Genomic DNA, 115,343 nt, shown 5'->3' on the forward strand with positions numbered 1-115,343 from the left:
TCGAGATGACCAGGCCGGTGAAGTAGTCGAGCGTGCTGTGCACGCCCCCGGACTCGAGGGTCACGAACTCGAGGGGCTCGACGGTGAGCGCGCCGGCGATCTCCTGGTCGGACAGGCCCGCGTTCGCGAGGTTCGTCTGGACGCTGGCGGCCTGCCAGGCGGCGTCGATCTTGGTCTCGACCTCGTTGCCGACGCCGTCGAGGCTGTAGAGGGAGCCGTCGGCGACGGCCGCCTCGACGGTCTCGTCCTCCACGGCCCGCTCGGCCTCGTCCGCGGTGTCGTACACGGTGATGTCGAAGCCGCCCATGGCTTCCAGCTGGGCCTGCATCGCGGGGGCGTTCTCGCCGGCGAGGCCGATCGCCGCGTCCTCCTCGTTCCCGCCGATGAGGCTCGGGAGCGCGGCGAGGACGCCGACGATGACGACGGTGACGAGGAGGCTGACGAGGTTCGCCTTGGACAGGCCGCGGACGCGGATCTCGCGCCCGGCCACGAGCATGAGCCCGCGCATGCGCGAGGTCTCGGCGGACTGGTTGCTCATCGGGTCACGGCCTCTCGGAAGATCTCGGCGATGGTGGGCTGGTCGTAGGCGAAGCGGGTGACGCGCCCGGCGGACGAGGCGACGCGCAGCGCCTCCTGGTCGTCGCCGTCCTCGATGAGGTAGTCGTCGCCGTCGCGGGTGACGGTCCCCGGGAGGAGGGCGGTCAGGTCCTCGGCGGCCTCGACGCTGATGCGCAGCTGCTTGACCTCCTTGGCCTTCAGCTCCTCGACGGTCCCGGAGGCGATGATGCGGCCGTTGCCGATGATGACCACGGAGTCGCAGAGCCGCTCGATGAGGTCGAGCTGGTGGCTGGAGAAGATGACGGGCGCGCCGGCCGCGGCGCGGTCCTTGAGCGCGGTGCCCATGACGTCGACGGCGATCGGGTCCAGGCCCGAGAACGGCTCGTCGAGGATGAGCACCTCGGGGTCGTGGACGAGGGAGACCGCGAGCTGGACGCGCTGCTGGTTGCCCAGGGACAGGTCCTGGACGAAGTCGCCCATGCGCTCGCTCAGGTCGAGCTGTTCCAGCAGCTCGGCCGCCGACCGCTTCGCCGCCGCCTTCGACATGCCGTGCAGCTCGCCGAAGTAGGCGACCTGCTCGCCGGTCTTCATCTTGGGGTAGAGGCCGCGCTCGGAGGGCATGTAGCCGAAGCGGCGGCGCTGCTCGACGCCGAGGGGCGCTCCGTTGTAGACGATCTCGCCGGAGTCGGCGGCGAGGACGCCCATGGCGATGCGCATCGTGGTGGTCTTCCCGGCCCCGTTCGCGCCGACGAACCCGACGACTTCGCCCGGGGCGGCCGAGAGCGACACCCCGTCGAGGGCGACGGTGTCGCCGAACCGCTTGTGCAGGTCCTTGATTTCCAACATGACTTCACCCTAGGTGCGGACGCGGGCCCGATCCTCATGCTTGAGGCTGATTCCGGACCCGCCCGCTTCATTCGCGAGAAGTAATCACGCCGGGGCCGCGGCCCTCGACCGCCGGAGCGCCCGGCGCGGCACCCGCCCGCCCGGTTCACCGCGGCCCCGCGCGCGATCTGCCGAACCGTCCTCTTCGCGCCCTCGATGACCCTAATCTGGGTTCCGGAATCCTGCCCCGGCCCGGCCTCGGGCGGGAACCCGAGGAGCCGGACGCGCAGGCGCCCGGCACGAGCGGCGAGGAGACCGATGGCGCCTGCGGCTGGAGACCCGACACCCCGGGACCGCCCGACCGCCCGGCCGCGGCCCACCGATCCCCGGCCCGCGACCACCGCGCCGCAGGCGAGCGGCTCCGCGACCACGTCCAGCCGGGCGCCGGACTCCTGCACGCCGCCCCGGACGGCCGCCCTGACGCCGCTGTCCTCCGCGCCGTGGCCGCAGCCCTCCCGACCGCCGACCAAGCCCGCCGCACGGCCGCCCGCCTGGCCGCCGCCGGACCTCCCGTCCAGGGCATAGGACCCGCCGGCCCGATCCGCGAAACCGCGCCCTGTCACCCGAACCGGTGACACGCGCCGAAATCGAGGCCAGCGCCGCGCCGCCATAGCCCGTATCCTGGAAGAACACCGCGACTCCGCGGAAACCCAAGAGCCTCAGGCGACCCCCGGATCGAGGCGATCATCGTGCCCAACCCCCCGTACGGCCCCGTCCTGCACCGGCCCAACCCGCTCTTCTACCTCCTCGGCCTGCCCTTCATCGCCTACGGTGTCTGGGTCGCCTTCCAAGGCGTCCTCATGGTCGTCGCGTTCTTCGACCGCGCCGACCCCTTCGCGGGCGACGGCCCGGCGGCCTTCGGCGAAGGCGCGACCACCGTCGTCTGGGGCGCGGTCACCTTCACCATCGGCTGCTACATCTGGCGCGCCGCCCGCCGCAGAGGCGCGAAGGACCGCTTCGGACGCCTCCTCATCATCGCCGGATACGTCCTCGTCGGCTTCGGACTGGAGGCCGCCGTCGACGTCATGACCGCGATGATCCAGGGGAACGACGGCAGGAGCGCCGTCCTCGAAGCGGCCGTCTGGGCGGTCCCCGGCGCGATCCTCGGCGCCATCGGCATGAAGATGGCCGACGAGATCGCCATCATGACCGCCACCGTCAACGAGTGACCCACCCGTCCTGTCCGCGAGCCCTGATCTGCCCGACCCGGAGGATCCCTTCGGGGGCGATCCCTCACTACACTGAAGATTTCCTGTCTCCAAGCCGGAAGAGCCCTCTCGATGCTCGACGAGGCCCTGAGCCGCATCCAAGAAGCCAAGCGCACCAGGCAGACCGCCCTCGACCTCACTGATCTGGCGCTGACGGAACTGCCCGAGGAGGTCTGCGAACTCACAGTGCTCACCAAGCTCAATCTCTTCGGCAACCGATTGGTCTCGCTGCCGGAGTCGATCGGCGAAATGCGGGCGCTCTCCGAGCTGACCCTCACCGGAAACCGGCTTGCGGTGCTGCCGGAGTCGTTCGGCCGTTTGACCTCACTGACCGAACTGGACCTCGGCTCGAACGAACTCTCCGAACTCCCCGACTCCTTCGCGCACCTGATCTCACTCACCGAACTCAGTCTGAGCTACAACGACTTCGAGTGCCTCCCCGAGTCGATGGCAGCCCTCACCTCGCTGAGCGACCTCGACCTGTCCGACAACTGCCTCCGCGCGCTCCCCGAATGGATCGGTGCACTCACCGGATTGACCGTTCTGGACCTCAGCGACAACCGACTCACGACACTGCCGGGTTCGATCGGTGCGCTGACGGCACTCACCGAACTCAATCTCTCCGGCAACAGGCTCACCCGCGTTCCGGACACGATCGGCGATCTCCGGCATTTGAGCAGCCTCAGCTGCTCTGACAACGATCTGAGCGAACTCCCCGAAACGATCGGCGGGCTCACCGCCCTCACTGAACTCCGATTCGACATGAACGACGTGCGCAGACTGCCGGAGTCGATCGCAAGCCTCACGGCCCTCGCCACACTGCACCTTCCCTCCAACCGGTTGGAGGCGCTCCCCGAATCCATAGGGGCGCTGGTCTCGCTCACCAGTCTCGATCTGCGCGACAACCGACTCCCCGCCCTGCCCGATTCGATCTGCGACCTGACCGCACTCGAATCGCTCGATGCAAGGGACAACAGGCTCATCGCCCTACCGGAAGGGATCGGCCGCCTGTCCGCGCTGAGCAAACTCTTGCTCCGCGGCAACAACCTCCGCGCTCTCCCCGAATCCCTCGGGGGGCTCGTCTCGCTCACCGAGTTCAACATCTGGTCCAACGACCTCGACACCATCCCTGAATGGATCGGCAACCTCACCGCCCTGACCGAGCTCGACCTCAGCTTCAACCGGCTGACGACACTGCCGACCTCGATCGGCGATCTCACCGCACTCACCCGTCTGGACTGCAACTACAATCAGCTGTCGGCGCTGCCGGAATCGATCACCAAGCTCACCGCGCTCACTTCGATGAACTTCGGCAACAACCGATTGACGGCGCTGCCTGAAACGATCGGCGTCTTCACCTCGCTCCAAGACCTGGAACTCGAAGGCAATCAGCTCACTTCACTCCCGGACGCCGTCGGAAACCTCTCGGCGTTGACGCGGCTTTCCGCGGCCGTCAACCGCCTCAGCTCCCTCCCTGCCAGCCTGTCCTCGATCCCGGGCCTGACCGAGCTCGAGATCGACGGCAATCCGCTCGCCCCCGAGGTGGCCGCCGCCCACGAAGGCGGGTTCATGGACCTCATGGCCTTCCTGGAACAGCTCGCGACCGACGGAGTGACCATTCGCGAAGCGAAGCTCGTGCTCGTCGGCGAGGGCGCGGTCGGCAAGAGCACACTGCTTTCGGCGATGCTGGGCGAACCGTTCACGGTGGAGCGGTCTTCGACGCACGGCATCGAGGTCAGCCCCCTGGTGCTCGGCCGAGGGACTGACGACGAATGCGTCCTGAACGCCTGGGACTTCGGGGGCCAGCCGACCTATCGGCCGACCCACCAGCTGTTCTTCACCTCGCCGGCCGTCTATCTCGTGGTCTGGAAGCCGCGGCACGGGCCGCGGCAGGACAACGTCGGGGAATGGATCGAGCTGATCCGCCGCCGAGCCGGTGATGACGTCCGCATCCATGTCGTCGCGACTCACGGCGGTCCAAAGGACCGGCTCGCGCACATCGACGAGACCGGACTGCGACAGGCGCACGGCGATGTCATCGTCGGCTTCCACCACGTCGACAGCAGGACCGGCGAGGGCATCGAGGAGCTTCAGGCCGCGGTCTCGGCCACCGCATCGGGTCTGCCGCACTTCACTCGGAGACTCCCCGCCAGCTGGCGACATCTCCAAGAAGATCTGCGCCGAGGGGCCGAACCGTACCTGGACTACGAGGATTACCTGGCCCGAGCAGCCGAGTACGGGCTCTCGGAATCCTCCGCGAGCACCCTCGCGACCGTGGCCACGCACCTGGGCCACTGGTGCTACTACCCCAACATCCCCGGTCTCGATCAGCTCGTGGTCCTGAAGGGCGACTGGCTCAGTGCTGCGGTGAGCCTCGTCATCGACGACCTCGAGACCGTCCGGAACCACGGTCTGGTGGAGCACTCCCGGCTCAATCAGATCTGGAACGACCCGACGAACCCCGAGCACCTGCGCTACCCGGAGCGCGTCCACCGCATCCTGTTGCGGCTCATGGAGGAGTATGAGATCTCCTACCGGGTCGGCGGAGGCGGTCACGGAGGAAGGCCGCCGACGAGCCTCATCGCCCAGCTGGTCGACTCGCGCACTCCCGCAATGGAAGCTTGGAACGACTACGGACGCGCACTGCCGATGCAGACCCGGACTTGCAGGTTCAGCGACTCCTCGGAGAACTTCCACATTCCCGAGGGCCTGATCTACCGCCTGATCGTTCGGCTGCACCAGTTCTCGCTCGGCCGCGAGCGGTACGAGCAGAGCGTCCACTGGACGGGCGGACTCGTCGTGGACAACGGCATGCACGGCAGAGCGCTGATCAGATTGCAGCGCGATCAGCTCCAGGTCTCGGTGAAGGCCGTCGCCCCCGAATACTTCCTCACGATGATCCTTGAAGAAGTGCGCGCTCATGTCGAGGAGTTCTGGCAGGGAGTGAAGGTGCACAACTTCGTCACCTGCGGCAGCTTCTGCAACGACCCCGACGCCTCTCGTCAAGGGCAGTGGCAGGTCGAGCGCCTCTTCAACCGGCGCATGAAGGGGAAGCAGGACATCACCTGCAATTCGTGTGACGAGGACGTGTCGATTCGCGATCTGCTCAGCGGTGTCACCGAAGACGCTCCGCCCGACGTGCGACTGGCGGAGGTGAGCGAGGCAGTGCTCGACCCGGACTTCAAAGCCCGTATCGACCGGTTCGAACAGGCGGTCCTCAGAGAGGAAATCGAGCACGCGGATGTCGCTGGACTGGTCAGCCAATGCGAGTCCGGACTCCAGGACATGCTCAGGGCATTCGAGAGCCAAGCGTCCAACGGGCCGCGGATATTCACGTTCGAACCCCTCAAACCGATGACGGCCGCTGACCTCCACCTCGACGTTCAGGTGGTCCTCTGGTGCGAGCACTCGCGGATGCCGGTCCGGGACTTGAGTGGGGACCAGCTCTCCGGAGTGGTGAGACTCAACCTCTCCCTGCCGTGGTTCTTGAGTGCCAGCACGTGGATCTTCTCAATGGCGACCCTGCTCAGGGTCGTGCAGCCACAGAGGCTCGCCGGGGATCCGGTCCCCATACGAGCAAGTGGCCGCGGACGCGCGATGACCGATCTCTCGTCAATGAAATGGTCGAGCGTGGACCAGTTCTTCAAGGAGGCCCGGGTGGGGGACTACGACTCCAGAGCCGACGAGCTTCGTGAACTGCACCGTCTCATCCGAGCGAAGGATCCGGCCTTCGGCGGACTCGTCCGGGTGCGGCAGCGGGGCCGGTACCTGTGGGTCCATCCCCGGTTCAAGGCCGAGTTGAGTCCCGGGCTTCCCGATATGGGCGGGGACTGAGACCTTCGGCGCGGCGGGTGTCGCCAGGCCCTCCCGCGGTCACCCGTTCGGCGTAAGAATGGGAGGCGGACCGACCGCCGAGGGGCGCCGGGGGCCGCGCGCACGAGCGGCCCGGCGACGCGTGAGGAGACGTACATGAGCAACGCACCGTTCGTCATCGTCGGAGGCGGCCTCGCCGCCTCCAAGGCCGCGCAGACCCTGCGCGACGAAGGCTACGAAGGCGACCTCGTCGTCGTCACCGGGGAACCGCACCGACCCTACGAGCGGCCGCCGCTGTCCAAGGACTACCTCCGCGGCGACGCCGACCGCACCGCCCTGTTCACCGTCGACGAGGACTGGTACCGCCACAACGCCGACCTGCGCGTCGGCGTCCCCGCCACCGGGCTCGACACCGCGGCGCACCGGCTCGCGCTGGCCGACGGGACCGGCCTCGACTACGCGAAGCTGCTGATCGCGACCGGCTCGACGCCGCGGGCGCTGCCGGTGCCCGGCGGCGACCTGCGGGGCGTGCACCTGCTGCGCACCGTCGAGGACGCCGACCTGCTCGCCGCCGAGCTCAAGGGCGGCGGGGGCCGGGTCGCGATCGTCGGCGACGGGTGGATCGGGATGGAGGTCGCGGCGTCGGCCCGGCAGCTCGGCCGGGACGTGACCGTGTTCGGCATGGGCGCGCAGCCCCTCGAACGGGTCCTGGGGCCCGAGATGGGGCTCGTGTTCGCGCAGCTGCACCTCGACAAGGGCGTGGACCTGCGCCGGCGCACCCAGGTCGCGAAGATCCTCGGCGAGGACGGCCGCGCGGTCGGCGTCGAGACCGGCGAGGGCGAGCGGGTCGAGGCGGACCTGGTGCTCGTCGCGGTCGGCGTCGCCCCGAACACCGGCCTCGCCGCCGCGGGCGGGCTCGAACTGCGCGGCCGGGACCTCGGCGGCGGCGTCGCCGTCGACGCGACCCTGCGGACCAGCGCCCCCGACGTGTGGGCCGCGGGCGACATCGCGAGCGCGCCCTACCCGCACTACGGCCGCCCGATCCGGGTGGAGCACTGGCAGACCGCGATCGACACGGGCGTGCACGCCGCGAAGGCCGCGCTCGGCTCGGACGAGGCGTTCGACAAGCTGCCGTACTTCTTCACCGACCAGTACGACCTCGGCATGGAGTACCTCGGCTTCGTGGCCGGCCCGGACGCCTACGACGAGGTCGTGGTCTCCGGCGACCTGGAGTCGCTGGAGTTCGCGGTGTTCTGGACGAAGGCCGGGCGCGTCCTCGCCGGCATGGCCGTCAACACCTGGGACCGGGTGGGCGACATCGAGGCCCTGATCCGGGCCGAGGAACCGCCGGGGGAGGAGGCGCTCCGGTCGTTCCGGTGACCGAAGGGCCGCAGCGGGTCTGCGACCTCGCCGCCGGGGGCCGAGCGGTACGGCGCGAAGGCCGGTCCCCTGGCGGCGCACCGCCTCCGGAGCCGGACCGGGAGACGCACCTGGAGACGCAGCGCGGGGCCGCCGGAATCCGGCGGCCCCGCGAACACCGTTGCGGCGCTAGCCGATCGAGGCGGCGTCGATCGCGGCGAGCTCGTCGGCGGTGAAGTCGAGGTTCGCGGTCGCGGCCACGTTGTCCTCCAGCTGCCGCACGCTGCTGGCGCCGATGATGACGCTCGTCATCCGCTCGTCGCGCAGCGCCCAGGCGAGCGCGGTCTGCGCCAGCGACTGGCCGCGGGCTGCGGCGATCTCGTTGAGGGCCTTCACCTTCGACATGGTCTGCTCGTCGAGGCTGTCCTCGTTCAGGAAGTGGCTGGTCTTCGCGCGCGAGTCGGCCGGGACGCCCTTGAGGTACCGGTCGGTGAGCACGCCCTGCTCCAGGGGGCTGAAGACGATGCAGCCCGCGCCGACCTCCTCGAGCGCGTCGAGCAGGCCGTCCTCCTCGATGCGGCGGTCGAACATCGAGTACCGCGGCTGGTCGATGAGCAGCGGCGTCCCGAGGTCGCGCAGGATCGCGGCGGCGGCCCTGACCTGCTCGGACGTGTAGTTGGAGACGCCGACGTAGAGGGCCTTGCCGGAGCGCACGATCGCGTCGAGCGCGCCCATGGTCTCCTCCAGCGGCGTGTCCGGGTCGGGCCGGTGGTGGTAGAACACGTCGACGTAGTCCAGGCCCAGCCGCGCGAGCGACTGGTCGAGGGAGGCGACGAGGTTCTTGCGCGAGCCCCACTCGCCGTACGGGCCGGGCCACATGTAGTACCCGGCCTTGGAGGACACGACGATCTCGTCGCGGTACGGCTTCAGGTCGGAGGCGAGGAGGCGGCCGAAGTTCTCCTCGGCGCTCCCGGCGGGCGGGCCGTAGTTGTTGGCGAGGTCGAAGTGGGTGACGCCGAGGTCGAAGGCGCGCCGCACGATCTCGCGCTGGGTCTCCAGCGGCCGGGTGTGGCCGAAGTTGTGCCACAGGCCGAGGGAGATCGCGGGCAGTCGGAGGCCGCTGCGTCCGGAGCGGCGGTAGGGCATGGACTCGTAGCGGTCGTCCGCGGGAAGGTAGCTCACCAGTGCACCCTATCCACCGCGCCCGGCGCGGCAATCGTTATCCCAGAGGCTGGATCCTATAGGAAGTGTGATACTCGCAAGGTGAACGCCAGGTGACGGCGCTCGGCGCGCTCAGGCGTGCGGGTCGAACTTGTATCCGAGGCCGCGGACCGTGACGAGGTGGCGCGGCTTGCCCGGCTCGGGCTCGATCTTGGAGCGCAGGCGCTTGACGTGCACGTCGAGGGTCTTGGTGTCGCCCACGTAGTTCGCGCCCCAGACCCGGTCGATGAGCTGGCCGCGGGTGAGCACGCGCCCGGCGTTGCGCAGCAGCATCTCCAGCAGCTCGAACTCCTTGAGCGGCAGCTGCACGTCGCCGCCGCCGACGGTGACCGTGTGGCGGTCGACGTCCATGCGCACCGGCCCGGCCTCCAGGACCGTGACGATCGGGTCGTCGGGCTCGGCCGAGCGGCGCAGGACCGCGCGGATGCGCGCCACCAGCTCGCGCGAGGAGTACGGCTTGGTGATGTAGTCGTCGGCGCCCAGCTCCAGCCCCACCACCTTGTCGACCTCGGAGTCCCGGGCCGTGACCATGATGATCGGGACGTTCGAGTTGGCGCGCAGCTCCCGGCAGACCTCGGTGCCGGACTTCTCCGGCAGCATCAGGTCGAGCAGGACCACGTCGGCGCCGGCGCGCTCGTACTCCTTGATGGCGGCGTCGCCGTCAGCGGCGACCGCCACCTCGAAGCCCTCCTTGCGGAGCATGTAGGAGAGGGCATCGGAGAACGATTCCTCGTCTTCAACTACGAGCACGCGGGTCACGAGTGAACCTTCCTAACGGCCGGGCTTGCTGGTTGTTCCGATTTCAGCCGAGTCCGGTGCCGTGGCGTCGGACGGAAGGGAACGCGCAGGCAACATCAAGGTAAACACTGACCCGGCATCGGGCATACTGGACACTTCAACCCTACCCCCGTGATTGACCGCCACATGCTTGACGATCGCCAGGCCGAGGCCGGTGCCGCCGGTCGCGCGCGACCGGGCTGCGTCCACCCGGTAGAAGCGCTCGAAGATGCGGTCCAGCTCCTCCGCGGGGATGCCGATGCCCTGGTCGCGCACGGCGATGCACACCATCTTGACCCCCGCGAGGTGCCCGTTCGGGGACGTCACGGAGGTCTCCACCTCCACGGCCGTGTCGTCAGGTGAATAGGAGATGGCGTTGCCGACGAGGTTCTTCACGGCGGTGACGAGCTGCGGCTCGTTCCCGAGCACCTCGGTGCCCTCGACGCCGGTGAGGCGCAGCTCGATGCCCTTCTCCTCGGCCGCTATCCGCGTCTGGTCGAACGCCTCCATGACGATGCGGTCGACCTCGACCGGCTCGGGGTCCGGGAGCTTCTCGGCGCCCTGGAGCCGCGACAGCTCCAGCAGGTCGCTGACCAGGTGGTTCATGCGCTTGGACTCGGAGCGGATGCGGTCGGCGAAGCGCGCGGCCGCGTCCGGGTCCTCGGCGGCGTCCTTGAGGGCCTCGGACAGGATCTGCATCGCGCCCACGGGCGTCTTGAGCTCGTGGCTGATGTTCGCCACGAAGTCGCGCCGCACCCGCTCGACGCGGTGCAGCTCGGAGATGTCCTGGAACTCGGCGACCGACACGCCGTCGGGCAGCGGCGTGATGCGCACGCTCACAGCGCTCGGCTCGCCCATGACCTGCTTCGGGACCTCGATCTCCGCGTCCCGGTAGCGGCCGGAGCGGCGCGCCTGCGCGAGCAGGGCCCGCAGCGTCAGGGACACGATCTCGTGGTCGTCGACGAGGCCGAGGTCGCGGGCGGCGCGGTTGGTGTACAGCACGCGGTTGTGGTCGTCGACCAGGCAGACGCCGGTCCGGAGGAGGCCGACGGCGGCCTCCCACGGGCGGGTGTCGGGGACGGGGGCGGTGCGCGGCTCGGGGTGGGGGGCGCCCCGGTGCCGGATCCTCATGAGTGCGGTCGCGGCGGCGCCGAAGGCGGCGCCCGCGGCGAGACCGGTCAGGACGCGCCCGACGCCTCTGCCGAGGGTCGTGGGCTGCGGTTCGTTGTGGGCCACGCCCCCAGACTAGGCAGGAAACGGCCCGGCGTCGAGCGCCGGGCCGTGATCGAGGCCGCTCCGATGCGGCGCAGAGCGGACGTTCGGGCTATTTCTTCTCGGCCTGCTCCAGGCCCTTGTTGTCCTCGCGCTTGGCCTTGCCCTGGTTCGCGACGGCGGCGGCCGCGGCGGCGGCGGCCTCGGGGTCGAGGTAGGCGCCGCCGGCGGTGACGGGCTTGAGGGTCTTCTCGTCGAGCTCGTAGAGCAGCGGCATGCCCGTGGGGATGTTCAGGCCCACGATCGCCTCGTCGCTGATGCCGTCGAGGTGCTTGATGAGGGCGCGCAGCGAGTTGCCGTGCGCGGCCACGAGCACGGTCTGCCCGGTCCGCAGGTCGGGCACGATCCCGTCGTACCAGTAGGGGAGCATCCGCTCGATGACGTCCTTGAGGCACTCGGACGAGGGGCTGACCTCGGGCGCGAGGGACGCGTAGCGGTCGTCGCCGTCCTGGGAGAACTCCGAGCCGGGCTCGATCGGCGGCGGCGGCACGTCGAAGGAGCGGCGCCAGATCATGAACTGCTCCTCGCCGAACTCGGCGAGCGTCTGGGCCTTGTCCTTGCCCTGGAGGGCGCCGTAGTGGCGCTCGTTCAGGCGCCAGGAGCGCTTGACCGGGATCCAGGACCGTGCGGCCTCGTTCAGCGCCAGCTCCGCGGTGTTGATGGCGCGGCGCAGCAGCGAGGTGTGGACGACGTCGGGCAGCAGCCCGGCCTCGGCGAGCAGCCGCCCGCCCCGGCGGGCCTCCTCCTCGCCGGAGGGCGACAGCTTCGCGTCGACCCAGCCGGTGAACAGGTTCTTGGCGTTCCATTCGCTTTCGCCGTGGCGAAGCAGCACGAGAGTGTAGGTCATGCCCCCATACTGCCGCCTCGCCGCGCGGGCGGCCCCCCGGTCGGCGCGAAGGTGTGGCGGCCGTCGCCTCTCGACGAGCATCTCGGCATCACCGTGCCTCGCTGCCGCGAACCAAGCCGAAGGCGCGGCGGAAGAATTGAGCATCGTCCAGAATCCCGGTGCGACAGCGCAGGGCGCATTGAAACTCGAACTCGCAATCTCGAGCTTGTCATGCGGCTCAGGAGCCACCCCAGTTCTCAATACCGTTGACGGTTGTGGTGATCACTTCGCAGACTCGATTCACGCTCGTGATATGAAACTTGACGTCCGACACGTTGACGAAGACCTGATAAGTGCCCTTCTGGCCGTTATGCCGCCGCACTGTATGCCCAAACCGCTTCTGAAGGAGCTTGTCCAGACTTGTTGATCTGCTCGCGCGCCTTCTTGCCTGTTTTGAATGACGGCACCAGCATGTTCTGCGTCATCGAGAACTCGAGTTCCACCTCCGCGATCCCTCGCGTGGACACGTGCTTGAACCGGCCGATGACCTCGACCTGCTTAGACATGTTGGTGGTCCACATCTTGTCGGTATCGGCCTCGTACTTGCCGAGACCGGCATATGCGTGTCCGACCCTCCGCCAGAAGTCGTCCTCCGGTACGTCCTCAGAGTCGCTCGCGAGCTGGATGAACATCTCAGCCTTCCGCAACGGTGTGAGGAAATCAGTGACCGTCTGCGGGCGCTCCGAAGGCTCTTTCGAGCTGGCTTGCTCGTACATTTCCAGCAGAGGCTCCGATGCACGGTCGTCTACCCAGTTGGTGAGCGTGTGGGTGAGCTTCTGGATGTTCCTCGCGGGACTCGCCGGCGAAGGGTCTTCTCCGACGATCAGAAAGAACATCAATTGGGCGAGGCTGTAAACATCAACGGTCATACTGCGGGCAGCCGAGGTGTTGTGGGCGTACAGCTGCTCTGGAGCCGCGTAATTGAGGACGCCTCCGACGCCTTCTCCCGCGGTCATCGTCATGGTACGATTTGTCTCGTGGTACGCCAGGTCGAAGTCGGTCAGGTACGGTGTGAGACTCCCCTCCGAATCGCGTTCGAGAATGATGTTCTCGGGTTTGATGTCGCGATGGAGGACGCCCTGTGAATGGGCGTATTGGACCGTCTCGCATATTTCGATCATCAGGCGCAGCACGATCTCGGCATTGCCTTCCTTCTCGATGTACGCCCTGCGCAGATTATCGCCCGGGATATACTGCATTAGGAAGCCGAATGGGGCTTTTGTCATCTCGTAGACTTGGACAATGCGCGGGTGGTCAAGCTTGCGCATACTGGCGTATCCGTTGGAGAACCGGCGGACCTTTACGCCGAGGTGGAGCTCATTGCCGTGGAAGATCTTCAGGGCTTTAAGTTGGCCTGTCCCGTTCTCAACGGCCCACACGTTCCCGAATGCGCCGTCGCCGATTTTGAACTTGACCTTGCCGAACCGGTTGTCCTCCCCGACGCTGATGTCGGACAGATGCTTCCTAAAGACCAACAAGCGGTCGTTGAGCTCACTCCAGTCCGAGTGCGAACGGATGTCAGGGCTGCTGCGCTCGGTATCCTCGAACCAGTTCGCCACGGCCTCAAGTTCGCTCGCGCATCGTTTCGAGCCGCCGGCAAGCCGGGTGCCGCGGTCGGTGAGCTCAGTGAATTCCAGATTGTGGTAGTGGTCCACGAGGCGCTGCGCCTTCGCAATGATCTTGGCCAGCTCGCTCTTCTCGATGGGGCGACCTTGCCGAGGCTCAAATCCTCTGCCGAGAATGACAGTTCCCGCTACGTCGCCCTTGAAAACGGGCGTTTGCGCCCCTTTGGGCAGGGCAGCCGCGATGTACTCGTAGACCCCCATGAGCGTGACGTCGCCGTCCCAGTTCACCGCGTCTCCGAGGAGCGCATCTATCAACCTGGTGGTGAATACGCCACGGCTGTTCTCCTCGAGCGCCAGCTCCTCAGGACGGCATGCGGCAAGCACGCACCGACTCTCGTTGACGGCTTGAATTTCACGCTCGATGTCAGAGGGTGAGAGTGGGCGGCTGTTCGTCCACGTGAACGCGGAGCCTGCGTGGCAGCAGTCGAGGATTGACACGACGTGGTCGAAGACCAGGCTAGCGGATTCCATGACCTGGGCAAGGTGGGCCAAGGAGATCCCCGGGTCGAAATTCTCCGCGTCGTGCGTGACCAGATGGCCGGCCTGGCCAATCACCTGGCCGTGTCCAGCGAAGTAGAAGAGAAGCGTGCTTCCTTCTCCGTAGTGCTCCTCGGCGTAGGCGGTCCGGTAGAGCTCCTTAAGAATTTCGCTGCGCGTGGCGTCGCCATCGAGTATGAGTACGCTCTCGAAGTCGTATTGCTCGAGTGAAAGGCAATCCGCTACGTCGCTTGCGTCATTGACGCAGCCGGTCAAAAGCGCCTCGGGATACGAATCGATGCCGATGATGATGGCTTTGTTCAAGGTTCTCCTAGGGGATTTCTGTGGAGATGAGGGGATTCCTTCTTAGGGGTACGATCGGAATTCGTCCGCGAGGCGAATTCCATTCAGTCTAGCCTACGGGAATGTAGTCGGGGAGATGGAAGGGTTAGATAATTGGACCCTGCTTCACTTCAATGCAACTCCACTCTCTTGAGCCACAGAAATCCATTTCCGTTGTAGGAGGCGGCGGGAGTAGACCTCCAGCCCAATCCAGAGCCCGATCGCCGCTTACCTCCCAAAACGATGCTCGGCCGTATTGGTCTGGCGTCTCCGGCCTTGTAAGGCGGGGCGGCCAGAGCCGCAGTCCTCGTGACGACTGAGGCCCCGGCGTACGTCTGCGGGCGGCTTCGGAGGAAAGGCCTCGTGCAGCTTGCGGGCTATGACCCTGCACAGGCAGCCCTCTGGCTTGCCAGATAAGTTGGCGGACCTTGCCGCATATGTGATTCGGCCTGGAGCCCTCAGTCGTCTGGGCGCAGGTGCTCGAACGCGGCGAGGTTCCGCGTGGACTCGCCGCGGGCGAGGCGCCAGCGCCACTCGTCCTGGATGGAGGACTTGAAGCCGAGTTCGAGGATGACGTTGAACGTCTCGTCGGCGGCCGCGAGGACCTGGCCGAGGACGCGGTCGAGCTCGTCGGCGCCGATCGCGGCGAAGGGGAGGCGCCCGACGAGGTGGATGTCGTCGCTGCCGTCCACGGCGAAGGACACGGCGTACAGCTTCCCGTTGCGGCGCAGGAGCTCCGCCCACACGGCCTCGTGGTTCTCCTCGGGCCGCCGGGCCACGAACGCCTCCACGCGCAGGGCGTGGTCCTCGATCACGAGGCCGCACTCGGTGGTGAGCTTGCGCTGCCCGGGGAGGCTGACGACCACGGAGCGCGGCGTGTCCAGGCGGTAGTCGGCGCCGATCTCGTCGAGGGCGGCCGTGAGTCGCTCGATCACCGGTTCAGCGTAATCGCCTGGGAGCGGCGCAGGACGGTGCGCCGGTAGGCGGCGCCGAGCCCTTCGGCGGTGGCCTGCCAGGAGAACAGCGCGGCGTGGGACCGGGCGCCGGCGGCGAGGCGCTCGCGCAGCGCCCCGTCGCGCATGAGGCGGCCGATCGCGTCGGCCCAGTCGCCGGCGCGGTGGGAGTCGACGAGGAGCCCGGAGGCGCCGTCGGCGACGGCGGTGGTCAGCCCGCCGACCTTCGCGGCGAGGACGGGCGTGCCGGCGGCCTGCGCCTCGAGGGCCACGAGCCCGAACGACTCGTTGTAGCTGGGGACGGCGACGGCGTCGGCGGCCCGGTAGACCTGCGCGAGCGCCTCGCCCGAGCGCGGGCTGCGCCACTGGACGCGGTCGCCGAGGCCGAGTTCCCCGGCGAGCTTCGGCAGCCAGTACAGGTCGGTGTTCGAGGGCCCGCCGACGAAGACGGGGACGATGCGCTCGGCGAGCGCCGGGTCGGTCTCGCGCAGGCGGGCGAGGCCGCGCAGGAGCACGTCGGGGGCCTTGGCCGGCTGGATGCGGCCGACGAACGCGACGACGAGCGCGTCCTGGGGGAGCCCGAGGGCCTGCCGGGCCGCGTACCGGTCCCCGGGCCGGAACACGCCGAGGTCGACGCCGGGGTGGACGACTTCGACGCGGCGGGCGTCGGCCGCGTAGTAGTGCTGGAGCTCGGCGGCCTCGGCGGCGGTGTTGGCGATGAGGAGGTCGGCCTCGGTGGTGATCTGCTCCTCGCCGACGACGCGCCCGATCGGCTCGGGGCTGTCGCCCTCGGCGAGCTGCGCGTTCTTCACCTTCGCGAGCGTGTGGAAGGTCTGCACGAGCGGGACGTTCCACCGCTCGGAGGCCACCCACGCGGCCTGGCCGCTGAGCCAGTAGTGGGCGTGGATGAGGTCGTAGTGCCCGGGCCGGTTGTGGGCCTCGGCGCGCAGGAGCCCGCCGGTGAACGCGCACAGCTGCGTCGGCAGGTCGTTCTTGGACAGGCCCTCGAAGGGCCCGGCGGGCAGGTGGTGGACGAGGACGCCGGGCGCGGCCTCGACGGTGGGGGGCTCCTCGGAGCTGGTGGCGCGGGTGAAGATCTCGACCTCGACGCCGGCGCGCGCGAGCTCGCGCGCGGTGTTGAGCACGTACACGTTCATGCCGCCGGCGTCGCCGGTGCCGGGCTGCGCGAGCGGAGAGGTGTGGACCGAGACCATCGCGACCCTGCGGACCGCCTGCTTGCGGCATCGGGCCCGGAACACCGGTGTGCGCCGTTGATTCACGTGTCAGTCCTCTCCTGCGGTTGCCTGTCCCCTGGAGCAACGCGCCAAACCCTCGCCATCCTTCCGCCTGGGGGTGTCCGGGCACAACCGCCGCACGCGCCGGAGTGACCAACTCCGCAATCCCGCAAGCCGCTCGGCGACATGGTCGTTTCGTTCCGTTTCGTGGCCGAATGGTGACACTCGGTCGAGGGAAGCCGGAATTTCTCTCGCGACACGACCGGGAATGAGCCTCAAATCCGGGCAAGTCGTCCATGATGGGGAGACTTGTCATCACCAGGGGGGAGACAACACCATGAGCACTGCAACCGTGCCCGCCGCCAGGCAGCCCACGATGTCGCCGGTGTCCAAGTTCGGCCAGACGCACTCGCTGCGCCGCCTGCCCGTCCAGGAGCGCTCGGCCGCCCGCGTCCGCCGCATGCTCGACGCCGCCGCCGACCTGATCGAGGAGGTCGGCTACGACCGGCTCTCGACCACCGCCATCGCGCAGCGCGCCGACGTCGCCATCGGCTCGGTCTACCAGTTCTTCGGGGACAAGCGCTCGCTCGCCGAGGCGCTGTCGCAGCGCTACATCGACCTGTACTTCGAGCGCCTGACCGCGCGCTTCGACGCCGAGCCCCCCGCCGACTGGCGGGCCGGGGTCGAGGCCGCGATCGCCGAGTACGTCCACATGTACCGCACCGCGCCGGGCTTCCGCGTCCTCCACCTGGCCGACGCGATCGACCCGGGCCGCGCCGACGCCGTCACCACCGGCGGCGACGTCATCGCCGAGCAGATCCTCGCCGGGCTCGCCCAGCGCTTCGGGATCGGCGGCGACGACGACTTCGGCAAGACCGTCACCGTCGCCGTCGAGACCGGCCAGGCCCTCGTCCGCCTGGCGTTCCGCCGCGACCCCGAGGGCTGCGCCGCCTCGATCGCCGAGGCCAACGGCGTCGTCTGCGACTACCTCGCCCGCCGCCTCCCGTAGCGCTCGCGCCGGGCCTGTCGCGGGCCACTCAAACGCCGCGCCGGGACGTGCGGCCGCACCGGGCCGACTAGTCTCGTAGTCGACCCGGTGCGGTCTCTGACTTTCGAGGAGCAGCATGGCGAACACCCTTGCCGACATCCAGACGGTGCTGCGGATCAAGCCGTTCAGGCGGCTGTGGACCGTGCTCGGCCTCGCCTCCTTCGGCGACTGGCTCGCGCTCTTCGCCACCGCCGGATTCGCGCAGTCGCTGTTCGACGACCCGGCCGCGAAGGGCGCCGCGTTCTCGGCCACGATCGTGCTCCGCCTCCTCCCCTCCCTCGTCCTCGGCCCCGTCGCCGGCGTCTTCGCCGACCGCTTCGACCGCCGCAAGACCATGGCCGCCTGCGACATCGCCCGCTGCCTCCTCATCGCCTCCGTCCCCACCGTCTACCTCGCCACCGGCTCCACCGCGATCACCGTGACCTGGCTGGCCGTCGCGCAGCTGTGCATCGAGGCCGCCGTCCTCATGTGGTCGCCCGCGAAGGAGGCCGCGGTCCCCAACCTCCTGCCGCGCGAGAAGTACGAGGCCGCCAACCAGCTCAGCCTCGCCACCACGTACGGCATCGCCCCGCCCCTCGCGTTCGCCGTCCTCGCGATCCTCGAACGCGGCTCCGCCGTCTGGTCCAACCTCGGCACCTGGGCCGAGCCGATGGTCCTCGCGCTCTACATCGACGCGGTCATGTTCGCGATCCTCGCCGTCACCGTCTACTTCTTCATCCCGCAGATCTCCGGCCGCTACGGCCAGACCGCCGCGAAGGCCACGAGCCTCTGGCACGACTTCGTCGAGGGCTGGTCCTACCTGCGCACCTCCGAACGCGTGCGCGGCCTCATCGTCGGCATGCTCGGCGCGTTCAGCGGCGCCGGCATCCTCATCGGCGTCGGCACCGTCTACGCCGGCACCCTCGGCGCCGGCGACGCCGCGTTCTACACCCTCGCCGTGTTCCTCTTTCTCGGCCTCGGCGCCGGCATCGCCCTCGGCCCCAAGCTCGTCGGCGACCTCTCCCGGCTCCGCTGGTTCGGCATGAGCATCGTCCTCGCCGGCGCCGGCCTCGCCCTCGACGCCCTCGCCCCCCACATGGTGTTCTCGATCCTCGGCTCGGTCGTCATCGGCCTCGGCGCCGGCATGGCCTTCCTCGCCGGCATCACGCTCCTCCAGCGCGAGACCGAGGACGAGATCCGCGGCCGCATGTTCGCGTTCATCGCCGTCTCGGCCCGCGTCATCCTCATGCTCGCCATGACGGTCTCCGCCCCCCTCGCCGGCTGGCAGGCCGCCCGCCAGCTCAACCTCGGCATCACCCGCGTCGAGGTCTCCATGAGCCGCATCCTCCTCTTCGCCGCCGCCGGCCTCGTCATCTGGCTCGGCATCACCGCGTTCCGGTCCATGGACGACAAGCCCGGCGTCCCCGTCTTCGCCGACCTGTGGTCCTCCCTGCGCGGCCGCCCCCTCTCCGCCCCGCTTCCGCTCCAGAGCGACGGCTTCTTCATCGTCTTCGAAGGCGGCGAGGGCGCCGGCAAGTCCACCCAGTCCGTCAAGCTCGCCGCCTGGCTCAAACTCCGCGGCTACGAGGCCGTCCTCACCCGCGAACCCGGTGCCACCGACATCGGCATGCGCATCCGCTCCCTCGTCCTCGACGCCAAGAACGGCGACGGGACCGACGCGTCCGCGCCGGTGCCGCGCGCCGAGGCGCTCCTGTTCGCCGCCGACCGCGCCCAGCACGTCGAACGCGTCGTCCGGCCCGCCCTCGAACGCGGCGCCGTCGTCGTCTCCGACCGCTACATCGACTCCTCGATCGCCTACCAGGGCTCCGGCCGCGAACTCGGCAAGGACGAGGTCGCCTGGGTCTCCCAGTGGGCCACCGGCGGCCTCAAGCCGGACCTCACCGTCCTCCTCGACGTCGACCCCGCCCAGGGCCTGCACCGCGCCAAGGCCGGCGGCGAAGGCGACCGGCTCGAGCAGGAGCGCCTCGAGTACCACGAGCGGGTCCGCGAGACGTTCCTCGGGCTCGCCGCCGCCGACCCCCGCCGCTACCTCGTCATCCCCGCGACCGGCACCCCCGACGACATCGCCGCCCAGGTCCGCGAGGCCGTCGCCGAGCGCCTCGACATCCGCACCCAGACCGCCCGCACCGACGCCGGCTGGCCCGGCCTCGACACCGACAAGGACCCCGACCGCGCCGACAGCGACTACGGCTGGGACACCGTCGCCGAAGAGGCCGGCCGCGCGTGAGCACCACCGGCGTCTTCGACGAGCTCGTGGGCCAGGACGAGGCCCGGCGGGTCCTCGCCGCGGCCGCGGCCGGCACCGGCATGACCCACGCCTGGCTGTTCACGGGCCCGCCCGGCTCCGGCCGCTCCACCGCCGCGGTCGCGTTCGCCGCGGCCCTCCAGTGCCCCGACGGCGGCTGCGGCGACTGCCACACCTGCCGCACCGTCCTCGGCGGCACCCACCCGGACGTCACCCGCGTCATCCCCGAGGGCCTGTCCCTCGGCGTCGACCAGGTGCGCGGCCTCATCCTCGACGCCTCCCGCGCCCCCACGTCGGGGCGCTGGCAGGTCCTCATCGTCGAGGACGCCGACCGCCTCACCGAGGCCGCCGCGAACGCGCTGCTCAAAGCCGTGGAGGAGCCGCCGGAGCGGACCGTGTTCCTGCTGTGCGCGCCCTCGACGAACCCGGCCGAGATCTCGGTGACGATCCGCTCCCGCTGCCGCGTCATGGGCCTGCGCCAGCCGCCGCCGGGCGCGATCGCGGACCTCCTGGTCGCCCGCGACGGCCTCGACCGCCGCGAGGCCGAGCTGTTCGCGGCCGCGGCGCAGGGGCACGTGGGCCGGGCCCGCCGCCTCGCGACCGACGCCGAGGCGCGCGCGAAGCGCCACGACGTCCTCCAGATCCCGCGCCGCCTCACCGGCCTCGGCGCCTGCTTCACGGCCGCCGTCGAACTCATCGAGGCGGCGGAGGCGGAGGCGTCGGGCACGTACACCGACCGGTCGGCGGCCGAGCGCGAGGCGCTCGAGACCGCGCTCGGCAAGGGCGGCACCGGCAAGGGCGCCTCGAAGGCCGCCCGGGGCGCGTCGGCCGCGCTCAAGGAGCTGGAGAAGCGCCAGAAGACCCGCGACACCCGCGCCCAGCGCGACTCGCTCGACCGGGCCCTGGTCGACCTCGCCGCGTTCTACCGCGACGCCCTCGCAGCCGGCTTCGGCGCCCGCGTCGCCTCCGTGCACCCGGACATGGCCGACACCACCCGCGCCGCCGCCACCCGCCTCAGCGCCGAGTCCCTGCTGCGCCGCATCGACGCGATCCTGGAGTGCCGCAAGGCGATCGAAGCGAACGTCCGCCCCCGCATCGCCGTCGAGGCGATGATGCTCGCCCTCTGGCGCGCCTGACCCGGCCGTCCCCGGTCACTGGGTCCACAGGTGGTGGATGAACGCGTCCTGCGCCTTCGGGATCTGCCCGGAGCGCCGCCACCGGTACCAGGCCCGCTCCTCCACGACGCGCACGCAGAAGTCTCCGTCGGTCTCGAACGGCTCTGAGACGCACCGGAAGTCGTCGCGGAACACCCCGTCGGTCCAGTGCCACACCCGGCGCCCGATCAGGTTCGGCACGTCGGAGGCTGGGTAGGGCCGGCGCACCGGCGGCGCGTCGGGGTCGGAGAGGCGTTCGATGAGGTAGCCGGGCCGCGGCGCGCCCGTGCCGGGCTCGGGCCGCTGCACCCACACGTCCCCGGCCGGCACCAGGCTCGCGTACGCGTCCCCGTCGCCGTCGATCGCCCGGTAGTAGTCCTCCTCGGAGATCACGGGGACGACCAGCATCCCGTCGCGCGTCACGGGGTCGTCGGCGCGGAGGTCGAACTGCCAGCCGCACCCGGGCGCGCCGGTCACGACCCGGGAGGAGTGCAGGTCGATCGCCCTGGCCGCGGGGACCGGGACCAGGGCCGGGGGAGGATCCGGGACCTCGAATGAGCTGTCCGACAAGCCCAATGGACGCTCCTGACCTTCTGTGACAACTGCGCGCAAGGGTGACCGGAGGAAAGCATAGGGGGTTGGCACACTCTGGGGATTCACGGCCCATCCGGCAGTCGTAAAGTTCTTCTCACAAGCACCGAACACTTCACACCTGAGGATGGATGAGATGAGCGAGTACGACGAGACCGCCCCGGTCGAGGAAGACGTCACCGAGGACTACACCGCCGAGGAAGAGACCACCTACACCGAGGACTCGACCTACACCGAGGACTACACCAGCGGCGAGACCTTCGACCTGGACGGCGACGGCATCGAGGACAACACGATCTCCGTCGACGGCACCACCTACGTCGACTCGGACTACGACGGCGAGGCCGACGGCATCGCGACGGACTACACCGGCGACGGCGTCAGCGACGAGATCATCGTCGACACCGACGGCGACGGCTACATGGAGTCCATCGCCTCCGACCTGGACGGCAACGGCACCCTGGAGACCCTCGAGTCCGACACGAACCTCGACGGCTACACCGACCAGGTCACCGTCGACACCAACGACGACGGCTACTCCGACTCGGTCGCCACCGACACGAACAACGACGGCTACACCGACGTCGTCGCCACCGACGCCAACTACGACGGCTTCGTGGACGACATCTCGCTCGACACCGACGCCGACGGCGTCGTGGACGCGGTCCTCCAGGACTCGGACGGCGACGCGTTCCTCGACACCGTCTACACCGAGGCGACCCCCGAGGGCGACTCCATCCAGTCGCAGAACGGTCAGGTCATCTAACGACCGGGTGCTTGAGACCGGACACCCCTGGCCTCAGTTCATCCGCAGTGAAGGCCGGACGCCGCTGGCGTCCGGCCTTCGCCGTGTCCTGGGCGCGGTCCCGCGCGATCATCGCCGCCGTGAGCGCCGTCCGCGCCGTGCGTCCGCAGTGCGCGCCGCGCTCCCCCCGGCACGACCGCACCTCTGCGCCGCGGGCCCACTCGATCGGCCTCGCCGTGCGGCGCGGACCGTTCAGCCGGTCGTCTCCGGCTTCAGCTGGTCGTGCCGCGCAGGAGCGACATCGCCTCGGCGCGGCTGCGCGCGTCGGACTGCATGAGGCCGCGCACCGCGGACGTCACGGTGCTGGAGCCGCGCTTCCTGATGCCGCGCATGGACATGCACGTGTGCTCGCACTCGACGACGACGATGACGCCGGCGGCCTGGAGCGACTCGTAGAGCTGGTCGGCGATCTGGCTGGTGAGCCGCTCCTGCACCTGCGGGCGGCGCGAGTACACCTCGACGAGGCGCGCGAGCTTCGACAGGCCCGCGATCTGGCCGCTCACGCCGGGGATGTAGCCGACGTGGGCGACGCCGGTGAAGGGCAGCAGGTGGTGCTCGCAGAAGGACTGGACCTCGATCTCGCGGACGAGCACGAGCTCGTTGTGGTTCTCGTCGAAGGAGGTCTTCAGGACCTCGGCGGGGTCGACGCGGAGGCCGGCGAACAGCTCGGCGTAGGCGCGCGCGACGCGGCGCGGGGTCTCCTTGAGCCCGGGCCGGTCGGGGTCCTCGCCGACGGCGGCGAGGATCTCGCGGACGGCGGCCTCGATCCGCCCCAGGTCGACCGCGTCCTCGACGGGGCTGCCGTTGATGCGGCCGTCGATGAGGCGGGCGGCCAGGTTGTCGAGTTCAGCCATTGCGCAAGCTTACGGTCTTCCACTGACGATACGAGTGCGCTTCGTCACGCGCTGGAAACGCGAGGGCCCGCCTACCTGCGCAGGCGGGCCCGATAACGATCTTGCTACGGTTGCGGGCTCTGGCCCTCGGTGGCCGGTCCGACCTCGATGCCCGCTTCGGGGCCCTCGGCGGGCCGGGACCCGTTCGGGGTGGAGACGGGCGGCTGGCCGAGCTTGCGCTTGTCGGTGCCGTTGAAAGGGGACATGGGCGGGCGCTTGACGACACGCGTCGCGATCCGCTCCAGGTCCTCCTGGTTCAGGGTCTCCTTCTCGAGGAGCTCGGTGACCATCTGGTCGAGGACGTCGCGGTACTCGGTGACGATCGCGTACGCCTCGTCGTGGGCGATCTCGATGAGGGCCCTGACCTCGGCGTCGATGTCGGCGGCGACCTCGTCGGAGTAGTCCTTCTGGTGCCCGTACTCGCGGCCGAGGAACGGCTCGGAGCCGCCGGAGCCGTACTTGATGGCGCCGAGCTTCGCGGACATGCCGTACTCGGTGACCATCGCCCGGGCGACCTTGGTGGCCTTCTCGATGTCGTTCGAGGCGCCGGTGGTCGGGTCGTGGTAGACGAGCTCCTCGGCGGCGCGGCCGCCGAGGGCGTACGCGAGCGTGTCGATCATCTCCGAGCGCGTCTGCGTGTACTTGTCCTCGGTCGGCAGGACCAGGGTGTGGCCCAGGGACCGGCCGCGCGGGAGGATCGTGAGCTTGTGCACGGGCGCGGCGTGGGGGAGCGCGTGGGCGACGAGCGCGTGGCCGGCCTCGTGGTAGGCGGTCATCTTCTTCTCGTGCTCGCCCATGACGCGGCCCTTGCGCTCGGGCCCGGCGATGACGCGGTCGATGGCCTCTTCGAGGGCGTCGGCGGAGATCGCCTTCTGGTTGTGGCGGGCGGTCAGGAGCGCGGCCTCGTTGATGACGTTCTCGAGGTCGGCGCCGGAGAAGCCCGGGGTGCGGCGGGCGATCGTCTCGAACTCGACGTTCGGGACGAACGGCTTGCCCTTGGCGTGCACGGCCAGGATCGCCTGGCGCCCTTCCTTGTCGGGGGCGTCGACGGGGATCTGCCGGTCGAAGCGGCCGGGCCGCAGCAGGGCCGGGTCGAGGATGTCGGGGCGGTTGGTGGCGGCGATGAGGATGACGCCGCCGCGGGTGTCGAAGCCGTCCATCTCGACCAGGAGCTGGTTGAGGGTCTGCTCGCGCTCGTCGTGGCCGCCGCCCATGCCGGCGCCGCGGTGGCGGCCGACGGCGTCGATCTCGTCGACGAACACGATCGCGGGCGCGTTCTCCTTGGCCTGGGTGAACAGGTCGCGGACGCGGCTGGCGCCGACGCCGACGAACATCTCGACGAAGTCGGAGCCGGAGATCGAGTAGAAGGGGACGCCGGCCTCGCCGGCGACGGCGCGCGCGAGGAGCGTCTTGCCGGTGCCGGGCGGGCCGAACAGGAGGACGCCCTTGGGGATCTTGGCGCCGAGCTCCTGGTACTTCTTCGGGTCCTCGAGGAAGTCCTTGATCTCACGGAGCTCCTCGACGGCCTCGTCGGCGCCGGCGACGTCGTCGAACGTGGTCTTCGGGGTGTCCTTGGACACCATCTTCGCCTTCGACTTGCCGAAGTTGAGGACGCGCGAGCCGCCGCCCTGCATCTGCGACATGAAGAACAGGAGCAGCAGGACGATGAGGACGATCGGGAGCAGGCTCAGCAGGAAGCTCACGAACACGGAGGTCTCGTTGACCTCGGTGTCGAACGTGACGCCGGCGTCCTCGAGCTCGGTGGCGACGGTCTCCATCATCCCCGCGGGGAGGTAGGCCTCGACCTTGTCGCCGCTCGTGAGGGTCAGCTGGACGAGCTGCTCCTTGTCGAGGAGGTTCGCCTCCTCGACGTCCCCGTCGTTGATGTGCTTGAGGACCTCGGAGGTGGTGGCCTCCTCGTAGTCGGAGCCGCCGGACCAGAAGCTGCCGATGAGGACCGCGATGAGGGCGATGAGCACGATCCAGACGAGCGGCCTGCGGAAGAACCGCTTCCGCTCAGGTGTGGGTCTCCCGGCGTCGACCACTCGATTCCTCCTGCTGCGTTCGTCGCGTATTCGAGCGGGGCCGCGACCGAACTGCGCGCCGGCCTCGCTGCCGCCTTGCCGGGTTTCCTTGGCCGCAAGGCGTTGACACCTCGAACGTACACGGTGTGAAGGTTCGGCGTCCCGCAGCGGTCGCACCCCTGAAATGGCGCTCCGCGCCGGATACCGCCCTTTACCCGCCCCGCCGATAGTCCGTAATTAGTACCACGGGCGGCTTGACTTCGCCCACCCAAGCCTGCGGCGCGGGCGAACGGGTGGCACCCTTGTTACATGACGTCGGAGTTGGCCAGCCCAGCATCAGTGCCGTCCCCCGCAGCGGAGGACGCGGTGTTCGATCCGGATTCGTGGTACGCCGAGGAGATCGAGCGCACCATCATCACCGAGGAGGAGATCCGAGCCAAGGTCGCCGAGCTCGGCGCGAAGGTCTCGGCCGACTACGCCGCCGGGCTGCTCGAGGACGGCGACGAGCTCCTGCTCGTGGGCGTGTTCAAGGGCGCGGTCATGTTCATGGCCGACTTCGCGCGGGCGCTGTCGGTGCCGGTGAAGATGGAGTTCATGGCGCTGTCCTCGTACGGGAGCAGCACCACCTCCTCGGGCACGGTCCGCATCCTCAAGGACATCGACTCCGACGTCGAGGGCAAGCACATCCTCGTCGTCGAGGACATCATCGACTCCGGGCTCACCCTGTCGTGGCTGCTCAAGTACCTCGAGGGCCTGCGCCCGGCGTCGGTCTCGGTGGTCTCGATGCTCCGCAAGCCGGGCGTGCAGCGCGTCGACATCCCGGTCAAGTACCTGGGCTTCGACATCCCGAACGAGTTCGTCGTCGGCTACGGCCTCGACTACGCCGAGCGCTACCGCGAACTCCCGTTCATCGGCGTCCTCAAGCCCGAGGTCTACCAGTAGCCGCGGAGCCCCGGCTCCGCCCCCGAACCCAGGCCCGCGCCCCCGGCGCGGGCCTTTCCTCTTACTGGGAGTTCTCTCAGTTTCGCTACGAGCGGAACCGACGGCCGAAGCCTCCCGACTTGTCGCACCCCCGAGGCAGGGTTTTGCCCGGGGGCCCAGAATCCGCCGCCACGAGGCGCCCGCCCGCGCCCCGAAGTCCCCTAACGACTCGAACTCCGGCGGCCCGGAAACGGTCCCATCCCCGAGCCAGAGTTGAGTCCGGGAGCCTGCACCCGGTGCCGTGAGGCGCCCGGCCCTGCCCGCGAACCCCTCGCCCCGCATCGCGGAAACCCGAGGTCGCCTCCGAAGGCCGCGCTGTCGTACCCCCGAGGCAGGGTTGACATCGGGGGCCCGCAGACCGCCGTCTCGATGCGCCTGACCCTGCCTGTGGTTCGGCCGCCGGTCACCGCAGGGGCTGCGTGGCCGTGAGCCTGCCGCCGCCGCGCCGGACCTCGATGCCGCCGGGCAGGAACGCCGGGCCCTGGCCGCGCCAGTCGGCGACGAGCGCGTCGACCGCCGTCACATGCCGGTGGTTGAGCTCGGCCCCGTTCACCCCCGACTCCAGGAGCCAGGCCCGCACGGCCCGGGTCCGCACCGGCGCCGGCAGCGCCCCGAGTCTCCCCGCGTCGAGGCCGCCCTCGGCCCGGCACTCGTCGAGCGCCGCCAGCGCGAGCGCGTCCAGGTAGTCGGTGTCTTCGCCGACGAGCGCCGCCGTCCGCGCGAGGTTCGCCACGAGGTCCTCGCCGAGGACCGCCACCAGCGAGTCGAGCGCCGGGCGCAGCGCCGAGCGCAGGAACCGCGGATCCTCGTTGTGCGGGTCGGCCCACGGCTTGAGCCCCCGCTCGGCGCACGCCTCGTGCGTGTCGCCGCGCGCGATCCCCAGCAGCGGCCGCCGGTAGTGCCCGCGCACGGCCCGCATCCCGGCGATGCCGCGCGGCCCCGCGCCGCGCACCAGCGCCAGGAGCACGGTCTCGGCCTGGTCGTCCCTGGTGTGGCCCAACAGGACCGCGCTGGCGCGGTGCCGTTCGGCGGCGGCGTCGAGGGCCGCGTACCGCGCCTCGCGGGCGGCCCCTTCGGGTCCGCCGCCGGCGCCGACCTGGACGGTCACGGCTTCGGCCGGTGCGAGCCCGGCCCCGCGGGCCCACGCGGCCACGGCCGCGGCGCGCTCGGCCGACCCCTCCTGGAGTCCGTGGTCGACGCTGACGAGCCCGGCCCGCAGGCCCATGCGCGGCGCGCAGAACGCGGTGGTGTCGGCGAGCGCGAGCGAGTCGGGTCCGCCCGAGCAGGCGACGAGGACGAGGGAGCCTTCGGGGAGGTCGGCGAGGCTGTCGCGGACGGCGGCGCGCAGTCGCGCCACCGAGGGCGGCAGCTTAGCCACGGGCCCCGAGGACGCGCGCGGTCCACAGTTCGGGGCGGTCGATCTCGGTTTCGGTGGGGAGGTTCGCGGGCCGCTCCCACACCCGGTTGAACCCGGTGACGCCGTGCCCGGCGACGACGTGGTCGACGAAGCGGCGCCCCGCCGCGTACTGGCGCATCTTGGCGTCGAGGCCGAGGAGCTGGCGCAGGAACCGCTGGAGCGTCGTGGGGTTGGCGCGGCGGCGGTCGAAGCGGCGGCGCAGGAGCTGGACGTGGTTGATGGAGGTGCGGCCGACGCCGTCCATGACGGACTCGGCGTGCCCCTCCAGCAGGGTCATGAGCGCCTGGATCTGCGAGATCGCCTGGCGCTGTTCGGGACTGGTGACTGCGGTCATCACGTCGTGGTTCGCGCCCTCGGCGGGCTCCTCTTCGCGGGCGGAGGCGAGGGCGCGGCGGACGGCGAGCGCGAGGCTGGCCGCGGAGGAGCGCTCCGGTTCGGCGGCGTCGAAGAAGGTTTGGATGAGTCCGTGGAAGTGCGCGCGCATCCACGGCACGGCCGTGAACTGGGTGAGGTGCGCGGCCTCGTGGACGGCGATCCACAGCCGGAACTCGCGCGAGGGCAGGCGCAGGCGGCGTTCGACCTCGACGATGTTGGGCGCCACGAACAGCAGCCGCCCGGTGTCGGTGGAGAACGTCTCGAACTGGCCGAGGACCCGGGAGGACAGGAACGCGAGGACGGCGCCGGCTTGGACGCCGGTGATCTTGGCGGCCGCGGTGGGGGCGGCGTCGCCGGGGGCCTCGGCGCCGAGTCCGGTGAGGAGGCGGCGGAACCCGGCGATGTTGATCTGGCTCCAGCGGACGCGGTCGACGACGTCGACGGGCGCGAGCGAGGCGGGGACGAGCCCGGTGTAGTCGGTGACGAGGTCGATTGCGTTGCGCGCGTGGCGGTGCAGGTCGGCGACGACGTCGAGGGCGCCTTCGCGGCTCATGGTCGGGCCGCCCTTGCTGAACGCCCGCGAGCAAGACGCGGCGGTCCGCCAGTCGACTGACGGCAGCATCGGGTTTCCTGCGGGCGGCGCCATCGGTCCAGCCTATCCAGAGCGCAGTCGTCTCGCCACCATCCCGCGCAAGCGGGTCTGAAACGGCCGTTACCGGGCGCGGCCGGTGCGCATGAATTGAAATATCGAACGTCTTGAAAGTTTCGGACCGGAGATGTTACGTTCGCTCCGAGCCCGCAACATCTTGCAGGATTGCGGGCAGGAATTTCACAGGGAGCAACGATGCCTCACTCCATCGCCAGGCGGACGCTCGCCGCCGCAGGCGGGGCCGCCCTCGCCGCCGCCGCGGTGCTCGCGGCCGCCTACCCCCGCACCGAGCCCCCCGCCCCCGAGACCGCCCCGGCAGCGGCACTCGGCGGCGGCGACTCGATCCTCAACATGTTCGAGTGGACCTGGAACTCCATCGCCGCCGAATGCGAGGGCCCCCTCGCCGACTCCGGCTACACCTACGTCCAGACCTCCCCGCCGAACGAGCACATCCTCGGCGCCGACGCCACCCCCGGCGAAGAGGACGCCTGGTACATCCACTACCAGCCCGTCTCCTACGAGCTCGAGTCCCGCCTCGGCACCCGCGCCGAGTACGCGGACATGATCGCCGCCTGCGAGGCCAACGGCATCGGCGTCATCGCCGACGTCGTCATCAACCACATGGCCGCCGGCTCCGCCACCGAGACCCGCTACGGCTGGAACGGCAGCGAGTACCGGCAGTTCCACTACCCCGACGCCGGATACGACGCCTCCGACTTCCACAACACCGGCTCCTCGTACTGCGAGATCGACAACTACCAGGACCGCGCCGAAGTCCAGAACTGCCACCTCGTCGGCCTCAACGACCTCGACACCTCCCAGGCCGACGTCCGCGAGACCATCGCCGCCTACCTCGACGACCTCACCAGCCTGGGCGTCGCCGGCTTCCGCGTCGACGCCGCCAAGCACATCGCCGCGACCGACCTCGCCGCCATCATGAGCCTCGTCGACGGCGACCCCTACATCGTCCAGGAGGTCATCGGCGCCGCCGGCGAACCCATCACCGAGGCCGAGTACACGGGCATCGGCGACGTCCAGGAGTTCAGCTACTCCTACGACCTCAAGAACCACGTCAACGGCTCCTCCGAGGCCCGCCACCTCACCACCATGGGCACCGGCTGGGGCTACACCTCGCCCGCCGGCGTGTTCACCGCCAACCACGACACCGAGCGCGGCTCGCTCACCATGAGCTACAAGCACGGACAGGACTACCTGCTGGGCGAGGCGTTCATGCTCGCCCACCCGTTCGGCACCCCCGCCTCCTACACCGGGTACGCCTTCTCGAACTCCCACGCCGGCCCGCCGCTCAACGCCGACGGCTCCGTCGCCGACGTCAACTGCGGCGCCGACGCCTTCACCTGCATCCACCGCTCCCCGTACATGAGCGGCATGGCCGGCTTCCGCGCCGCCACCGCCGGCGACGCCGTCGTCAACACGTGGGGCTCGGGCGACGCGCTCGCCTTCGGCCGCGGCGACACCGGGCACGTCGTCATCAACGCCGGGACCTCCGCGATCACGCAGACGTTCACCACCTCGCTCCCCGACGGCTCCTACACCGACGTCATCTCCGGCTCGACCGTGACCGTCTCGGGCGGGGCCTTCACCGCCGCCGTCGCCGCGAAGACCGCGCTCGCGATCCACGCCGGCGGCACCGGCGGCGGCAGCGGCGGCACGGGAAGCTGCGTGACCGTGAGCGCGTACGTGACCGGCACGAGCGTCGGCGACGAGGTCTACATCGTCGGCTCGATCCCGCAGCTCGGCGACTGGACCGCGATCCCCTCGGCCCACCTCTCGGGCGCGACCTACCCGTACTGGAAGGGCACCGTCTCGGTCCCGGCCGGGACCACGTTCCAGTACAAGTACGTGATCGTCCGCTCGAACGGCTCCTACACGTGGGAGTCCATCGGCAACCGCACGGCGACCGTGCCGGGCACCGGATGCCTTGTCCTGAACCAGACCTGGAACACGGCCTGACCTCGCGCCGCGGGCCCCGGACGCGTTCGTCCGGGGCCCGCGGTGTTCCTGAAGCGCGCTTCAGGCGGCTTCAGCGTGGCTTCAGGTCGGCCGGGCCACCATTGCCTTCACGCGATCCCCCGCACGGAACGGGAGTAGGAAAGGAGGTGGTCAGCAGCCGCATTCGGCGACGGCGGCCGCGACCTCGTCGAGCGCCGCCTCGATGTCCGCCTCCGCGGTCGAATGGCCGTTGGTGATGACCGAGAAGATGACCTGCCTGCCGTCGAGCGTCGTGAGCGACCCGGTCAGCGAGCTCACCCCGGTGAGCGTGCCGGTCTTGGCCCGCACCACGCCCTTGCCGCTCTCGGCCGAGCCGAACCGGTCGTCGAGCGTCCCCGAGTAGCCCGCCACCGGGAGCGACTCGAACACCGACGACGACTGGGACCCGGCCGCGCCGAGCAGCATGAGCGTGAACGCGTCGGCGGTCATGCGGTTCGTCGGCGAGAGCCCGGAGCCGTCGTGGAAGACCAGCCCGGTGGTGTCCACTCCGAGCGCTTCGAGCGTCGCGAGGTGGACCGTGGACATCGCGGCCCACGTCATCTCGCCTTCGACGGCCAGCGCCGTCTGGAGCGCGACCGCGTCGGCGAGCAGGTTGTCGGAGGTGAGGATGAACGAGTCGACGAGCGCCGCCATCGGCGCCGAGTAGACGACGGCGAGCTCGGCCGCGCCCGCGTCGGCGGTCCCGAGCGCGACCGCCGCGCCGCCGAGGAGCTCGGCGAACTGCTCGGCGGCGACCATCGCGGGGTCGGCGTGGTGCGGCGAGTACTTGAGGGTGTTGTCGGTGCGGCCGCCGTCGACCATGACGGGCGCCATCGGCGCGGTCGCGGTGTCGAGGTCGCCCGCGGGGACGCCTTCGGCCTTCGGGTTGTCGGTGAAGACGCTCGTGTCCAGGTACACGGTGGCCGGCGCGGTCCCGCCGCGGGCCTCGAGCACCAGGTCGGCGAGTTCCTGGAGGCTCGCGCCCTCGGCGTACTCGTTGTAGTAGCCCTCGCCGTCGAGCGTGAGGGTCGGGTCGCCGCCGGCGACGAGCACGACGCTGTCCTCGGTCGGCCCTTCGACCACGGTCGTCGGGATGCGGTACTCGGCGCCGAGGTGCTCCAGGGCCGCGACCGCGGTGACGACCTTCATGGAGGACGCCGGGGCGAGCGCGGCGGCGCCGTTCTGCTGGAAGAGGACCTCGCCGGTGAGCGCGTCGGCGAAGGTCGCCCCGAGCGTGCCGTTGAACGCCGAGCCCGCGAGCATGCCGGTCAGCAGGGCCGACAGGTCGGGGACCGGCGCGTCGGCGTTCGAGGTCGACAGCACCGGCGCGGGCTCCGCCGGCGGGTACGCCTCAGGGGTCGTGATCGTGCCGGTCCGCGGGGCGGCGACCGCCGAGATCTGCCACACCAGGCCGCCGGCTGCGGCTACGGTGACCAGGACGGCGAGGGCCGCGAGCACGCCGGTGAGGACCCGCCGGCGGCGCCGCGGCCCCTGCTTCGAGGGCCGCGCGGCGACGGGCGCGGCGGGTCGGGCGTGTGGCGTACTACTCGCGACCTTGGGGTCGGCGTTGTCGCTGAGGGACATGCACAGAGACTAGGCCATTGAGAGCACTGCACAGGAGCCTGGAGGAGGTCGGCCGATGGAGTTCGACGTGACCGTCGAGATCCCCAAGGGGAGCGCGAACAAGTACGAGATCGACCACGAGACCGGTCGAATCCGCCTGGACCGGACGCTGTTCACCGCCACGGTGTACCCGGCCGACTACGGTTTCATCGACGACACGCTGGGCCAGGACGGCGACCCGCTGGACGCGCTGGTGCTCGTCGAGCCCACGTTCCCCGGCTGCGTGATCCGCGCCCGCGCGATCGGCATGTTCCGCATGCGCGACGAGAAGGGCGTGGACGACAAGGTCCTGTGCGTCCCCGCGGAGGACCCGCGCAAGGACCGCTTCAAGGACATCGCCGACGTCCCCGAGTTCGACCGGCTCGAGATCCAGCACTTCTTCACGGTGTACAAGGACCTCGAGCCCGGCAAGAGCGTCGAGGGCGCCACCTGGACCGGCCGCGCCGAGGCCGAGGAGGAGGTCCGCCGCTCCTTCGAACGCGCGAAGGCCGCCGGCTACCACTCCAACCACTAGACGACGAACTCCGAAGGGGCGGCGCGGGCGAAAGCCCGAGCCGCCCCTCGCATATCCAGCCCCGCGGTCAGGCGCTCACGATGTCGAGGAGCCACGGCTTGGAGCGGGTCGCGGGCTCGGAGAGCTCGACCTTCCAGCCCTGGCCGGCGAGGAAGTCGCCCAGGTCGGCCGCGGATTCGGGGCGGGCGCCGCCGGCGAGGAGGGCCCGGGCGACTTCGCCGCGCGTCGCCTTCGCCATGTGGGTGACGACGCTGCGCCTGCCGTCGGCGTCCTCCTTGAACACGCGCACCGACACACCGCGGTCCTTCGGGCCCCACACCTGCGCATACGCGCCCGAGCGGAGGTCCACGACGAGCTCGTCGCGCGCGCCGAGCACCTCGGCCACGGCCGGGCGCCACAGCTTCGCGAGCGGCTCGGTGTCGGGCAGCCGCGCGCTCATCGGCATCCGGTACGGCGGCACCCGGTCGGACGGGCGCAGCAGCCCCCACAGCGGCGACGCGATGAGGACCTGCTCCCCGTCCGGCAGGTCGCCGAGACCGAGCCGGTCGTACAGGACGCCGTTGTAGAGCTCCCAGGCCGCGAGGGTCGGCGCGCTGCGCAGCGCACGGTTGGCCTGGACGTAATGCCGCTGCGACGCAGGGAGTTTCAGCGTCTGCGCAGCCGTCTCCTCGTCGGCGCACAGCTCGACGAGCCGGTCGACCAGGAGTTCGCGGATGGGGTTCAGCGCCGGAGAGGAGAGTCGCCCGAGGTCGAGGGACGGACCGTCCCCCTGGACGGCCTTCCCCTCTGACGGCGGCAGCAGTATGAGCACAGCAGGCGAGTCTACCTGCCCGTCCGCCTGGTGCCGCCGGGGCCGCACCAGCGCGCCCCGCCGGTCGGGTTTTCACCCGACCGGGGGTGCACGGGCCCTAGGCGATCCGCTATAGTACATATGTTCGATTCAAGCGGGAGCGGGCCCGCCCCCACCGAGGGCCACGTGTGACGTGCGAATCGAATAGGCGCGGCGGCGGTTCTCCGCGACTGCCGCCGCGCCGTCCACAGCGGCGGAGCCGAGCCCACACCGCCCGCCGCGGGTTCCACCGCCACCGGCCCGGCGGTGGAGCTTGCCCGGAAGCCGGTGATCCGGCCGCGGCCCATGCGAAACCTGCACCCCTGTCATGCTGCACCACCCCTCCGACAATCCGAGTGCCCCAGACCATCCCGGGCCCGCCACCTGCGCCCCGTCCTCTCTGATGCGGTAAGGTCCCCGGTGGGTCTATAGCTCAATTGGCAGAGCTGCGGACTTTTAATCCGTAGGTTGTGGGTTCGAGTCCCACTGGACCCACGTTCGGGACCGCTCCGATCGGCTTTGCCGTTCGGGGCGGTTTTTCGTCGGGCGGCGCGGTCGGGGAGCGGTCGCCGGCGGGACGTCTGGACGGTGCCGGGCTGGGGGTCCGCTGTTGTGGCGCATGGGTTCCGGGGTTGGTGTGACCTGGCGCTCGATCGGCACCTTGGTGTTCACAATGGTTGCCCGAGGGTTTCCTGGGGCGTAATGAGCCGGTGACACCGGCCGGTCAGAGTTGAGCGCGAGGCCCGGGGGGATCGGAAACCGGCCTCATGCCGCACCGGCGCGGCACGCATCTCGCATCACCGCCCGGAAGGAAACACCCATGGACCCGTACGCGTTCCTCGCAGTGCAGCTGATCAAGTCCGAGGCCGGCTCGGCCCTGCCCGACGCCCCGGTCGTTCCCGACCGGCCGTCGCTCATGGACCGGATCGTCGGCGGCTTCGCCGCCGCCCGCCACGGCTTCCTCGCCCGCGAACTGCGGGTGCGGGGCGAAGCCGCGGTCCTGCCCACGCGAGCCGAAGTCCGCCGGGCCGCCTAGGTCCGCACAGCGAAAGGGCCGGAGAGCCGCAGCTCTCCGGCCCCGTCCGCGTCCGGGGCGGCGGCCGCAGCCTCCGCGGCGGCCGTCCCGGGCCCTCAGCTCACCTGGACGCCGTCGATGTACGCGCGCTCCACCGTCGAGTAGTAGTCGAGCGGGTCTCCCGACCACACGCAGAAGTCCGCGTCCTTGCCCGCCTCGAGCGAGCCCAGCCGGTCGGCGACGCCGAGCACCTCGGCCGGGTGGATCGTGACGGCCCGCAGCGCGGTCTCGCGGTCCAGGCCCGCCTTCACGCACTCCATGACCTGCACGATCAGGTACTGGATCGGGACCACCGGGTGGTCGGTCATGATCACGAGCTTCACGCCCGCCTCGGCCATCCGCACCGCGTTCTCCGGGAACCGCTTCGCGGTCTCGACCTTCGCGCGGGCGGTCAGCAGCGGCCCGAACAGGACCGGGATCTCCTTCTCCGCCAAGACGTCCGCGAGCAGGTGCGCCTCGGTGCCGTGGTCGAGCACGAGGTCGTACCCGAACTCGTCCGCGACGCGGATCGCGGTCGCGATGTCGTCGGCCCGGTGGCAGTGCTGCCGCCACGGGATCTCGCGGTCGAGGACCCGCACGAGGTTCTCGAGTTTCAGGTCCCGGTCGGGGCGCTCGGCGGCCCGGTGCTTCTCGGCGGCCACGAACGCCGACCGGAGCACGCCCGCGGTCCCCATGCGCGTCTTCGGGGTCTGGCCCTTCTCGCCGTACACGCGCTTCGGGTTCTCGCCCAGCGCCGACTTGATGCCGGCGGGGGAGCGGACCACGAGATCGTCGACGCGGACGCTCCCGGCGGTCTTCACGACCACGCACTCGCCGCCGATGACGTTCCCCGACCCCGGGTTGATGCACGCGGTGAGCACGCCCCCGCGGAGCGCGTCGGCGAAACCGGCCTCGGCCGGGTTGATGCCGTCCAGGGCCCGCACGTGCGCGGTGTTCGGGTCGGTCATCTCGTTCGTGTCGTCGCCGGCCCAGCCCTCGCCGGTCTCGTGGACGCCCAGGTGCGTGTGGGCGTCGATGAGGCCCGGCATGATCCACTTGCCGGTCGCGTCGACCGCCTCGACGCCCGCGGGCACCGGGAGGTCCGGTCCGCCGACGGCGCTGATGCGGCCGTCCTCGACGATGACGACGCCCTGCTCGATCGGAGCCGACGTGATGGGGAGGATCGTCGCGCCCTGGAGCGCGAACGCGGCATGGGACATGGACCCGCCTTCGGTTCGACAGCAGCTTGCCGCGTCAATCCTGCCCCAACGGCTAGCCGGTCGGCTAGTTGTCCGCCGAATTGTGACCGCGGCTCACCCGGCCAAAGGCCCCGAGCGCCCGCCTCGAGGGCCCGCCCGCGCGGATCTGCGGGACGCTCCTCGTCCCGGCGGCGCTCAGGCCGGCAGGGCCCGGGCCCGCCGGTCGCCCGCTCACGACGCCCAGCGGATGATCTCCTTCGTCACGACCTCCGGCGCCTCCTGCTGCGGGAAGTGCCCCACCCCGTCCAGGAGCTTCCACTCGTACCGCCCGTGCACGTACCGGCCCGAGCCCTGCGCCGTCCGCGGCAGCACGCACGAGTCGAGCGCCCCGTGCAGCTGGAGCGTCGGCACCGTCGTGGGCCGCTGGAGCAGCTTCACGAACCGCCGCCCCGCCAGGCCCAGCGACGTCCGGAACGGCCACCGGAACGCCTCCAGCGCGCAGAACGCGGCCTGCGGGATCTGGATGACGTCCCGGCACGCCCGCACGTACTCCTGGAAGTCCCGCGACCCCCGCCAGCCCGGGCCCGACCACGAGTACATCAAATCCGCCACCTTCCTTGCGTCCCAAGCGGTCAGCTTGTGCTCGTAGCGGGGCATCTGGAACGCGAACAGGTGCCGGGACGCCGACAGCTGCCCCTTCGGGTCCACCGCGAGCGCCGCGCGCTGGCGCAGCGGGTGCGCCGCGCCGAGGACCACCAGCGACTTGAACTGCCTGGGGTGGAACGCGGCCGCCGCGAACGCGAGGATGCCGCCGAGGTCGTGCCCGACCACGGTCGCCTCGCGCTCGCCGAGGGCCCGCACGAGCCCCACGACGTCCGCGGCCATCGTGTACGCGTCGTACCCGGTCGGCGGCTTGTCGGAGGCGCCGTAGCCGCGCAGGTCGGCGGCGACGATGCGGAACCCGGCGTCGGCGAGCGCGGGCATCTGGTGCCGCCACGCCCACCAGAACTCGGGGAAGCCGTGCAGGAGCAGGATCAGGGGGCCCTCTCCGTACTCGGCCACGTGGAAGCGCGAGCCGTTGGCGTCGACTTGCCGGTGCGTCCAGGGGCCCGGCTTCAGGGCGGCGCTGTCGGCGAAGGTCTTGCGGTTCACGCGCACAGCGTACGAGGTCGGGCCCGCGCGGCGCGGACCCGACCTCGTCACGGGGTGCTCACGGCCTCAGTCCTCTTTGCCCGCCTGGAGGCCGGACTTGATGCGGCTCATGACGGTGTTGTCGGCGAGGGTGGTGACGTCGCCGATCTCGCGGTCCTCGGCGATGTCGCGCAGGAGCCGGCGCATGATCTTGCCCGAGCGGGTCTTCGGCAGCTCCGCGACGACGATGACCTGGCGGGGCTTCGCGATGGGCCCCAAGGTCTTTGCGACGTGCGCGCGCAGCTCCGCGAGGTGCTCGGGGCTCGACTCGGCCTGCCCGCGCAGGATCACGAACGCGACGATGCCCTGGCCCGTCACCGGGTCCGAGGCCCCGACGACCGCGGCCTCGGCGACGGTCTCGTGGCTGACGAGCGCCGACTCGACCTCGGTCGTGGAGATGTTGTGGCCGGAGACGAGCATGATGTCGTCGACGCGGCCGAGGAGCCACAGGTCGCCGTCGTCGTCCTTCTTCGCGCCGTCGCCGGCGAAGTACATGCCGTCGAAGTGCGCCCAGTACGTGTCGAGGAAGCGCTGGTCGTCGCCCCAGATGGTGCGGAGCATCGACGGCCACGGCTCGCGGATGGTGAGGAACCCGCCGCCGCCGTTCGGCACCGACTCGCCCTGCTCGTCCACGACGTCCACGTTGATGCCCGGGAGCGGCCGCTGCGCCGAGCCCGGCTTCGTCGCGGTGACGCCCGGCAGCGGCGACACCATGATCGCGCCGGTCTCGGTCTGCCACCACGTGTCCACGACGGGGACGCTGCCGCCGCCGATGTGCTCGCGGTACCAGATCCACGCCTCGGGGTTGATCGGCTCGCCGACCGAGCCGAGGACGCGCAGGCTCGACAGGTCGTACCGCGCGGGGATGTCGTCGCCCCACTTCATGAACGTGCGGATCGCCGTCGGCGCGGTGTACAGGATCGTCACCCCGTACTTCTGGACGATCTCCCAGAACCGGCCGGTGTGCGGCGTGTCCGGGGTGCCCTCGTACATGACCTGCGTGGCGCCGTTCGACATGGGGCCGTAGACGATGTACGAGTGCCCGGTGACCCAGCCGATGTCGGCGGTGCACCAGTACACGTCGGTCTCGGGCTTGAGGTCGAACACGGCGTGGTGCGTGTACGACGCCTGCGTCAGGTACCCGCCGGAGGTGTGCAGGATGCCCTTCGGCTTGCCCGTGGTCCCCGAGGTGTACAGGATGAACAGCGGGTGCTCGGCGTCGAACGCCTGCGCCTCGTGCTCGGCGGCGGCGCCGCCGACGGCGTCCTCCCACTTCACGTCGCGGTCGTTCCAGCCGACGTCCTGCCCGGTGCGGGTGACCACCAGGACCTTCTCGACCGACGGGCACGACTCGAGGGCCTCGTCCACCGTGGGCTTGAGCGCGAGGGGCCTGCCCTTGCGGAAGCCGCCGTCGGCGCAGATCACGAGCTTCGCGCCCGCGTCCTGGATGCGGCTGGACAGGGCGCTCACGCTGAAGCCGCCGAACACGACCGAGTGGGGGGCGCCGATGCGCGCGCACGCGAGCATCGCGACCGCGGCCTCGGGGATCATCGGCATGTAGATGACCACTCGGTCCCCGGCCTCCACGCCCAGGTCGGTGAGCGCGTTCGCGGCCCGCTTGACCTCGTCGAGGAGTTCGGCGTACGTGACGGCGCGGGTGTCGCCGGGCTCGCCTTCGAAGTGGATCGCGACCCGGTCGCCCAGGCCGTTCGCGACGTGCCGGTCGAGGCAGTTCGCTGCGACGTTCAACTCGCCCCCCGTGAACCACTTCGCGAACGGCGGGTCGTCCCAGTCCAGGACCCGGTCCCAGTCCTTCGACCAGTCGAGTCGGCGGGCCTGCCGCTCCCAGAACGCCAGGCGGTCGGCGGCGGCTTCGTCGTAGGCGGCCGCGGTGACGTTCGCCGACTTCGAGAACTCGGGGGACGGCGGGAAGGTCCGCTCCTCCGACAGGAGGTTGGCAAGCGTCTCTTGCGGGGTATCAGCCACGGGTATTGGCTCCTTACAGATCTACGCGCCGATGCGCGACTGTGAGGCGGGTCTATGCCGCGTAACACTACCGCGAACCGGCCGACACGGAACGTGCGCCGCGGTCGGCTCCGGCATCTGGGAACCTCCTGCGCCGAACGGCCCGCGAGCGGCCGCCGAGCGGTCGGATTCGTTCGTCTCGGGGACCCAGGAGCGCCGATTCGGGAGGTATCGTCGGACCGGTGCACGAGTGCGACGACCGCCGTCGACCTGTGACTGCCCTCTAGCCCGCCCGGTGCGCCGTTTGCGTGCTCCGCACTAAAGGTAAGGTTCCGCCCGTGGATCCTCTCGCGCCTCTCCTCGAACTCTCCGAGGTCGCCGACGCCCTTGAGAACGCCAGAGCCAACGTCGACCGGATGCTCTGGCACGAGGCCCTGCGCGGCGGCGAGGCGCTCGTGGAGGCCGAGGTCGCCCTGCACAGCGCCTCCGCGACCCTGGCGCTCGACGGGTACGACTGCGACGTGGAGCGGCTGCGCGCCGGCGACTTCGACGACCCGGTCGTCTCCGGCGTCCTCGCCGTCACCGAGGCCCTGCCGTCCCTCGCGGACGTCTGGCCCGTCTCGCCCCGGTACGTCCTCGCGAAGCTCCACCTGCTCGCCACCCGCGACCTGCCCGACGCCGGCGTCGACTTCGAGCCCGGCCGCATCGAGGTCGACGAGTCCGGGTCGGCCCGCATCAACGCCCTGTGCGCCCTGGTCACCAACCCCACCAAGGAGATCCCGGCTGCGATGGCCGCCGCCGTCGTCCACGGCGAGCTCCTGTCGGTGCGCCCGTTCCCGGTCGCGAACAACGTGGTCGCCCGCGCGGCCGCGCGCCTCGCGCTGGCCTCCAAGGGCCTCGACCCGAAGCTGCTCATCACCGTGGACGCCGGGCACCTCGAGCGCCAGCCGGAGTACGTGGGCGCGCAGCGCGCCTGGTCGACCGGCACGCCCGACGGCGTCCGGTCCTGGCTCAAGCACTACGGCAAGGCCCTGGAGGCGGGCGCGGCCGAGACGCTCCAGATCTGCTCGGAGCTGATGAAGGACGCCTAGGCGTCGTCCCCGGCGAGCTCGGCCCGCAGCTGCCGCTTCTCCTCGCGGCGGCGCCTGGACGCCGCGTCGATGTGGTCGATCATGGCCATCTGCTGCCTGCGCAGCAGCGTGAACCCGATGACCAGGGACGCGAGCAGGCCGATCGCGAGCGCGTTCAGCACGTTCAGGAAGAACATGAGCGGCACGGCGACGACCGCGATGATCGCGAGGCGGCTCAGGAAGTACTTGGCGATCGGGTTCATGCGACCCGTTCCTCTCCGTAGGCGCGGGCCCCGGCGTACCACAGGGGCGCGTAGACGAGTGCGGCGGTGAGCCCGGCGAGGCCGCCGGTGAGCATCGGCGGCCAGGTCGGCGGCAGCAGGACGCCGACGGCGATCCCGGCGCCGAGGCCGAGGACGACGCCGGCGAGCATGACGCCCCAGCGGGCCGCGCCGCCGTAGCGCCGGAACTGCTCGGTGTACGCCCACACGGTCGGCAGCGCGGCGATCCACCCGGAGGTCTCGCCGAAGGGCCGCCCGCTGGGGAGCACGAACAGCAGGTCGATGACGGCGAGCACGACCGCGCCCATGACGAAGTACGCCAGGACCGTGCCGACGAGCTGCGCGAGCGTCACCGGGCCCTGCGGCGCCGCCTCGGCCACTAGAACGTCACCGACTGGGGCTCGGCGCGGCGCTCGGCGATCGTCTGGGGGCCGTCGTACTCGCGCACGACCTCGTAGCGGGTGTTGCGCTCGACGGGCTGGAAGCCGGCGTCGCGGATGAGCTCGAGGAGGTCGTCGCGGGTCATCTTGTCGGGGGTGCCGTAGTCGTCGGCGTCGTGGGTGATCTTGTACTCCACGACCGAGCCGTCGAGGTCGTCGGCGCCGAAGGAGAGCGACAGCTGCGCGACGTCGAGGCCGTGCATGACCCAGAAGCACTTGACGTGGTCGAAGTTGTCGAGCAGGAGCCGCGAGACGGCGAAGACCTTGAGCGACTCGGCCGGGCTCGCCATAGTGGTGCGGGCCTGGAGCCGGTTGCGGATCTTGCCGTCCTTGGAGTCGTGGAAGTCGTGCTGGTAGCGCAGGGGGATGAACACGGCGAAGCCGCCGGTCTCGTCCTGGAGCTCGCGCAGGCGCAGCACGTGGTCGACGCGGTGGCGGGGCTCCTCGATGTGGCCGTACAGCATCGTGGCGGGGGTGCGCAGGCCCTTGGCGTGGGCGAGGCGGTGGATGCGCGACCAGTCCTCCCAGTGGCAGTCGTGGTCGACGATGTGCTGGCGGACCTCCCAGTCGAAGATCTCGGCGCCGCCGCCGGTGAGCGACTCGAGGCCGGCCTCGATGAGCTCGTCGAGGATCTCGTCGGCGGTCAGGCCGGAGATCTTCTCGAACCACTGGACCTCGGTGGCGGTGAACGCCTTCAGGTTCACCTCGGGGAGGGTCTCCTTGAGCGCCTTGAGGACCCGCGGGTAGTAGCGCCACGGGAGCGTCGGGTGGAGGCCATTGACGATGTGGAGCTCGGTGGGGGCGTCGCCGCGCATCTGCTCGGCGAGGGCCACGGCCTGCTCGACGCGCATCGTGTACGCGTCGGCCTCGCCGGGCTTGCGCTGGAAGGAGCAGTACGCGCAGGAGGCGGAGCACACGTTGGTGAGGTTCAGGTGCCGGTTGACGTTGAACATGGTCCGCTCGCCGTTCTTGGCGGTGCGCACCCCGTGCGCGAGGCGGCCGAGCCAGGCGAGGTCGTCGACCTCGTACAGCCCCACGCCGTCCTCGAAGGTCAGCCGCTCGCCGGCCGCGAGCTTCTCCTCGATACCGGCCTTGAACTTCGCGTTGCCGTCCATGGCGCTCCCAACGTTGTCGGTTCCCCGCCAGCGTAGCGCCGCGGCGACACCGCGGCCGCCGCGCACGCGGCGCGTGTGAGGCCGTGAACGCGCGGGGCCGCGCCGGGGGACCCGGGTCCGCGGGCCCGGCGAACGTGAACGGAGCGTCCCGGCAATTCGGACACCGGGAGGCCCCCCGAATCAATGTTCCGCGCCGGGTCCGACATCCCGTGTCGCCCAACACGATCCGTGCTCACGAGCAACCTCGGACGCGAGAGTTGCGTGTATTCGGTACAGTATCCGTGGCCTCCCCCACAGAAGGACACCTCACATGCGCGTTTCACGGTTCGGTGCCCGCATGATCGCCGCCGCCGGTGCGGCGGCCGTCGTCTTCGGCGGGGCGCTCCCCGCGTTCGCCCAGCCGGGCGTCACCGTCCCCGACGACGGCGGCCGGCCCCTCGGCGGCGCGGGCGACGACACCCCGGTCACCAACCCCGAGACGGCCGACGGCCCGCTCGGCGACCAGATCGCGGCCGCGCAGATCGAGCTCGCGCAGCTCGCCGAGGACACCACGGCCGCCCAGGAGGAGTGGCTCGCGCGCGAGACCCGCCTCGCCGACGCCCAGACCGCGTGGACCGCGACCACCGGCGAGCTCGAGGCCGCGCAGTCCGCGCTCGACCACGCCGCCGGAGAGGCCTACGCCGACACCGCCGGCGTCCCCGACACCGAGCTCCCCGACCTGTCCGGGCTCGCGCCGCTCGGCGGCGAATGGGACCTGCCCGCGCTCTCGGCCGACCTCGACGAGGCCGCGACCGCCGAGTCCGTGGCGCGCGCCGCCTACGACGCCGCCGTCCTCTCCGCCGACCGCGCCGAGAGCCGCTACCTGGCGCTCGACACCGAGTTCGACGCCGCCCAGACCGACCTGAACGAGCTCATCGCCGACAACCGCGAGGCCCTGGAGCAGCTCGAGCGCGAGCGCGAGGCCGCCGCGGCCGACTACTCCGGCGACTTCTCCTCCGAGGTCGACGGCTGGGACGCCGCCCCCGAGGCGAAGAAGGCCGTCGAGTACGCGCTCGCGCAGCTCGGCGACCCGTACCTGTGGGGCGCCGAGGGCCCCGACGCCTTCGACTGCTCCGGCCTGGTCCAGTCCGCGTACGCGTACGCGGGCGTGAGCCTGCCGCGCGTGGCGGCCGACCAGTACAACGCGACCCGCGACAAGCCGGTCGACGTCGAGAAGCTCCTCCCCGGCGACCTCCTGTACTGGTGGGACGACCCGGGCAACTGGCAGTCGGTCTACCACACCGGCATGTACCTGGGCGACGGCAAGATGATCCAGGCGCCCCGCTCCGGCGACGTGGTGAAGATCAGCTCGATCTGGTTCGAGAACTTCGCGGGCGCGCACCGCGTCGTGGACGCGGTCCAGACCGACCCCGACGCCGAGGACCCGACGCAGACGCCCGGCGGCGAGGACCCCACGACCCCCGACGACGACCCGACGACCACGCCGGACGACGACCCGACCACGACCCCGGACGACGACCCCACGTCCGAGGACCCGGACCCGACGCCGACCACCGAGGAGCCCTCGGAGACGCCGTCGCCGACCCCGTCCGCGAGCGCGCAGACCCCCACCGAGGACGAGGGCGAGTCGCCCGCCGACTCGACGTCCGACACGGCCGCGGGCATCCTGACGCGCCAGACCGAGGCGTGAGCGGCATCGCCCACGGACGCGGCCGGACCGCCGCCGGCCGCACCCCCGCGCGGTGCGGGAGCGTGCGCGGCGACGCCCCCCCGCCGCCCTTGCGGCGGCGGCGAACCGGGTGTGCGCCATCGCCGAGTAGTGGGAACGCGTGCACGGGCCGCGACCAGTTGATGGCACGATGGATACCGAGGTGCCCGATTGACGACGCTCCAGCCCCGAGGAGGCTTCCGTGGACGGAAACAGCTGTAGCTCCTGCGGCCAGCGACTGACGTCCGGGCAGCGCCGCTGCCCCCAGTGCGGCGCCCCCCTGCCGCCCCCGATCGGGGGCTTCCCGGCGGAGCCGCAGTACCCGCCGCCGGCGTCCTACGGGGCGCCGTCCTACGGCACGCCGTCGTACGCGCCTCCCGGTGCGCCCCAGGCGTACGGCGCGGCCGCCGTGCCCCAGTACGCCCCGCCCGGCGAGCCCCAGGGCCACGCCGCGCCCCCGGAGCCCCAGTACGCGCCGCCGGGCGCCTACCAGCCGACCGCGCCCCCGAACCAGGGCTACGCGGCGGTGCCGCCCCCGAACCAGCCGCCGTACGGCGCCCCGCAGCAGCAGTGGGGTCAGCCCGCGCAGGGCTCGGCCGCCGTGCCGCAGCACGGCCAGGCCGCGGTCCCGCAGTACGGCTCGGCCCCCGTCCAGCCGCCGCAGCCGCCCGCGTACGGGGCCGCGCAGGTCCCGCCGCCCCACCCGCAGGCGCCGCAGCACCAGGGCCAGTACCCGCCCTACCAGCCGCCGCAGCCGCCCCCGCCGTCCTACCAGTCGGCGCCCCAGTACCCGCCGCCGTACCAGTCGTCGCAGTCGCTGCCGCCGGTCGCGGCCGCCCCGCCGACCGTGCCGCCGGTGTCCCCGCCGCAGTCGTTCGCGGCCCCGCCCGCGGCCCCGCAGTACTCGGAGCCGTCCTCGCCGGTGACCGGCGCGCCCTTCGCGGCCCCGAGCGGCGGATTCAGCCTGCCCTCGTCCGAGCCGGGCGTGTTCGCCCCGCCCGGGACGCCCGCCGCGCCCGACCTGCCGCCGCCGGCCCCCGACGGCACCCAGATCCTGCGCCGCCAGCCGGCCGTCCCGCCCGCGGAGGCGCCGTTCGCCGACCCGGGCCCCACCGCGCCCGCCGTCCCCGAGTCCGCGATGCCCGGGTTCAGCGTGCCGTCCTCGTCCAGCTCGAGCCCCGGTGCCGCGTACGCGCCGCCCACGCCGTTCAGCGTCCCCGACGCCGCCCCGGCCGCCCCGGGCGCGTCCTTCGCCGCACCGCCCCCGGCCCCGCCGGCCGAGCCCGCCGCGTCCCCGTTCGCGCTGCCCGACCCCGAGCCGGCCGAGCCCGCAGTGTCGTTCAGCAGCCCCGCGTTCAGCAGCCCCGCGTTCAGCGTGCCCTCGGCCGAGCCCGAGGCCCCGGGCGCGTCGTTCGCCGCGCCGCCCGCGTTCAGCCTCCCCGGCGAGACCGCGCCCCCGGCCCCGCCCGCCGCGCCCGAGCCGCCCGCGGCGGCCGCGCCCGCCCCGGCGGCGCCCGTCACCGCCGAGGAGGACGACGACGAGGACGCCGCCTGGGACACCCTCCCCGACCCGGAGGAGCCCGACGACGACGCCGAGCTCTCCGCCGACGACGAGGACGTCCTCGCGGGACTCGGCGACGACGTCCCCGGCGAGTCCCTGCCGCCGGCCCCGCCCGGCTCGCCCGGCCTCGCCGAGGACGGCGAGGAGCCCGAGAGCGTCGTCGAGCCCGTGCTCGAGGAGGCCCTCGCCCAGGCCGCGGTCGTCGACGCCCCGAGCCCCGGCGCCGACCTCGTCGAGGCCGCCGACGCCGCGGCCGACGTCGCCGAAGCGGTCGGCGTGCCCGTGCCCGACGTCCCCGAGCCCGCGATCGACCTCGGCGCCGACGCGTTCGGCGAGGCCGAGCAGGCCGCCGCGGCCGCCCCGCCGGCCCTCGAGGACGGCGCCACCGTCAACGAGCGCACCGCCGAGCCCGTCGCCGAACCCACGCCGCCCCAGCCCACGCCGCCGCAGCCCGTGCCCGACCCGGTGCCGCCGGTCCCGATGCCGGAGCCGGCCCCGATCCCGCAACCGGAGCCGGTCCCGCACCCCGAGCCGACCCCGCCGCAGCGCCCCGACCCGGCCCCCGCGCCGCCGCCGGTGCCCGACCCCGAGCCGGTCCCGCGCCCCGAGCCCGCGCCGCCGCCCGCGTTCCTCGCGGCCGACAGCCCGTTCTCCGACGCCGCCCCGCTCGACTTCGAGACCCCCGAGCCGACGCCCGCCGCGGCCGAGCCCGAGCCGCCCGCCGAGCCGACCCCGCCGAGCGGGGCCCCCGAAGAGGGCCCCGCCACCGAGGCCGAATCGTCGCGCAGGACGATCGTGAACGCGCCCGACATCAGCCTCTTCGAGGAGCCGACCACGAAGACCGGCGCGCAGAAGCTCGCGCCCGCCTCCTGGCCGCCGCCCGAGGAGGACGGCTTCCGGCCCGGCCGCGCCCGCGTCCGCAACCTCCTCGACCGCTCCGAGCTGCCCGAGCACATCCCGCTCCCGCGCCCCACCGTCTACGGCGCCAAGCCCGAGGCCGGCGACGACCAGGGCTGACCGCTCTGTCCCGGTCCCCGCTGCAATAGCCCGAAAACGCGCCCGCCGTCCCCGCGGCCGGTCCATCCTGGTGCAGGAGGGCCGCCGCGGCGGCCCCGCGGCGGCGGGCCATCCGGCCCGGGCGCCGCAGAACCGGGGGAGGGTGAGCAGCATGGCCGAGCGCCGTGTGAAAGTGACCACAGAGGTCGGCATCCAGGCGCGGCCCGCGACGGTCTTCGTCGAGACGGCCGCGCAGGCGCCGGGCGAGGTGTCGATCGCGAAGACCGGAGGCGAGCGGCACGACGCCAAGTCGATCCTCCAGGTCCTCGTGCTCGACGTGCGCCCCGGCGACGAGATCGTCCTGACCGGCGACGACGAGGACGTCCTCGACCGCCTCGCCGGACTCGTCACCGCCGAGGCCGACGCCGAGCCCGCCGAGGGCGGCAAGGACCTCGCCGACATCGACGAGCGCTGATCCGGCCGTGACGCCGGCGACGCCGCCCCCCTCTCGGGACGGTCCTAAGACTCAGAGGGGGGATACCGTCGGGACTGTGAACCACGCGCGACGCCCGAGGGTCGGCCACATCGCCTTCCTCAACTGCATGCCCATCTACTGGGGACTGGCCCGCACGGGCGCGCTGCTCGAGTTCGACCTCCGCCGCGGCGCCCCCGACGAGCTCAGCCGCCTCCTCGTCGAAGGCGGCCTCGACATCGGACCGATCACCCTCGTCGAATACCTCCGCCACCGCGACGACCTGCTCCTCATCCCCGACCCCGCCGTCGCCGCCGACGGCCCCGTCCTCAGCGTCAACCTCGTCTCCAAGACCCCCCTCGCCGACCTCCCCGCCGAACCCCGCGTCTCCCTCGCCTCCTTCTCCCGCACCGGCGTCCTCCTCGGCCGGATGCTCCTCGAGGAGCGGTACGGCCGCCGGCCCGCCTACCAGGTCACGCCGCCCGACCCCGAGACCGCGCTCGCCGGCGCCGACGCGGCCGTCCTCATCGGCGACGAGGCCCTCCGCGTCCACCACGACCCCCGGGGCCGCCACGTCCTCGACCTCGCCGCCGCCTGGAAGGACTGGACCGGCCTGCCCATGGTCTTCGCCGTCTGGGCCGTGCGCCGCGACTACGCCGAGGCCCACCCCGGGCTCGTCAAGGACGTCCACCTCGCGTTCCGCGAGTCCGTACGCCTCAGCCGCGAGGAGATCGGCGCCGTCGTCGCCTCCGCCGCCCGCTGGGAGCCCTTCGCGCCCGCCGCGCTCGCCGAGTACTTCGACCGGCTCCAGTTCGGCCTCAGTGAGCGCCACCTCGCCGGCCTGCGGGAATTCGCCTCCCGCGCCGTCCGTTACACGGAAGTGAAGGACCTTTCGCCCGAAGGGCCCGAATTCTTCGACAGCGAGGTCTGACCCGGCCCCTGACCGGAACGACCGCAAGCCCGGCGCGCCCGCGCCGCCGACCGAGACAGGGAAGGACCGCCCCGTGGCCATCGAGCTGAAGCAGCCCCGCAAGTCCCGCCCGGCGTGGCACAAGCTCACCGTCAGCGCCGTCCGCCCCCTCACCGCCGACGCCGTCGAGGTCACCCTCGCCGTCCCCGAGCACCTGCGGCCCGCGTTCGACTTCAAGCCCGGCCAGCACCTCACGTTCCAGCGCGTCGAACCCGACGGGTCCGAGGTCCGCCGCTCCTACTCGCTCGCCTCCACGCCGCGCGAACTCGCCGAGCGCGGCACCCTGCGCCTGGGCATCCGCTCGATCCCGAAGGGCTCCTTCTCCGGGTACGCGAACCGGCGGCTCCTGCCCGGCGACGTCCTCGAAGTCCTCCCGCCGCTCGGGCACTTCTGCACCGACATCCGGCCCGACCGCCACTACGGCTCCGTCGTCGCCGGCTCCGGGATCACCCCGATCATCGCGATCGCCACCGCCGCCCTCGAAGCGGGCGCCACGGTCACGCTCCTGTACTCCAACCGCACCGAGGACAGCACCATGTTCGCCGCCGAGCTGCGCGAACTCGAACGCGCCCACGGCGACCGGCTCCGCCTCCACCACATCCGCACCCGCGCCGACGGCCCCACGCCGCTGCTCACCGGCCGCCTCACCCCCGAGCGCCTCCGGGAGGTCCTCGGCGCCGTCGTCGACCCGCGCGAGGTCGACGAGTGGTTCCTGTGCGGCCCGTACGAGATGGTCCTCGGCGTCAAGGAGGTCCTCGAGGCCGCCGGGACCGGCGAGATCCACACCGAGCTCTACACCGTCTGACCGCGGCGGCCCCGGGCCCGCGGCGGACCGGGGGGTAACCCACGAGTCAATCCGCTCGGCCGCACTGTCCCGCAGGGCCCCGGGGCGGATACGCTTCGTGCATGGCCGAGATTGACGAGGTCCTCGCCCGCGCCGCCGACGGCGGCGCCATCAGCGCCGAGGAAGCCCTGCTGCTCTACACCGACGCGCCCTTCCACCCCCTCGCCGAGGCCGCCGACGCGGCCCGGCGCCGCGTCATCGGCGACAACATCGTCACCTACATCATCGACCGGAACATCAACTACACGAACGTGTGCGTCACGGCGTGCAGGTTCTGCGCCTTCTACCGCGCCCCCAAGCACGAGGAGGGGTGGGCGCACCCGATGGAGGAGGTCCTGCGCCGCTGCGGCGAGGCCGTCGGCCTCGGCGCCACGCAGGTGATGCTCCAGGGCGGGCACCACCCCGACTTCGGCGTCGAGTACTACGAGGAGCTGTTCTCCTCGGTCAAGCGCGAGTACCCGCAGCTCATGATCCACTCGATCGGGCCCTCCGAGATCGCGCACATGGCGAAGGTCTCCGGCGTCGAGATCGCCGAGGCGATCCGCCGCATCAAGGCCGCCGGGCTCGACTCGATCGCGGGTGCCGGCGCCGAGATGCTCCCGGCCCGCCCGCGCACCGCGCTCGCGCCGCTCAAGGAGTCGGGCGAGCGCTGGCTGGAGATCATGGAGGGCGCGCACCTCCAGGGCCTCGAATCGACCGCGACGATGATGATGGGCACCGGCGAGACCGCGGCCGAGCGGATCGAGCACCTGCGGATGATCCGCGACGTGCAGGACCGCACCGGCGGGTTCCGCTCGTTCATCCCGTGGACGTACCAGCCCGAGAACAACCACCTCAAGGGCCGCACCCAGGCGACGACCCTGGAGTACCTGCGGCTGCTGGCGACCGCGCGGCTGTTCTTCCACAACGTGAAGCACCTCCAGTCGTCGTGGCTGACGACCGGGAAGGCCTCGGGCCAGCTGAGCCTCCACCTCGGCGTCGACGACCTCGGCTCGATCATGCTGGAGGAGAACGTGATCTCCTCGGCCGGCGCCCGCCACCAGTCGCGCCTCTCCGAGCTCATCGGCCTCATCCGCTCCGCCGACCGCGTCCCGGCCCAGCGGAACACGCTGTACGAGCGCATGTCCGTCCACTGGACCCCCGCGGACGACCCGACCGACGACCGCATCCGCTCCCACTTCTCGACGATCGTCGCCGAGCTCCAGGTGAAGTGAACGGCGGCGGCGCGGACCGTCGGGTCCGCGCCGCCGCCGTTTCGCGAGTCCCGGGGCGGGGACTAGATCAGGTGGCCGATCTCGGTGCGGATCAGCTGGGCGTTCACGCCCGAGTTCGGGCAGCCGCCGAAGTGGTGCAGGGCCACGACCTCGTGCGTGTCGCGGGAGAGCACGGGGGAGCCGGACGAGCCGAACTCGGTGTCGCAGTAGTAGGACACGTCGCTGCCGGCCACGTAGCCGTCGTAGACCGCGTTCTTCACCACGCAGTTGCCGCCGTCCACCGAGGACTCCATCGCGATCTCGGTGGGCCGGCCCGCCGGGTGCTGCGGGATGTAGATCGCCTCGCCCGCCTTCGCGGCGCGGTCGGCGAGCTCGAGGTGCCCGAACTGGTCGATCCGCTCGAAGTCGTCCACGGTGAACAGCGTGTAGTCGAGGGGCTTCGACGTCTTCAGGACCTGCTCGCCGGCGACCTTCACGGGGATGTTCGCCGTGTCGTTCCCGCACGCGACGCAGTCGTAGCCGAACCACACCTCGGTCTGCTTCGCCTCCCACGTCTCGGTGAAGCAGTGGTGGTTCGTCAGGAGCCGGTTGCCCTCCCCGACGCGGAACGCCGTGCACAGCACCGTCCCGTCGATGAGCAGGCGCGCCACCGGGTCCGCGTGCTCGACCTCCTCCGGGTACGAGCTCCGGTAGCAGGCCGAGGGCCGCTTCTCGTCGCCCGAGCAGACGCTCTCCTCCGGCCGCGCCCGGTCCGCCCTGTCCTCCGCGAGCGCGTCCACGACGTCGGCCGCGAACCCGTAGGCGGCCCGGTCGATGAGCACGCCGAGCGCGTCCGAGACCGGGGACGACTCGGCGCGATGCAGCTCCACGACCGCGGTGTCGCCGGTGATCGAGGTCGCCCACCGGTCGACCGCGGACTCCTCGTACCGGTACGACTCGGTCCCCTCGGGGTTCGACACCGTCACCGCGTCGCCCGCGTCGAGCAGCAGCCGCTCGAAGTGGACCTTCACGTAGGAGGCGCCGGGCTCCGACACCGTCACCGCCTCCGTCTCGCCATACGTCAGCGACTCGGTGAGCTCCCTGACCTCGCCGACGTCGACCAGGCCCAGGAGGGCGTCGTCGACCGGGAGGATCTCGGCGGCCCCGTCGAGGATCTCGGTGACCGGGTCGTCGGCGAACGCCGCCGGCACCACCACCGCCGCGCCCCCCAGAGCCAGCGCCCCGGCGGTCGCCGCCAGGACCGCCTTGCGGCGCTTCCGCCTCCCGCTGTGATCCGGTGTCCGCTCGCTCGCCGCCACTGCCGGCCCCTTCCGTGAGAGATGTGTCCACGGTTGAAACGAGCGAGCGGCCCGGAGGTTGCGCGGCGTCCCGCGAACCGGGGAGCGTCACACGGCGCGCTCTCCGGCGCCGGTCCGGCGCGGTCCGGCCGCCGCGGGTCCGGGCGCGCGGCAGTAGGCGCGGACCTCGTTGAGGCCCTTGCGGGTGACGAGGACGAGCAGCGTGTCCCCGTGGGCGATCTGGAAGCCCGCGTCGGGGTTCCACCGGATGCCGCCGGTCTCGCGCCGGACCGCGAGCAGCCGGTGCGAGCCGGGCACGGTCGCCCGGTGCGCGGGCACGTCGTCGAGCCACGCGCCCTCCTCGACGGTCACTTCGGCGATGTACGCGATCTGGCCGCGCACCGGGATCGTCTCCAGGATCTCGTCGTCGGTGAGCTCGCGCGCGAACGAGCCGGCCGCGACCTGCGGCGCGCTGTACGAGGAGTGCTGCGACGCCTCGTGGAGGGACCGCCCCTTGTTCAGGTTGCGGCGGATGAGGGACGCGAACTCGGGGTTGTAGATCCGCATGACCGTCCGCAGGTCCGGTTTGCACTCCAGCCCGGACAGGGCCGTCTCGAGGTTCGCCGAGTCCTGCTTCGCCATCGCCACCAGCGACCGCGAGTACTTGACCTCGGCCTCCTGGAGCGTCTCGGGCCGGCTCGCGTCGCCCAGGAGCACCTGCGCCCCGGCGGCCCGGGCGGCGCGCACCCCGATCGCGTCGCGGTCCTTCTCGATGGCGACGACCGGCACGCGGCGCTCGCGCAGCGTCTCCACGACGCGGGTCCCCATGTTGCCCAGGCCGACGACGATGACGTGGTCGCGCACGGCCCGCACCATGCGGCCCTCGGCGAGCGCGTACCGGCGCTCGACGACGGCCTGCACGATCGCACCGGTGACGACCGGGATGAGCAGGGCCCCGGAGACGACCACGACGACGTGCGTCAGGCGCAGCTCCCAGTGGTCGGTCGTGTCGGGGTCGGCGCCGCCGGCGGCCATCATCGCGAGCATGTACAGCGCGTCCCAGAAGTCGCCGCCGACCTCGCGGTTCGCGTTCAGGCTGTTGACGGTGAGGAGCGTGGTGAGGCCGCCGAGCATGACGGCCATGAGGGCGGCCGCGGCCACCCACAGGCCCTTGCTGAACGTGCGCCGCAGCGTGTGCAGCGACTGCCGGAACCACTGCGCGACCTTCTCGGCCGCGGGCCTGACCCAGCGGCGGGCGGCCTCGGGTTCGAGGCACAGGAGCCGGACGGCCTCGTCGGCGTCGTCGGGGAGCATGTCGACGCCGAACTCGTTGCCGGTGGCGACGACCCACTGGGCCTGGGCGCGCGGGTCGGCGGCGCGCGCGAGGTAGAGGCGGCGGCCCCAGATGTCGATGTCGCCGGGCGGGATCTGCTCGAGGGCGGCGGCCGCGTAGGTGCGGGCGACCATGTCGGCGTCGGACTTGACGAAGACGCCGTCGTCGCCGAGGAGCTTCTGCATGTGGTCGCGCAGGCCGCGGTTGTACATGCGGATGACGAGCCGGGGGAGGGTCTCGTCGCCGAGGTAGTGGGACATCTCGCGGATCTGGAGGGCGAGGTGGAGGTTGCCGACGTCGTCCTGGTCCATGAGGGCGACGGCGTACGCGTCGGTGAGCCCGGCCTCGCGGATGGTGTCGGCGTCGACGTGCGGGGTCTCCAGGACGGAGAGGCGCCGGTTCTCCTGGGCGGTGTGGCGGATCTCGTCGCGCTGGCCGCCGGGGCCGGCGGGGATGACGGCGATGACGTGGAACGCGAAGTTGTCGATGAGGTTCTTGATGAATCTGAGGGTGAGTCCGTTGTCGCCCACGACGATCACGCGACGGTCGGGGCGCACGTCCTCGAGCCTGGCCTGCCGGGGGTGCATGACGCTCAGTGTATTGAAGATTCGCAAGCGGTTGCGGCCCCGAGCGGCCGGGAGGCGCCGGTTCAGCCCTTGCGGGTGAGGCGGGCGAGGAGCTTGTCGACGTCGGCTTCGTAGTCGTACCAGTCGACGTCGTGGACGAAGCCGAGTTCGCCGTTGACCCAGCGGACGTCGTCGGCGGTGTCGAGGGTCCAGGTCTGGACGTCGACGAGCTGCGGTTCGGCGCGGCGCAGCTCGGTGAGGAGGCGGGCCTTCATGGTCATGGCGAGCCCGTAGGAGCGGTGGGCGGGGGCCACGACGGTGTCGTACTGGTCGGCGCGGGTGGGGCGCTGCGCGGAGACGACGAGCTCGGTGAGGCCGACGACGTTCCCGTACGGTTCGGCGATCGCGACGGCGATGTGGGACCGCATGCCGCGGCGGGCGAGGGTCTGGAAGGAGTCGCGCAGGGCCGGGGCGTAGGCCGAGCCGCGCCATTCGGGCACGAACGCGACGTTCCCGGGCGCGGAGCGCAGGTTGGCCTTGACGTCGGCGTAGGAGTCGAGGAGCCGGTCGGGGACGCCGCCGGCGTGGTATTCGAGCCGGTACCCGGCGGCGAGGCGCCCGGCGGCGTGCTCGATCTTCTCCCAGTCGATGTCGGCCCAGCGCAGGAGGTGGCGCTGCTCGACCGCGGAGCGCGCGAAGCCGTGCCGGTCGTAGAAGCCGACGGCGGGCGTGGTGGCGATGACCTCGACGCACAGGGTCCGGCAGCCGCCGGCCTTCGCGCACTCGGCGACGGCGCGCAGCAGGCGGGTGCCGACGCCCTTGCCGCGCGCGGACGGCCGGGTGGACATCTCGACGACGCCGGTGCCGGCCTGCTCGCCCCCGAACAGGATGAGGCTGGCGTGGCCGACGAGGTCGCCGTCGGCGTCGCGGTCGAGGAAGAGGCAGCGGCGGTCCTCGGGCAGGGTCGCGGTGAGGTACTCGCGGAGCGCGTCGGTGCGCCAGCGCGGCTCGGCGGGCATGTCGGCGGCGGTCATGTCGTTGAGCACCGAGCACCAGTCGCGGAGGTCGTCGTCCGTCATCTCGCCGGGAGCGAGCTGCTTCAGGGGCATCTCTTATCCTTACCCGAAATCGTCACCGAACGGAACCCCCGGCTCACGGATTGCAGCGATCGGGGGCCCGGTCAGGCGGTGCTCGCCCGGCCGTACTGGTCGGCGCGGTCGAACACCTTCTGCACGTAGTCGTCCCTGGGGTTGTAGGAGTGGACGGCGGCCTGCCAGCCGGCCGGGGTCGTCAGGTCGCGGTCGCCGTGGCAGAGGTAGTTCGCGGCGGCGGTGACGGCGTCGTCGATGTCGTCGGGGTTGAACACGCCGTCCTTGTCGCCGTCGGCCTTCCAGGCCTCCCATGTGCTGGGGAGGAACTGCATGGGGCCCATCTCGTCGTAGCCCGAGCCCCGGATGGGGGTGACGGTGGTGCCGTCGGACTGGATCCGGTTCCCGTTGGTGGTGCCGTGGGTGGTCTCGGTGGCGCCGATGCCGGCGAGGGTGGTCCAGGAGAGGTTGCAGCCGGGGTTCTCGACGGCGGAGACGAGCTCGGCGCGCCCGTAGGCGACGAGGGCCCGCTCGGGGATGCCGAGGTGGGCGAGGCTCCGGGCCCACGAGTCGAGGTCGGTGGCGCCGGCGGGCGTGGAGGCCGTGTCGTCGGGGGAGGCGGTGCCGACCTCCTCGATCGGGTCGGTCTCGGCGGGGAGGCCGGCGGCGGGGGCGTCCTCGGGGGTGAGGACGAGGGGGGCCTCCTCGGGTTCGGGGCTGGGCTCGGTGCCGAACGACCAGGCGGGCCCGGCGCTGGGGACCACGAGCCAGCCGGCGGCGAGCGCCCCGGCGACCGCGAGGGCCGTGAGCGCGGCCTGGACGCCCAGGCGTCCGGCCGGGGCCCGCAGGGCGCGGACGCAGGCGCGGGCGCCCCTGCCGGCGGCCTTGAGGGCGCGCCAGGGGAGGAGGGCGGTGCGGCGGAGGAGGTGCAGCACGGGAGCGGGTCGTCCTTTCTCGATCGCGGCGGCCCGATCGGGGGGCGGCGGCGCGGGGAGTGCGGCCGCCTGCGCCGAGCGCTCAGTATGCGCCCGGGCGCCGGCGGGTGCGCGGCGCCGCGGGGGGACCGGGATGAATGCGAGTATTCCCTAGTTTCGTTCCCGCGGGCAACGCCTGAGGGGCAACAATTCTGTCCGATGCCCGCTACCAGCGGGCCCTCGGATCGTTCCCTATATCGGATCGGTGGTTGCCACGAGCAAACCCGCGTCGAGAACGCCTCACGTCCGCGCGCAGGGCACGGAGACACGGCCGAGCGGACCGCATGCGGAGTGCCAGTTCCCATCACGGCAGGTAACCGACTGAGATGGGGGTGACACTGTGAGGCCGCTGGGCAATTGTGCCCGCGCACCAGCGCGCCACAGCCCGGCATACGGGGGCTGAACGAAAGTTGATCGACACGTGGATACGACTACGGCATCGCACGCCGCACTGACCTCCCTCTCGCTGCTTGGGAATGAGATATCGGCATATCGACACGAGTCCGATGTGGCCGGTGGATTCGCCGATCCCGGCGGCTCGTCCGGGCCGCGCCGGGCCCCGCTGCCCGCCGGCGACGTCACGTTCCTGTTCACCGACATCGAGGGCTCCACCCGCCTGGCCTCGGGCCTCGGCGCCGAGCGCTACCGGGTCGTCCTCCACCGCCACCGCGCCCTGGTCCGCGAGGTGCTGCGGGACGCCGGCGGCGTCGAGATCGACACCGAGGGCGACTCGTTCTTCGTGGCCTTCCACGACGCGGCCGCCGCCTGCCGCGCCGCGGTCGGGATACAGCTGGCCCTGCGCGGCTCCACATGGCCCGAACACGGCGGCGCGCCGCTGCGCCCGCGCGTCCGCATGGGACTGCACACCGGCGAGGCCTGGCCCTCCGCGGGCGGCTACGCCACCCCGGAGGTGCACCGGACCGCGCGGATCTGCTCGGCCGCGCACGGCGACCAGATCCTCGCCTCCGCCCGGTGCGCCGCCGCCGCGGGGCTGCCGCCGGACGCGGTGCGCCGCCTGGGCGACTTCGAACTGCGCGGCCTGCCCGGCGCGACCGAACTGGTCCAGCTCACCGCGCCGGGACTGCCCGAGGACTTCCCGCCGCCGCCGGCCCGCCCGCGCCGCCACAACCTGCCGCACCCGCTCAAGCCGCCGGTCGAGCGGCCCGACGACGCGCGCGAACTGGACCGGGCCTTCGCCGTCGGCCGCATGGTCGCCCTCAGCGGCCTCCCCGGCTGCGGCAAGACCACGTTCGCGCAGGACTGGGCCCGCAAGCGCCTCGCCTGCTACGAGCACGGCGTCTGGTACTGCCCGGCCGGACCCGACCTCGGCCGGGCCCTCCTGGACGCCCTCGACCTGCGCCCGGAGCCGCTGCGCGAACCGATGGGCACCGTCGCCGACCACCTCCGCGACCGCCGCGCCCTCCTCGTCGTCGACGGCGCCGACCGGCTCGGCGCCGACGGCCGCGGCGCCCTCCTCGCACTCCTGGAGACCTGCCCCGGCCTGCACCTCCTCGCGGTCGGCCGCCGGCCCCTGGACCTGCCCGGCGCCGTCAAGCGCGCCCTCGACCTGCCCGCGGGCGGCGTCGGCGCGGCGATGCTCGCCGGGTTCTGCGAGGACCGCGGCGCGCCCTGGACGGCCGGCGACTGCCGCGGCCTGGCCGCCGCCGTCGAGAACTTCCCGCCCGCGCTCCTCGCGCTCGCCGACCTCGTCGCGCTCGCCTCCCCGCAGGCCGCGCTGCGGCGCCTGCGCGACGACCCGGTCGCCGTCCTCGACGCCGGCGGGCGCTTCCGCGAGGCCATCGACGAGGCGGTCGCCGCGATCTCCGGCCCGGCCCGCGCGGTCCTGCTCGAACTCGCCGCCCGCGAGCACGGCGCGAGCGTCGACGAGGTCCTCCACCTGTGCCGGCAGCGCGACGGCAGCCTCGAGGCGCTCGTGGAGCTCGTCGACGCCGCGCTCGTCGTCATCGAGCGGCCCGCGATGGACCAGGCCGTGTACCGCGTCCCGGCCCCGCTGCGGTGGCTCCTCGGCGGCCCCGGCCCCGAGCCGGCGCCCGCGCCGCTCCCGGGCTTCGCCGAGCGCCTGGTCCACCCGGTCGCGTTCGACGCGCCGCGCCTGCGCGCGGTCGCCTTACCCGCCCGCGGCGGCGGGCTTCACGCCCGCCGCCGCCGCTCACGCGCGGCCCGCGCGGCGTGTGCGATGCTGAGGCCGTGACTGACAGGCAACGGGAACCGCTCGACCGCACCCGCTCGCAGGCCGCCGCCGCACGCGCCGCCCGCGTCATCCCCGGGGGCGTGAACTCGCCGGTCCGGGCCTTCCGCGGCGTCGGCGGGACCCCGGTGTTCATCGCGGAGGCCTCCGGCGCCCGCATGACCGACGTCGACGGCAACACCTACGTCGACCTCGTCGGCTCCTGGGGCCCGCTCATCCTCGGGCACGCCCACCCCGCCGTCGTCGACGCGCTCGCCGCGGCCGCCGCCCGCGGCACCTCGTACGGCGCGCCCACCGAGGCCGAGGTCGAGCTCGCCGAGCTCATCGTCGAGCGCACCCCGTGCGACATGGTCCGGCTCGTGTCCTCCGGCACCGAGGCCACCATGAGCGCCGTGCGCCTCGCCCGCGCCGCCACCGGCCGCGACAAGGTCGTCAAGTTCGCCGGCTGCTACCACGGCCACGCCGACTCCTTCCTCGCCGAGGCCGGCTCCGGCGTCGCCACGCTCGGCCACCCCGACTCGCCCGGCGTCCCCGCCGCGGCCGCCGCCGACACGATCGTCGTGCCCTACAACGACATCAACGCGGTCGAGGCCGCGTTCGCGAAGCACCCCGGGCAGATCGCCGCGGTCATCACCGAGGCCGTCCCCGGGAACATGGGCGCGATCGAGCCGCTCGACGGCTTCAACGAGAAGCTGTACGCCGTCGCGCGCGCCCGCGGCGCGCTCCTCATCTCCGACGAGGTCATGACCGGCTTCCGCGTCGGCCCCGGCGGCCTCGCCGCCCCCGCCGACCTGTACACGTACGGGAAGGTCATGGGCGGGGGCCTGCCCGCCGCCGCGTTCGGCGGCCGCGCCGACCTCATGTCGATGATCAGCCCCGCCGGGCCCGTCTACCAGGCCGGCACCCTCTCGGGCAACCCGCTCGCCGTCGCCGCCGGCCTCGCCACCCTGCGCCTGTGCGACGACGCCGTCTACCGCACCCTCGACGCCACGGCCGCCGAGCTCCAGCGCATGGCCGGCGCCGCCCTCGCCAAGGCCGGCGTCCCGCACTACGTCTCGGCGCCCTCGAACCTGTTCTCCGTGTTCTTCGCCGAGGGCCCCGTCACCGACTACACCGGCGCCCGGGCCCAGGACACCGCCGCGTACGGCGCGTTCTTCCACGCCATGCTCGAACACGGCGTCTACCTCCCGCCGAGCGCGTTCGAGTGCTGGTTCACCTCCGCGGCGATCGACGAGGATGCCCTGTCACACATCGAACAGGCCCTGCAACCGGCCGCCGGAGCCGCGGCTAAGGTGCGGTCATGAGCGGCACCAAGACCATCGTCCACCTGCTGCGCCACGGCGAGGTCCACAACCCGGAGGGACTCCTGTACGGGCGCCTCCCCGGCTACGGCCTGTCCGAGCTCGGCAGGGAGATGGCCCTCGCGGCCGCCGAGCGGCTCGCCGGGCGCGACGTCGTCCACGTCGGCTCCTCCCCGCTCCAGCGCGCCCAGGAGACCGCCGAGCCCGTCGCCGCCTCCCACCGCCTCCACGCCGTCACCTACGACGGCATCGTCGAGGCCGGGAACTCCTTCGAGGGCCTCAAGGTCGGCGTCGGCGACGGCGCCCTGCGCCACCCCCGCTACTGGTGGCGCCTGCGCGACCCCTTCCGCCCCTCCTGGGGCGAGGCGTACCTCGACATCGCCCGCCGCATGATGGACGCCCTCGACAAGGCCCGCGCCGCCGCCGACGGCTCCGAGGCCGTCCTCGTCTCGCACCAGCTGCCGATCTGGACGGTCCGCCGCTTCGCCGAGCGCAAGCGCCTCTGGCACGACCCGCGCAACCGCGAGTGCTCCCTCGCCTCGATCACCAGCTTCGTGTACGAAGGCGAATCCCTCACCCGCATCGAGTACTCCGAGCCGGCCGCGCACCTCGTGCTCAAGTCCGCGACCGCCAAGCGGGCCAAGGGCGCCTGACCATGGGGCTCCGGCGGAGGACCATGCTGGCCGCGGCGCCGCTGCTGGCCCTCGCGGCCTGCGGCGAGGGCGGCGCCGACAGCAACCGCGTCAACGAGATCAACCGCGACCGGTACGTCTCCGGCGACGGCGCCAACTACCGCTGGGAGGACCCCGGCGACCGCTTCGCGGCGCCCCGCCTCCAAGGCGAGGACCTCGACGGGAACCCGGTCGACACCGACGACTGGGCCGGCTCGGTCATCGTCGTCAACTTCTGGGGCTCCTGGTGCGCGCCCTGCGTCGCCGAGGCCCCGCACCTCGTCGAGGCCGCCGCCGCCTCAGAGGGCCAGCCGGTCCGCTTCCTCGGCGTGAACATCCGCGACAGCCTCGACGCCGCCCAGAGCTTCGAGAACCGCTGGGGCGTCCCGTACCCGTCCCTGTACGACGAGGCCGGCCGCGTCGCCGACCAGTTCGTCGACTTCGGACTCTCCCCGAACAGCATCCCCGCCACGATCCTCATCGACGCCGAGCACCGCGTCTTCTCCATCTGGCGGGGCGAGCTCGCCGACGCCGAGACGCTCACCGCCGACGTCGCCAAAGCCCTGGAGACCTGATGCGCCAGCCGTCCAACCCCGTCGTCCGCCGGGCCGCCAAGGGCGCCGTCATGGCCGGCACCGCCGCCCTCACCGCCGTCGCCGTCGGCGCCCTCGTCAAACGCCGCCTCGACGGCCCCGCCTCCCGCAAGCCCGTCCTCGACCCGGCCCCGCGCGAGGACGCCGAGTGAACCCCGCCGAGACCGCCGCCTCCGGGCCGCTCCTGCTCGCGTTCGGCGTGGCCGCGCTCGCCGGGCTCGTCTCCTTCGCCTCGCCGTGCACGCTCCCCCTCATGCCCGGCTACGTCTCCTACGTCACCGGCATGAGCGGCAGCGAACTCGCCGCCAAGGGCGGCACCGCGACCGACCGGCGCACCGGGCGCGTCCTCACCGGCGCGCTCCTCTTCGTCGCCGGGTTCACCGCCGTCTACACCGTCGTCGTCTTCGCGCTCCAGACCGCCGGACGGGCCCTGCTCCAGAACACCGCCGCGCTCGAGACCGCCGCCGGCGTCGTCATGATCGCCATGGGCCTCATGTTCATCGGCCTCATCCCCACCCGCGGCGGCTTCGCCCCCAAGTGGCGCCCCGCCGTCGGCCTCGCCGGCGCCCCCCTCTTCGGCGCGGTCTTCGCGCTCTCCTGGATCCCCTGCACCTCACCGGTCCTCGCCGCGATCACCAGCCTCGCCGTCGTCCAGGACGGCACCGCCCGCGGCGTCGGCCTCATGATCGCCTACTGCGCCGGCCTCGGCGCCCCCTTCGTGCTCTTCGCCGTCGGCATGCACCGCCTCGCCCGCGCCCTCGACTTCCTCAAGCGCCACGGCCGCGCCATCGCCGTCGCCGGCGGCGCCATGCTCATCGCCGTCGGCCTCATGCTCGCCACCGGCGCCTGGGGCGACTTCACCAACTGGCTGCGCGCCACCGTCGGCACCGGGGTGAGCGCCCTGTGACCGCCACCCTCGCCCCCGCGCCCCGCAGGCCCAAGGCCGCCAAGCGCTTCCGCGCCTTCTGGCGCCGCTGGTGGCACCAGCTCACCGCCATGCGCACCGCGCTCGTCCTCCTCCTCGCCCTCGCGCTCGCCGCGATCCCCGGCTCCACGTTCCCGCAGCGCTCCATCAGCACCGTCGACGTCGCCGCCTACTTCGACGAGCACCCCGACCTCGCGCCCTGGCTCGACCGCCTGTGGGCCTTCGACGTCTACACCTCGCCGTGGTTCTCCGCGATCTACCTGCTGCTCATGATCAGCCTCGTCGGCTGCATCCTGCCGCGCCTCGGCGTCCACTGGAAGGCCCTGCGCGCCCCCGTCCCCGACGCCCCCAAGCGCATGTCGATCCTCCCGCACCACCGCGTCCTCGGCGTCGACGCGAACCAGGGCCGCGCCCGCGCCGTCCTCAAGCAGCGCCGCTGGCGCACCGCCGTGCGCGAGCACGAGGACGGCACCGTCGTCATCGCCGCGGAGAAGGGCTACCTGCGCGAGACCGGGAACCTCCTGTTCCACACCAGCGTCATCCTCGTGCTCGCCGGCGTCGCCGCCGGCAGCCTCATGAGCTGGTACGGCAACCGCATCCTCTCCGAGGACAAGTCCTACTGCAACAACCTCCAGCAGTACGACGAGTACGGCCTCGGCTCCTGGGTCGACGAGACGAGCCTGCCGCAGTTCTGCCTCACGCTCGACGCCTTCGACGCCGAGTTCACCGCCGGCGGCCCCACCGCCTACGACGCCGACGTCACCTACGAGACCGGCGGCGAGACCGGCACGTACGACCTCCGGGTCAACCACCCCCTGAACATCGACGGCACCAACGTCTTCCTCATCGGCCACGGCTACACCGCCGTCGTCACCTACACCGACCGCTACGGCCAGACCCAGACCCTCCACCAGGAGTTCCTGGCCATGGACGCGGCCCTGAACTCCGAGGGCGCCTTCAAGTTCCCCGACGCGAACGTCGACCCCGAGACCGGGCGGGTCGACCCCGGCGCCGAGGTCGGCTTCGACGCCATCCTCGTCCCCACCTTCGACGACTCGACCGCGATGCTCCTGGGCACCGACCCCGAGCCGAACAACCCCGTCCTCGCCCTCACCGCCTACACCGGCGACCTCGGCCTCGGCGACGGCCTCCCCGAGTCGGTGTACTCCGTCAACGAGGAGCAGATCGCCTCCGGCGCCCTGCGGCAGGTCAACGACGAGGTCGAGGTCATCGGCGTCGGCGACGAGATGACCCTCCCCGACGGCACCACGCTCCGCTTCGACGGCGTCGAGCAGTACGCCGTCCTCCAGGTCCGCCACGACCCGGGCGGCCCCGTCGTCCTCGCCGGCGCGGTCCTCCTCCTGCTCGGGCTCCTGCCCGGGCTCGCCGTGCGCCGCAGGCGCTACTGGATCCGGTGGAACCCCGACGGCACCGTCGAGACCGCCGGCCTCAACCGCAACGACTTCGACGGCCTCGACGAGGAGTGCGACGAGCTCACCGCCGCGATCGCACCCGGGCACGAGCCGCCGGGAACCGACACCGACCGACCCGGGAGCGACCAATGACCGGTGCAGAAGCGGCGAACGCCCTGTTCGTCGCCACCATCCTCGTCTACGCCGCGGCGATGTTCGCCTACGCCGTCGAGTACGCCTTCGACAGGCGGGCCCCCAAGCGCGCCAAGGCCCTCGCGGCCGCCGGCGCCGGCGGGCCCGCGAGCGCCGCCGAGATCGAGACCGACACCCCCGCCGAGGCCCCGATCAGCCCCGCCGCCGCCCGCGGCGCCGGCCGGCTCGGCCTCGTCCTGACCTTCCTCGGCACCGCGGCCCTCGCCGCGAGCATCGTCACCCGCGTGGTCTACACCGGGCGCTGGCCGTGGGGCAACATGTTCGAGTACACCGTGGGCGTCGCCTTCGCGGGCATGGTCACCTGGCTCGTCCTCGTCTCCCGCGGGTCCGTGCCCCGCCGCCTCGGCCTGTTCGCGACCTTCGCGGTCACGATGGTCCTCGGCACCTCGGTCCGCGTCTACACCGAGGCCGGGCCGCTCGTGCCGGCCCTCGACTCGTACTGGATCATCATCCACGTCACGGCCGCCATCGCCGCCTCCGGCATCCTGCTCATCGGCTGCGTCTTCGCGATCCTGCACCTGCTCAAGCGCGCCTTCGACCGCCGCGTCTCCGACGGCCGGCCGGTCCGCTTCCCGCTCAACGTCGCCGAGCGCCTCCCCGACGCGACCGCCCTGGAGCGCATGACGTTCAAGATCCACGTCTTCGCGTTCCCGCTCCTGACGTTCGGCATCATCGCCGGCTCGGTCTGGGCCCACCTCGCCTGGGGCCGCTACTGGGCCTGGGACCCCAAGGAGGTCTGGGCCTTCATCGCCTGGGTCGTCTACGCCGCCTACCTCCACGCCCGCGTCTCCGGCCGCTCCGCCAAGGCCAACGCGCCCTGGATCGCCATCCTCGGCTACGCGGTCATGCTCTTCAACCTCACCGCCGTCAACCTGGTCTTCTCCGGCCTCCACTCCTACGCCGGCGTCTGAACCGGGCGCGCGTCCGCAGCACTGCGTGACGGCCCATATATATAAGGTGCAACGGGAACGGCCCCATCCGAATCGGATGGGGCCGCTCCCTTGACGGTGCGAGGGTCAGTTGCCGCGGAGGTGGCGCGAGGCGCCGTAGCGCTCGGCCGTGACGTCCAGGTCCGCCTGCTGGAAGGAGCGCTGGCCGCCGCGCGGGCGGTCGGGGACGATCCGCGGGACGTCGTCCACGCCCTGCGGGGCCGGCACCGGCGCCGCGCGCTGGTCCGGGACGTAGCCGGAGGCGCGCTCGCTGCGGTTGCGCACGCGGCCGGGGGTGCGGGGGCGCTGCGGCTGGGACCGCATGCGGTCCACCGGGATCGCGCCCGTCGCGGTCGGGAGGACCTCCTCGTCCTCGACGTGGATGCCGAGCTGCTCGCGGCGGCTCACCGTCTTCGGCGTGGTCCCCATGAGCGCGAACAGGAGCACGATGATCCCGAGCGTCGCGACCCCCAGGATCGGGAGGATGAGCATGATCGGGTCGATGCCCTCGACCGTGTCGCGGCCCTGGTTGTACAGCGTCACGCGCACCCCGGCCATGCCCGTGTAGTGCATGCCGCAGATCGCGATCGCCATGACCACCGCCGCGGCCGTGTGCCAGCGCCAGCCGTCGAGGTACATGCCGCAGAACAGCGCGGCCGTCGCGGCGACGACCGCGATGACCACCGAGGCGACGAAGTAGGTGCGCTCGTGGGTGATGTGCCCCGAGACGTTGATGGCGGCCATGCCCGAGTAGTGCATGACGACCACGCCGAGGCCGGTGAGCGGCCCCGCGATGAGGATCTTGCCGACCGTGCCGCGGGTGCCGGTGCCGGCGACCAGGAGGCCGAAGAACACCGAGCCGACGGAGGCGACGAGGCTGAGGAAGGTCTTGAGCGGGTCGTAGGCGATGTCGGAGTCGATGACCTTGAACCCGATCATCGCGGTGAAGTGCATCATCCAGATCGCGGTGGCGCCCAAGGCGAACGAGGCCAGTGCGATCCACTGCACGCGCCGGCGGGCCGCCTTGACGGTGCCGTCCTGCCGGCGGGCCTGCGTCATGCACATGAGCGCCAGGATCGATCCTGCGAAGGCGAACCCGAACGACATGAGGGGGTTGATAAACCCGTAAGTGAAGTGACTCACGTGTTCCACAAGCGGTCTTCCTCCCCAGGCGGCTTGCCCGTATTCGGAATGTTGCGCGATTGGGATCGGCGCGATTTGAAACTTATACGACTACTGTCCGGCGGCATCCGCAAGACGGACAGTTGCACTAGGACGGTCATTTCGGTCCAACCGGTCGAGGTTCGGGGAGGCCAGCACGCCGAACACCATGCCGACCATCCCGATGAGCGCCAGGATCATGATGGGCAGCAGGAGGATCAGCGGGTCGATGCCCGAGACGTCCGCGTGCTCGGCCTCGGTGATCGACACCGACGCCATGCCCGTGTAGTGCATGCCGACGACGGCGACGCTCATGACGCCCGCGGCCGCCGCCATCGACCCGCGCCGGTCCACCACCGCCGCGAACCGCAGCGCCACCGTCGAGGCCACCACCGCGACCGCGGCCGAGGCCGCGACGAGCGCCGGGTCGTACTCGACCCGGCCGCCCGTGGCGACGGCCGCCATGCCGGTGTAGTGCATCCCGACCACGCCCGCGCCGCACAGCAGCCCGCCCAGGACCAGGCGCGGCCAGCCGGCGCGCCTGCCCCCGGAGGCGAACAGCCCGGTCCCCACCGCGAGCACCGCGAGCCCGAAGGACAGGGCGGTGAGCGCGGGGTCGTACGCGATGTCGGCGCCGGTGACGGTGAAGCCGATCATCGCGATGAAGTGCATCATCCAGATGCCGATCCCGCCGATGGCCAGGGCGGCCGCGAGGATCCAGCGGAGCCGTCCGGCCGCGGTGGCGGCGGCGCGGGCGCAGCGGGAGGCCGACAGGCCGAGGTAGGACCCGGCCGCGGCGAAGGCCAGGCCCATCGCGGGATTGAGCCAGCCGTAAGTGAAGTGGTGGTGCTCGAGCGTGACCGCGAGCGGGTCCATGGGTACCTCCTGCAAGGCGTCGTGCGTCTACGGTGCCGCAACGGGGAGGGGAGTCTGTCGCACAGGAAGTGCGAGTCGTGCCGGACGCGGTCGGGGATGTGGAGGATCTGTCCGGATCTCGTGTGCGCGCGGATGCGCTGCGTCAGTGGACTAAGGTGGCGAATCGGTCACTACGGACCGTGCGCGGACCGACCCGGATCGTATCGACGACCTTCGTTGGATGCCGCGCAGGCCGTTGGGCTGAGCCTCATCGTCCGAGTAGTCGGTTTTATCGACCGGAAAGCCGAATACCACGTAGGCATGTGTCCGAAAGATCAGCGTTTCCAGGGGTTCGCCCTGTAACACGGTGCGATACGGAGCCGCTTTCAGTACTCCGGTACGCCCCTGGATTTCGACGCGGTCATTCGTCATGATGGAATCTGCTGGGCTTCACATGCCGCCCCCGCCGCCCCCGCGGCCGGACGGCAGCCGGCGCGCGCCGTCGGCCCGAGACCGAGCCCGGCCCGGCACGGGCCCGTCGGTCTGACACAGAGGACCACCCCAGGAGGCTAGACAAGGTGAGCAAGCGCAGCTCGAACCGTGCGGGTTCAGCGGCTCGACGAGGACCGCTCGGCCTGCCCCGCATCGCCGACATGCGAATCCGGTCCAAGCTGGGACTGATCCTCCTCGTGCCCCTCGTCGTCCTGGTGGCCGTCGCCGGCCTCCGCCTCTACGACCTGGCCGACCGGGTCTTCGAGTCGAACGACATGGTGGACCTCGTCGAGTTCAACGCCGTCACGGCCGAACTCCGCTACGACCTCCAGGTCGAGCGCTCCCTCCTGGTCACCAACCTCCGCCTCGGCGAGGACCACGTCGAGGGCATCGACGAGTCCCAGTACGACGAGACCGCCGTGGCCGAGCAGCAGGCCGCCACCGACGAGGCCCTCGACCAGTTCAACGAGAAGGCCGACGCCCTCCCCGACGTCTCCGAGGACATCTCGAACCGCATCGACGCGGTCCGCACCCAGTACGAGTCCCTGGTCCAGATCCGCAGCGCCGCCGCCGAGAGCCCCGACGGCGTCTCGATCGACGCGACCTCCCGCGTCTACCAGCGCCTCGTCGACGAGCTCGTCACCATCACCGACATCTCCTCCCGCATCGTCAACGACCCCGAGATCGCCCGGAACCTCCAGGCCATCGCCTCCGCCACCACCGTCCTCGAGACGCTGGAGGAGGAGCGCGCGATCGCGATCAACGTCGGCAACGGGAAGCGGTTCATCAACAACACGCGCTGGCAGAACTTCATCGCCTTCGCGAAGCTCCGCGAGACGGCCGCCGACGAGTTCAAGACCGTGGCCGACCGCGACGAGCAGCTCGCGTTCTTCTTCAGCCCCGGCGGCCTGAACACCGCCGAGGCCGAGGCGGCCCTGACGTTCGAGAACGAGGCGGTCAACGCCGGCACCACCCAGCCGCTGACCGTGAACGCCGCCGTCATCGACTCCTACAACGCGATCCTCGACAACGGCCTGGACTACATCAACAAGGAGTCCGAGGACGTCCTCGACGACGCGACCGCCGACCTGAACGCGCAGATCTTCCAGCTCCTGCTCGAGGCCGTGCTCATCCTCGCCGCGTTCGTCATCGCGACCGTGATCGCCCTGCTCATCGCCCGCAACATGGCGACCGGCCTGCGGCGCCTGCGCGAGGGCGCCCTGGACGTCGCGCACGTGTCGCTGCCCCAGGCGGTGGCCCAGATGCGCGACGCGGAGAGCATCGGCAACCGGACCCCGGACGAGGTCGCCGCCGACACCGGCGCGGTCATCGACATCGACCAGCGCGACGAGATCGGCAACGTGGCGCACTCGTTCAACATCGTCCACACCGAGGCGATCCGCATCGCGGCCGAGCAGGCCGCCCTGCGCGCCAACGTCTCGCAGATGTTCATCAACCTGGCCCGCCGCTCCCAGAACCTGGTCGACCGCCTCATCGGCCACCTCGACCACCTCGAGCGCGGCGAGGAGAACCCGGACCGCCTGGCCGAGCTGTTCCAGCTCGACCACCTCGCGACCCGCATGCGCCGCAACGACGAGAACCTCCTGGTGCTCGCCGGCGCGGACTCCACCCGCCAGGAGCGCTACCCGGCCCCGATCGGCGACATCCTCCAGGCCGCCCAGTCCGAGGTCGAGCAGTACACCCGCATCGAGTTCGGCAACCTGGAGGCCGAGCGGGAGATCCGCCCGGCCGCCGTCAACGACCTCGTGCACCTCATCGCCGAGCTCATGGACAACGCGACCGCGTTCTCCCCGCCGGAGTCCCCGGTCCTGGTCGAGGCCGAGCAGATGCGCACGGCCGACAGCCCGCACGGCGCGATCCGCGTCCGCATCAACGACGTCGGCATCGGCATGCCGCCCGCGCAGATCGAGGACATCAACCGGCAGCTCTCGGAGTCGGCCGACGCGATCGACCTCGCGTCCTCGCGCATGATGGGCCTGGTCGTGGTCGCGCGCCTCGCGAAGCGCCACGACGTCCACGTCGAGCTCCGCCCCGGCGAGCAGCGCGGCACCGTCGCCGAGGTCATCCTGGGCGACGCGGTCCTCACCGAGCCGAAGCTGCCCGAGCGCGGCCTGCGCTCCGGCGTGCCCCTGGAGGGCGCGGGCGGCCGCGGCGAGCTCCCGTCCGGCTTCGAGGCCACCGGCGCCCTGCCGCGGGTCCCCGAGAGCCCGGCCGGCCTGTTCGACACCGCGCCGCCCTCGACCCCGCACTCCCCGCCGCCGTCCCAGCCGACGCCGCCCGCGTGGCAGCCGAGCGCCCCGCAGGTGCCCTCGCGCCCGAACACGCCGCCGGCCGTCGAGCCGGTCACCGGCGAGTACTCGGTGCAGCGCCCGCAGTCCCAGCAGTCGTTCGCCCCGCCCTTCGGGCAGCAGCGCCCGCCCGCGGACGAGGAGCCCGGCTTCATGTTCCGCCCCGGCGGACTCGCGGACGAGCGCAAGGCCAACGGCAAGGTCATGGAGGTGACCGGGGAGATCGTCTCCTCCGAGCACGTGGCCCTGCCGAAGATCCAGCTCGAGGCGTGGACGCCCGAGCCCGAGCCGGTGCCGCCGTCGTGGCCCGACGTCGCCGCCGCCCCGTCCGGCACGGAGGCGCCCCGCGCCGCCCGCCGCGACCGGGTGTCCGCTGTGGACGCCACGACGGAGCTGCCGATCTTCCGCGAGGTCGAGTCCGCCTGGTTCAAGGCCGTGACCCCCGCGCCGAAGAAGGTCGACGACGAGGCCCAGAAGGTCGACGACGCGCCCGAGTCGTCCCTCCGGGCGGCCTCGCCGGCCCCCGCGGAGGTGGCGGACGCTACCTCGCCGCGCTACGCTGACCAGTCAGGTGCGGCCGAGTCCGACGCCCCGGCTTGGGACGCGGCGCCGCCCTCCCCTCCGCAGCCCACGGAAGGCCCGACCATGCAGAGCACCCCCGCCGCCGACGACGCGCCGGCCGCCTCGGGTCTCGAACGACGCCGCCTCACCTCGCCCGAGTCCGACTCCGGGTCCTACGCCTGGCGCACCGCCGCCGACGACGGGTGGTCGCGGGTCGACAACGCCTTCGCCGAGACCATCGACGAGACGACCGCGGTCGGCCTTCCCAAGCGCCGCCCCATGGAACGCCTGGTTCCCGGCGCGGTGGAGGAATCTCAGGAGACCGTCAGCGCGCAGAAGCGCAACCCCGAGGGCATTCGGGGCCTGCTGTCGGCCTATCACCGTGGGGTGCAGCGAGGACGTGGCAATGACGGCAACTGAGTCGCTGATCCGCAACACGGCAGACGCTACTAAGGAGCGCAAACGATGAGCACTGGTGGAACCTCGGTCCAGGACCTGGGCTGGCTGCTGGCCGGCTTCGCCGAACGCGTGCCGGGCGTGGCCCACGCCGTCGCGGTCAGCGCCGACGGTCTGCTGCTGGCGTCCTCCCGGGACCTGCCCAGGGACCGCGCCGACCAGCTGTCGGCGGTGACCTCGGGTCTGGTGAGCCTGACCCAGGGCGCCTCCCGCTGCTTCGAGGGCGGCGCCGTCCTCCAGACGGTGGTCGAGATGGACCGTGGCTTCCTGTTCCTGATGTCCATCAGCGACGGTTCCTCGTTCGCGGTGCTGGCGTCGAAGAACTGCGACGTGGGCCAGGTCGGCTACGAGATGGCCCTCCTGGTCGACCGGGTCGGCCAGGCCCTCACGCCTTCGGCCCGAAGCTGATCCGGGCCGCTTCCGGTGCGCGCTTGGCGCAACGGGCGGCGGCACGGTAGGCTCCATTCGAGCAGAACGCAGGCACGAGTGGGACGAACTGAACAACGACCCCTCCGTCGCATCCCCAGGCGACGGGCCGGTGCCTCCCCGGGCACGCGGTACATGGATAACTGACAAGACTGCGGCACAAGGATTGTGGGATCTGGTGCCGTGGTTGGAGGTAACAATGGTCCTCGGTGGTGATGAGCCTACTGGCTCACTCGTCAGACCGTACGCGGTCACGCGCGGCCGTACGCGGCCCCAATTGGAGATCGCCCTCGAAGCGCTGGTGGAGACCACCGCGCGCGGCCGGTCCGGGCAGTTCCTCGGCGGCAGGGAGCAGAAGGTGATCGTCGACCTGTGCGGCGGCCGGCTGCAATCGCTCGCGGAGATCGCCGCACGCATGGAGGTGCCGCTCGGCGTCGCCCGCGTGCTGGTCGCCGACATGGCGGCCGACGGCTTGTTGGCAGTGCACGAACCCACCGGTTTCGACGCGGACGGCGCCGACGAATCGGTCGGAACCGAGCTCCTTGAGCGCGTTCTCAGTGGACTCAGGAGGCTATAGACCCTAATGAACTCACCCGCAGACACCTCTCGTGTGACCTCTGCCAAGATCGTCATCGCCGGTGGCTTCGGCGTCGGCAAGACGACCTTGGTCGGCTCGGTCTCCGAGATCACCCCGTTGACGACCGAGGCGATCATGACCTCCGCCTCCGAGGGCGTCGACGACAACAACCTGGTGCCCGACAAGGCGACGACCACGGTCGCCATGGACTTCGGCCGCATCACGATCGACCAGGACCTCATCCTGTACCTGTTCGGCACGCCCGGCCAGACCCGGTTCTGGTTCATGTGGGACGAGCTGGTGCGCGGCGCGATCGGCGCCATCGTCCTGGTCGACACCCGCCGCCTCGCGGACTGCTTCTCGGTCATCGACTTCTTCGAGCACCGCAAGCTGCCGTACCTGGTGGCCGTGAACTGCTTCGACGGCAAGCAGCTCCACGAGATCAACGACATCCGCGATGCGCTTCAGATCTCGCACGACGTCCCCGTGATGTACACCGACGCCCGCAACCGCGAGTCCACCAAGCAGGTGCTCATCAAGCTCGTCGAGTACGTGCTGTCGATGCGGCGCACCCGCACCGTCGGCGTCCACTGAGTGCCCACAACCGGACGCACGACGACAACCGCGAACCGCGCCCCCGAGCGCGGCACCGTCTAGGCTGACCCAATCCACCTGGACCATGAGCAAGGACCCGAGACACCGTCTCGGGTCCTTCGTTCGTTCGCCGTCGCGGGACCTAGCTCTCCAATTGCATGCGGGACCGGAGCATGGCGGGATGCAAGACCTGGGCCGGCCCCTTCCGGTACAGGGCACCGGGCCGCCCGGGACCACCGTTGCGTTTCTCGCCGGTGCCTTCTAGGAATCCGTCGACGGAAGTGACCTTCCGTCGGAAGTTCCTCGAGTCCATGGAGACACCCCAGACGATCTCATACACCCGCTGGAGATCGCCGATGGTGAACACCTCGCCGCAGAAGGCGGTCGCGATCGTGGTGTGCTCGAGTCTCGACCGGGCGCGTTCGAGCGCGTCCTGCAAGATCAGATCGTGGTCGAACGCCAGTTCCGTTGAAAGTCCTGGATTGACTTCGTACCAGTCGGCGCTCGTAGCCTCCTCACCTGCTTCCGGCGTGGGGAGGTTGGGTGCGATCGCCAAGTATGACACCGTGATGACCCGGCCTCGCGGATCGCGATCGGGGCTCGAGTACACGCCGACCTGCTCCAGGTAGAGCCGGCTGCTGCTGACCCCGGTCTCCTCTTCGAGCTCCCTGGCAGCGGTCTCCTCGAGGCGCTCTCCGTCTTCCACGAAACCTCCAGGCAGCGCTTTGCTCCCTCGGAAGGGCTCGGTGGCCCGCTCCATCAGGAGGACCTTGAGCTTGCCGTCACGAATGGTGAGGATCACAACGTCAGCGGTGATGCTCGCGGTTATGGCTTGGGGCACTTCGGGTTGGCCGTCCTAAGAGAGTTCCGGACCGAGAAGAGTGCCTGACAGTCTACGATTCCCCAACAGACGGGTCAACTCATCGACGGTCGCGACCTGCTCATCCGATACCGGTATCGGGAGATCTTCGGGGCGCTCCGAGTAGTAGACGGGGATGCCCTCTGCATGGACGCGGCCGAGTTCGTAACTGGTGGTCCGGCCGATGTACCCGCCAGGCGCGACGACGTACACGAAGTCGGCGGAGAGGATGCGGGTGAGGGTCACGGCCTGGATCTGATGGTCGGATGAGTTGAACGCGTCGGTCTCGAAGCGCACGAAGTCGGCACCGGGGTTGGTGATCCGGGAGATCGGCGGGGTGAGCACTGAGATCAGGGCGCTCTCGAACTTCAGCGCGGCAGAGACGGTCTGCTCGTAGTATTGCCGGAAGCTCCCGATGATAGCCACCGTCCAAGGCGCATCGTTGGTGCCCGGTTTCATCTGGGCCGCTCGCTTTCTTCGAGATCTGCTTGGAATTCGCGTCGGAGGGCGCTGAGTTTTCCGGCCCATCGCAGCCGGTCCTTCGGGGTGTACGGAAAGCCGCACAACTCGTGGCAGGCGCCGACGATGGCGTGCACGAGGAGCTCGTCGAGGGCATGGCGAGGGTCGCCGGCCAATGTTCGGGCTACCCGGACATGGGAGACCGTTCCGGCTGGGCCGTGCGCAGAGTTGATGGTCTCGGCCAAATGCCTACTCGACCCTGGGATTCGCATCCGGTTGCGGCGCCGCTTAGTCGCGGACTGGGCTGAGGGCGGCCTCGAGGCCGCTGCGGCTCGCCGCACTTCAGTGATCAGCGTCGTGAGCTCCGCGGCGACCGCCGCAGCGGCCGCCGCCCGGTCGGCGACATCGCTTTGTTCCACGGGCCCGGCGGTGCGCCCGGATCCGACCTGGCGGGAGAGGGAGTTGAGGTGCGCGTTCAGCTCGTGCCACCGGAACCGCCAGCGTCGGATGTTCCCGCCGCATGCTCGAACGTATGCCAAGACGACTGGGAGTGTCGGCATGCGCGAACCCGAGGCCGCTTTGGCGAGTGTGCTCGGCGAGTATCCGGTCGTCACAGCGAGTCTCCTGTATGAGGGGGTGCCCGCCCGGTGGCGGAGTTCGCGCAACTCCTGCGCGAACTCCGCCACCTGCTGGTGCTCCGAGTCGATGGGCTTCTCGAATCGTGGCATCGAGGAGCCTCAGTCGCCTTCGGGGGCGTCGGTCGGCGTGGGCTGCGCGCCTTCGTCGGTGTAGGCCAGGCGCCGGGCGAGTTCTGCCGCGGCAATGCTGGTGGCGACCGCTGCCGTCGTGGCCGCGATCAGGTTGTGGCCGAGCACCGCCATGAGGATGACGAAGCCGAAGACCAGGAATGTCGCGACTAGCGCTGTCGTGCGTCGCCAGACCGGCGGAGAGGTTGCGTGTGAAGTCGGTGCCTTGCCCATGTGAGACTCCGGTCGTGAGCTGTGGTGTGGACGAGTTCGGTTCTCGCGAGAGCGGACCGCTCACCTCGGAATGCCGTCCGGTGTGAGCCGCTCCCTATCCGTCCATGCTTGCATGTGACTGCCTCGAAGCGCCACGAATAGTTTCCGCAACCCACCGCGAGAATGCGCTCTGGTTTCACACTATGTCCCAATGCTTTCGGCGAAGGAGAGGTTGAAGCCTGCATAACAGCAGGTGAGAGGGACATTATGGCTTAGTGTCAGTCCGACGGAATAGTGCAATTGAAACTGGAAACAGATAAGGCTGTCATAGGTGAGGCTAAGCTGCCATCATTGAAGGACTGGATACGTCAAATTGACGCTATCGCCTCCGATCTCGACCGGTCAAGGTGTGGACGAGTCATTGGAGTACGCGGGGCCCTGATGCCGCAGGCGCCCCGCGGTTTTCGCCGCTTCGCAATCGAAGCACGTTCCCGGAGACGCCGGCGGCCCCGGGGCGGGTCGCCTCGGGGCCGCGGTCGCGTTTCGGGTCAGACGACCTTCGGGATGGAGCCGGTGTTCGTGAGCGCCTCGTTCAGGAGGGGGCCGACCTGCATGGTGAACTGGCCGAGCTCGTAGCCGAGCTGTTCGCGGTCGCACTGGGACACGGCCAGGAGCGTCAGGCAGATCTGCGGCCCGACGGGGGCCGCGAGGAGGACGCCCTCGGCCATCTCGACGATCACCTGCTGCGCGGGGCCGTGGTCCATGGAGCGGCCCGCGCCCTCGCCGATGGAGAGCAGGCCGGAGCCGATGCCGGCGAGCTGGTCGGCGCGCTCCTTCGGCAGGCCGGCGGACACCGCCAGCGGCAGGCCGTCGACGCTGACCAGGACCGCGTGCGACAGTCCCGGGGTGCGCGCCACGAGCGAGCCGAGCAGCATGCTCAGGGACCGCTCGTAGACGCCGAGATTGGCGCTCATCGGGTCGCCATCCTCTCCGTCCGCGAGGCGGTGCCGGGGCGGCCGCCGCGGGCGCGGCCCCAGCCCCGGAAGTAGCCGGCGGTGTTCTGCGCCAGCAGTTCGGGGTCGCGGTCGATCGGCTCGTCGAAGCGCGGGTGCTCGTCGGCGACGACCGCGCCGGGGACGAGGTTCGCCTGCGGCTTGCGCCGCGGCAGGCCCGTCGCAGTGGTGGGCTCCTCGGTCGCGGGGGTCTCGGTGGCCGTGCGGGCGGTGCGCCAGCCGTCGTCGCCGGGGAGGTTCCACGACTCCGACTCGGGCTCCTCGCTCTCGGGCCGCTTGAACCAGGCGCTCTTGGCCTGCCCGAAGATGAGGAGGCCGTCGTCGTCGGCGGCGAGGCTCGCCACGTCGACGATGCTGACGTCCTCCTTGGGCTGCCACGGGTGGCGGCGCGGCTCCTCGCCGTGGGGGAGCTCGGCCGGCTCGGCGCGGCGGCGGCGGATCGAGCGGGTGTGGCTCTCGCCGTCGACCGGCTGCTGCATCGACGGGGACGAGAACGAGTCCGGGAGGACCTGCGTCGCCTCGAGGTCGGGGAGCACGGAGTGGAGCTGCGAGGCCGGGTCGAGGGCCCGCAGGCTCTGCCGGTCGGGGAGGTCGCCGGGGAGGCGGACGGTCCGGTGCGTGTCGGAGTCGTGCCCGCGGCCGCGCCGGCGCGGCGCCGCGGCGCGGTCGTCCTGGGGGAGCTGCGGCTGCGGGACGTGCGGCGCCGCTTCGGGTTTGGGCCGCTTGGCCTGGAGGAGCCCGATGAGCCCCTCGAGCGAGCGGTCCCACGCGGAGACGGCGTCGGCGGTCGCGGAGACGGAGGGCGCGACGGAAGGGTCGTCGCCGCCGCCGATCTCGCGGATGGCCTCGGTGAGCGCGCCGGCCATGGCCGCGACCTGTCCCGGGTCGGCCACGGTCGCCAGGTCGGCGGCGAGTTCCTCGGTGGAGATGGACTGGAGCGCCCCGGGCTGGGGGAGCCGGGTGAGGATCGCGACGGCGTTCGCCTCGCTCGGGTCGTCCCAGGCGGCCAGCGCCGCGGGGAAGACCGCCCGCAGGAGGCACGTGAGCGCCTCTGCCGCGTCGTGGCGGGCCCTGGCGGCCGAGGCCACCGTGTCGAGGATGGGGCGCAGAGCGGCGACCTCAGGGCGCGCGGCGAGGGGCGGGCCGGCGACCTCGCCGGTGGCGAGCCCGCGGGCGATCGCGATGGCGTCGTCGAGGGCGTCCTTGGAGCGGGAGGCGGGGCTGTCGGCGCGGACGACGAGCTGCCCGGCGGCCGCGGCGAACTCGGCGAGCTGGTGGACGTCGCCGTCGACGGCGACCGAGACCGACTGGCCGGGGGCCGATCGGGCGAGGAGGCTGTTGAGGCGGACCCAGCCGCGCGGATCGTCCCCGAACGTGTCGGTGGCGATGAGGCCGCCGCCCGCGGCGACGAGGGCGACCGCGCACGCGGTGTCGCCGTGCCCGGCCCCGGACACCTGCTGATCGGTGGTGATGCCGCAGAACACTTGCACCCGCGGAGCTCCTCTCGTAGGGCGCGCAGCCGGCGCTGTCCCCTGTCGCCGGGGCTGGAGCCCGGCCCGTTTTTACCAGTCCGTTATCAGTTTTCCGCAGAATACTCGGTTCTGCAAGCGGACTCCCCGTGCGGGTTCGCCTACGGAGGGAAGGTCATAGCACACATAACCGTCAATTCGCTGACGGTCGCCACCAGCGGATTCCCTTGTGGAATAACGCAGCGGAGCCGCCGCGGAACTGTCGCGGCGGCACCGGAATTCGGACTCGGCGGCCCATCGGCGATGGGCTGTTCGGTGGATTGACCGGAGCGCTATCCGCGCCATTCCACATGGTCGTTGATCTTCGCGATGACGCCGCGCCAGGCGATGGCCGCCTGCTGCGGGTCGCTGCGCTTCAGGCGCCGCTTCGCGAACCTCCCCTTGAGGCCGCCCTCGGCGACGACGCGGAACGCCTCGTCGAGGTCGTCGAGCGGGGAGCCGGGCGCGAGCGCGGAGACGATGGAGTCGTTCTTGAGCGCGTACCCGAGGTCGCGGCCGACTTCGGCGGCCTTGATGAGCAGCTCGGGCTCCCAGCCCTCCTGGCCGCCGCGGAGGTTCGCGACGACGAGGTCGAGCTCGTAGATGTCTGCTTCGTCACAGACGATGTCGTCCTCGGTCACGCGCTCCTGGAGGTCGGCGTACTCGTCGACGGCGGCGAGGTCGTGGTCGTCGTTGTCCCTGACGTACGCGACGAGGGCGGCCGGCTCGCGGAAGACGAGCAGCTTCCCCTTGCGGGTCAGGAAGACCGGGACCTCCTCGGGCTCGGCGTCGAGGGCGTCCTCCTCTTCGTCGCCGTCCTCGGGCGCCTCGTCCTCGAAGTCGGCGGGGTCGGGCTCGTCGGCGTCGGGGTCCTCGGGGACCGCGTCGGCGTCCGCCTCGGCCTCGGGCGCGTCCTCGTCATCGTCCTCGGCCTCGTCCGGTTCGGGCTCCTCCGCCTTCGCACCCGGCAGGGTGTCCGACATCCGGTAGGCGCGCAGGGTGTACCCCGAGTCCTTGCCGAGGTGGAGTTCGACCGGGTCGATCCCGGTCTCGTTCCAGAGCTTCTCGGTTCCGGCTCCGCGCTCCGGCGCGTCAGATTCGGCCGCCATGTCGCGTCCCTCCCGTAAGTCGTCTAGCTGGGGAACAGCCTACGACCCGCGTGCGCGGCGCGTCGCATCCGGTGTGCGCTTTTCCGTTGTAGACGGCGCGAGGGCCCGTTCCCCACTGCGGAACGGGCCCTTCGCGGTCGCGTCTAGTACGCGCCGCCGGCGCCGGCGGCCATGCCGGCCGGGTGCCACACGGTCTTGTACTCGGTCCACTGCCGCAGCAGGTCGAGCGCGTCCGCGCCCTTCCCGGGGCGGCGCACCACCTTGAGCGTCTCGGCGGCCGCGGCCTCGAGGGACGCCGCGAGGTCCGCGTCGCGGACGCCGGTCAGGTCGAGCCCGTTCACGTCGGCGTGGGACGCGAGGTGCGGCGCGACCTCGGCGACCTTGCCGCTCAACAGGTTCACGACGCCGCCGGGCAGGTCGGAGGTGGCCAGGACCTCGCCGAGGCTGAGCGCCGGCAGCGGCCGGTCCTCGCTGGCGAGGACGACGACGGTGTTCCCGGCGGCGATCGCGGGCGCGAACGCGTCGACGAGGCCGAGCAGCGGGTCGTCCTGGGGCGCGACGGCGGCGACGACGCCGAGCGGCTCGGGGGTGGTGTGGTTGAAGTACGGCCCGGCGACGGGGTTGGCCCCGCCGAGGACGGACGCGTACTTGTCGGTCCAGCCCGCGTAGTGGACGAGCCGGTCGACCGCGGCTTCGACCGTGCCGAGCGCCGCGTCCGGCGCGGCGCCGGTCGCGTCGGCGAGCTCCTCGGCGAACTGCCCGGCGCGGCCCTCGAGCATCTCGGCGGCCCGGTAGAGGATCTGCCCGCGCAGGTACGCGGTCTGGCCGGCCCACGGCCGCTGCGCCTTGCGGGCGGCGGCGACGGCGTCGCGGGCGTCCTTGCGGCTCGCGAGCGCGGCGTTCGCCAGCTCGGTCCCGTCGGGGCTGCTCACCGGGTAGCTCCTTCCGGACTCCGAACGGGGGAACTTCCCGCCCACGTACAGCTTGTAGGTCTTCTTCACCCGCAGTCGCTCAGACATCGAGGTACGCCTCCAGTCCCTGCCGGCCGCCCTCGCGGCCGTATCCGGACTCCTTCAGGCCGCCGAAGGGGCTGGCGGCGTCGAACTGGTTGAACGTGTTGGCCCACACCACGCCCGCGCGCAGCCGCTCGGCCGCCCACAGGATCTTCGAGCCCTTCTCGGTCCACACCCCGGCGGAGAGGCCGTACGGCGTGTTGTTCGCCTTGGCGATGGCCTCGTCGGGGGTGCGGAAGGTGAGGACGCTGAGGACCGGCCCGAAGATCTCCTCCTGCGCGATCCGCATGGACTGCTGGACGCCGGTGAACACGGTGGGGCGGAACCAGAACCCGCGCTCGGGCAGGTCGCACGCGGGCTGCCACACGTCGGCGCCCTCGCCCGCGCCGGTCTCGGCGAGCGCCCGGATGCGGGCGAGCTGCTCGGCGGAGTTGATCGCGCCGATGTCGGTGTTCTTGTCGAGCGGGTCGCCGACCCGCAGGGTCTCGACGCGGGCCTTCAGGCGGGCGAGCACGTCGTCGGCGACCGACTCCTGCACGAGGAGCCGCGACCCGGCGCAGCACACGTGGCCCTGGTTGAAGAAGATGCCGTTGACGACGCCCTCGACGGCCTGGTCGATCGGGGCGTCGTCGAAGACGATGTTCGCGGCCTTGCCGCCGAGTTCGAGCGTCACCTTCTTCCTCGACCCTGCGACGGCCTTGGCGATGGCGCGGCCGACGGCGGTCGACCCGGTGAACGCGACCTTGTCCACGGCGCTGTTCACGACGGCCGCGCCCGCGGCCCCGGCGCCGGGGAGGATGTTGACGACGCCCGGCGGGAGGTCGGCCTCCTGGCACAGCTCGGCGAACATGAGCGCGGTCAGCGGCGTGGTCTCGGCGGGCTTGAGCACCACCGTGTTCCCGCACGCGAGCGCGGGCGCGATCTTCCACGCCAGCATGAGGAGCGGGAAGTTCCAGGGGATGACCTGGCCGACGACGCCGAGCGGCCGCGGGTCGGCCCCGAGGCCGGCGTAGGCGAGCTTGTCGGCCCACCCGGCGTGGTAGAAGAAGTGCTGGGCCGCGGTCGGCACGTCGAAGTCGCGGGTCTCCTTGATCGGCTTGCCGTTGTCCATCGACTCGGCCACGGCGAACTCGCGGGCCCGCTCCTGGAGGAGCCGGGCGATGCGGAACAGGTACTTGCCGCGCTCGGCGCCGCTCATCGGCCCCCACACGGTCTCCTGCGCCTGCCGCGCGGCGGCGACGGCCTTGGCGACGTCGGCCTCGCCGGCCTCGGCGACGGTGAACAGGGCCTCCTCGGTGGAGGGGTTCACGGACTTGAACACCGCGCCGTCCTCGGCGTCGGTGAACTCGCCGCCGATGAACAGGCCGTAGTGCTCCTTGATCGGGGGCCGCACCGACTCGGGCGCGGGGGCGTACTCGAACATGGCTAGTCCACCGTCACGTAGTCGGGGCCGGAGTAGCGGCCGGTCTTGAGCTTCTGGCGCTGCATGAGCAGGTCGTTGAGGAGGCTGGACGCGCCGAACCGGAACCACTCGTTCGAGAGCCAGTCGTCGCCGAGGGTCTCGTTCACGGTGACCAGGTACTTGATCGCGTCCTTGGTGTTGCGGATGCCGCCGGCGGGCTTGACGCCGACCTGGACGCCGGTGAGGGCCCGGTAGTCGCGCACGGCCTGCATCATCAGGAGCGTCACCGGGAGGGTCGCGTTCACGCCGACCTTGCCGGTGGAGGTCTTGATGAAGTCGGCGCCGGCGTACATGGCGAGCCAGGACGCCCGCCGGACCGCGTCGTAGGTGGCGAGCTCGCCGGTCTCGAGGATGACCTTGAGGCGGGCGTCGCCGGCGGCGGCCTTGACGGCCTTGATCTCGTGGAAGACCCGTTCGAGGTCCCCGGCGAGGAACGCGCCGCGGTTGATGACCATGTCGATCTCGTCGGCCCCGGCCCGCACCGCGGCCTCGGTGTCGGCCAGGCGCACGTCGAGCGGGACCTGCCCGGCGGGGAAGCCGGTGGCGACCGAGGCGACCTTGACGCCGGAGCCCGCGAGGGCCTCCTTCGCGGCGGCGACCATCGACGGGTAGACGCAGACGGCGGCCGTGGCGGGGGCGTCGCCGTCGGGCCGGATCGCCTTCGCGGCGAGCGACCTGACCTTGCCGGGGGTGTCGGCGCCCTCGAGGGTGGTGAGGTCGATCATGCTGATGGCGAGGTCGATGGCGTGCGCCTTCGACGTCGTCTTGACCGAGCGGGTGGACAGCCCCGCCGCGCGCGCTTCGAGGCCGACCGCGTCGACGCCGGGGAGGGCGCGGACGAGGGACGCGGCCTCGGCGCCGCTCAAAATTGATCCCATGACCCGATGGTATCCGTATCCTAGAGACGTTCGACTCAGAGTGTGGTGACCAGCTCACATTAGCGCGGCGAGCTGGGCGTTAAGGTTATGAACCGTGGATGTCAAGATCGTCGAACACCCGCTCGCCGCAGAACGGCTCACCGCCATGCGAGACGAGCGCTCGGACTCGCCGCGGTTCCGGGCCGCCCTGCGCGAGCTCACCATGATGCTCGTCTACGAGGCCGCGCGCGACGTGGCCGTGACCGAGTACGAGATCCGGACCCCGGTCGCGCCCGCCAAGGGCTACCGCCTGGGGAACCCGCCGGTCCTCGTCCCGGTGCTCCGCGCCGGCCTCGGCATGGCCGACGCCGCGCAGGCCATGATCCCCGACGCGTCGATGGGCTTCGTCGGCCTCGCGCGCGACGAGGAGACGCACGAGCCCTACGCCTACATGGAGTCCCTGCCCGACGACCTGGCCGGCCGCCACGTCATCGTGCTCGACCCGATGGTCGCCACCGGCGGCTCCCTGCTGCGCTGCTGCGAGATGATCGCCGCCCGCGGCTGCACCGACATCGACCTCGTGTCGGTCCTGTGCGCGCCCGACGGCATCGAGCGCCTCGCGGACTCCGGGATCGCGATGCGCATGACGACCGCCGCGGTCGACCCCGAACTGAACGACAAGGCGTACATCGTCCCCGGCCTCGGCGACGCGGGCGACCGCCAGTTCGGCGCGTACCGCCGCTTCTAGCGGCGACGTGAAGGGCCCGGCCGGCCGGGCCCTTCACCGTCCTCTCAGTGCGGGACGCCGAGGATGCCGGCGACCTCGGCGCGGAGCGCCTCGACGCCGGCGCGGGCGCGCTCGCGGGCGCCCTGGAGGTCGCCGCCGACGTCCTCGCGGACCTCGAGGTACGCCTTGAGCTTCGGCTCGGTGCCGGAGGGCCGCGCGACGACGCGGGCGTTCGCGGTGGTGATCGTGACGACGTCGGCGTCGGGGAGCCGGTCGAGGTAGTCGGTGACCGGCTCGTCCAGGAGCGACGTCGGCTGGTTCGCGCGCAGGCGCTTCATGCACGCGGCGATCTCGGCGAGGTCCTCGACGCGGACCGACAGCTGCCCGGTCTCGTACACGCCGAACTCCTCGGCGAGCTCGTCGAGGCGGTCCTGGAGGGTCGCGAAGCGCGCGGCCTGGCCCGCGGCGATCTCGGCGACGACGAGCGCCGCGGAGATGCCGTCCTTGTCGCGCAGGAACTCCGGCGCGACGCAGTAGCCGAGGGCCTCCTCGAACGCGAACGCGAGGTCGGGGCTGGTGCGCGCCAGCCACTTGAAGCCCGTGAGGGTCTCCATGTAGCCGAAGCCGCGCTTGGCGCACATCGCCTTGAGCTGCGTCGTGGAGACGATCGTGGTCGCGTAGGTCCCGGTGCGGCCCTTGCGCATCCAGTGGTCGGCCAGGAGCACGCCGACCTCGTTGCCCGAGAGCTGGCGCCAGTTCCCGTCGCCGGCCGGCACGGCCACCGAGCAGCGGTCGGCGTCGGGGTCGAGCGCGATGGCCACGTCGGCGCCCTCCTCGACCGCGAGCGCCTTGAGCAGGTCGATCGCGCCCGGCTCCTCGGGGTTGGGGAACGCGACGGTCGGGAAGTCCGCGTCGGGCTCGGCCTGCTCGGGGACGAGGATCGGCGCGGGGAACCCGGCGCGCTCCATGGCCTTGACGAGGGTGCGGCCGCCGACGCCGTGCATCGGGGTCGCGACCGACGCGAGCCGCTTCGGGTCGTCGGGGTCGACGACGGACGCGACCGCCGCCAGGTACTCCTCGAGGACCGACTCGTCGAGGGTCTCGCCGTCGTCGCCGAGGGGGACCTCCGAGAGCGGCCCGAGCGACTCGATCGCGGCCTCGATCTCGGTGTCGGCGGGCGGCACGATCTGCGCGCCCGCGCCGAGGTCGCCGCCCAGCTCGCGGCCCAGGTACACCTTGTACCCGTTGTCCTGCGGGGGGTTGTGGCTGGCGGTCACCTGCACCGCGGCGGCGGCGTCGAGGCGCGTCACCGCGAACGCGGTCACCGGCGTCGGCAGCGGGCCGGGCATCACCAGGGCGCGGCGGCCCGAGCCGGTCACGACGCGGGCGGTCTCCAGCGCGAAGTCGCGGCTGCCGTGGCGGGCGTCGTAGCCGATCACGACCGGGCCCTCGGCGCCCTTGGCGTCCAGCCAGTTCGCGAGTCCGGCCGCGGCGGCCCGGACGACGGCGAGGTTCATCCCGTTGGGGCCCGCGCGAAGCGGGCCGCGCAGTCCCGCGGTGCCGAACTTCAGGCGCCCCGAGAAGCGGTCGGCCAGCTCGCCGGCGGTCTCCGGCAGTCCGTCGAGGAGCCGGTACAGCTCGTCCCGGCCGGTCTTGTCGGGGTCGTCGGTGATCCACTGGAGCGCTTCGGCCCGCAGCGCATCGAGATTCGTCTGGTCGGTCATGGGGAAATGGTCGCATACCCGCAGCCTGGGGGACCGGTGTTGCGGACGGTGTGGCCTCAGCCGGTCTGGAACGACGCCGCGGCCTCGCTGTAGACCGCCTGTGATAGCTCCCATACGTCCGCGTCGCCGGAGACGAACACCCCGAACGTGGTCCCGTCGCCACCGTCCACAAGGGCCCAGATGGAGTGGCGCTCGGCCCCGGCCTCGTCGAGGTTCGTGCCCGTGTACTCCAGGACCGTGCCGCTCATCCCGCCGATCTCGACCTCGGCGAGCTGCACCTGCTCCAGGTCGGTCATCTCCGCGTCGAGCCCGTCGAAGTACCCGCTCAGCCAGTCCTCGGTCCCCTCGGCGCCCTTCTCCGACCCCGAGTAGATCCGCACCCACTGGGTGTCGTCCTCGGGGTTGGCGAACACGACGTGGTCCTCGCCGCCCTCGCCCTCGACCCAGTCCGCGGGCCGGTTCACGGTGAAGCCGTCGCCCTCGTACGCGGCGGTCGCGAACGGCGCGCCCTCCTCGGCCGGCGACTCGCCGCCGTCCTCGGCCGCGGACTCGCCGCCGTCGGCGCCCTCGCTCGAACCGGCGTCCTCCGCGCCGCCCCCGCCGCCGTCGCTCGTGAGCAGTTTGAAAGCGCCCCAACCGAGGACGAGCACGAGGAGGACGCAGATCGCGATGACCGACGCGGACCTCCACGGATTGGCGGCGGGCTCCGGCTCCGGTTCGCGCGCCACCCGCGGGCGCGGCCCGGTGTGCGGCGGCGACGCCTCCGGGAAGCCCTGACCGGCCCGGTAGGGCGGCGACTGGTGGCCCGGCCCGCCCGGGCCCGCGAGGGGCCCGGCGAGCAGCGCCTGCAACTCCTGGCGGACCTGCGGCAGCACCATGCGCTGGCCCGGGTCCTTCGCGAGCATCCCGCCCAGCAGCGGCGTCAGCGGGCCCGCGTTCCGCGGGCTCTCCGGCGGCTCCTGCACGACCGCGCGCATCGTGGACACGGCGTCCCCGCGGTCGAACGGCGGCCGCCCCTCGACCGCCGCGTACAGGGTCACGCCGAGGCTGAACACGTCGCTCGCCGGCTCGGCCGGATGCCCGACCGCCCGCTCCGGCGCGATGTAGTGCGCCGAACCGAGGACCTTCCCGGGCGTCGTCCCGCCCGACACCTGGTGCAGCTGCGCCGCACCGAAGTCGGAGAGGACGCAGCGCCCGTCGACGGAGATGAGCACGTTCCCGGGCTTGACGTCCCGGTGGATGATCCCGGCGTCGTGCGCCGCTTGGAGCGCCCCGACGAGCGCGAGGCCGATCTTCGCGGCCACGCGCGGCGGCAGCGGCCCGTCCTGCGACAGGATCTCCGCGAGGCTCCGCGACTGGAGCAGCTCCATGACGATCCACGGCAGCCCCGCGTGCTCGACCACGTCGAACACCCGGATCACCGACGGGTGCGAGAGCCCGGCCGCGATCTGCGCCTCGCGCCGCGACCGGTCGATGAGCTGGACCCGCTCGTGCGGCGGCAGGTCCGGCGGCAGGAAGACCTCCTTGAGGGCCACCTCGCGGCGCAGCACCGTGTCGTGGGCGCGCCACACGGACCCGTTGCCGCCCTTGCCGACCAGGTCCTCCAGCCGGTACCGGTCGCCGACGAGGTCGCCCGGCCGGGCCCGGTTCCCGGGCAGCGCCGGCCCCGGCGGCCGGCCCGGCTCGCCGCCGACGGCGAAGCTCTGGCCCAGGTTCCCGTAGTTGCCGTAGGAGGAGCTGTGCCGGTACGAGGAGTCGCCGTAGGAGTCCCCGCCGTACGGGTCCCGGTTGTAGCCCTGCCGGCTGGAGTCGTACGGGTCCGGCCCCCCGAAGCGCCCGCCCGGCTCCGAACCCCAGGAACGGCCCCCCGGTTCCGAACCCGAGAAGCGCCCGCCGGGCTCCGAACCCCAGGAACGGCCGCCCGGTTCCGAGCCTGAGAAGCGCCCGCCCGGTTCCGAACCTGAGAAGCGGCCCCCCCGTTCCGAACCCCACGCCCTGCCGCCCGGCTCCGAATCGGGATGCCTGGCCCCCGGCTCCGGGCCGTACGCGGCGCCGGGACCGCCCCGCGCCTGCGGGCGCGGCTGGGACTCGGGGGAGTACCGAGGGGACGGCGCCGGACCGGATCGGGGGTCCTCATAGGCGCCGGGACCACCGCGACCGGAGTCAGATGAGTACGTCATTCAACCACTCCTCGCGAGGGATCCCTCCTAGTCTGCCGCGTCCCGGCCACCCGCGCGGTACCGGGTTCACTCGCGGCCCGCGGGCACCGTCCGACGCGCGCGTTCGCGAGCGGAGGCGGCCCCGGGAGCGCGAAGGCGCCGCCGGAGAGCCCAGGACTTCCCGGTGGCGCCGTTCACCACCTAGGATGGCAGCCATGCAGTCGTCACCGCAAGGCCGCGACGGGATCGAGATCCGGCCCGTCTACGGCCCCGCCGACGCCGCGAAGGACCTGGCGGAGCGGCTCGGCGAACCCGGGTCCTTCCCCTACACGCGCGGCGTCCACCCCACCATGTACACCTCCCGGCCGTGGACCATGCGCCAGTACGCGGGCTTCGCCACCGCCGCCGAGTCCAACCGCCGCTACCGCGACCTCCTCGCCGCCGGCACCACCGGCCTGTCCGTCGCGTTCGACCTGCCCACCCAGATGGGCTACGACTCCGACGCGCCCGAGGCCGCCGGCGAGGTCGGGAAGGTCGGCGTCGCCGTCGACTCCCTCGCCGACATGCGCGCCCTCTTCGACGGCATCCCCCTCGGCGAGGTCTCCACCTCCATGACCATCAACGCCCCCGCCGCCGTCCTCCTCCTGCTCTACCAGCTCGTCGCCGAGGAGCAGGGCGTCGAGCCCGCCGCGCTGCGCGGCACGATCCAGAACGACATCCTCAAGGAGTACATCGCCCGCGGGACCTACATCTTCCCGCCCGCGCCCTCCCTGCGCCTCGTCGCCGACACCTTCGCGTACTGCGCCGCCGAACTGCCGCAGTGGAACACGATCTCCATCTCCGGCTACCACATGGCCGAGGCCGGGGCCACCCCCGCGCAGGAGCTCGCCTTCACCCTCGCCGACGGCATCGAGTACGTCAACTGCGCCCTGGACGCCGGCCTCGACGTCGACGCGTTCGCGCCCCGCCTCTCGTTCTTCTTCGTCGCCCGCTCCACCCTCCTCACCGAGGTCGCCAAGTTCCGCGCCGCCCGCCGCATCTGGGCCCACGTCATGCGCGACCGCTTCGGCGCCCGGGACCCCCGGTCCATGAAGCTCCGCTTCCACACCCAGACCGCCGGCGTCGAACTCACCGCCCAGCAGCCCGAGGTCAACCTCGCCCGCGTCACCGTCCAGGCCCTCGCCGCCGTCCTCGGCGGCACCCAGTCCCTCCACACCAACGCCTACGACGAGGCCATCGCCCTCCCCACCGACGCCTCCGCGCGCCTCGCCCTGCGCACCCAGCAGGTCATCGCCGCCGAGACCGACCTCACCGCCACCGTCGACCCGTTCGCCGGCTCCTACGCCGTCGAGGCCCTCACCGACGAGGTCGAGGCCGAGGCCCTGCGCCTCATCGACGCCGTCTTCGCGCACGGCTCCGCCGTCGCCGCCATCGAGGCGGGCTTCCAGAAGAGCGAGATCGAACGCAGCGCCTACGAGACCGCCAAGCGCATCGACTCCGGCGAGCAGACCGTCGTCGGCGTCAACAAGTACCTCCTCGACGGGGACGAAACCCCGTATTCACCGCTCAAAGTGGACCCCGCGATCGAGGCCGCCCAGGTCGAGCGCCTCGCCGCCCACCGCGCCGGCCGCGACGGCGCCGCCCTCGACGCCGCCCTCGCGGGTTTGCAGCGCGCCGCGGCGGGAACGGAGAACGTGCTGTACCCGCTCAAATCCGCGCTCGCGGCCGGGGCGACCGTGGGCGAAGTGTGCACCGCGCTCGCCGCGGAATGGGGGCGTCACGTCCCCGCCGACAACTGGTGAGCGAATGGACACGGGCGGCGAAGCGCACAACCGGTCTGTCGCCGCACTCGCCTTGCGGGGAAACACTTGAGCGCGGGCGCGTCATCGAACGGCGACGCGTCCGCCGTCTGTTCAAAAGTCGGATCCCGGCCGTAACTTATCGGTTCGGCAAGCGTTATGCCTTATGACGGCGGGTGCGGCCCACAGGGCCGTGACCGGCTGTCGCGCGGCCGTGACCCCGGGCACGCCACGATGCACCCGGAAGCGGCCGCCGGGCGTCGCAAATCACGGCGCTAGCCGCAACGGAGTGCGATCGGATTAAGCTTGCCGAATCGCCTCCATTGGCTTTGATCCTCGAACGCGAATTGCGAGGCGAAGGAAATGTACACGCTCACTGCGGAGAAAGTCGTCGAGATGGGTACCGCCACGAAATCGAATGAGCCGCTCCCGGGTGCGATCGCCCCGGAGCCGTGTCTCGTGGTACCCGCCGCCTTGCCCTCGCACGACACCGCAGCCGGGAGCGCTTCGCCCGGCACCACCGCTTCGGAGCAGGCCATGTCCACATCGCTGCCGGACTTCCTCGACGGCTGGCTCGACGCCCACGCCGCCGAGGTCATCGCCGCCCGCCGCCACATCCACGCGAACCCGCGCCTGTCCCGCCAGGAGCACGACACGGCCGAGTACGTGGCCGCGCGGCTCGCCGAGGCCGGGCTCGAACCGCAGCTCATCCCCGACGGCACTGGCCTGACCTGCGACATCGGCAGCGGCGACCGCGTGATCGCGATCCGCGCCGACATGGACGCGCTCCCGATCCACGACCCGAAGCAGGTCCCGTACCGCTCCTCGGTCGAGGGCGTCTGCCACGCGTGCGGCCACGACGCGCACACCGCGATCCTCCTCGGCGTCGGCCGCGTCCTCCACGAGCTGGAGCGCCGCGAGGGCCTGCCGGGCCGCTTCCGCCTCGTCTTCCAGCCGTCCGAGGAGCAGTTCCCCTCGGGCGCGCCCACGATGATCAAGTACGGGGCGCTCACCGACGTCGACGCGATCTTCGCCTTCCACTGCGACCCTCAGTTCCAGGCCGGGCAGATCGGCGTGCGCAACGGGCCGCTGACGGCCGCGTGCGACGTCATGGAGGTCCGCATGCAGGGCCGCGGCGGGCACACCTCCCGCCCGCACCTCACCTCCGACCTCGTCAACGCCATCGGCCGCGTCGTCGTCGACGTCCCGGCCCTGGTGAACCGCCGCCTCGACCCGCGCCAGTCGGTCGCGATCGTGTTCGGCGCCGTCCAGGCCGGCGAGGCCGCGAACGCGATCCCGCAGGAGGCCCTCGCCCGCGCCACGGTCCGCGTCCACGGCCGCGAGACCTGGGATATGATCCCGGACCTGGTGCAGGAGGTCACCCGCTCGGTCGCGCGCGCCTCCGGCGTCGACTGCGAGATCGACTACCGCCGCGGCGTGCCCCCGGTCGTGAACGACCGTGCCGCATCCGCGATGTTCGCGGGCGCGGCCGCCGCCGCGCTCGGCCCCGACGCCGTCGTCGAGGCCCCGATGTCCATGGGCGGCGAGGACTTCGCGTACTACCTCGAGCAGATCCCCGGCGCGATGGCCCGCCTCGGCGTCGGCCGCCCCGGCGAGCGCCTCGACATCCACCAGGGCGATTTCGACATCGACGAGGTCGCGCTCTCCCACGGCGTGCGCGTCATGGTCCACACCGTCCTCGCCGCGGCCCAGAGCCCGGCGTTCTAGACGCGAGACGGCGGCGGGGCGGGCGCGACGCGCCCGCCCCGCCGCCGTCTCGGCAGCGCTACTCGGCGGTCGGGCGCTTGCGCAGCGTCTCGACGTAGTCCTGCGGGGCCCCGGCCGCCTCGGCGGCGCGGAGGATCTCGTCGAGGTACCACTGGCTCGGCAGGCCGCCCTCGAAGCCCTCGAAGACGTACAGCCACACCGGACGGTTCGCCTCGAGCGTGACCGCCTGGGTGTGCATCTTGCGGTACAGCTTCGAGTTGAAGCCCTCGAGCTCGTCGAGGACCTGCCGGTCGGCCGGGTCCAGGTCGTACAGCGACACGAACACCCGCTCCCCGGGCGCCTCGACCACGGTGGCGACCGCGGACTCCCAGCCCAGGTCGGCGCCGCCGAACGTCAGTCGCCAGCCCTCCAGCCAGCCCGTCCCGACCAGCGGCGACCTCGGGCAGGTCGCGCGCATGCGGGCAGGGTCGAGATTCGAGCCATACGCGGCATAGAGATGCACGACTCGAAGATACCCTTAAACCAGCCCGCACTGAAGCATCCCGAACACCGAAAGGCGCACCCGTGGCACGAGTAGCGATCATCGGCGGAGGCCCGGCCGGGTACGAGGCCGCCCTCGTGGCGGCCCAGCTCGGCGCCGACGTCACCCTCATCGAGGCCACGGGCGCCGGCGGGGCCTGCGTCCTCTCCGACTGCGTCCCCTCGAAGACCTTCATCGCCGCCTCCAACGTGCTCACCGAGATCCACGAATCCGCGGAGCTCGGCGTGGCGGCCAAGGAGGCGACCACCGACCCCGTCGCCGTCAACGGCCGGGTGCGCCGCCTCGCCACCCAGCAGTCCGCCGACATCGCCCAGAAACTCGTCAACCAGGGCGTGAACATCGTGTACGGGCGCGGCGCGCTCCGCGTCGACAAGGGCTACAACTACCTCCACGAACTCCACGTCGTCCCCCTCGAAGGCGAGCCGTTCGACACCGACGCCGACATCGTCCTCATCGCCACCGGCGCCACCCCCCGCACCCTCACCTCCGCGCCCGTCGACGGCGAGCGCATCCTCACCTGGCGCCAGCTGTACGACCTCAAGGAGCTCCCCGAGCACCTCATCGTCGTCGGCTCCGGCGTCACCGGCGCCGAGTTCGCCTCCGCGTACCTCGCCATGGGCTCCCGCGTCACCCTCATCTCCTCCCGCGACCGCGTCATGCCCCACGAGGACGCCGAGGCCGCCGAGACCGTCGGCCGCGTCTTCGTGCGCCGCGGCATGGACGTGCGCAACCACTCCCGCGCCGCCGCCGCCCGCCGCACCGACGACGGCGTCGAGGTCGAGCTCGACGACGGCACCGTCATCGAGGGCAGCCACGCCCTCATCTGCGTCGGCTCCATCCCCAACTCCGACAACCTCGGCCTCCACGCCTACGGCATCACCGTCGACGAGCGCGGCTTCATCCCCGTCGACAAGGTCTCCCGCACCAACGTCCCCGGTGTGTACGCCGCCGGCGACGTCACCGGCATCCACGCCCTCGCCTCCGTCGCGGCCATGCAGGGCCGCATCGCGATCTGGCACGCCCTCGGCGAGGCCGTGCGCCCCATCAAGCTCGCGCACGTCGCCGCGAACGTGTTCACCGACCCCGAGCTCGCCTCCGTCGGCGTCACCCAGGCCGACGTCGACTCCGGCAGAGTGGACTGCCGCGGCGTGCTCCTGCCGTTCGCGTCGAACCCGCGCGCGAAGATGGTCGACCGCACCGAGGGCTTCGTGAAGCTGTTCGCGTGGAACTCCTCGGGGATCGTCGCCGGCGGCGTCGTCGTCGGCTCCCGCGCCTCCGAGCTCATCACCCCGATCGCGCTCGCCGTCGAGCAGCGCCTCACCGTGGAGCAGGTCGCCCGCACGTTCACGATCTACCCGTCGCTGTCGGGCTCGGTCGCCGAGGCCGCCCGCCAGCTCATGGAGTTCTAGACCGGACGCGAAGCGGGCCCGCGCCGTCCGGCGCGGGCCCGCTCGTCTGCCGTCCCCTACTCGAAGGTCTCCACGCGCAGGTGGCGCAGCAGGTGCACATCGGTCGCGCCGCCGGTGGAGGACGCGAACCCGAACTTGAACGTGTCGGGCGCCTTGAACGGCACCTGGGCCTCCAGGACGCGGACCCAGCCGGCGCCGTCCTGGAAGTCGATGTCGACGGTGACGTCCGGCTTCGGGTCGTCCGAGATCTTCAGCTTGACGAGGCGCTTCGCGTCGCCGAGCGTCTCGGCGCGCAGCGACTCGGGGAAGTCGGTGCCGTAGATGTCGCCGTCGCCGTAGCTGCCGATCTTCTCGTCGGTCGCGGTGGTCGCCAGCAGGCAGTAGCCGTCGGTGCCCTGGCCGGGGCCGCGGAGGGCCACGTTGTCGGGCGCGCGGTTGATGTTCTCGCTCAGGTAGTCCGGGGCCTGGTACTTCTCCGGGCAGCCCTTGCCGCGGCCCTCGGTGTCGGCCGAGAAGTTCCCCCACGCGTCGAGGCCGAGCCCGAGGTAGGCACCGTCGACGCCGTCGCGGACGATGTCCTTGCGGTGGAACTGGGCGTACCCGAGGCTGCCGCCGTACGCGCCGAGCTGCTCGAGGTCGGTGTCGCCGTCGACGATGAAGAACGAGATGCCGTCGGCGCCGGTGCCGCCGTACTGGTACTGGGCGAAGGTGACCTCGATGCCGCCCTCGTTGGTGAGCGCCTTGTTGTAGACGATGCCGCCGTGGTCGTACTTGCCGGTGTCGGTCAATTGCAGGTAGCCGGGGGTCTTGCCTTCGGCGGGGACCGGGCCGATCGCCTGGTCGGCGCAGGAGTCGAAGTCGTGCTCGCCGCCGGCCGCGGTGCTCGCGGTCAGGCAGGCGTTGTGCGAGTGGAAGTTCGGGTCGCTCACTTCGGTGCCGGTGAAGTCCTCGTCGACCAGCACGGTCTTCAGCGCCTCGGGGGCGGCCTGCGCCCCGGACGTCGCGGGCAGGGCGGCGAGTGCGGCGGCGAGCAGCAGCGAGCCCGCGCCGAAGGTGGCCATACGTTTCACGAGTGCTCCTTCGTTCCTGTCTCGGGCGCCTGCCGACGGCTCGCGCCCGCTGAATCTGCGGCCGCAACCGCCGGCCGACTACAGAGCGAAGTTATCCGAGAACCATGCGTGAATGTGGAGGGTTCCATCAAATGAGGACGGTCCACAGGGGCGCGGGGCGGCGAAGCCGTCTCGCGCCCGGGCCGACCTCCGCTCAGGCGTCCCTGCGCCGCAGCGCGACCCACCCGCCGAGGAGCGAGGCCGCCGTCCACAGCACCAGGATCCCGATCCCCTCCCAGGGCCCGTAGTCCCGCCCGAACTGCGGGTCCCCGGGCACCGTCAGGTGCATGACGACCATGCCGACCTGGTCGGGCAGGTACTGCGCGACCGGCCTGATCGCGTCGAGGTTCCCCAGCCCCTGCGAACTCAGGAACAGGACCGGCAGCAGCACCGACAGCGTCACCACCATGCTCCGCAGCATCACCGCGACGCCCGCCGCGAACAGGCTCAGCAGCGTCAGGTGCGCCCAGCCGCCCAGCAGCGCCTCGATCGTCTCCCACTCGCCGAACCGCGCCGCGTCCGCGCCCAGCCGCGACTGCGCCACGACGAACGTCGCCACCTCGACCACGACCGCCGCGGCCGCCACGACCAGGCCCGTCACGATCATCTTCGCCGCGTAGAACCGGCCCCGCGACGGCACCGCCGCCAGTGACACCCGGATCGTCCCGGTCGAGAACTCCGAACCGACGAACTGCACCGCGAACGTGATGAGCAGCATCTGCCCCAGCAGCAGGCTGAAGAACCCGGCCGCCAGCGGATCCTGCTCCCGCTCCGACGCCGCGAAACTCCCCGCGACCACCCAGCCGAGCCCGACCCCGACCACCGCGAACGCCGCCAGCATCACCGCCGTCGACCGCACCGTGCGGACCTTCACCCACTCCGCCGCCGCGGCGGCCCCCAGCGCGCTCACCGGCTGCCTCCCGCCCGGTACTCGACCGAATCGCTCGTCAGGCGCATGAACGCCTCCTCCAGGTTCGCGCCCGAATGCGCGGACACGAACTCGTCCGTCGGCAGGTCCGCGAGCAGCCGCCCGCGCCCGATCACGACCAGATGGGACGCCGTCAGCGCCATCTCCGACATGAGATGACTCGACACCAGCACCGTCCGGCCCTCGCCCGCGAGCCGCTTCGCGAGGTTCCTGATCCAGATGACGCCCTCCGGATCGAGCCCGTTCACCGGCTCGTCCAGGATGAGCACCCCCGGGTCCCCGAGCAGCGCCGCCGCGATCCCCAGCCGCTGCCGCATGCCCAGTGACAGCGTCCGCGCCGCCTTCCCCGCCGCACCGGCCAGCCCCGTCTCGTCCAGGACCGCCGCCACGCGCTGCCGGCCCAGGCCGTTCGACCGCGCCAGCCACAGGAGGTGGTCGCGCACCCGGCGCCCCGGGTGCACGTCGGACGCCTCCGCGAGCGCGCCGACCACGGTCAGCGGGCGCTTCAGCTCCGCGTACCGCCGCCCGCCGACGAGCGCGCTCCCGGCCGTGGGCCGGTCGAGGCCGAGGATCATCCGGATGGTCGTGGACTTGCCCGCGCCGTTCGGGCCGAGGAAACCGGTGACGCGCCCCGGCTCCACGCGGAACGACAGGTCGTCGACGGCCGTGCCGCCCCGATACCGCTTGGTCAGATGGTTCACTTCGATCACCCGGCCACCGTACGAATCCCGAAGGGCCCCTTCCCAGTCCCCGAAGGTCGCGACCTCCCGCGACGAAAGTGGGCGGCCGGGCCCGCCCGCCGGTGCGTACCCTGGCCCCATGAGAGGTCTCCTCGCGGCGGTCGCGGTCGTCCTGGCCGAGTTCGCCGTCCTCGCGATGCTCCCTGCCGGGCCCGCGCCCGCCGGCGTCCTCGCCCTCCTCACCGCCGCGGTCGTCGTCGCCCTCTGGCAGCGCCACCGCGGCGCCGTGCGCGAACGCGAAGCCGCCGTCCACCGCGAACGCCTCCGCCTGGCCCGCGACATGCACGACCGCATCGGCCGCCGCCTCGGCCTCGCCGCCGTCCAGGCCGCCGCCCTCGAAGTCCGCGAGACCGACCCCGAGCGCCGCGCCGAAGCCCGCCGCGTCGGCGACACCGTCCGCGGCGCCGTCGACGACCTCCACGGCCTCGTCGCGGTCCTCCGCGGCGGCGACGACCCCGGCCCCGGCTTCGACGCCGCCGCGGCGGCCGCCCTCGCCGCCGAGTTCATCGAGGCCGGCGTCCCAGTCGACCTCCGCCGGCACGGCGACCCCGGCCCCCTGCCCGCCGCCGGCGCCCGCGCCGCCTACGCCGTCCTCGAAGAAGGCCTCGCGAACGCCGCGAAGCACGCCCCCGGCGCTCCCGTCACGGCGACCGTCACCTGGGAGGACGACGCCCTCATCGTCGCCGTCGAGAACCCCCTCCCCGCCGCCGCACCGGCCCCGCTCCCCGGCGGCCACGGCCTCGCCGGCCTCCGCGAACGCGTCGACGCCGCCGGCGGCCTCCTCGACCACCGCGCCGACGGCGGGCGCTTCCGCCTGAACGCCGTGCTGCCCAAGGCGACCGCGCCGCAGACCGCGCCCCGCGTCCGCGCCGCCGCGCTCGCGACACTCGTGCTGCTGCTCCTCCTGGTGCCGCTCACGATGGTCACGGGGGTCCGATGACGACCTTGGTCATCGCCGACGACGAGCCGCTCGTCGTCGCAGGCGTCCGCACCGTCCTCGAGGCGGCCGGGTTCACGATCTCCGCTGCCGTCCATGATGGACGCGCTGCGCTGGCGGCGGTCGAACGCCACCGCCCGCGGGTGGCCCTCCTCGACCTCAACATGCCCGGCCTCGGCGGCCTGGCGGTGGTCGAACGCCTGGCCGCGGCCTCGCCCGCGACCCGGGCGCTGATCCTCACGTCCTTCGGCGACCAGGAGAACGTCCTCGCCGCCGTCGAACGCGGCGCGGCCGGGTTCGTCCTGAAGAGCTGCACCCCAGAGGAACTGGTGACCGCGGTCCGCGCGGTCGCGGCGGGGGAGGCGTACCTGTCGCCCGTGGTCACCCGCATGGTCCTCGGCCTCGTCGCCCCGGAGGCGGCACCGCGGCGCCGCGACGCCCTCGCCCGCGTCGACCGCCTCGCCGCCCGCGAACGCGAGGTCCTCGCCCTGCTGGCCGAAGGGCTCACCAACGCGGAGATCGCGGCCCGCGCGCACATGAGCGAAGCGACGGTGAAGACCTACGTCAGCCGGGTCCTCGCCAAACTGGAGTGCGCCAACCGGGTCCAGGCGGCCCTCCTGGCCAGAGACGCCGCGGGCTGAGTTATCCACAGGGCGAAAATGAATGCTGGCCGAACCGGTGAACCGCTGCCAGAGTTGAGGCATGACCCGATCGACCAGCGCACCCGCCCGAACCGCCGACGCCCGTCGCGACCCTCGGGCCAGTGGGGACGCCCGTCGCGCGGGAAGTTATCCACAGGCCGAAAAACAAACCTTGGCAACCTCAGCCCGACCTGTGATTGTTGGTAGAGAAAAAACGTCTGCTCCGCCGGCGGTGGTGGAGTGCGGAGCAGCGGCAGGACTGGCGGCAAAGGAAGTGGGAACCCCGGGGGCCGCCCCCGAAGACCGAGCGCGGGTGCACCCGCGCTCGGCTCCTGCCGGACATCTCGCGAGAAACCGCGGGCGCCCGCCATCAGGCGGACGCCCGCGGTCTCGCAAGGAAGACTCGCCCCGCAGCCCTACCAGCTGCTCGGGACCGGAGCGCCCTCGGTGTAGCCCGCGGCCGACTGGACCCCGACGGCGGCGCGCTCGTGGAACTCTTCCAGGTTCGTCGCGCCCGCATAGGTCGCGGCCGAGCGGATGCCGGCCACGATCGAGTCGAGCAGGTCCTCCACGCCGGGCCGCTGGGGGTCGAGGTACATGCGGCCGGTGGAGATGCCCTCCTCGAACAGGGCCTTGCGGGCCTGGTCGAAGGAGGTCTCGCCGGCGCTGCGGGCCTTGACGGCGCGGGCCGAGGCCATGCCGAAGGACTCCTTGTAGGGCTTGCCGTTCGCGTCGTAGTGCATGTCGCCGGGCGATTCGTGGGTGCCGGCGAACCAGGAGCCGATCATGACGTTCGAGGCGCCCGCGGCGAGGGCGAGGGCGACGTCGCGGGGGTGGCGGACGCCGCCGTCGGCCCAGACGTGGCGGCCCATGCGGCGGGCGGTCGCGGCGCATTCGAGGACGGCGGAGAACTGGGGCCGGCCGACGCCGGTCATCATGCGGGTGGTGCACATGGCGCCCGGGCCGACGCCGACCTTGACGATGTCGGCGCCCGCGTTGATGAGGTCCATGGTGCCCTCGGCGGTGACGACGTTGCCGGCGGCGATGGGGAGGCCCGGGGCGGCGTCGCGGACGAGCTTGAGGGCGTCGAGCATCTTCTCCTGGTGGCCGTGCGCGGTGTCGACGACGATGACGTCGGCGCCGGCCTCGACGAGGGCCGTGGCCTTGCCGGTGACGTCGCCGTTGATGCCGATGGCGACCGCGACCCGGAGTTTGCCGTCCGCGTCGGTGTTGGGCCGGTAGATCGTGTTGCGGAGCGCGCCGGCGCGGGTGATGACGCCGTGGAGGCGGCCCTCGGCGTCGAGGACGGGCGCGAGCTTCACGTTCGCGTCTTCGAGGATCCGGAACGCCTCGGCCTCGGAGGTCCCGATCGGGAGCGTCACGAGCCGGTCGGAGGCGACCTGCTCCAGCTGGGTGAAGCGGTCGACGCCGCGGCAGTCGGCCTCGGTGACCACGCCGAGGGGGCGCTGCTCGGAGTCGACGACGATGACCGCGCCGTGGGCGCGCTTGGGGAACAGGGCGATCGCCTCGGCGACCGTGGCGGTCGGCGGGAGCGTCAGGGCCGCGTCGCAGTCGAGGGGGCGGGACTTGACGCGCGCGATCACGTCGGCGACGACGTCGACGGGGATGTCCTGCGGGATCACGGCGAGCGCGCCGCGGCGGGCGAGCGTCTCCGCCATGCGCCGGCCCGACACGGCGGTCATGTTCGCGGCGATGATCGGGATCGAGTTCCCGGTGCCGTCGGCCGTCGACAGGTCGACGTCGAGCCGCGACGCCACGCTGGACCGGTTGGGGACCATGAACACGTCCGAATAGGTGAGGTCGTGTTCAGGAGTTCCGTCGATGAAGCGCATGGCAAGCCCCCTGTAGGGAGTGGTTCGGGTCCGGCGGTGATGCCGCCGCCGGGAACCCTAACCCGATTTCGGTCGCCGGCGGCAGTGCTTGTGGTGCTACGCACAGCAACGTCAATTGTCCCTCGTCGGGGAGTCGCCTGTAAGTCTGGGACCCGACAGATCCGTTACGGCTTCCCGTCACCGGGCCCGCTCGGCTACTCCGAGATCTGGCAGATCGGCGCCCCGGCCGCCACGACGTCGCCGATGGCGACCTCGAGCCCGGAGACCGTGCCGGACTTGTGCGCCTCGATGGGCTGCTCCATCTTCATGGCCTCGAGGACCACGATCGTGTCGCCCTTGACGACGGACTGCCCGTCGGTCACGGCGACCTTGACGATGGTGCCCTGCATCGGGGACGGCAGCGAGTCGCCGCCGATCGCGGGCCCGGAGTCGGACTGCTTCTTCGCGGCGCGCTTCTTCGGCTTGCTCGACGCGACCGGGTTCAGCAGCCCGGCCGGGATCGACACCTCGAGGCGCTTCCCGCCGACCTCGACGACGAGGCTGGTGCGCTCCTCCGCTTCGCCGCCGGCGCCCGCGCCCGCGTTGAACGGCTCGAGCGTGTTGTCCCACTCGGTCTCGATCCAGCGGGTGTGGACGGTGAAGTCCTCGGCGAACGCCGGGTCCTCGACGACGAGGCGGTGGAACGGGAGCACCGTCGCGATGCCCTCGACCTCCATCTCCGCGAGCGCGCGCCGCGACCGGCGCAGGGCCTCTTCGCGGGTCGCGCCGGTGACGATGACCTTCGCGAGCAGGGAGTCGAAGTTGCCGTCGATGACGGAGCCCTCTTCGATGCCGGTGTCGACGCGCACGCCCGGCCCGGCCGGGAGGCGCAGCTTCGTGACGGCGCCGGGGGCGGGCAGGAACCCGCGGCCGGGGTCCTCGCCGTTGATGCGGAACTCGATCGAGTGGCCGCGCGGCGCGGGGTCCTCGGTGAGCGGCACGGCCTCGCCGGACGCGATGCGGAACTGCTCGCGCACGAGGTCGAGGCCGCTGGTCTCCTCGGAGACGGGGTGCTCGACCTGGAGTCGGGTGTTCACTTCGAGGAAGGAGATGGTGCCGTCGACGGCGACGAGGAACTCGACGGTGCCGGCGCCGTGGTACTCGGCCTCCTTGCAGATGGCCTTGGCGGCGTTGTGGATGACGGCGCGCTGCTCGTCGGTGAGGAACGGCGCGGGGGCCTCCTCGACGAGCTTCTGGTGGCGGCGCTGGAGGGAGCAGTCGCGGGTGCCGACGACGATGACGTTGCCGTGCGTGTCGGCGAGGACCTGCGCCTCGACGTGGCGGGGCCGGTCGAGGTAGCGCTCGACGAAGCACTCGCCGCGCCCGAACGCGGCCTCGGCCTCGCGGACCGCGGACTCGTACAGGTCGGGGATCTCCTCGCGGGTGCGGGCGACCTTGAGGCCGCGGCCGCCGCCGCCGAACGCGGCCTTGATCGCGACGGGCAGGCCGTGCTCGTCGGCGAACGCGAGGATCTCGGAGGCGTCCTGCACGGGGTCCTTGGTGCCGGGGACGAGCGGCACGTTCGCCTTCATGGCGAGGTGGCGCGCGGTGACCTTGTCGCCGAGGTCCCGGATGGACTGCGGCGTGGGGCCGATCCAGGTGAGCCCGGCGTCGATGACGGCCTGGGCGAACTCGGCGTTCTCCGAGAGGAACCCGTACCCGGGGTGCACGGCGTCGGCCTCGGACCGCTGCGCGATCCGGATCAGCTTGTCGATCCGCAGGTAGGTGTCGGCGGCCGTGAGGCCGTCGAGGGCGAACGCCTCGTCGGCCAGGAGGGTGTGGGGCGCATCGCGGTCGCCGTCGGCGTAGACGGCGACGGACTCGAAGCCGGCGTCACGGCAGGCCCGGATGACTCTCACTGCGATCTCGCCGCGGTTGGCGATCAAAACCTTGCGCACGTCCCGCAGTGTAGTTGCCGGGTATCGGTGACCGGGCGGACGGCGACTCAGAGCGCGCGGATGAATCGGCATGAACCGGGCGTTCTTTGGAGGGTCTCCATAAGACGGGTTGTGGATTTTTTAGCGTGATTCCCTGAACGATCGTTTGAGTGACGCAGGCCCGTCCCGCCCGCCCCGGCGTGATTCCGGACCGGAACCGGGCCCGAGCGCCCCCCCGGAGGGCCCGGGTTGGGTGCCGCCGCGGAGGACGGTTCGACCCGGAGTGCCCGCGCCGTCGGCTGCGGGGCCGACGCGGTCACGAGTCCTCGAACACCGACTGCCACATCGCGGCCTCCTCAGCGAACTTCTCGCTGCGGATCGCCTCGCGCCAGTGCGCGGCCTGCTCCGGGTCGGGGTCGGGCCCGATGGCGAGGTCGCCGGACTCGATGCGCCCGGCCGTGTCCTCACACCACTCGGCGTCGGTGTTCCAGAGGTCGGTCTGTCGCTTGAGGAGCGCCCGCACGTGCGCGGGCAGGAACGCCGACTCCCGGTCCTCGGCGACGTCGGGCGAGGTCGCGGCGAGGATGACGGTCACCGATTCGACGCGGTGGTAGAGGGTCTCGGCGCGCTGGCGCAGGAGGGCGATGTTCTCGGCGCGGGTGAGGACGGTCGCGAAGGACCAGGCGGTGTGGAATGGGTCGTCGCCGCCGCTGACCTCCCACAGCTTCTCGCGGAGCGTGCGCTGGAACTCGGCCTCGCCGTGGGCGGTGATCCGGTACGTGGTGCGCGCGGGGCGGGCGTCGACCGACTCGGTGCCGGCGACTTCGAGGCTGCCGTCGGCCGTGAGTCGCTTCAGCGCGTGGTAGATCGAGCCGGCGCCGATCTCGGAGATCCCCGGCATCCGCCACGAGTCGAGCTCCCGGCGCACCAGGTACCCGTGGACGGGGCCGAGCCACCTGACCAGGCCGAGGACAAGCAGACGCGTGCTCCACATGCCCGCAATATTATACCTTTGACTAATCTCGCGGCTTCGCCTATACCTGGTTGTGCGCCGTCGCACCCCACCGATATAGTCAAAGTTGAACAAGGAACCAGGTTCACTACTCCCGGTTTTCGAACCCAGTCACCCGCGAGGTACCAATGCTCATCGAGACCAAGGGGCTGAAGAAGGTCTTCAAGTCCCGCGGCAAGGAGGTCGAGGCCGTGCGCGGCGTCGACCTCGCCGTGAAGGAGGGGGAGGTCTTCGGCCTCCTCGGCCCGAACGGCGCCGGCAAGACCACGACGATGCGGATGCTCTCGACCCTCATCGAGCCCACCGAGGGCGAGGCGACGGTGTGCGGCCACGACCTGGCCCGCGACGCCGCCGGGGTCCGCCGCGACATCGGCTACGTCGGCCAGGCCGGCGGCACCTGGGGCGAAGTGACCGCCCGCGAGGAGCTCGTCATGCAGGGCCGGCTCTACGGCATGTCGAAGAAGCGGGCGCAGGCGCGCGCCGCCGACGTCCTGGAGTCGTTCCAGCTCAGCGAGTACGCCGACCGCAACGTCAAGACGTACTCCGGCGGCCAGAAGCGCCGCCTCGACATCGCGCTCGGCATCATGCACGAGCCGAAGCTGCTGTTCCTGGACGAGCCGACCACGGGCCTCGACCCGCAGTCGCGCGCCCACATGTGGGACGAGGTGCGGGCCCTGCGCGACCGCGGCACCGCGATCTTCCTGACCACGCACTACCTCGACGAGGCCGACGCCCTGTGCGACCGGCTCGCGATCATCGACCACGGCGAGATCGTCGCCGAGGGCACCCCGCTCGCGCTCAAGAAGGAGGTCGCCGGGGACGTCGTCGCCGTCGGCGTCACCGACCGCGCCGCCGAGGCCCGCGACCTCTTCGACGCCAAGGACTTCGTCCGCGAGGTCGAGGCCGGCGAGCCCGACCCGGCCACCGGCGTCGCCGTCCTGCGCCTGTACGTCGACGACGGCGCCGCCGCGCTTCCCGAGCTGCTGCGCACCCTCGACGGCGCGTCGATCTCCCCCGCCTCCATCGAGCTGCACCGGCCGAGCCTCGACGACGTGTTCCTGAAGCAGACCGGCCGGTCCCTGCGAGAGGAGAAGTAAGTGAAGGTCGTCCGCGACACCTGGCTCGTCTACTCCCGGGCCATGAAGCTCAACCTGAAGCAGCCGGTGTGGCTCATCGTCATGCTGGTCCAGCCGATCTACTTCCTGTTCCTGTTCGCGCCGCTCCTGGAGCCCATGGACGGCATGCCCGGGTTCGAGAACGGCGCGATGGAGACGTTCGTGCCCGGCCTCATCATCATGATGGCGCTCTTCGGGTCCGCGTTCGTCGGCTTCGGCCTCATCGCCGAGCTCCGCCAGGGCGTCATCGAGCGGATGCGCGTCACCCCGATCAGCCGGGTCGCGCTCATGCTCGGCCGCACGTTCGCCACGGTCAGCACCACGCTGTTCCAGTCGCTCGCGCTCGTGCTCCTGGCGGCCCTGACCGGGAAGCTCGACATCTACTGGGCCGGCGTCGGGCTGATGCTGCTCATCGTCATGCTCACCGCGTTCATGCTCGCGGCCCTGTCGCTCGGGCTCGCGATCATCCTCAAGAGCGAGGACGCGATGGGCCCGGTCATCAACACCCTGGTCCAGCCGATCATGCTCATCTCCGGCATCATGCTGCCGATGATCATGGCCCCGGCGTGGCTCCAGAACGTGGCCGACTTCAACCCGTTCTACTACGCCGTCCAGGCCTCCCGCGACCTGTTCGCCGGGAACCTCGGCACCGACTACGTGTGGCAGGCGCCCGTCATCCTCGGCGCCCTCACGATCCTGCTCGTGTGGTGGGCGACCCGCAAGTTCGCCCGCGCCGTGGCTTGACACCAGGAAACCAGAAAGCCGGAGGGCCGGACGCGCGAAGCGCGCCCGGCCCTCCGGCTTTCTGGCCTAAGTGCGTTCCACCTGCTATGCCGTAGCCGACGGGTCGGGGACGCTCTATGTCGGGTCGCCGCCCGTGACATCGGTCGGAAGCGGTCCCCATTCCACGCCTTCGACCTCGGGGCGCGCCCCAGTTGCCGTGTAGCTGGCGACGATGGCGTACAGCGTCGTGACCGAGACGCGCGCGAGGTTGCTCGCGATGGGGACCAGCGGCTTGTACGCGGACTCGCTGACTGAGAGGTCTCCCGAGACCTCGGTCCCGTCCGAGGCGAGTTCGTTGCCTGGACGCCAGACGACGACCGCGACGCCCTCGGTCTCCGGGTCGCGGTCGACGCGCGCCTCAAGTTCGCCGAGGCCTGCAATCGGGCCGAGTCCAGGGTCCGAGACGAAGTCCACTTGCAGCGGTGCCTCCGACTTGTCGGTCCCGTCCGGGCCGATCCACAACCGGCCCGATCGCACGCCCTGCGCGGCGACCATGCGCGTGAGGTCCCGGACGAACTCCTCGGCCTCGGCCGATCCCGCAAGCGGCTCGTTGTTGATGTCCCACCAGATTCGGAAGCTCATGCGCTTACCGCCGTCCCGTTGCCGTTGTACGTCTTGTAGAACCGCACGCCCGAGCTGTCCCCCGACGTAGACGGTGAGTCGCGCGCCCTCGGGCAGAATCGCGTCACAGCCCGCCTCGCCCCCGCACGGCTCCTTGTTGATGACCATGGTGACGTCCCGGCTGCCACCCGCCCGGGTCTCGCCTGCAATGCGGGCCTCCACGTGGTCCATCACCACGGCGTATTTGAACGGAGGCTTCACCCCTTCGCGTGCTTTGGGGTCGCGGCCGGACTGGAAGTCGACGAGTTCGCTCTCATCACTGGTGAAAGCCACTGCGCGCGCCCGGTCGCCGTCAACCCATACCGGAAGGCGGCCCGCCGCTTCACGGGCTCGCGGCGGGACGGACCCGCCGCCGCTGGCCGTTGTGCGCGGCGCGGTGGGCGGGGGAGCCCCGCCGCCTCCGGCGGCCCTGACCGGCGGGCCTCCCGGAGGTGCGACCCCGCCGCTCCCGCCGCCTGCGATCGAAGCGATGTACTCGCCCATCCGGTTGGACCCTGCCTTGAGGGTGGCGAGCGCTTCGGCGAGCCGTTCGCGGGCCGTGGTGGGCGACCCGCAAGTTCGCCCGCGCCGTCGCATAACCCAAGCGTCACACCAGGAAACACCCGTAAGAGCGAGAGGGCCCGGGCGCGAAGCGCCCGGGCCCTCTCGCCGTTCGCGGCCGAAAGCTCAGATCGTGGCGTGGTATTCGAGTTCGTACGCGCTCGCATCGAGCACCATCTCCGTGACCTCGACGCACCGGTCCTCGCCGTCGTAGGCGACGCGGGTGATTGCGATGACGGGAGTGCCGCCGGGCAGTTCGAGCGCCTCGGTCTCGGCGGGCAGCGGCATCCTGGCCCGCAGCCGCTCGGTGAATCTCGCCGGAGCATGCCCGATCTCCGCGAGCCGCGCATACACGCCGCCGGGCCCGGTGTCCGTGTAGACGATCGCGGTGGCGCGCACCATCTCAGGCAGGTAGTAGGAATCCGCGAGCTGGACAGGCCGGTCTTCCATGGAGAAGCGCCGCGCTCGGCGGATCATCGGGCTGCCGGGCTCGATCCGGAACGCATCGGCCACGGCCCGACCGGCTGGAGTCTCGCCGACGGTCAGGTCGATCAGTCTCGTCTGTTTGCCGGAATCGGCGCCTTGGACTGCTCGCCCCTCTTTCCAGACTTCGAGGCGCATCGGGAAGGACCGCAGATTCGGCTCGAACGTTCTGACGTAGCTGCCGGATCGAGGTTTGGTGATGATGAATCCGTCGCTGCGCAGCTGCGCCAGCACTCGGGCCGCGGTACCTCGGTCGATGTTGAACTCATTGCCGATCACCGTCGCGCTGGGCATCCGATCGCCTGGGGCGTACACGCCGTCGAGGATTCGCTGGCGCAGCGTTTCGGCGGCGCGGGCGCTGGCCGAGTCATGCTTGCCGCTCATTGATGGCGATTCCTCCCTGCGCTTCTGGCGCGCTCAGCCTACCGACCACCGACCTGGGGAAATCCCCGCCGTGAGCGAACCAAAATCTGATGCCATCAGAACTTGCTTGAACCCGTCAAATGTGATCTACTGATGGGGACTTCACTCTGGGTCATGAAACGGCGGCGCTGACTCGCAGACCGCCTGGCCTGGTGGGGGCAGGCGGGATGCCGCCGGTGATCCGCGCCCGCCCCGAGGTGTACGCCTCGGGGCGGGCGGAACTCGAACTCAATAGGGCCGAACACAGACAGCGGCCCGCCGGGGAAAGCTTGGAACCTAGACCGGCGGGCCGCGCACTCCACGAGAACGGATTCTCATGGCGCTGATCAGCCTATCGCGCGATGCTGTGCCCGCATGGGCCAAGATCGACCTGCAACTGCACCAGCCCTACCGAACCTGGCTCGGCTTCGGCCGCCTGCGCTGCGACTGGTGCGGCGAACGCTGGGGAAGGCACGGCTGCTACTACCGCGAGTCGGCGGCGCGCCACTTCCTCGACACCGCCTCACCCGCTCAACGGGAAGCAGCCCTGCTCGCGGGCGACATCAGCACCGAGGACTTGCGGCCCCGACGCCGCACCAGACTCACCGGCGCCCACCGCCGCAGGCCGAGCCCTTTTCCCGCTCCCGCCTTGGTGCCACGACTCTTGGAGCGCGCACATGGCTGATGACTGGCACCTCATCGGCGAGTTCACCCGCGACATCGGCATGGGCGACAGCATCCGGTTCCTCGTGGAGCGGAACACCGAGGATCCCGCCCTGCACGGCATTCGCTGCAATGAAGGCACCGGCGCCGGTCCGCGGCCCGTCGCGGTCTTCACCGAGCCCGAATCCTGCCCGACGACATGGCGCCCAGCGTGGAAGGGCGACCCCATGAGTCCCGGCATCGAAGTGGAGGCCAGGGGGATCGCCCGTCGCGGCTGGCAGCGGTTAGAGCGTCTCGACGCCCTCCGTGCCGCGCAGGGCGCCGCGGGTGTCCAGGACGGGGACGCCGGCCGGGAGGGACTCCGGGGTGTACTCGGAGTGGTTGGTGAGCAGCACGATCAGGTCGGCCTTCGCGGTGGCGAGGTCGGCGACCCGCTCCACCTCGTGGCCGGCCACGTTCCACGACGTCACGTGCGGGTCGTGGTAGGCGAGCTCCGCGCCCGCCTCGATGAGCTTGCGGCCCACCGGGGTCGCCGGCGACTCGCGCTGGTCGGCGATGTCCGGCTTGTAGGTCACGCCCAGCAGCAGCACCCGGGCGCGCGAGAGCGCGATGCCCGCGTCGTTCAGCTTCGCCATCGCCCGGTTCACCGTGTACTCCGGCATCCGGTTGTTGATCTCCTGCGCCAGCTCCACGAACCGGAACGGGTAGCCGAGCGTCCGCACCTTGTACGACAGGTAGTTCGGGTCGATCGGGATGCAGTGCCCGCCCACGCCCGGCCCCGGGTAGAACGCCTGGTAGCCGAACGGCTTCGTCTTCGCCAGCCCGATCGCGTCCCACAGGTCCACGCCGAGCTCGCGGCAGAACACCGCCATCTCGTTCACCAGCGCGATGTTCACGTGCCGGTACGTGTTCTCGAGGAGCTTCGCCATCTCGGCCTCGCGCGGGCCCTTGGCCTCCACGATCGTGTCGATGAACCGCGAGTACAGGGCCTTCGCGGCCGCCGTGCACTCGGGGGTGAGGCCGCCGACGACCTTCGGCGTGTTCACGATCCCGTACACCGGGTTGCCCGGGTCGACCCGCTCCGGCGAGAACGCCAGGCAGAAGTCGACGCCGGCGGTCAGGCCCGACTCCTGCTCGAGGATCGGCGCGACGACCTCCTCGGTCGTGCCCGGGTAGGTGGTGGACTCCAGGACCACGAGCGCGCCCCGCTGGAGGTGCTGCCCGGCGGCGCGGGAGGCGCCGATGACGGCGGCGAGGTCGGGCCCGCCCGCCTCGCCCAGCGGCGTCGGCACGCAGATGACGATGGCCTTCGCGCGGGCCTGGACCGCCGGGTCGGCGGTCGCGGTGTAGCCCTGCTCGAGCATGGTCCGCAGCTCGGCGTCGGAGATGTCGTCGATGTGGCTCGACCCCGCGTTGAGCGCGTCGACGACCGCGCGGGTGCGGTCGAGGCCGACCACGGTGAGGCCCTTGGCGGTCGCGGCCTGCGCGAGCGGCAGGCCGACGTAGCCCTGACCGACCACGACCAGGTCGACCGGGGCGCCGGCCTGTCCTTCAGATGCCACGTCGTTAGCAGACACTGTGGAGTCCTTTGCGAATCGGTGGGAAGAGCTGACAGCTCAGACCGAGATTAGCAATGGCGAATTCTGCGGACTTGACCAGGGCAAACGTCAATTGCCGTTGTCCGGTCGTTCACTTTTCGGCCACCTGAAATGCGAGCAGACGTCAATTCGAGCGTTTGTTCACCCGCTGATCGACCAATGTTCACCATTGCCGCGCGGGCGTCCGCGCACCTCGCAGCCGCTCCCCGCGCGCCCGGAAATACGCCGTTCACATGCGATTTCTCCCGCAACTCGCCGACGCCCGATTCCCATTCTCACCCATGTCCGGACGCCGCCCTGGAGCTACCATCGGGGGCATGCCCACATTGAGCATCGTCATCCCCGTCTACGGCGCCGAGGCGTACCTCGCCGGCTGCCTCCGGACGATCGTCGGCGGGGGAGACCGGCTCGAGGTCGTCGTGGTGGACGACTGCTCGCCGGACGGCTCGCGCGCCATCGCGGAGCGGTTCGCCGCCGAGGACCCCCGCTTCCGGGTCGTGTCCACCCCGGAGAACGCGGGCTCGGGCCCGGCCCGGAACTTCGGCCTGACGCAGGCCAAGGGCGACTACGTGTGGTTCGTGGACGGCGACGACGAGCTCAAGCCCGGCGCCGTCGACCGCGTCATCGCCGCGCTCGACGCCTCCGCGCCCCTCGACGTGCTCCTGGTGCAGCACGAGAAGGTCCGCGACACCGGCGTGGTCGAGCCCGGCGAGCTCGCCGACCTCACCGCCGCGTGCCCGGCCGACCCCGGCGGCTTCACGCTCGCCGAATGGCCCCAGATCGTCGACTACACGCACACCCCGTGGACGAAGGTCTCCCGCCGCGAGTTCCTCACCGGCATCGACCTCGGCTTCCCCGCCGGCTGGTACACCGACATCCCCTGGACGTACGGCCTGCTGCGCCGCGCCGAGCGGATCGCGGTCGTCACCGAGTCCTGCTACCAGTGGCGCCAGCGCGCCGGGTCCTCGATCACGCGCACCCGCGACGACCGGCACTTCGACGTGTTCACCCAGTGGCAGCGCGTCTGGGACGACTTCGAGGACGTCCGGGAGCCGCAGGTCCGGGTCGCCCTGTTCAACCACATGGTGTGGCACCTGCTCGTCGTCATCGGGAACACCGAGCGCGTCGACCCGCGCAAGCGCCGCGAGTTCTTCCGCCGCACCTCCGCGCTGTACCGCCGCTACCACCCGGGCCCGGACGCGTGGCGCCCCGCCGCGGGGGTCGCGGGCCTGAAGCAGCGGCTGCTGGCCGCGCGCGCGTACCTCGGGTACGAGGCGCTGCGGCAGGTGTACCGGCTGGCGCGCCGCGTGCGCGGCGGCGGCCCGCAGGGGCCGGCCGCGCCGCGGGGGTCAGCGGCCGAGGCCGCGCCTGACGGCCCGCCGGAGCAGCCCGCCGGGCCCGGCCTCCCGGCCGCCACCCGCGTCTCGGGCGGCTGAGGGCGCGAACGCGTCCGCGAGCGGGCCCGACGCGACCCGTTCGGCCCCCCACACGTCCGCGATCGAGGCGCCGGTGCGGTGCGCGCGCGCGGCGGCCGCGGCCCGCTCCAGGCGCACGACGCCGTGCGGGAGTTCGATCTCCACGAGTCCGAGCCGGTGCTCGTTGGCGTGGTCGACGATCGCGGCGACCGCGTCCGGTCCCGGTTCGGCGGCCGCGGGGACGTCGATGCGGTAGGGGACGCGGGGGTCGGGTGCGGGCGCGGCGGTGAAGCGGACGCGGGGTTCGCCACCGAACGCCTCGAGGAGGAGCCGGGCGTCGAACGCCGGGTCGTCGAGCGGGGCGTGGCGGCCGGTCTCGGGTGCGGGCCAGTCGCCGGTGAGGGTGACGCGCACGTCGCGCCTGGAGCCGGTGAGGATCGCGTCGACGCAGGTCTCGGCGCCGGGCCCGGCGGGGACGGTCACGTCGGCGAGGGGGGTGCCCCAGCTGCGGTTGGCCCTGGGGCGCTTGAGGTCGAGTTCGGGGACGCGGTCGGCGATCCGGGGCCGGCGGTAGGCCTTGGCGAGGTCGCCGCGGGCGGCGATCTGGCGCGGGCCGAGGTGCCACGCGGACGACTCGTGGTCGGGCACGAAGAGGGCGCCGGCCTGGTGGAGGCGGTAGCCGAAGACGGTGTCGGAGCCGAGGGGCAGGTCGGCGTCCATGCCGCCGGCGGCGTCGAAGAGGCTGCGGTGCACGGAGAACGAGGCGCCGACGAGGACGCGGAAGGCCCGGTGGTCGGCGTCGCGCAGGCCGCCGGTGGCGTCGATGATCTGCTCGATCCACTGCGGTTCGGACCGGTCGAACAGGGTCGCGGCCTTGCCGGCGCGGACGGCCTCGTACACGTCGAGGGGGTCGAGGTCGCCGGGCCGGTAGTCCACGAACCGCTTGTGGCCCAGCACGGCGAGGTAGTCGGCGGCGTGGTGCCAGGACAGCTGGGAGGCGACGTGGTCGTCGAAGACGAGCATGTCGGCGTCGAGGCGGAGCACGACGTCGCCGTCGCTCTGGGCGACGCCGGAGTTCGTGGCGTGCGCCGAGGCCCAGCCGCCGGCGAGCGGGGCCGCGATGCGGGTCGACTCGGGCCGCAGGTCCGGGAGGCGCAGCGGCGGGGTGGAGCCGTCGTCGACGACGACGACCTCCATGAGGTGCGCCGGGTACGTCTGGGCCGCGAGGGACGCGAGCGTGACGTCGAGCTTGTCCTGGTGCCCGTGCGCCGGGACGACGACGCTCACGCGCAGCGCGGGCTCCCCGCCGGGCCTGGTCAGCGGGCCGTAGTCGTTGCGGCGGAGGACGGCGTCCACGGCGCTCCTAGCGTTTGAGGAGGGCGCGCAGGCGGGCGCGCTGGCGGGCGTTGAAGTACTTGCGGACGAGGCGGCGCGCGAAGTCGGCGGGCGGCGGGTTGAACACGGTCCCTTCGGGTTCGGTGGCGGCGAGGCCCTCGAACACGGTGGCGCCCCAGATGCCGGCGACGACCTGGTCGAGGCCGGTGCCGCCGACGATGTGGCGGGCGCGCGCGAACGCGGCGGTCCGCTCCAGGCGCGCGGGCGGGCCGCCCGGGATCGCGGCGGTGACGAGGCCGGCGTCGACGCGCTCCATGAGCTTGAGCATCCGGCCGAGGCTGTCGGCGCGCAGCGGCACCGGCCGGGGGAGCAGGAACCGGTAGGGGACGGCCGGGTCGGGCTCGGGGGCCTTCTCGGCGATCCGGACCCGGGACTCGTGGCCGTACAGCTCCTCGACCAGGCGCAGCTGGGCGCCGTCGCCGGCGAGGATCGACGCCCGGTCGTGCGGGGCGGGGCCGCGGCCGGTGACGAGGGTGACGCGGACGTCGCCGTCGGGGCCGCCGAGGACGGGCGCGACCGCGGCGTCCACGTCGGCGACGTTCGCGTCGCCGATCTCGACGACCATGTCCACCAGGGGGACCCGCCAGGCGCGGGGCGCGGCCGTGCGGCGCCAGCCGTGGAGGGGGACGCGCTGGGCGATGTAGGGGACGCGCTGGCGGCGGCCCTCCTCCTCCTTCTCCTGCATCTGCGGGATGCCGAGGTGCCAGGCGGAGGAGGTCGTCTCGGGGACGAACACGGCGCCGGCCTGCGAGAGCCGGTACGCGAACTCGGTGTCGCTGCCGAGGCGCAGGTCGGTGTCGAGGCCGCCGACGGTCTTGAAGAAGTCGCGGTGGAGGGACCCGGTGGCGCCGATGAACACCCGGTAGTTCGAGTGGTGGTGCGCGGTGAGGCCGTCGGTGTCGTCGATGACCTTCTCGATCCAGTGCGGGGTCGAGTCCTCGATCGCGAACAGGGCCGCGCCCTCGCCGACGAGGATCTTCTCGTGCACCTGCTCGGGGGTCAGGCGGCCCGGCTCCCACGCGATGAACCGCTTGTGGCCCAGGACGGCCAGGTAGTCGGCGGTGTGGTGCCAGCGCAGCTGGGCCTCGACGTGGTCGCGGTAGGCGACCATGTCGGAGTCGAGGCGCAGGATCACCTGGCCGTCGGCGTGGGCGACGCCGGTGTTGACGCCGTGCGCGGACCCCCACGAGTCGGGGGTGGTGGTGACGAGGCGGGTGTGCTCGGGGCGGAGCTCGGGCAGGCGCAGGGGCGGCGTGGAATTGTCGTCGACGACGACGACCTCCATGAGGTCCGCGGGGTACGTCTGGGCGGCGAGGGCGGCGAGGGTGAGGTCGAGCTTCTCCTGCGCGCCGTAAGCTGGGATGACGACGCTCACCGCGAGACTCGGCTTCCAGGTGGCCGCCGTCGGCGGGTGCAGGGCCCTATAGTCGTTGCGGACGATGCGCGGGCGTTTCGGTGAGTCGTTCATTTCGCGCCCACGATATCCCGGGAGCGGAGGCGGACCTTGACCGGCTTCCCAGTTCAACATCTGTTTACGCAGGTGAGGGTGTCCGTTCGCATGCAATTCAACTTCCGAGCCATTGGGCACGCGAGGATCTGGGCTGAATGCGACGCAGAGATGAACGGACGAGATGACCCCAGCTGACGAGGGCTCGCGATATCCGGCCCGCCTGATCGACGACCAGTTGGCGCAGTCGAAGGCCCGCCGGAGGGGCTCGCTCGTGTCCACCGCGCTGCGCACCCGCTCGCCCGGGGGCCGGTGGCTGCTCGCGGCGGCGGCGACCCGCTCGCTGACGCTGCCGCAGCTCATCGATGCCGCCCGGGAGGGGCGGCGGGTCGACGCGGACCCGGCGGCGCTGTGCGACCTGGCCCGCGTGGTCGGCCTCCAGTTCGGGACCGAGGAGGACCGGCGGGACGCGCTCGCGCTGTTCGACCTCGCCCTGGCGATCGGGGGCCCGAAGCGGGTGCCGGTCCGGGCCGCGGCGGTGCACGCGCAGCTCGCGTACGCCGCGGGCGACCTCGACCGGGTGCGGCGGCTGCTGCGGCGGTACCGGCAGCTGCCGGCACTCGAGCGGGACGCGCTCCTGGCCGACCTCGGGCATCCGGACGCGGGCGGCGACGAGCGGGCGTGGGCCGGGCGGCTCGCGGCCCTGTGCCGGCAGCCGGAGCTGCGCCTCGACCCGGACGCGTCGCTGCCGTGGTTCGACCGGCTCCGCGGCGGCGCCGCCCCCGCGAGCGTGGACGGCCCGAAGGTCTCGGTCGTCATGACCGCGTACCGGCCCGGGCCGGCGCTGCTCACCGCGGTCCGGTCGGTCCTAGAGGGCACGTGGGCGAACCTGGAGGTCCTCGTCGTCGACGACGCCTCCGGGCCCGAGTACGGCGACGTCTTCGACGCCGCGGCCGCGCTGGACGACCGGGTGCGGATCCTCCGGCAGGCCGAGAACGGCGGGACGTTCGCGGCCCGGAACACCGCGTTCGACGCGGCCGCGGGCGAGTTCGTGACCGGCCTGGACTCCGACGACTGGGCGGCGCCGCGGCGCCTCGAGCGGTCGGTCGCGCCGCTCCTGGCCGACCCGGGCCTCCAGCTGACGTACGGCGAGGCGTTCCTGTTCAACGAGGACCTCACCGCGACCCGGCCCGGCCGGGTCCTCACGACCGCGTCGACCGCGTCGATGACGTTCCGGCGCGGCGCCCTCGACCGGCTCGGCTACTACGACGAGATCCGCAAGGGCGCCGACACCGAGTTCCTCCAGCGGTTCTCGGCCGCGTACGGTGAGGCGGCCGTGCGGCGGCTCGCGGGCACGTGGGACACGGTCATGCGCCAGGCCCCCGGGTCGCTGTCCCGGGAGGAGTTCGGGCCCGGCTGGAAGCACCCGTCGCGGCGCGCCTACCAGTCCTCGTACCCGCTGTGGCACCGGCAGATCGCGGCCGGCGAGGCCGACCCGTACCTGCCGCGCCGGCCCGTGCGGCGCCCGTTCTGGGCCCCGTACCACGCGGCCGTCGCCCGCGCCGAGCAGCGCACTCGCCGCTTCGACGTCGTGTTCTGCCTCGACTGGCGGCCCTTCGGGGGCCCGCAGAAGTCGACGATCGAGGAGGTCAAGGCGCTGCGCGCCGCGGGCCTGTCGGTCGCGGTCATGCACCTGGAGTCGTGGCGGCACATGACGACCGAGGACCGGCCGATGTGCGAGCCGATCCAGCGGATGGTGAACGACGGAGCGGTCGAGCAGGTCCTCCCCACCGACGACGTCGAGTGCCGCCTCCTGGTGCTGCGCTACCCGCCGATCCTCCAGTTCCGGTCCGGGGAGCGGTCCGCGGTCCGCCCGGAGCGGATGGTCGTCCTCGCGAACCAGGCCCCGGCCGAGCGCGACGGCTCCGACGTCCGCTACGACCCCGACGGCTGCCACGCGAACGCCGCCGACATGTTCGGGACCGAGCCCCTGTGGGTGCCGCAGGGCCCGCAGGTCCGCGAGGCGCTCGCCGGGCTCACCGCGGGGCCCCTCGCCGACTTCGACATGCCCGGCATCATCGACACCGCCGACCTCCACCCCGCCCGCACCGGGTTCCGCTCCAAGCTCCCCGTCGTCGGCCGCCACTCCCGCGACGACCGCACGAAGTGGCCGACCGCCGCCGACCTCCCGCTCGTGTACCCCGGCGACGGCCGCTGGGACGTGCGCGTCATGGGCGGCGTCAAGTCGGTCGCCGAGATCACCGGCGCGCCCGCGCCCGCCGAGTGGACCTGCTACGGCTTCAACGAGACCGACGTGGACTCGTTCCTGTACCAGCTCGACTTCTGGATCTACTTCCCGCACCCGCGCCAGTACGAGGCGTTCGGCCGCGCCGTCCTGGAGGCCCTCGCCGCCGGGTGCGTGACCGTGCTCCCGCCCCGGTTCGAACCGGTCTTCGGCGACGCGGCCCTGTACTGCGAGCCCGCCGAGGTGATCCCATTGGTGGACGGCCTGTACGCCGACCCCGAGCGCTTCCTGGCCCGCAGCGCCCTCGCCCAGCAGCGGGTGCGCGAGCGGTTCAGCCACGACTCCTACCGGGCGCTCGTGGCCGGCCTGCTGGCCGGCAGCCCCCTGAACCGCACCGCCGCCTGACCGGAAAGCCGACTCCGATGAAGCAACTGCTCAAAGCCGTCCACCGCCGCCTCGGCCGGCCCGCGCCCGCCCGCCTCGCGGCCGCCGCCGCCGTCCTCGCCGCCGCCGCGCTCGCGGCCGTCGCCCTCCTCGGCCCCGAACGCCTCGTGTGGGCCGTGTCATTCGCGATGAGCCTCATCACGCTCGGGGCGCTGGCGCTCGTGTGGCAGGAGGCCCGCCGCGCCCGCCAGGAGGCCCGCGCCTCCGCCGAGCGCGCCGAGGTCACCTACCGGCGCATCCTGGCCGCGTTCGAGGTCGAGCGCCTGGCCGCGGAGCGCCGCCACGCCCGCGGCGGCGACCGCGCGGCCTGAGCCCGGGCCGACGCGCGCGCACCCGCGCCCCGCTCTCCGATCGGCCGTGATCTGCCCGGAAACACCGGGCGGTAGTATTGGCGCGCCATCGACATGCCGCTCAGCAACCACCGTTCCGGGAGGGCCGCCCCCATGGAGGAGCCGATCATTCAGGCTCGTGACCTCGGGATCTGCTTCGCGAAAGGCAAGCAGAAGAAAGGCCGGGTCAAGGACCTGTTCGTGCGGCGCGCCGCCAACAAGAAGGGCGCCCAAGCGCAGGACTTCTGGCCGCTGCGCCACGTCAACTTCGACATCTTCCCCGGCGACGCCGTCGGCATCATCGGCCGCAACGGCACCGGCAAGTCCACGCTGCTGCGCCTGATCACCGGGGTCCTCATCCCCGACGAGGGGTACGTGCGCCGCGAAGGCCGCGTCGCCCCGCTCATCGCCCTGTCCGCCGGGTTCTCCGGCGAGCTCACCGGCCGCGAGAACGTCAACCTGGTGGCCGCCCTCCACGGCATGACCACCAAGGAGATCAAGAACAAGTTCGACGAGATCGTCGAGTTCTCCGAGCTCGAGGACTTCATCGACACGCCCGTCAAGTACTACTCCTCGGGCATGAAGGTCCGCCTCGGCTTCGGCGTCATCACGCAGCTGCCGCACCCGATCCTCCTGGTCGACGAGGCCCTCGCCGTCGGCGACGCCGCGTTCAAGCGCAAGTGCCAGCAGGTCATCGCCGGGCTCCTCAAGGAGGGCCGGACCCTCGTGTTCGTCTCCCACTCCGAAGGCGACCTGAAGAAGTACTGCGAGCGCGGCATCTTCCTCGACGCCGGCACGCTCGTCACCGACGGCACCGTGCAGGAGGCCCTCGACTCCTACAAGGAGGCCGAGAAGCGCGACGCCGACCGCAAGGCCCGGAAGAAGGCCGCCGCCGAGGCCGCCGCCAAGAAGGCCGCCGAGGCCGCCGCGAACCCGGCCCCCGCCCTGATCCCGGGAGCGGCCGGGGCCGCCCAGTGAGCCGAGCCGTCATCCTGCCGGCGCCGGGCGGATTCGCCGAGATCGACGAGGACCGCACCGTCCTCGACCGGCTCATCGGGCAGATCCGCGACGCCGGCTGCGACGACGTCACCGTCCTCACCAGGCCCGGCACCGACCGGCCCGTCAAGGCGACCCAGGTCGTGTCGGCCGACGCCGACGCCGACCTCGCCCACCTCGGGGAGCTCGCGTTCGCGCAGGACGGGCACCTGTTCGTCGCCTGCGCAGACCTCGTCGCCTCCCAGACCACGGTCGCGGCCGTCCTCTCCGACTCCTCGCGCCGCTCCGGCGTCCTCGTCGGCGCCGACGACCCGTCCGCGGCCCCCGTCCAGGTCGACCGCGGCCTGGTCACCGGGCCCGGGCCGGGCCCGACCCGCCTCGGCGGCCTCGCGAAGGTCTCCGCGGCCCACCTCGCCAGACTCGAGCGGCACTGGCCGCGACGCAGCGACGGGGACGCCTTCGAGGGCGTCCTCGCCGCGCTCCACGCCCGCGCCGTCCCCGTGCACGCCTACCGCACCGGCGGCCTCGAGCACCGCCAGGTCGCCACCGCCGACGAGGCCCGCGAGGTCATCGCCGCGTTCGAGGCCGTCGACATGGACGCGTGGCGGTTGAAGCACGCCGTCAAGCACGACGACGACCTCTTCGCGACCTACGCGGTCTCCACGTGGTCCCCGAAGGTCGTCAAGCTCGCCGCGCGCCTCGGCTGGACCCCGACCCCGATCACGTGGGTGTCGATCGTCCTCGCCGTCGGCGCCGCCGCAATCTTCACCACCGGCTGGTCGCCGTGGTACCTCGCGGCCGCCGCCCTCATGTACCTCAGCTTCGTGTTCGACTGCGTCGACGGCCAGCTCGCGCGCTACACCCAGAACTTCTCGCCGTTCGGCGGCTGGCTCGACATGATGGCCGACCGGTCGAAGGAGTTCCTGCTGTACGCCGGCCTCGCCGCCGGCGCCGTCGCGGGCGGCGCGCCCGCCCCCGCCGCGTGGGGCCTCGCGATCGCGGCCCTCGTCGTCCAGGCCGTGCGGCACACTGCGGACGCCTGGTACGGGGTCCTGCTCGACACCGCCGTCGTCCGCCAGGCCCGCCGCCGCGAGTCCGCGCCGCCCGCCGGGCGCGCCGCGCACCTCGGCGAGCGCCTCGCCACCGCGTCCGAGCAGGTCATCGGCGCCCACCGCTCGCCCCTGTACTGGGCGAAGCGCACCATCGTCGCGCCCGTCGGCGAGCGCTGGCTGCTCCTGGCCGTCGCGGCCGCCGCGTTCGGGCCGCAGGCCGCGCTCACCGCGCTCCTCGCCTGGCAGCTCCTCGCCCTCGGCTACACCACGGCCGGGCGCACCCTCCGGTCGTTCGCGGCCCGCACCGCCGCCCTGCGCCGCCCGGACCGGGCCGCGCACCGCGACGACGGGCCCCTCGGCCGGCTCGTGCCCCGCACCCGCCTGCGCGGCGACATGGCGCCGTTCGCGGCGACCGCCGCCGCGGTCCTCGCCGCGGGGGGCGCGGTCCTCGCGGCCGCGCTCGGCGCCGCGCCGTGGATCGTGTTCGGGCTCGCCGGGCTCGCGCTCGTCCTCGCCGGCGCGGTCGCCCGCACCGACCACGAGGGCATCCTCGACTGGTACATCCCGGCCGGGCTCCGCGCCGTCGAGCTCGGGAGCGTG

Annotated in this window: 95 protein-coding genes, 1 tRNA gene and 1 pseudogene (2 of these 97 cut by a window edge); 45 read left to right on the forward strand and 52 right to left on the reverse strand. The window is 71.8% G+C overall.

Going from position 1 to position 115,343, the window contains the following annotated elements; all coding sequences use genetic code 11:
- On the reverse strand, positions 1-538 hold the 5' portion of the coding sequence (locus tag EIW28_RS21795; RefSeq protein ID WP_125249830.1) for an ABC transporter permease. It extends 647 nt beyond the left edge of the window; 538 of the gene's 1,185 nt are visible here — the first part of the coding sequence; the start codon lies at positions 536-538; its stop codon lies beyond the left edge, outside the window.
- Positions 535-1,404: an ABC transporter ATP-binding protein gene (locus EIW28_RS21800; protein WP_125249831.1), complete on the reverse strand. Its 870-nt coding sequence runs from the start codon at positions 1,402-1,404 to the stop codon at positions 535-537. Before EIW28_RS21800 ends, EIW28_RS21795 begins: the two co-directional genes overlap by 4 nt.
- A gap of 728 nt (positions 1,405-2,132) precedes the next feature.
- On the opposite strand from EIW28_RS21800, the gene EIW28_RS21805 reads away from it, so the two are divergent.
- From EIW28_RS21805 to EIW28_RS21815, 3 genes are all read left to right on the forward strand, one after another.
- Positions 2,133-2,612: a hypothetical protein gene (locus EIW28_RS21805; protein ID WP_125249832.1), complete on the forward strand. Its 480-nt coding sequence runs from the start codon at positions 2,133-2,135 to the stop codon at positions 2,610-2,612.
- Between the two features lie 111 nt (positions 2,613-2,723).
- A complete protein-coding gene (locus tag EIW28_RS21810; protein WP_125249833.1) occupies positions 2,724-6,485 on the forward strand; it encodes a leucine-rich repeat domain-containing protein in 3,762 nt (1,253 codons plus the stop codon).
- Positions 6,486-6,620: 135 nt separating this feature from the next.
- Positions 6,621-7,844 carry an NAD(P)/FAD-dependent oxidoreductase gene (locus EIW28_RS21815; RefSeq protein WP_125249834.1) on the forward strand — a complete coding sequence of 408 codons (1,224 nt, stop codon included), beginning with the start codon at positions 6,621-6,623 and terminating at the stop codon, positions 7,842-7,844.
- A 168-nt stretch (positions 7,845-8,012) separates the two neighbouring features.
- On the opposite strand, the gene mgrA is transcribed toward EIW28_RS21815, so the two are convergent.
- The 7 genes from mgrA to mshA form a co-directional block, all read right to left on the reverse strand.
- On the reverse strand, positions 8,013-9,005 hold the full coding sequence (gene mgrA, locus EIW28_RS21820) for an L-glyceraldehyde 3-phosphate reductase (protein WP_125249835.1): 993 nt from the start codon (positions 9,003-9,005) through the stop codon (positions 8,013-8,015).
- A 111-nt stretch (positions 9,006-9,116) separates the two neighbouring features.
- Positions 9,117-9,803: a response regulator transcription factor gene (locus EIW28_RS21825; protein ID WP_091048759.1), complete on the reverse strand. Its 687-nt coding sequence runs from the start codon at positions 9,801-9,803 to the stop codon at positions 9,117-9,119.
- Positions 9,804-9,815: 12 nt separating this feature from the next.
- Positions 9,816-11,057 (reverse strand): sensor histidine kinase, encoded by a 1,242-nt coding sequence (locus EIW28_RS21830; RefSeq protein ID WP_125249836.1) that lies wholly within the window; start codon positions 11,055-11,057, stop codon positions 9,816-9,818.
- 88 nt (positions 11,058-11,145) lie between these two features.
- Positions 11,146-11,940: a phosphoglyceromutase gene (locus tag EIW28_RS21835; protein WP_125249837.1), complete on the reverse strand. Its 795-nt coding sequence runs from the start codon at positions 11,938-11,940 to the stop codon at positions 11,146-11,148.
- A gap of 347 nt (positions 11,941-12,287) precedes the next feature.
- Positions 12,288-14,405: a protein kinase domain-containing protein gene (locus EIW28_RS21840; RefSeq protein WP_125249838.1), complete on the reverse strand. Its 2,118-nt coding sequence runs from the start codon at positions 14,403-14,405 to the stop codon at positions 12,288-12,290.
- A gap of 476 nt (positions 14,406-14,881) precedes the next feature.
- On the reverse strand, positions 14,882-15,355 hold the full coding sequence (locus tag EIW28_RS21845) for a type III secretion system chaperone family protein (protein WP_125249934.1): 474 nt from the start codon (positions 15,353-15,355) through the stop codon (positions 14,882-14,884).
- Positions 15,355-16,590, reverse strand: a complete 1,236-nt coding sequence (gene mshA, locus EIW28_RS21850) for a D-inositol-3-phosphate glycosyltransferase (protein WP_125249935.1) — start codon at positions 16,588-16,590, stop codon at positions 15,355-15,357. Before mshA ends, EIW28_RS21845 begins: the two co-directional genes overlap by 1 nt.
- 358 nt (positions 16,591-16,948) lie before the next feature.
- On the opposite strand from mshA, the gene EIW28_RS21855 reads away from it, so the two are divergent.
- From EIW28_RS21855 to EIW28_RS21865, 3 genes are all read left to right on the forward strand, one after another.
- On the forward strand, positions 16,949-17,620 hold the full coding sequence (locus tag EIW28_RS21855) for a TetR/AcrR family transcriptional regulator (RefSeq protein ID WP_232014125.1): 672 nt from the start codon (positions 16,949-16,951) through the stop codon (positions 17,618-17,620).
- Positions 17,621-17,735: 115 nt separating this feature from the next.
- Positions 17,736-19,886, forward strand: a complete 2,151-nt coding sequence (tmk, locus tag EIW28_RS21860) for a dTMP kinase (RefSeq protein WP_125249839.1) — start codon at positions 17,736-17,738, stop codon at positions 19,884-19,886.
- Positions 19,883-21,040, forward strand: a complete 1,158-nt coding sequence (locus EIW28_RS21865) for a DNA polymerase III subunit delta' (protein ID WP_197717415.1) — start codon at positions 19,883-19,885, stop codon at positions 21,038-21,040. Before tmk ends, EIW28_RS21865 begins: the two co-directional genes overlap by 4 nt.
- 15 nt (positions 21,041-21,055) lie before the next feature.
- Here EIW28_RS21865 and EIW28_RS21870 read toward each other — a convergent pair whose 3' ends face one another.
- Positions 21,056-21,628: a hypothetical protein gene (locus EIW28_RS21870; protein ID WP_125249840.1), complete on the reverse strand. Its 573-nt coding sequence runs from the start codon at positions 21,626-21,628 to the stop codon at positions 21,056-21,058.
- A 157-nt stretch (positions 21,629-21,785) separates the two neighbouring features.
- On the opposite strand from EIW28_RS21870, the gene EIW28_RS21875 reads away from it, so the two are divergent.
- Entirely contained in the window at positions 21,786-22,415 is a 630-nt protein-coding gene (locus tag EIW28_RS21875; RefSeq protein WP_125249841.1) for a hypothetical protein, read from the forward strand.
- A gap of 251 nt (positions 22,416-22,666) precedes the next feature.
- On the opposite strand, the gene folE is transcribed toward EIW28_RS21875, so the two are convergent.
- Positions 22,667-23,308, reverse strand: coding sequence for a GTP cyclohydrolase I FolE (folE, locus tag EIW28_RS21880; RefSeq protein WP_125249842.1), 642 nt, complete (start codon positions 23,306-23,308; stop codon positions 22,667-22,669).
- A 104-nt stretch (positions 23,309-23,412) separates the two neighbouring features.
- Entirely contained in the window at positions 23,413-25,392 is a 1,980-nt protein-coding gene (gene ftsH / locus EIW28_RS21885) for an ATP-dependent zinc metalloprotease FtsH (protein ID WP_125249843.1), read from the reverse strand.
- 288 nt (positions 25,393-25,680) lie between these two features.
- Here ftsH and hpt point away from each other — a divergent pair, with 288 nt between their 5' ends.
- Complete coding sequence (gene hpt, locus EIW28_RS21890; RefSeq protein WP_125249844.1) at positions 25,681-26,313, forward strand: hypoxanthine phosphoribosyltransferase; 633 nt, start codon at positions 25,681-25,683, stop codon at positions 26,311-26,313.
- A gap of 442 nt (positions 26,314-26,755) precedes the next feature.
- Here the strand turns inward: hpt and tilS are convergent, their stop codons facing one another.
- Together tilS and EIW28_RS21900 are read right to left on the reverse strand one after the other, a co-directional pair.
- A complete protein-coding gene (tilS, locus tag EIW28_RS21895) occupies positions 26,756-27,730 on the reverse strand; it encodes a tRNA lysidine(34) synthetase TilS (RefSeq protein ID WP_187350645.1) in 975 nt (324 codons plus the stop codon).
- Entirely contained in the window at positions 27,723-28,697 is a 975-nt protein-coding gene (locus tag EIW28_RS21900) for a zinc-dependent metalloprotease (protein WP_232014130.1), read from the reverse strand. The genes tilS and EIW28_RS21900 overlap by 8 nt, the downstream gene beginning before the upstream one ends.
- Before the next feature lie 291 nt (positions 28,698-28,988).
- Here EIW28_RS21900 and EIW28_RS21905 point away from each other — a divergent pair, with 291 nt between their 5' ends.
- A complete protein-coding gene (locus tag EIW28_RS21905) occupies positions 28,989-30,767 on the forward strand; it encodes a carbohydrate-binding module family 20 domain-containing protein (protein ID WP_197717416.1) in 1,779 nt (592 codons plus the stop codon).
- A gap of 150 nt (positions 30,768-30,917) precedes the next feature.
- Here EIW28_RS21905 and dacB read toward each other — a convergent pair whose 3' ends face one another.
- Positions 30,918-32,369 carry a D-alanyl-D-alanine carboxypeptidase/D-alanyl-D-alanine endopeptidase gene (dacB, locus tag EIW28_RS21910; RefSeq protein ID WP_125249846.1) on the reverse strand — a complete coding sequence of 484 codons (1,452 nt, stop codon included), beginning with the start codon at positions 32,367-32,369 and terminating at the stop codon, positions 30,918-30,920.
- 55 nt (positions 32,370-32,424) lie between these two features.
- Here dacB and EIW28_RS21915 point away from each other — a divergent pair, with 55 nt between their 5' ends.
- Positions 32,425-32,922, forward strand: coding sequence for an inorganic diphosphatase (locus tag EIW28_RS21915; RefSeq protein WP_091048710.1), 498 nt, complete (start codon positions 32,425-32,427; stop codon positions 32,920-32,922).
- Positions 32,923-32,989: 67 nt separating this feature from the next.
- On the opposite strand, the gene EIW28_RS21920 is transcribed toward EIW28_RS21915, so the two are convergent.
- Entirely contained in the window at positions 32,990-33,733 is a 744-nt protein-coding gene (locus EIW28_RS21920; RefSeq protein ID WP_125249847.1) for a YaaA family protein, read from the reverse strand.
- A gap of 440 nt (positions 33,734-34,173) precedes the next feature.
- Here EIW28_RS21920 and EIW28_RS21925 point away from each other — a divergent pair.
- Together EIW28_RS21925 and EIW28_RS21930 are read left to right on the forward strand one after the other, a co-directional pair.
- A tRNA-Lys gene (locus tag EIW28_RS21925) sits at positions 34,174-34,246 on the forward strand.
- Between the two features lie 325 nt (positions 34,247-34,571).
- The gene (locus EIW28_RS21930) at positions 34,572-34,787 is read left to right on the forward strand and encodes a hypothetical protein (protein ID WP_125249848.1); all 216 of its coding nucleotides are present in this window, start codon (positions 34,572-34,574) and stop codon (positions 34,785-34,787) included.
- 95 nt (positions 34,788-34,882) lie between these two features.
- Here EIW28_RS21930 and EIW28_RS21935 read toward each other — a convergent pair whose 3' ends face one another.
- The 3 genes from EIW28_RS21935 to acs form a co-directional block, all read right to left on the reverse strand.
- Positions 34,883-36,025 carry an amidohydrolase gene (locus EIW28_RS21935; protein WP_125249849.1) on the reverse strand — a complete coding sequence of 381 codons (1,143 nt, stop codon included), beginning with the start codon at positions 36,023-36,025 and terminating at the stop codon, positions 34,883-34,885.
- 210 nt (positions 36,026-36,235) lie between these two features.
- Positions 36,236-37,156 (reverse strand): alpha/beta fold hydrolase, encoded by a 921-nt coding sequence (locus EIW28_RS21940; protein ID WP_125249850.1) that lies wholly within the window; start codon positions 37,154-37,156, stop codon positions 36,236-36,238.
- 66 nt (positions 37,157-37,222) lie between these two features.
- Positions 37,223-39,181 carry an acetate--CoA ligase gene (gene acs / locus EIW28_RS21945; RefSeq protein WP_125249851.1) on the reverse strand — a complete coding sequence of 653 codons (1,959 nt, stop codon included), beginning with the start codon at positions 39,179-39,181 and terminating at the stop codon, positions 37,223-37,225.
- A gap of 317 nt (positions 39,182-39,498) precedes the next feature.
- Between acs and EIW28_RS21950 the strand changes: the two genes are divergently transcribed.
- Positions 39,499-40,251, forward strand: a complete 753-nt coding sequence (locus tag EIW28_RS21950) for an oxidoreductase (protein WP_125249852.1) — start codon at positions 39,499-39,501, stop codon at positions 40,249-40,251.
- Here the strand turns inward: EIW28_RS21950 and EIW28_RS24395 are convergent.
- From EIW28_RS24395 to mqnE, 3 genes are read right to left on the reverse strand one after another with little or no spacing between them, the layout of a single operon-like run.
- Positions 40,248-40,493, reverse strand: coding sequence for a DUF4229 domain-containing protein (locus EIW28_RS24395; RefSeq protein WP_158630499.1), 246 nt, complete (start codon positions 40,491-40,493; stop codon positions 40,248-40,250). The genes EIW28_RS21950 and EIW28_RS24395 overlap by 4 nt on opposite strands.
- Complete coding sequence (locus EIW28_RS24400; RefSeq protein WP_158630500.1) at positions 40,490-40,891, reverse strand: hypothetical protein; 402 nt, start codon at positions 40,889-40,891, stop codon at positions 40,490-40,492. Before EIW28_RS24400 ends, EIW28_RS24395 begins: the two co-directional genes overlap by 4 nt.
- Positions 40,891-42,066 (reverse strand): aminofutalosine synthase MqnE, encoded by a 1,176-nt coding sequence (gene mqnE, locus EIW28_RS21960; RefSeq protein WP_125249854.1) that lies wholly within the window; start codon positions 42,064-42,066, stop codon positions 40,891-40,893. Before mqnE ends, EIW28_RS24400 begins: the two co-directional genes overlap by 1 nt.
- A 310-nt stretch (positions 42,067-42,376) precedes the next feature.
- On the opposite strand from mqnE, the gene EIW28_RS21965 reads away from it, so the two are divergent.
- From EIW28_RS21965 to mqnC, 6 genes are all read left to right on the forward strand, one after another.
- A complete protein-coding gene (locus EIW28_RS21965; RefSeq protein ID WP_125249855.1) occupies positions 42,377-43,756 on the forward strand; it encodes a C40 family peptidase in 1,380 nt (459 codons plus the stop codon).
- Between the two features lie 220 nt (positions 43,757-43,976).
- A complete protein-coding gene (locus EIW28_RS25505; protein ID WP_125249856.1) occupies positions 43,977-46,352 on the forward strand; it encodes a hypothetical protein in 2,376 nt (791 codons plus the stop codon).
- 151 nt (positions 46,353-46,503) lie between these two features.
- The gene (locus tag EIW28_RS21975; RefSeq protein ID WP_125249857.1) at positions 46,504-46,806 is read left to right on the forward strand and encodes an HPr family phosphocarrier protein; all 303 of its coding nucleotides are present in this window, start codon (positions 46,504-46,506) and stop codon (positions 46,804-46,806) included.
- Positions 46,807-46,882: 76 nt separating this feature from the next.
- Entirely contained in the window at positions 46,883-47,734 is an 852-nt protein-coding gene (locus EIW28_RS21980; protein ID WP_197717417.1) for a menaquinone biosynthetic enzyme MqnA/MqnD family protein, read from the forward strand.
- A 73-nt stretch (positions 47,735-47,807) separates the two neighbouring features.
- Entirely contained in the window at positions 47,808-48,578 is a 771-nt protein-coding gene (locus EIW28_RS21985) for an FAD-binding oxidoreductase (protein ID WP_125249859.1), read from the forward strand.
- Between the two features lie 101 nt (positions 48,579-48,679).
- Entirely contained in the window at positions 48,680-49,831 is a 1,152-nt protein-coding gene (gene mqnC / locus EIW28_RS21990; protein WP_125249860.1) for a cyclic dehypoxanthinyl futalosine synthase, read from the forward strand.
- A 62-nt stretch (positions 49,832-49,893) separates the two neighbouring features.
- On the opposite strand, the gene EIW28_RS21995 is transcribed toward mqnC, so the two are convergent.
- From EIW28_RS21995 to EIW28_RS22010, 4 genes are all read right to left on the reverse strand, one after another.
- Positions 49,894-51,129 carry a trypsin-like serine peptidase gene (locus EIW28_RS21995; RefSeq protein ID WP_125249861.1) on the reverse strand — a complete coding sequence of 412 codons (1,236 nt, stop codon included), beginning with the start codon at positions 51,127-51,129 and terminating at the stop codon, positions 49,894-49,896.
- 87 nt (positions 51,130-51,216) lie between these two features.
- Complete coding sequence (locus tag EIW28_RS22000) at positions 51,217-53,028, reverse strand: potassium channel family protein (RefSeq protein WP_125249862.1); 1,812 nt, start codon at positions 53,026-53,028, stop codon at positions 51,217-51,219.
- Positions 53,029-53,090: 62 nt separating this feature from the next.
- Positions 53,091-54,116, reverse strand: a complete 1,026-nt coding sequence (locus EIW28_RS22005; protein ID WP_125249863.1) for a GNAT family N-acetyltransferase — start codon at positions 54,114-54,116, stop codon at positions 53,091-53,093.
- Between the two features lie 71 nt (positions 54,117-54,187).
- Complete coding sequence (locus tag EIW28_RS22010; protein ID WP_125249864.1) at positions 54,188-55,030, reverse strand: lytic transglycosylase domain-containing protein; 843 nt, start codon at positions 55,028-55,030, stop codon at positions 54,188-54,190.
- A 547-nt stretch (positions 55,031-55,577) separates the two neighbouring features.
- On the opposite strand from EIW28_RS22010, the gene EIW28_RS22015 reads away from it, so the two are divergent.
- Genes EIW28_RS22015 through ccsB form a run of 8 tightly spaced genes read left to right on the forward strand, consistent with a single transcriptional unit; the run spans position 55,578 to position 63,304 of the window.
- A complete protein-coding gene (locus EIW28_RS22015; RefSeq protein ID WP_158630501.1) occupies positions 55,578-57,281 on the forward strand; it encodes an adenylate/guanylate cyclase domain-containing protein in 1,704 nt (567 codons plus the stop codon).
- Positions 57,278-58,582: a glutamate-1-semialdehyde 2,1-aminomutase gene (hemL, locus tag EIW28_RS22020; RefSeq protein ID WP_125249866.1), complete on the forward strand. Its 1,305-nt coding sequence runs from the start codon at positions 57,278-57,280 to the stop codon at positions 58,580-58,582. The genes EIW28_RS22015 and hemL overlap by 4 nt, the downstream gene beginning before the upstream one ends.
- On the forward strand, positions 58,579-59,232 hold the full coding sequence (locus tag EIW28_RS22025) for a histidine phosphatase family protein (RefSeq protein WP_125249867.1): 654 nt from the start codon (positions 58,579-58,581) through the stop codon (positions 59,230-59,232). The genes hemL and EIW28_RS22025 overlap by 4 nt, the downstream gene beginning before the upstream one ends.
- Positions 59,233-59,255: 23 nt before the next feature.
- Entirely contained in the window at positions 59,256-59,825 is a 570-nt protein-coding gene (locus EIW28_RS22030) for a TlpA family protein disulfide reductase (protein ID WP_158630502.1), read from the forward strand.
- A complete protein-coding gene (locus EIW28_RS24405) occupies positions 59,825-59,995 on the forward strand; it encodes a hypothetical protein (RefSeq protein ID WP_158630503.1) in 171 nt (56 codons plus the stop codon). The genes EIW28_RS22030 and EIW28_RS24405 overlap by 1 nt, the downstream gene beginning before the upstream one ends.
- Positions 59,992-60,750 (forward strand): cytochrome c biogenesis CcdA family protein, encoded by a 759-nt coding sequence (locus EIW28_RS22035; RefSeq protein ID WP_125249869.1) that lies wholly within the window; start codon positions 59,992-59,994, stop codon positions 60,748-60,750. Before EIW28_RS24405 ends, EIW28_RS22035 begins: the two co-directional genes overlap by 4 nt.
- On the forward strand, positions 60,747-62,333 hold the full coding sequence (resB, locus tag EIW28_RS22040) for a cytochrome c biogenesis protein ResB (RefSeq protein ID WP_232014134.1): 1,587 nt from the start codon (positions 60,747-60,749) through the stop codon (positions 62,331-62,333). Before EIW28_RS22035 ends, resB begins: the two co-directional genes overlap by 4 nt.
- Entirely contained in the window at positions 62,330-63,304 is a 975-nt protein-coding gene (ccsB, locus tag EIW28_RS22045) for a c-type cytochrome biogenesis protein CcsB (RefSeq protein WP_125249870.1), read from the forward strand. Before resB ends, ccsB begins: the two co-directional genes overlap by 4 nt.
- 105 nt (positions 63,305-63,409) lie before the next feature.
- On the opposite strand, the gene EIW28_RS22050 is transcribed toward ccsB, so the two are convergent.
- Together EIW28_RS22050 and EIW28_RS22055 are read right to left on the reverse strand one after the other, a co-directional pair.
- A complete protein-coding gene (locus EIW28_RS22050; RefSeq protein WP_125249871.1) occupies positions 63,410-64,429 on the reverse strand; it encodes an MHYT domain-containing protein in 1,020 nt (339 codons plus the stop codon).
- Between the two features lie 126 nt (positions 64,430-64,555).
- Positions 64,556-65,359 carry an MHYT domain-containing protein gene (locus tag EIW28_RS22055; protein WP_125249872.1) on the reverse strand — a complete coding sequence of 268 codons (804 nt, stop codon included), beginning with the start codon at positions 65,357-65,359 and terminating at the stop codon, positions 64,556-64,558.
- A gap of 632 nt (positions 65,360-65,991) precedes the next feature.
- Between EIW28_RS22055 and EIW28_RS22060 the strand changes: the two genes are divergently transcribed.
- The 4 genes from EIW28_RS22060 (at position 65,992) to EIW28_RS22075 (ending at position 70,753) form a co-directional block, all read left to right on the forward strand.
- Positions 65,992-69,120, forward strand: coding sequence for a nitrate- and nitrite sensing domain-containing protein (locus EIW28_RS22060; protein ID WP_125249873.1), 3,129 nt, complete (start codon positions 65,992-65,994; stop codon positions 69,118-69,120).
- Between the two features lie 45 nt (positions 69,121-69,165).
- Positions 69,166-69,564 carry a roadblock/LC7 domain-containing protein gene (locus tag EIW28_RS22065; protein ID WP_030161947.1) on the forward strand — a complete coding sequence of 133 codons (399 nt, stop codon included), beginning with the start codon at positions 69,166-69,168 and terminating at the stop codon, positions 69,562-69,564.
- A 217-nt stretch (positions 69,565-69,781) separates the two neighbouring features.
- Positions 69,782-70,159, forward strand: coding sequence for a DUF742 domain-containing protein (locus EIW28_RS22070; RefSeq protein ID WP_125249874.1), 378 nt, complete (start codon positions 69,782-69,784; stop codon positions 70,157-70,159).
- Between the two features lie 6 nt (positions 70,160-70,165).
- Positions 70,166-70,753, forward strand: a complete 588-nt coding sequence (locus EIW28_RS22075) for a GTP-binding protein (protein WP_125249875.1) — start codon at positions 70,166-70,168, stop codon at positions 70,751-70,753.
- Positions 70,754-70,895: 142 nt separating this feature from the next.
- Here the strand turns inward: EIW28_RS22075 and EIW28_RS22080 are convergent, their stop codons facing one another.
- The 10 genes from EIW28_RS22080 to deoC form a co-directional block, all read right to left on the reverse strand.
- Positions 70,896-71,555 (reverse strand): NUDIX hydrolase, encoded by a 660-nt coding sequence (locus EIW28_RS22080; RefSeq protein WP_232014138.1) that lies wholly within the window; start codon positions 71,553-71,555, stop codon positions 70,896-70,898.
- A 54-nt stretch (positions 71,556-71,609) separates the two neighbouring features.
- A complete protein-coding gene (locus EIW28_RS22085) occupies positions 71,610-72,071 on the reverse strand; it encodes a hypothetical protein (RefSeq protein ID WP_158630504.1) in 462 nt (153 codons plus the stop codon).
- The gene (locus EIW28_RS25720) at positions 72,068-72,799 is read right to left on the reverse strand and encodes a helix-turn-helix domain-containing protein (RefSeq protein ID WP_125249877.1); all 732 of its coding nucleotides are present in this window, start codon (positions 72,797-72,799) and stop codon (positions 72,068-72,070) included. Before EIW28_RS25720 ends, EIW28_RS22085 begins: the two co-directional genes overlap by 4 nt.
- Before the next feature lie 9 nt (positions 72,800-72,808).
- The gene (locus EIW28_RS22095) at positions 72,809-73,051 is read right to left on the reverse strand and encodes a hypothetical protein (RefSeq protein WP_125249878.1); all 243 of its coding nucleotides are present in this window, start codon (positions 73,049-73,051) and stop codon (positions 72,809-72,811) included.
- 527 nt (positions 73,052-73,578) lie between these two features.
- Entirely contained in the window at positions 73,579-74,004 is a 426-nt protein-coding gene (locus EIW28_RS22100; protein WP_091048495.1) for a roadblock/LC7 domain-containing protein, read from the reverse strand.
- A complete protein-coding gene (locus tag EIW28_RS22105) occupies positions 74,001-75,533 on the reverse strand; it encodes a hypothetical protein (protein WP_125249879.1) in 1,533 nt (510 codons plus the stop codon). The genes EIW28_RS22100 and EIW28_RS22105 overlap by 4 nt, the downstream gene beginning before the upstream one ends.
- Before the next feature lie 311 nt (positions 75,534-75,844).
- Positions 75,845-76,660 carry a DNA primase gene (locus tag EIW28_RS22110; protein WP_125249880.1) on the reverse strand — a complete coding sequence of 272 codons (816 nt, stop codon included), beginning with the start codon at positions 76,658-76,660 and terminating at the stop codon, positions 75,845-75,847.
- Between the two features lie 143 nt (positions 76,661-76,803).
- A complete protein-coding gene (locus EIW28_RS22115; RefSeq protein WP_125249881.1) occupies positions 76,804-77,679 on the reverse strand; it encodes an aldehyde dehydrogenase family protein in 876 nt (291 codons plus the stop codon).
- The gene (locus tag EIW28_RS22120) at positions 77,672-79,096 is read right to left on the reverse strand and encodes an aldehyde dehydrogenase family protein (RefSeq protein ID WP_125249882.1); all 1,425 of its coding nucleotides are present in this window, start codon (positions 79,094-79,096) and stop codon (positions 77,672-77,674) included. The genes EIW28_RS22115 and EIW28_RS22120 overlap by 8 nt, the downstream gene beginning before the upstream one ends.
- Positions 79,097-79,098: 2 nt before the next feature.
- Positions 79,099-80,013, reverse strand: coding sequence for a deoxyribose-phosphate aldolase (deoC, locus tag EIW28_RS22125; protein ID WP_125249883.1), 915 nt, complete (start codon positions 80,011-80,013; stop codon positions 79,099-79,101).
- 94 nt (positions 80,014-80,107) lie between these two features.
- Here deoC and upp point away from each other — a divergent pair, with 94 nt between their 5' ends.
- Positions 80,108-80,740 carry a uracil phosphoribosyltransferase gene (upp, locus tag EIW28_RS22130; RefSeq protein WP_125249884.1) on the forward strand — a complete coding sequence of 211 codons (633 nt, stop codon included), beginning with the start codon at positions 80,108-80,110 and terminating at the stop codon, positions 80,738-80,740.
- A 44-nt stretch (positions 80,741-80,784) separates the two neighbouring features.
- On the opposite strand, the gene EIW28_RS22135 is transcribed toward upp, so the two are convergent.
- The gene (locus tag EIW28_RS22135) at positions 80,785-82,443 is read right to left on the reverse strand and encodes a phospho-sugar mutase (protein WP_125249885.1); all 1,659 of its coding nucleotides are present in this window, start codon (positions 82,441-82,443) and stop codon (positions 80,785-80,787) included.
- 56 nt (positions 82,444-82,499) lie between these two features.
- On the reverse strand, positions 82,500-84,623 hold the full coding sequence (locus EIW28_RS24545; protein ID WP_197717418.1) for a serine/threonine-protein kinase: 2,124 nt from the start codon (positions 84,621-84,623) through the stop codon (positions 82,500-82,502).
- Between the two features lie 194 nt (positions 84,624-84,817).
- Between EIW28_RS24545 and EIW28_RS22145 the strand changes: the two genes are divergently transcribed.
- Together EIW28_RS22145 and EIW28_RS22155 are read left to right on the forward strand one after the other, a co-directional pair.
- Positions 84,818-86,404, forward strand: coding sequence for an acyl-CoA mutase large subunit family protein (locus EIW28_RS22145; protein WP_187350646.1), 1,587 nt, complete (start codon positions 84,818-84,820; stop codon positions 86,402-86,404).
- Between the two features lie 393 nt (positions 86,405-86,797).
- Positions 86,798-88,129, forward strand: a complete 1,332-nt coding sequence (locus EIW28_RS22155) for an amidohydrolase (protein ID WP_408612237.1) — start codon at positions 86,798-86,800, stop codon at positions 88,127-88,129.
- 58 nt (positions 88,130-88,187) lie between these two features.
- Here the strand turns inward: EIW28_RS22155 and EIW28_RS22160 are convergent, their stop codons facing one another.
- Positions 88,188-88,631, reverse strand: a complete 444-nt coding sequence (locus EIW28_RS22160; protein WP_125249889.1) for a gamma-glutamylcyclotransferase family protein — start codon at positions 88,629-88,631, stop codon at positions 88,188-88,190.
- A 56-nt stretch (positions 88,632-88,687) separates the two neighbouring features.
- Between EIW28_RS22160 and EIW28_RS22165 the strand changes: the two are divergent.
- Positions 88,688-90,079: pseudogene (locus EIW28_RS22165) on the forward strand (NAD(P)H-quinone dehydrogenase); the annotation flags it as partial.
- Positions 90,080-90,135: 56 nt separating this feature from the next.
- Here the strand turns inward: EIW28_RS22165 and EIW28_RS22170 are convergent.
- The 3 genes from EIW28_RS22170 to EIW28_RS22180 all read right to left on the reverse strand — a co-directional run bounded on the left by EIW28_RS22170 (position 90,136) and on the right by EIW28_RS22180 (position 92,826).
- Positions 90,136-91,149, reverse strand: a complete 1,014-nt coding sequence (locus EIW28_RS22170) for an L-type lectin family protein (RefSeq protein WP_125249891.1) — start codon at positions 91,147-91,149, stop codon at positions 90,136-90,138.
- Positions 91,150-91,342: 193 nt separating this feature from the next.
- A complete protein-coding gene (locus tag EIW28_RS22175; protein WP_197717419.1) occupies positions 91,343-92,098 on the reverse strand; it encodes an ABC transporter permease in 756 nt (251 codons plus the stop codon).
- Positions 92,095-92,826 carry an ABC transporter ATP-binding protein gene (locus EIW28_RS22180; protein ID WP_125249892.1) on the reverse strand — a complete coding sequence of 244 codons (732 nt, stop codon included), beginning with the start codon at positions 92,824-92,826 and terminating at the stop codon, positions 92,095-92,097. The genes EIW28_RS22175 and EIW28_RS22180 overlap by 4 nt, the downstream gene beginning before the upstream one ends.
- A 109-nt stretch (positions 92,827-92,935) precedes the next feature.
- Between EIW28_RS22180 and EIW28_RS22185 the strand changes: the two genes are divergently transcribed.
- Together EIW28_RS22185 and EIW28_RS22190 are read left to right on the forward strand one after the other, a co-directional pair.
- Positions 92,936-93,796: a sensor histidine kinase gene (locus EIW28_RS22185; RefSeq protein WP_125249893.1), complete on the forward strand. Its 861-nt coding sequence runs from the start codon at positions 92,936-92,938 to the stop codon at positions 93,794-93,796.
- Complete coding sequence (locus EIW28_RS22190) at positions 93,793-94,434, forward strand: response regulator (RefSeq protein WP_125249894.1); 642 nt, start codon at positions 93,793-93,795, stop codon at positions 94,432-94,434. The genes EIW28_RS22185 and EIW28_RS22190 overlap by 4 nt, the downstream gene beginning before the upstream one ends.
- Before the next feature lie 416 nt (positions 94,435-94,850).
- Here EIW28_RS22190 and EIW28_RS22195 read toward each other — a convergent pair whose 3' ends face one another.
- From EIW28_RS22195 to EIW28_RS22205, 3 genes are all read right to left on the reverse strand, one after another.
- Positions 94,851-96,287: a GuaB1 family IMP dehydrogenase-related protein gene (locus EIW28_RS22195; RefSeq protein WP_125249895.1), complete on the reverse strand. Its 1,437-nt coding sequence runs from the start codon at positions 96,285-96,287 to the stop codon at positions 94,851-94,853.
- 194 nt (positions 96,288-96,481) lie between these two features.
- Positions 96,482-98,224, reverse strand: coding sequence for an acetyl/propionyl/methylcrotonyl-CoA carboxylase subunit alpha (locus tag EIW28_RS22200; protein WP_125249896.1), 1,743 nt, complete (start codon positions 98,222-98,224; stop codon positions 96,482-96,484).
- A gap of 295 nt (positions 98,225-98,519) precedes the next feature.
- Complete coding sequence (locus EIW28_RS22205) at positions 98,520-99,197, reverse strand: PadR family transcriptional regulator (RefSeq protein ID WP_125249897.1); 678 nt, start codon at positions 99,195-99,197, stop codon at positions 98,520-98,522.
- A gap of 146 nt (positions 99,198-99,343) precedes the next feature.
- On the opposite strand from EIW28_RS22205, the gene EIW28_RS22210 reads away from it, so the two are divergent.
- Positions 99,344-100,312 (forward strand): ATP-binding cassette domain-containing protein, encoded by a 969-nt coding sequence (locus EIW28_RS22210; protein ID WP_125249898.1) that lies wholly within the window; start codon positions 99,344-99,346, stop codon positions 100,310-100,312.
- Positions 100,313-101,074, forward strand: a complete 762-nt coding sequence (locus tag EIW28_RS22215; RefSeq protein WP_125249899.1) for an ABC transporter permease — start codon at positions 100,313-100,315, stop codon at positions 101,072-101,074.
- A 114-nt stretch (positions 101,075-101,188) separates the two neighbouring features.
- Here EIW28_RS22215 and EIW28_RS22220 read toward each other — a convergent pair whose 3' ends face one another.
- On the reverse strand, positions 101,189-102,310 hold the full coding sequence (locus tag EIW28_RS22220; RefSeq protein WP_331852312.1) for a DddA-like double-stranded DNA deaminase toxin: 1,122 nt from the start codon (positions 102,308-102,310) through the stop codon (positions 101,189-101,191).
- Between the two features lie 90 nt (positions 102,311-102,400).
- Positions 102,401-103,141, reverse strand: a complete 741-nt coding sequence (locus EIW28_RS22225; RefSeq protein WP_125249901.1) for a GntR family transcriptional regulator — start codon at positions 103,139-103,141, stop codon at positions 102,401-102,403.
- 355 nt (positions 103,142-103,496) lie between these two features.
- On the opposite strand from EIW28_RS22225, the gene EIW28_RS22230 reads away from it, so the two are divergent.
- Complete coding sequence (locus EIW28_RS22230) at positions 103,497-103,844, forward strand: hypothetical protein (protein ID WP_125249902.1); 348 nt, start codon at positions 103,497-103,499, stop codon at positions 103,842-103,844.
- 262 nt (positions 103,845-104,106) lie between these two features.
- On the opposite strand, the gene EIW28_RS22235 is transcribed toward EIW28_RS22230, so the two are convergent.
- Positions 104,107-105,384, reverse strand: coding sequence for a nucleotide sugar dehydrogenase (locus tag EIW28_RS22235; protein WP_197717420.1), 1,278 nt, complete (start codon positions 105,382-105,384; stop codon positions 104,107-104,109).
- A gap of 353 nt (positions 105,385-105,737) precedes the next feature.
- Here EIW28_RS22235 and EIW28_RS22240 point away from each other — a divergent pair, with 353 nt between their 5' ends.
- Positions 105,738-106,856, forward strand: coding sequence for a glycosyltransferase family 2 protein (locus EIW28_RS22240; RefSeq protein ID WP_158630505.1), 1,119 nt, complete (start codon positions 105,738-105,740; stop codon positions 106,854-106,856).
- On the opposite strand, the gene EIW28_RS24550 is transcribed toward EIW28_RS22240, so the two are convergent.
- Together EIW28_RS24550 and EIW28_RS22250 are read right to left on the reverse strand one after the other, a co-directional pair.
- Entirely contained in the window at positions 106,770-108,191 is a 1,422-nt protein-coding gene (locus EIW28_RS24550; protein ID WP_187350647.1) for a glycosyltransferase, read from the reverse strand. The two genes, EIW28_RS22240 and EIW28_RS24550, sit on opposite strands and share 87 nt — an antisense overlap.
- A gap of 7 nt (positions 108,192-108,198) precedes the next feature.
- Positions 108,199-109,698: a glycosyltransferase gene (locus EIW28_RS22250; protein WP_158630506.1), complete on the reverse strand. Its 1,500-nt coding sequence runs from the start codon at positions 109,696-109,698 to the stop codon at positions 108,199-108,201.
- A 163-nt stretch (positions 109,699-109,861) separates the two neighbouring features.
- Here EIW28_RS22250 and EIW28_RS22255 point away from each other — a divergent pair, with 163 nt between their 5' ends.
- The 4 genes from EIW28_RS22255 to EIW28_RS24555 form a co-directional block, all read left to right on the forward strand.
- Entirely contained in the window at positions 109,862-112,327 is a 2,466-nt protein-coding gene (locus EIW28_RS22255; protein ID WP_125249906.1) for a glycosyltransferase, read from the forward strand.
- A 17-nt stretch (positions 112,328-112,344) separates the two neighbouring features.
- Complete coding sequence (locus EIW28_RS22260) at positions 112,345-112,677, forward strand: hypothetical protein (protein WP_125249907.1); 333 nt, start codon at positions 112,345-112,347, stop codon at positions 112,675-112,677.
- Positions 112,678-112,809: 132 nt separating this feature from the next.
- Positions 112,810-113,673: an ABC transporter ATP-binding protein gene (locus EIW28_RS22265; protein WP_125249908.1), complete on the forward strand. Its 864-nt coding sequence runs from the start codon at positions 112,810-112,812 to the stop codon at positions 113,671-113,673.
- Positions 113,670-115,343, forward strand: partial view of a CDP-alcohol phosphatidyltransferase family protein gene (locus EIW28_RS24555; protein WP_125249909.1) — the 5' portion only. The gene runs 309 nt beyond the window's last position; the window shows 1,674 of its 1,983 coding nt (coding positions 1-1,674); the start codon lies at positions 113,670-113,672; the stop codon falls past the right edge of the window. The genes EIW28_RS22265 and EIW28_RS24555 overlap by 4 nt, the downstream gene beginning before the upstream one ends.

Source organism: Glycomyces terrestris (genome assembly GCF_003933745.1).
Taxonomy (GTDB): Bacteria; Actinomycetota; Actinomycetes; order Mycobacteriales; family Micromonosporaceae; genus Glycomyces; species Glycomyces terrestris.

Coding starts and splice junctions, on each gene's coding strand:
- EIW28_RS21800 (WP_125249831.1), bottom strand. CDS start 1,404: ATGTTGGAAATCAAGGACCTGCACAAGCGGTTCGGCGACACCGTCGCC.
- EIW28_RS21810 (WP_125249833.1), top strand. CDS start 2,724: ATGCTCGACGAGGCCCTGAGCCGCATCCAAGAAGCCAAGCGCACCAGG.
- EIW28_RS21815 (WP_125249834.1), top strand. CDS start 6,621: ATGAGCAACGCACCGTTCGTCATCGTCGGAGGCGGCCTCGCCGCCTCC.
- EIW28_RS21835 (WP_125249837.1), bottom strand. CDS start 11,940: ATGACCTACACTCTCGTGCTGCTTCGCCACGGCGAAAGCGAATGGAAC.
- mshA (WP_125249935.1), bottom strand. CDS start 16,590: ATGGTCTCGGTCCACACCTCTCCGCTCGCGCAGCCCGGCACCGGCGAC.
- EIW28_RS21855 (WP_232014125.1), top strand. CDS start 16,949: ATGAGCACTGCAACCGTGCCCGCCGCCAGGCAGCCCACGATGTCGCCG.
- tmk (WP_125249839.1), top strand. CDS start 17,736: ATGGCGAACACCCTTGCCGACATCCAGACGGTGCTGCGGATCAAGCCG.
- EIW28_RS21875 (WP_125249841.1), top strand. CDS start 21,786: ATGAGCGAGTACGACGAGACCGCCCCGGTCGAGGAAGACGTCACCGAG.
- folE (WP_125249842.1), bottom strand. CDS start 23,308: ATGGCTGAACTCGACAACCTGGCCGCCCGCCTCATCGACGGCCGCATC.
- hpt (WP_125249844.1), top strand. CDS start 25,681: ATGACGTCGGAGTTGGCCAGCCCAGCATCAGTGCCGTCCCCCGCAGCG.
- EIW28_RS21900 (WP_232014130.1), bottom strand. CDS start 28,697: ATGAGCCGCGAAGGCGCCCTCGACGTCGTCGCCGACCTGCACCGCCAC.
- EIW28_RS21905 (WP_197717416.1), top strand. CDS start 28,989: ATGCCTCACTCCATCGCCAGGCGGACGCTCGCCGCCGCAGGCGGGGCC.
- dacB (WP_125249846.1), bottom strand. CDS start 32,369: ATGTCCCTCAGCGACAACGCCGACCCCAAGGTCGCGAGTAGTACGCCA.
- EIW28_RS21915 (WP_091048710.1), top strand. CDS start 32,425: ATGGAGTTCGACGTGACCGTCGAGATCCCCAAGGGGAGCGCGAACAAG.
- EIW28_RS21930 (WP_125249848.1), top strand. CDS start 34,572: ATGGACCCGTACGCGTTCCTCGCAGTGCAGCTGATCAAGTCCGAGGCC.
- EIW28_RS21935 (WP_125249849.1), bottom strand. CDS start 36,025: ATGTCCCATGCCGCGTTCGCGCTCCAGGGCGCGACGATCCTCCCCATC.
- EIW28_RS24395 (WP_158630499.1), bottom strand. CDS start 40,493: ATGAACCCGATCGCCAAGTACTTCCTGAGCCGCCTCGCGATCATCGCG.
- mqnE (WP_125249854.1), bottom strand. CDS start 42,066: ATGGACGGCAACGCGAAGTTCAAGGCCGGTATCGAGGAGAAGCTCGCG.
- EIW28_RS21965 (WP_125249855.1), top strand. CDS start 42,377: ATGCGCGTTTCACGGTTCGGTGCCCGCATGATCGCCGCCGCCGGTGCG.
- EIW28_RS21975 (WP_125249857.1), top strand. CDS start 46,504: ATGGCCGAGCGCCGTGTGAAAGTGACCACAGAGGTCGGCATCCAGGCG.
- mqnC (WP_125249860.1), top strand. CDS start 48,680: ATGGCCGAGATTGACGAGGTCCTCGCCCGCGCCGCCGACGGCGGCGCC.
- EIW28_RS22000 (WP_125249862.1), bottom strand. CDS start 53,028: ATGCACCCCCGGCAGGCCAGGCTCGAGGACGTGCGCCCCGACCGTCGC.
- EIW28_RS22005 (WP_125249863.1), bottom strand. CDS start 54,116: ATGCCCCTGAAGCAGCTCGCTCCCGGCGAGATGACGGACGACGACCTC.
- EIW28_RS22025 (WP_125249867.1), top strand. CDS start 58,579: ATGAGCGGCACCAAGACCATCGTCCACCTGCTGCGCCACGGCGAGGTC.
- EIW28_RS22030 (WP_158630502.1), top strand. CDS start 59,256: ATGCTGGCCGCGGCGCCGCTGCTGGCCCTCGCGGCCTGCGGCGAGGGC.
- EIW28_RS24405 (WP_158630503.1), top strand. CDS start 59,825: ATGCGCCAGCCGTCCAACCCCGTCGTCCGCCGGGCCGCCAAGGGCGCC.
- ccsB (WP_125249870.1), top strand. CDS start 62,330: ATGACCGGTGCAGAAGCGGCGAACGCCCTGTTCGTCGCCACCATCCTC.
- EIW28_RS22050 (WP_125249871.1), bottom strand. CDS start 64,429: ATGTCGTTCGGGTTCGCCTTCGCAGGATCGATCCTGGCGCTCATGTGC.
- EIW28_RS22055 (WP_125249872.1), bottom strand. CDS start 65,359: ATGGACCCGCTCGCGGTCACGCTCGAGCACCACCACTTCACTTACGGC.
- EIW28_RS22060 (WP_125249873.1), top strand. CDS start 65,992: ATGCGAATCCGGTCCAAGCTGGGACTGATCCTCCTCGTGCCCCTCGTC.
- EIW28_RS22065 (WP_030161947.1), top strand. CDS start 69,166: ATGAGCACTGGTGGAACCTCGGTCCAGGACCTGGGCTGGCTGCTGGCC.
- EIW28_RS22070 (WP_125249874.1), top strand. CDS start 69,782: ATGGTCCTCGGTGGTGATGAGCCTACTGGCTCACTCGTCAGACCGTAC.
- EIW28_RS22075 (WP_125249875.1), top strand. CDS start 70,166: ATGAACTCACCCGCAGACACCTCTCGTGTGACCTCTGCCAAGATCGTC.
- EIW28_RS22085 (WP_158630504.1), bottom strand. CDS start 72,071: ATGAAACCGGGCACCAACGATGCGCCTTGGACGGTGGCTATCATCGGG.
- EIW28_RS25720 (WP_125249877.1), bottom strand. CDS start 72,799: ATGCCACGATTCGAGAAGCCCATCGACTCGGAGCACCAGCAGGTGGCG.
- EIW28_RS22095 (WP_125249878.1), bottom strand. CDS start 73,051: ATGGGCAAGGCACCGACTTCACACGCAACCTCTCCGCCGGTCTGGCGA.
- EIW28_RS22100 (WP_091048495.1), bottom strand. CDS start 74,004: ATGAGCGCCAATCTCGGCGTCTACGAGCGGTCCCTGAGCATGCTGCTC.
- EIW28_RS22110 (WP_125249880.1), bottom strand. CDS start 76,660: ATGGCGGCCGAATCTGACGCGCCGGAGCGCGGAGCCGGAACCGAGAAG.
- EIW28_RS22115 (WP_125249881.1), bottom strand. CDS start 77,679: ATGTCTGAGCGACTGCGGGTGAAGAAGACCTACAAGCTGTACGTGGGC.
- EIW28_RS22120 (WP_125249882.1), bottom strand. CDS start 79,096: ATGTTCGAGTACGCCCCCGCGCCCGAGTCGGTGCGGCCCCCGATCAAG.
- deoC (WP_125249883.1), bottom strand. CDS start 80,013: ATGGGATCAATTTTGAGCGGCGCCGAGGCCGCGTCCCTCGTCCGCGCC.
- EIW28_RS22135 (WP_125249885.1), bottom strand. CDS start 82,443: ATGACCGACCAGACGAATCTCGATGCGCTGCGGGCCGAAGCGCTCCAG.
- EIW28_RS24545 (WP_197717418.1), bottom strand. CDS start 84,623: ATGACGTACTCATCTGACTCCGGTCGCGGTGGTCCCGGCGCCTATGAG.
- EIW28_RS22145 (WP_187350646.1), top strand. CDS start 84,818: ATGCAGTCGTCACCGCAAGGCCGCGACGGGATCGAGATCCGGCCCGTC.
- EIW28_RS22155 (WP_408612237.1), top strand. CDS start 86,798: ATGGGTACCGCCACGAAATCGAATGAGCCGCTCCCGGGTGCGATCGCC.
- EIW28_RS22185 (WP_125249893.1), top strand. CDS start 92,936: ATGAGAGGTCTCCTCGCGGCGGTCGCGGTCGTCCTGGCCGAGTTCGCC.
- EIW28_RS22190 (WP_125249894.1), top strand. CDS start 93,793: ATGACGACCTTGGTCATCGCCGACGACGAGCCGCTCGTCGTCGCAGGC.
- EIW28_RS22195 (WP_125249895.1), bottom strand. CDS start 96,287: ATGCGCTTCATCGACGGAACTCCTGAACACGACCTCACCTATTCGGAC.
- EIW28_RS22205 (WP_125249897.1), bottom strand. CDS start 99,197: ATGTGGAGCACGCGTCTGCTTGTCCTCGGCCTGGTCAGGTGGCTCGGC.
- EIW28_RS22210 (WP_125249898.1), top strand. CDS start 99,344: ATGCTCATCGAGACCAAGGGGCTGAAGAAGGTCTTCAAGTCCCGCGGC.
- EIW28_RS22220 (WP_331852312.1), bottom strand. CDS start 102,310: ATGCGACGGCGCGGGCGAACTTGCGGGTCGCCCACCACGGCCCGCGAA.
- EIW28_RS22225 (WP_125249901.1), bottom strand. CDS start 103,141: ATGAGCGGCAAGCATGACTCGGCCAGCGCCCGCGCCGCCGAAACGCTG.
- EIW28_RS22230 (WP_125249902.1), top strand. CDS start 103,497: ATGGCGCTGATCAGCCTATCGCGCGATGCTGTGCCCGCATGGGCCAAG.
- EIW28_RS22240 (WP_158630505.1), top strand. CDS start 105,738: ATGCCCACATTGAGCATCGTCATCCCCGTCTACGGCGCCGAGGCGTAC.
- EIW28_RS22250 (WP_158630506.1), bottom strand. CDS start 109,698: ATGAACGACTCACCGAAACGCCCGCGCATCGTCCGCAACGACTATAGG.
- EIW28_RS22255 (WP_125249906.1), top strand. CDS start 109,862: ATGACCCCAGCTGACGAGGGCTCGCGATATCCGGCCCGCCTGATCGAC.
- EIW28_RS22260 (WP_125249907.1), top strand. CDS start 112,345: ATGAAGCAACTGCTCAAAGCCGTCCACCGCCGCCTCGGCCGGCCCGCG.
- EIW28_RS22265 (WP_125249908.1), top strand. CDS start 112,810: ATGGAGGAGCCGATCATTCAGGCTCGTGACCTCGGGATCTGCTTCGCG.